106 protein-coding genes, 2 pseudogenes and 1 riboswitch (2 of these 109 cut by a window edge) are annotated in these 114,824 nt (G+C 65.4%); of the genes and pseudogenes, 45 read left to right on the top strand and 63 right to left on the bottom strand.

Translation table 11 applies throughout. The annotated features are described in order from the left end of the window. Positions 1-783: pseudogene (locus NV382_RS12780) on the bottom strand (IS3 family transposase); it reaches 388 nt to the left of the window's first position. Between the two features lie 1,425 nt (positions 784-2,208). On the opposite strand from NV382_RS12780, the pseudogene NV382_RS12775 reads away from it, so the two are divergent. After that, a pseudogene (locus NV382_RS12775) lies at positions 2,209-2,369 on the top strand (IS481 family transposase); the annotation flags it as partial. A 111-nt stretch (positions 2,370-2,480) separates the two neighbouring features. Here NV382_RS12775 and NV382_RS12770 read toward each other — a convergent pair. From NV382_RS12770 to NV382_RS12740, 7 genes are all read right to left on the bottom strand, one after another. Next, on the bottom strand, positions 2,481-3,269 hold the full coding sequence (locus tag NV382_RS12770; protein ID WP_260597120.1) for a PEPxxWA-CTERM sorting domain-containing protein: 789 nt from the start codon (positions 3,267-3,269) through the stop codon (positions 2,481-2,483). Between the two features lie 552 nt (positions 3,270-3,821). Then, positions 3,822-6,077 carry a S8 family peptidase gene (locus NV382_RS12765; protein ID WP_260597119.1) on the bottom strand — a complete coding sequence of 752 codons (2,256 nt, stop codon included), beginning with the start codon at positions 6,075-6,077 and terminating at the stop codon, positions 3,822-3,824. A gap of 1,011 nt (positions 6,078-7,088) precedes the next feature. Further along, entirely contained in the window at positions 7,089-7,862 is a 774-nt protein-coding gene (locus NV382_RS12760; protein WP_260597118.1) for a PP2C family protein-serine/threonine phosphatase, read from the bottom strand. A gap of 26 nt (positions 7,863-7,888) precedes the next feature. Next, positions 7,889-8,899: a type VI secretion system-associated FHA domain protein gene (locus NV382_RS12755; protein WP_260597117.1), complete on the bottom strand. Its 1,011-nt coding sequence runs from the start codon at positions 8,897-8,899 to the stop codon at positions 7,889-7,891. 10 nt (positions 8,900-8,909) lie between these two features. After that, positions 8,910-10,565 carry a serine/threonine-protein kinase gene (locus NV382_RS12750; RefSeq protein WP_260597116.1) on the bottom strand — a complete coding sequence of 552 codons (1,656 nt, stop codon included), beginning with the start codon at positions 10,563-10,565 and terminating at the stop codon, positions 8,910-8,912. A 79-nt stretch (positions 10,566-10,644) separates the two neighbouring features. Beyond that, complete coding sequence (locus tag NV382_RS12745) at positions 10,645-11,382, bottom strand: LysM peptidoglycan-binding domain-containing protein (RefSeq protein ID WP_260597115.1); 738 nt, start codon at positions 11,380-11,382, stop codon at positions 10,645-10,647. Further along, positions 11,379-12,980 (bottom strand): putative bifunctional diguanylate cyclase/phosphodiesterase, encoded by a 1,602-nt coding sequence (locus tag NV382_RS12740; RefSeq protein WP_260597114.1) that lies wholly within the window; start codon positions 12,978-12,980, stop codon positions 11,379-11,381. Before NV382_RS12740 ends, NV382_RS12745 begins: the two co-directional genes overlap by 4 nt. Before the next feature lie 90 nt (positions 12,981-13,070). Between NV382_RS12740 and NV382_RS12735 the strand changes: the two genes are divergently transcribed. After that, the gene (locus NV382_RS12735) at positions 13,071-13,868 is read left to right on the top strand and encodes a DUF72 domain-containing protein (RefSeq protein ID WP_260597113.1); all 798 of its coding nucleotides are present in this window, start codon (positions 13,071-13,073) and stop codon (positions 13,866-13,868) included. A gap of 198 nt (positions 13,869-14,066) precedes the next feature. On the opposite strand, the gene NV382_RS12730 is transcribed toward NV382_RS12735, so the two are convergent. From NV382_RS12730 to hemC, 3 genes are read right to left on the bottom strand one after another with little or no spacing between them, the layout of a single operon-like run. After that, entirely contained in the window at positions 14,067-14,942 is an 876-nt protein-coding gene (locus NV382_RS12730; RefSeq protein WP_260597112.1) for an MICOS complex subunit MIC60, read from the bottom strand. A gap of 30 nt (positions 14,943-14,972) precedes the next feature. Beyond that, positions 14,973-15,632, bottom strand: coding sequence for a uroporphyrinogen-III synthase (locus NV382_RS12725; RefSeq protein ID WP_260597111.1), 660 nt, complete (start codon positions 15,630-15,632; stop codon positions 14,973-14,975). Beyond that, positions 15,629-16,546 carry a hydroxymethylbilane synthase gene (gene hemC, locus NV382_RS12720; RefSeq protein ID WP_260597110.1) on the bottom strand — a complete coding sequence of 306 codons (918 nt, stop codon included), beginning with the start codon at positions 16,544-16,546 and terminating at the stop codon, positions 15,629-15,631. The genes NV382_RS12725 and hemC overlap by 4 nt, the downstream gene beginning before the upstream one ends. Positions 16,547-16,609: 63 nt before the next feature. On the opposite strand from hemC, the gene tsaD reads away from it, so the two are divergent. The 4 genes from tsaD to NV382_RS12700 all read left to right on the top strand — a co-directional run bounded on the left by tsaD (position 16,610) and on the right by NV382_RS12700 (position 19,709). After that, on the top strand, positions 16,610-17,641 hold the full coding sequence (tsaD, locus tag NV382_RS12715; RefSeq protein ID WP_260597109.1) for a tRNA (adenosine(37)-N6)-threonylcarbamoyltransferase complex transferase subunit TsaD: 1,032 nt from the start codon (positions 16,610-16,612) through the stop codon (positions 17,639-17,641). Next, the gene (locus NV382_RS12710; RefSeq protein ID WP_260597108.1) at positions 17,638-18,615 is read left to right on the top strand and encodes an NAD(P)H-dependent glycerol-3-phosphate dehydrogenase; all 978 of its coding nucleotides are present in this window, start codon (positions 17,638-17,640) and stop codon (positions 18,613-18,615) included. The genes tsaD and NV382_RS12710 overlap by 4 nt, the downstream gene beginning before the upstream one ends. A gap of 18 nt (positions 18,616-18,633) precedes the next feature. Then, positions 18,634-19,296, top strand: coding sequence for a glutathione S-transferase family protein (locus NV382_RS12705; protein ID WP_260597107.1), 663 nt, complete (start codon positions 18,634-18,636; stop codon positions 19,294-19,296). Between the two features lie 260 nt (positions 19,297-19,556). Continuing rightward, entirely contained in the window at positions 19,557-19,709 is a 153-nt protein-coding gene (locus tag NV382_RS12700) for a hypothetical protein (protein WP_260597106.1), read from the top strand. Positions 19,710-19,861: 152 nt separating this feature from the next. Here the strand turns inward: NV382_RS12700 and NV382_RS12695 are convergent, their stop codons facing one another. Continuing rightward, positions 19,862-20,035, bottom strand: coding sequence for a DUF1674 domain-containing protein (locus tag NV382_RS12695; RefSeq protein WP_260597105.1), 174 nt, complete (start codon positions 20,033-20,035; stop codon positions 19,862-19,864). A 130-nt stretch (positions 20,036-20,165) separates the two neighbouring features. Here NV382_RS12695 and NV382_RS12690 point away from each other — a divergent pair, with 130 nt between their 5' ends. The 4 genes from NV382_RS12690 to purH are packed head-to-tail and all read left to right on the top strand — an operon-like array spanning position 20,166 to position 25,467. Then, positions 20,166-21,449, top strand: coding sequence for an RsmB/NOP family class I SAM-dependent RNA methyltransferase (locus NV382_RS12690; protein WP_260600406.1), 1,284 nt, complete (start codon positions 20,166-20,168; stop codon positions 21,447-21,449). 38 nt (positions 21,450-21,487) lie between these two features. After that, positions 21,488-22,162, top strand: a complete 675-nt coding sequence (gene rpe, locus NV382_RS12685) for a ribulose-phosphate 3-epimerase (RefSeq protein WP_260597104.1) — start codon at positions 21,488-21,490, stop codon at positions 22,160-22,162. Continuing rightward, positions 22,159-23,880, top strand: a complete 1,722-nt coding sequence (locus tag NV382_RS12680) for a heparinase II/III family protein (protein ID WP_260597103.1) — start codon at positions 22,159-22,161, stop codon at positions 23,878-23,880. The genes rpe and NV382_RS12680 overlap by 4 nt, the downstream gene beginning before the upstream one ends. Positions 23,881-23,895: 15 nt before the next feature. Further along, positions 23,896-25,467 (top strand): bifunctional phosphoribosylaminoimidazolecarboxamide formyltransferase/IMP cyclohydrolase, encoded by a 1,572-nt coding sequence (gene purH / locus NV382_RS12675; protein WP_260597102.1) that lies wholly within the window; start codon positions 23,896-23,898, stop codon positions 25,465-25,467. Between the two features lie 124 nt (positions 25,468-25,591). On the opposite strand, the gene NV382_RS12670 is transcribed toward purH, so the two are convergent. The 6 genes from NV382_RS12670 to nadB form a co-directional block, all read right to left on the bottom strand. Then, positions 25,592-27,022 carry a lipopolysaccharide biosynthesis protein gene (locus NV382_RS12670; RefSeq protein ID WP_260600405.1) on the bottom strand — a complete coding sequence of 477 codons (1,431 nt, stop codon included), beginning with the start codon at positions 27,020-27,022 and terminating at the stop codon, positions 25,592-25,594. A 101-nt stretch (positions 27,023-27,123) separates the two neighbouring features. After that, positions 27,124-29,892 carry a DNA polymerase I gene (gene polA / locus NV382_RS12665; RefSeq protein WP_260597101.1) on the bottom strand — a complete coding sequence of 923 codons (2,769 nt, stop codon included), beginning with the start codon at positions 29,890-29,892 and terminating at the stop codon, positions 27,124-27,126. Between the two features lie 50 nt (positions 29,893-29,942). After that, positions 29,943-31,040 carry a hypothetical protein gene (locus tag NV382_RS12660; RefSeq protein WP_260597100.1) on the bottom strand — a complete coding sequence of 366 codons (1,098 nt, stop codon included), beginning with the start codon at positions 31,038-31,040 and terminating at the stop codon, positions 29,943-29,945. Beyond that, complete coding sequence (locus NV382_RS12655; protein WP_260597099.1) at positions 30,986-31,579, bottom strand: hypothetical protein; 594 nt, start codon at positions 31,577-31,579, stop codon at positions 30,986-30,988. The genes NV382_RS12660 and NV382_RS12655 overlap by 55 nt, the downstream gene beginning before the upstream one ends. Before the next feature lie 27 nt (positions 31,580-31,606). Then, on the bottom strand, positions 31,607-32,686 hold the full coding sequence (locus tag NV382_RS12650; protein ID WP_260597098.1) for a serine hydrolase: 1,080 nt from the start codon (positions 32,684-32,686) through the stop codon (positions 31,607-31,609). Positions 32,687-32,830: 144 nt separating this feature from the next. Continuing rightward, positions 32,831-34,417, bottom strand: coding sequence for an L-aspartate oxidase (gene nadB, locus NV382_RS12645; protein WP_260597097.1), 1,587 nt, complete (start codon positions 34,415-34,417; stop codon positions 32,831-32,833). 159 nt (positions 34,418-34,576) lie between these two features. Here nadB and NV382_RS12640 point away from each other — a divergent pair, with 159 nt between their 5' ends. Then, on the top strand, positions 34,577-34,738 hold the full coding sequence (locus tag NV382_RS12640; RefSeq protein WP_260597096.1) for a hypothetical protein: 162 nt from the start codon (positions 34,577-34,579) through the stop codon (positions 34,736-34,738). Between the two features lie 152 nt (positions 34,739-34,890). On the opposite strand, the gene NV382_RS12635 is transcribed toward NV382_RS12640, so the two are convergent. After that, positions 34,891-35,817 (bottom strand): ABC transporter ATP-binding protein, encoded by a 927-nt coding sequence (locus NV382_RS12635; protein ID WP_260597095.1) that lies wholly within the window; start codon positions 35,815-35,817, stop codon positions 34,891-34,893. 198 nt (positions 35,818-36,015) lie between these two features. Between NV382_RS12635 and NV382_RS12630 the strand changes: the two genes are divergently transcribed. From NV382_RS12630 to NV382_RS12595, 8 genes are all read left to right on the top strand, one after another. Further along, on the top strand, positions 36,016-36,249 hold the full coding sequence (locus tag NV382_RS12630) for a zinc-finger domain-containing protein (RefSeq protein WP_260597094.1): 234 nt from the start codon (positions 36,016-36,018) through the stop codon (positions 36,247-36,249). Next, entirely contained in the window at positions 36,249-36,728 is a 480-nt protein-coding gene (locus NV382_RS12625) for a DUF3224 domain-containing protein (protein ID WP_260597093.1), read from the top strand. Before NV382_RS12630 ends, NV382_RS12625 begins: the two co-directional genes overlap by 1 nt. Positions 36,729-36,830: 102 nt before the next feature. Beyond that, positions 36,831-38,261, top strand: a complete 1,431-nt coding sequence (gene tldD / locus NV382_RS12620) for a metalloprotease TldD (protein ID WP_260597092.1) — start codon at positions 36,831-36,833, stop codon at positions 38,259-38,261. Continuing rightward, a complete protein-coding gene (locus tag NV382_RS12615; RefSeq protein WP_260597091.1) occupies positions 38,258-39,190 on the top strand; it encodes a DUF5996 family protein in 933 nt (310 codons plus the stop codon). The genes tldD and NV382_RS12615 overlap by 4 nt, the downstream gene beginning before the upstream one ends. Beyond that, positions 39,151-39,756: a pyridoxamine 5'-phosphate oxidase family protein gene (locus NV382_RS12610; protein WP_260597090.1), complete on the top strand. Its 606-nt coding sequence runs from the start codon at positions 39,151-39,153 to the stop codon at positions 39,754-39,756. The genes NV382_RS12615 and NV382_RS12610 overlap by 40 nt, the downstream gene beginning before the upstream one ends. Position 39,757: 1 nt before the next feature. Next, positions 39,758-39,961, top strand: a complete 204-nt coding sequence (locus tag NV382_RS12605) for a DUF2007 domain-containing protein (protein WP_260597089.1) — start codon at positions 39,758-39,760, stop codon at positions 39,959-39,961. A 146-nt stretch (positions 39,962-40,107) separates the two neighbouring features. Further along, positions 40,108-40,446 (top strand): P-II family nitrogen regulator, encoded by a 339-nt coding sequence (locus NV382_RS12600; protein ID WP_260597088.1) that lies wholly within the window; start codon positions 40,108-40,110, stop codon positions 40,444-40,446. A gap of 26 nt (positions 40,447-40,472) precedes the next feature. Next, a complete protein-coding gene (locus NV382_RS12595) occupies positions 40,473-41,927 on the top strand; it encodes an ammonium transporter (protein WP_260597087.1) in 1,455 nt (484 codons plus the stop codon). A 351-nt stretch (positions 41,928-42,278) separates the two neighbouring features. On the opposite strand, the gene NV382_RS12590 is transcribed toward NV382_RS12595, so the two are convergent. Genes NV382_RS12590 through recQ form a run of 6 tightly spaced genes read right to left on the bottom strand, consistent with a single transcriptional unit; the run spans position 42,279 to position 47,613 of the window. Beyond that, the gene (locus NV382_RS12590; RefSeq protein ID WP_260597086.1) at positions 42,279-42,443 is read right to left on the bottom strand and encodes a hypothetical protein; all 165 of its coding nucleotides are present in this window, start codon (positions 42,441-42,443) and stop codon (positions 42,279-42,281) included. A 35-nt stretch (positions 42,444-42,478) separates the two neighbouring features. Further along, positions 42,479-44,062, bottom strand: a complete 1,584-nt coding sequence (locus NV382_RS12585) for a GMC family oxidoreductase (RefSeq protein ID WP_260597085.1) — start codon at positions 44,060-44,062, stop codon at positions 42,479-42,481. Next, entirely contained in the window at positions 43,996-44,964 is a 969-nt protein-coding gene (locus NV382_RS12580) for a sterol desaturase family protein (protein WP_260597084.1), read from the bottom strand. Before NV382_RS12580 ends, NV382_RS12585 begins: the two co-directional genes overlap by 67 nt. A gap of 9 nt (positions 44,965-44,973) precedes the next feature. After that, the gene (locus NV382_RS12575) at positions 44,974-45,390 is read right to left on the bottom strand and encodes a hypothetical protein (RefSeq protein ID WP_260597083.1); all 417 of its coding nucleotides are present in this window, start codon (positions 45,388-45,390) and stop codon (positions 44,974-44,976) included. Between the two features lie 7 nt (positions 45,391-45,397). Beyond that, positions 45,398-45,832: a protein tyrosine phosphatase family protein gene (locus tag NV382_RS12570; RefSeq protein ID WP_260597082.1), complete on the bottom strand. Its 435-nt coding sequence runs from the start codon at positions 45,830-45,832 to the stop codon at positions 45,398-45,400. Between the two features lie 2 nt (positions 45,833-45,834). Further along, positions 45,835-47,613, bottom strand: a complete 1,779-nt coding sequence (gene recQ, locus NV382_RS12565; protein ID WP_260597081.1) for a DNA helicase RecQ — start codon at positions 47,611-47,613, stop codon at positions 45,835-45,837. Between the two features lie 97 nt (positions 47,614-47,710). On the opposite strand from recQ, the gene NV382_RS12560 reads away from it, so the two are divergent. Then, positions 47,711-48,625 carry a hypothetical protein gene (locus NV382_RS12560; protein ID WP_260597080.1) on the top strand — a complete coding sequence of 305 codons (915 nt, stop codon included), beginning with the start codon at positions 47,711-47,713 and terminating at the stop codon, positions 48,623-48,625. 87 nt (positions 48,626-48,712) lie between these two features. Then, positions 48,713-48,985, top strand: coding sequence for a GNAT family N-acetyltransferase (locus tag NV382_RS12555; RefSeq protein ID WP_260597079.1), 273 nt, complete (start codon positions 48,713-48,715; stop codon positions 48,983-48,985). A gap of 147 nt (positions 48,986-49,132) precedes the next feature. Here the strand turns inward: NV382_RS12555 and NV382_RS12550 are convergent, their stop codons facing one another. Continuing rightward, the gene (locus tag NV382_RS12550) at positions 49,133-51,232 is read right to left on the bottom strand and encodes a M3 family metallopeptidase (RefSeq protein ID WP_260597078.1); all 2,100 of its coding nucleotides are present in this window, start codon (positions 51,230-51,232) and stop codon (positions 49,133-49,135) included. Between the two features lie 179 nt (positions 51,233-51,411). After that, positions 51,412-53,226: an ABCB family ABC transporter ATP-binding protein/permease gene (locus NV382_RS12545; protein WP_260597077.1), complete on the bottom strand. Its 1,815-nt coding sequence runs from the start codon at positions 53,224-53,226 to the stop codon at positions 51,412-51,414. A 104-nt stretch (positions 53,227-53,330) separates the two neighbouring features. On the opposite strand from NV382_RS12545, the gene NV382_RS12540 reads away from it, so the two are divergent. Further along, entirely contained in the window at positions 53,331-53,561 is a 231-nt protein-coding gene (locus NV382_RS12540) for a hypothetical protein (protein ID WP_260597076.1), read from the top strand. 181 nt (positions 53,562-53,742) lie between these two features. Here NV382_RS12540 and NV382_RS12535 read toward each other — a convergent pair whose 3' ends face one another. From NV382_RS12535 to crtY, 4 genes are all read right to left on the bottom strand, one after another. Beyond that, positions 53,743-54,699: a phytoene/squalene synthase family protein gene (locus NV382_RS12535; protein WP_260597075.1), complete on the bottom strand. Its 957-nt coding sequence runs from the start codon at positions 54,697-54,699 to the stop codon at positions 53,743-53,745. A 115-nt stretch (positions 54,700-54,814) separates the two neighbouring features. Next, the gene (locus NV382_RS12530; RefSeq protein WP_260597074.1) at positions 54,815-55,396 is read right to left on the bottom strand and encodes an LOG family protein; all 582 of its coding nucleotides are present in this window, start codon (positions 55,394-55,396) and stop codon (positions 54,815-54,817) included. Between the two features lie 136 nt (positions 55,397-55,532). Continuing rightward, positions 55,533-57,023: a phytoene desaturase gene (locus NV382_RS12525; RefSeq protein ID WP_260597073.1), complete on the bottom strand. Its 1,491-nt coding sequence runs from the start codon at positions 57,021-57,023 to the stop codon at positions 55,533-55,535. Further along, complete coding sequence (crtY, locus tag NV382_RS12520) at positions 57,020-58,186, bottom strand: lycopene beta-cyclase CrtY (protein ID WP_260597072.1); 1,167 nt, start codon at positions 58,184-58,186, stop codon at positions 57,020-57,022. Before crtY ends, NV382_RS12525 begins: the two co-directional genes overlap by 4 nt. Before the next feature lie 377 nt (positions 58,187-58,563). On the opposite strand from crtY, the gene NV382_RS12515 reads away from it, so the two are divergent. From NV382_RS12515 to NV382_RS12485, 7 genes are all read left to right on the top strand, one after another. Next, the gene (locus NV382_RS12515) at positions 58,564-59,349 is read left to right on the top strand and encodes a sterol desaturase family protein (protein ID WP_260597071.1); all 786 of its coding nucleotides are present in this window, start codon (positions 58,564-58,566) and stop codon (positions 59,347-59,349) included. Further along, the gene (locus NV382_RS12510) at positions 59,282-59,710 is read left to right on the top strand and encodes a DUF2141 domain-containing protein (RefSeq protein WP_312026740.1); all 429 of its coding nucleotides are present in this window, start codon (positions 59,282-59,284) and stop codon (positions 59,708-59,710) included. Before NV382_RS12515 ends, NV382_RS12510 begins: the two co-directional genes overlap by 68 nt. Positions 59,711-59,788: 78 nt before the next feature. Then, the gene (locus NV382_RS12505) at positions 59,789-60,673 is read left to right on the top strand and encodes a MipA/OmpV family protein (RefSeq protein WP_260597070.1); all 885 of its coding nucleotides are present in this window, start codon (positions 59,789-59,791) and stop codon (positions 60,671-60,673) included. Between the two features lie 290 nt (positions 60,674-60,963). After that, positions 60,964-61,932 carry a ferritin-like domain-containing protein gene (locus tag NV382_RS12500; protein ID WP_260597069.1) on the top strand — a complete coding sequence of 323 codons (969 nt, stop codon included), beginning with the start codon at positions 60,964-60,966 and terminating at the stop codon, positions 61,930-61,932. A 67-nt stretch (positions 61,933-61,999) separates the two neighbouring features. Next, positions 62,000-63,013: a ferritin-like domain-containing protein gene (locus tag NV382_RS12495; RefSeq protein WP_260597068.1), complete on the top strand. Its 1,014-nt coding sequence runs from the start codon at positions 62,000-62,002 to the stop codon at positions 63,011-63,013. An 81-nt stretch (positions 63,014-63,094) separates the two neighbouring features. Then, positions 63,095-63,202: riboswitch (TPP riboswitch) on the top strand. A gap of 52 nt (positions 63,203-63,254) precedes the next feature. Continuing rightward, positions 63,255-65,201 (top strand): phosphomethylpyrimidine synthase ThiC, encoded by a 1,947-nt coding sequence (thiC, locus tag NV382_RS12490; RefSeq protein ID WP_260597067.1) that lies wholly within the window; start codon positions 63,255-63,257, stop codon positions 65,199-65,201. Position 65,202: 1 nt separating this feature from the next. Then, positions 65,203-66,267 carry a DUF4062 domain-containing protein gene (locus NV382_RS12485; RefSeq protein ID WP_260597066.1) on the top strand — a complete coding sequence of 355 codons (1,065 nt, stop codon included), beginning with the start codon at positions 65,203-65,205 and terminating at the stop codon, positions 66,265-66,267. A 431-nt stretch (positions 66,268-66,698) separates the two neighbouring features. Here NV382_RS12485 and NV382_RS12480 read toward each other — a convergent pair whose 3' ends face one another. Next, complete coding sequence (locus NV382_RS12480) at positions 66,699-67,217, bottom strand: hypothetical protein (RefSeq protein WP_418066796.1); 519 nt, start codon at positions 67,215-67,217, stop codon at positions 66,699-66,701. Between the two features lie 81 nt (positions 67,218-67,298). Between NV382_RS12480 and NV382_RS12475 the strand changes: the two genes are divergently transcribed. After that, complete coding sequence (locus NV382_RS12475; RefSeq protein WP_260597064.1) at positions 67,299-67,901, top strand: alpha-ketoglutarate-dependent dioxygenase AlkB; 603 nt, start codon at positions 67,299-67,301, stop codon at positions 67,899-67,901. On the opposite strand, the gene NV382_RS12470 is transcribed toward NV382_RS12475, so the two are convergent. From NV382_RS12470 to NV382_RS12455, 4 genes are all read right to left on the bottom strand, one after another. Then, positions 67,902-68,417, bottom strand: coding sequence for a YciE/YciF ferroxidase family protein (locus tag NV382_RS12470; protein ID WP_260597063.1), 516 nt, complete (start codon positions 68,415-68,417; stop codon positions 67,902-67,904). A gap of 30 nt (positions 68,418-68,447) precedes the next feature. Beyond that, positions 68,448-69,206 (bottom strand): SDR family NAD(P)-dependent oxidoreductase, encoded by a 759-nt coding sequence (locus tag NV382_RS12465; RefSeq protein ID WP_260597062.1) that lies wholly within the window; start codon positions 69,204-69,206, stop codon positions 68,448-68,450. A 125-nt stretch (positions 69,207-69,331) separates the two neighbouring features. Continuing rightward, positions 69,332-70,513 carry a zinc-dependent alcohol dehydrogenase gene (locus NV382_RS12460; RefSeq protein ID WP_260597061.1) on the bottom strand — a complete coding sequence of 394 codons (1,182 nt, stop codon included), beginning with the start codon at positions 70,511-70,513 and terminating at the stop codon, positions 69,332-69,334. Beyond that, the gene (locus NV382_RS12455; RefSeq protein ID WP_260597060.1) at positions 70,513-71,094 is read right to left on the bottom strand and encodes an SRPBCC family protein; all 582 of its coding nucleotides are present in this window, start codon (positions 71,092-71,094) and stop codon (positions 70,513-70,515) included. The genes NV382_RS12460 and NV382_RS12455 overlap by 1 nt, the downstream gene beginning before the upstream one ends. Positions 71,095-71,310: 216 nt before the next feature. Between NV382_RS12455 and NV382_RS12450 the strand changes: the two genes are divergently transcribed. From NV382_RS12450 to NV382_RS12440, 3 genes are read left to right on the top strand one after another with little or no spacing between them, the layout of a single operon-like run. Next, on the top strand, positions 71,311-72,408 hold the full coding sequence (locus NV382_RS12450; protein WP_260597059.1) for a catalase family protein: 1,098 nt from the start codon (positions 71,311-71,313) through the stop codon (positions 72,406-72,408). Further along, positions 72,405-73,436 carry an SDR family oxidoreductase gene (locus NV382_RS12445; RefSeq protein WP_260597058.1) on the top strand — a complete coding sequence of 344 codons (1,032 nt, stop codon included), beginning with the start codon at positions 72,405-72,407 and terminating at the stop codon, positions 73,434-73,436. Before NV382_RS12450 ends, NV382_RS12445 begins: the two co-directional genes overlap by 4 nt. Beyond that, positions 73,426-74,412 (top strand): SDR family oxidoreductase, encoded by a 987-nt coding sequence (locus tag NV382_RS12440; RefSeq protein WP_260597057.1) that lies wholly within the window; start codon positions 73,426-73,428, stop codon positions 74,410-74,412. The genes NV382_RS12445 and NV382_RS12440 overlap by 11 nt, the downstream gene beginning before the upstream one ends. Positions 74,413-74,652: 240 nt before the next feature. On the opposite strand, the gene NV382_RS12435 is transcribed toward NV382_RS12440, so the two are convergent. Then, a complete protein-coding gene (locus NV382_RS12435) occupies positions 74,653-75,669 on the bottom strand; it encodes a polyprenyl synthetase family protein (protein ID WP_260597056.1) in 1,017 nt (338 codons plus the stop codon). Positions 75,670-75,779: 110 nt separating this feature from the next. Between NV382_RS12435 and NV382_RS12430 the strand changes: the two genes are divergently transcribed. Next, the gene (locus NV382_RS12430) at positions 75,780-76,064 is read left to right on the top strand and encodes a chorismate mutase (RefSeq protein WP_260597055.1); all 285 of its coding nucleotides are present in this window, start codon (positions 75,780-75,782) and stop codon (positions 76,062-76,064) included. 195 nt (positions 76,065-76,259) lie between these two features. Here the strand turns inward: NV382_RS12430 and NV382_RS12425 are convergent, their stop codons facing one another. Both NV382_RS12425 and NV382_RS12420 read right to left on the bottom strand, forming a co-directional pair. Next, the gene (locus tag NV382_RS12425) at positions 76,260-77,177 is read right to left on the bottom strand and encodes a hypothetical protein (RefSeq protein ID WP_260597054.1); all 918 of its coding nucleotides are present in this window, start codon (positions 77,175-77,177) and stop codon (positions 76,260-76,262) included. Positions 77,178-77,331: 154 nt separating this feature from the next. Next, on the bottom strand, positions 77,332-77,745 hold the full coding sequence (locus NV382_RS12420; protein WP_260597053.1) for a hypothetical protein: 414 nt from the start codon (positions 77,743-77,745) through the stop codon (positions 77,332-77,334). A 904-nt stretch (positions 77,746-78,649) separates the two neighbouring features. Between NV382_RS12420 and NV382_RS12415 the strand changes: the two genes are divergently transcribed. After that, positions 78,650-78,916, top strand: a complete 267-nt coding sequence (locus NV382_RS12415) for a hypothetical protein (protein ID WP_260597052.1) — start codon at positions 78,650-78,652, stop codon at positions 78,914-78,916. A gap of 44 nt (positions 78,917-78,960) precedes the next feature. Here the strand turns inward: NV382_RS12415 and NV382_RS12410 are convergent, their stop codons facing one another. Next, the gene (locus tag NV382_RS12410) at positions 78,961-79,524 is read right to left on the bottom strand and encodes a hypothetical protein (RefSeq protein WP_260597051.1); all 564 of its coding nucleotides are present in this window, start codon (positions 79,522-79,524) and stop codon (positions 78,961-78,963) included. Positions 79,525-79,565: 41 nt separating this feature from the next. Continuing rightward, entirely contained in the window at positions 79,566-79,946 is a 381-nt protein-coding gene (locus tag NV382_RS12405) for a DUF3592 domain-containing protein (protein ID WP_260597050.1), read from the bottom strand. A gap of 302 nt (positions 79,947-80,248) precedes the next feature. Between NV382_RS12405 and NV382_RS12400 the strand changes: the two genes are divergently transcribed. After that, positions 80,249-80,485, top strand: coding sequence for a hypothetical protein (locus tag NV382_RS12400; protein WP_260597049.1), 237 nt, complete (start codon positions 80,249-80,251; stop codon positions 80,483-80,485). A gap of 310 nt (positions 80,486-80,795) precedes the next feature. Here the strand turns inward: NV382_RS12400 and NV382_RS12395 are convergent, their stop codons facing one another. The 11 genes from NV382_RS12395 to rimP all read right to left on the bottom strand — a co-directional run bounded on the left by NV382_RS12395 (position 80,796) and on the right by rimP (position 94,170). Next, positions 80,796-82,739 (bottom strand): AAA family ATPase, encoded by a 1,944-nt coding sequence (locus NV382_RS12395; RefSeq protein ID WP_260597048.1) that lies wholly within the window; start codon positions 82,737-82,739, stop codon positions 80,796-80,798. 392 nt (positions 82,740-83,131) lie between these two features. Next, positions 83,132-85,507 (bottom strand): polyribonucleotide nucleotidyltransferase, encoded by a 2,376-nt coding sequence (gene pnp / locus NV382_RS12390; protein WP_260597047.1) that lies wholly within the window; start codon positions 85,505-85,507, stop codon positions 83,132-83,134. Between the two features lie 177 nt (positions 85,508-85,684). Beyond that, positions 85,685-85,954: a 30S ribosomal protein S15 gene (gene rpsO / locus NV382_RS12385; protein WP_260597046.1), complete on the bottom strand. Its 270-nt coding sequence runs from the start codon at positions 85,952-85,954 to the stop codon at positions 85,685-85,687. A gap of 23 nt (positions 85,955-85,977) precedes the next feature. Further along, the gene (truB, locus tag NV382_RS12380; protein WP_260597045.1) at positions 85,978-86,946 is read right to left on the bottom strand and encodes a tRNA pseudouridine(55) synthase TruB; all 969 of its coding nucleotides are present in this window, start codon (positions 86,944-86,946) and stop codon (positions 85,978-85,980) included. 5 nt (positions 86,947-86,951) lie between these two features. Beyond that, positions 86,952-87,539, bottom strand: coding sequence for a thymidine kinase (locus tag NV382_RS12375; protein ID WP_260597044.1), 588 nt, complete (start codon positions 87,537-87,539; stop codon positions 86,952-86,954). Then, positions 87,539-87,955: a 30S ribosome-binding factor RbfA gene (gene rbfA / locus NV382_RS12370; protein ID WP_260597043.1), complete on the bottom strand. Its 417-nt coding sequence runs from the start codon at positions 87,953-87,955 to the stop codon at positions 87,539-87,541. Before rbfA ends, NV382_RS12375 begins: the two co-directional genes overlap by 1 nt. Before the next feature lie 49 nt (positions 87,956-88,004). Then, complete coding sequence (infB, locus tag NV382_RS12365; protein WP_260597042.1) at positions 88,005-90,773, bottom strand: translation initiation factor IF-2; 2,769 nt, start codon at positions 90,771-90,773, stop codon at positions 88,005-88,007. Further along, entirely contained in the window at positions 90,770-91,528 is a 759-nt protein-coding gene (locus NV382_RS12360; RefSeq protein ID WP_260597041.1) for a DUF448 domain-containing protein, read from the bottom strand. The genes infB and NV382_RS12360 overlap by 4 nt, the downstream gene beginning before the upstream one ends. Before the next feature lie 216 nt (positions 91,529-91,744). After that, positions 91,745-91,975: a tautomerase family protein gene (locus tag NV382_RS12355; protein WP_260597040.1), complete on the bottom strand. Its 231-nt coding sequence runs from the start codon at positions 91,973-91,975 to the stop codon at positions 91,745-91,747. Next, on the bottom strand, positions 91,975-93,558 hold the full coding sequence (nusA, locus tag NV382_RS12350; RefSeq protein ID WP_260597039.1) for a transcription termination factor NusA: 1,584 nt from the start codon (positions 93,556-93,558) through the stop codon (positions 91,975-91,977). The genes NV382_RS12355 and nusA overlap by 1 nt, the downstream gene beginning before the upstream one ends. 3 nt (positions 93,559-93,561) lie before the next feature. Next, positions 93,562-94,170, bottom strand: a complete 609-nt coding sequence (gene rimP / locus NV382_RS12345) for a ribosome maturation protein RimP (protein WP_260600403.1) — start codon at positions 94,168-94,170, stop codon at positions 93,562-93,564. Positions 94,171-94,388: 218 nt separating this feature from the next. Between rimP and NV382_RS12340 the strand changes: the two genes are divergently transcribed. Next, on the top strand, positions 94,389-95,507 hold the full coding sequence (locus NV382_RS12340; RefSeq protein ID WP_260597038.1) for a PQQ-dependent sugar dehydrogenase: 1,119 nt from the start codon (positions 94,389-94,391) through the stop codon (positions 95,505-95,507). 174 nt (positions 95,508-95,681) lie between these two features. Here the strand turns inward: NV382_RS12340 and NV382_RS12335 are convergent, their stop codons facing one another. Both NV382_RS12335 and NV382_RS12330 read right to left on the bottom strand, forming a co-directional pair. Further along, positions 95,682-96,062 carry a PaaI family thioesterase gene (locus NV382_RS12335; RefSeq protein WP_260597037.1) on the bottom strand — a complete coding sequence of 127 codons (381 nt, stop codon included), beginning with the start codon at positions 96,060-96,062 and terminating at the stop codon, positions 95,682-95,684. Next, complete coding sequence (locus NV382_RS12330) at positions 96,062-96,502, bottom strand: PaaI family thioesterase (protein ID WP_260597036.1); 441 nt, start codon at positions 96,500-96,502, stop codon at positions 96,062-96,064. Before NV382_RS12330 ends, NV382_RS12335 begins: the two co-directional genes overlap by 1 nt. Positions 96,503-96,619: 117 nt before the next feature. Here NV382_RS12330 and NV382_RS12325 point away from each other — a divergent pair, with 117 nt between their 5' ends. Together NV382_RS12325 and NV382_RS12320 are read left to right on the top strand one after the other, a co-directional pair. Further along, positions 96,620-98,152 carry an acyl-CoA synthetase gene (locus tag NV382_RS12325; RefSeq protein ID WP_260597035.1) on the top strand — a complete coding sequence of 511 codons (1,533 nt, stop codon included), beginning with the start codon at positions 96,620-96,622 and terminating at the stop codon, positions 98,150-98,152. 141 nt (positions 98,153-98,293) lie between these two features. Further along, positions 98,294-99,076 (top strand): crotonase/enoyl-CoA hydratase family protein, encoded by a 783-nt coding sequence (locus NV382_RS12320; RefSeq protein WP_260597034.1) that lies wholly within the window; start codon positions 98,294-98,296, stop codon positions 99,074-99,076. 142 nt (positions 99,077-99,218) lie between these two features. Here the strand turns inward: NV382_RS12320 and NV382_RS12315 are convergent, their stop codons facing one another. From NV382_RS12315 to NV382_RS12305, 3 genes are all read right to left on the bottom strand, one after another. Then, positions 99,219-99,653, bottom strand: a complete 435-nt coding sequence (locus tag NV382_RS12315) for an acyl-CoA thioesterase (protein ID WP_260597033.1) — start codon at positions 99,651-99,653, stop codon at positions 99,219-99,221. A gap of 105 nt (positions 99,654-99,758) precedes the next feature. Then, a complete protein-coding gene (locus tag NV382_RS12310) occupies positions 99,759-100,538 on the bottom strand; it encodes an SDR family NAD(P)-dependent oxidoreductase (RefSeq protein WP_260597032.1) in 780 nt (259 codons plus the stop codon). A 118-nt stretch (positions 100,539-100,656) separates the two neighbouring features. Next, entirely contained in the window at positions 100,657-101,826 is a 1,170-nt protein-coding gene (locus NV382_RS12305; RefSeq protein WP_260597031.1) for an acetyl-CoA C-acetyltransferase, read from the bottom strand. Between the two features lie 92 nt (positions 101,827-101,918). Here NV382_RS12305 and NV382_RS12300 point away from each other — a divergent pair, with 92 nt between their 5' ends. Further along, positions 101,919-102,584, top strand: a complete 666-nt coding sequence (locus NV382_RS12300; protein WP_260597030.1) for a nitroreductase — start codon at positions 101,919-101,921, stop codon at positions 102,582-102,584. A gap of 117 nt (positions 102,585-102,701) precedes the next feature. Here NV382_RS12300 and NV382_RS12295 read toward each other — a convergent pair whose 3' ends face one another. After that, positions 102,702-102,968 (bottom strand): hypothetical protein, encoded by a 267-nt coding sequence (locus tag NV382_RS12295; RefSeq protein ID WP_260597029.1) that lies wholly within the window; start codon positions 102,966-102,968, stop codon positions 102,702-102,704. A 98-nt stretch (positions 102,969-103,066) separates the two neighbouring features. Further along, positions 103,067-104,482 (bottom strand): DEAD/DEAH box helicase, encoded by a 1,416-nt coding sequence (locus NV382_RS12290; RefSeq protein ID WP_260597028.1) that lies wholly within the window; start codon positions 104,480-104,482, stop codon positions 103,067-103,069. Between the two features lie 320 nt (positions 104,483-104,802). On the opposite strand from NV382_RS12290, the gene NV382_RS12285 reads away from it, so the two are divergent. Continuing rightward, entirely contained in the window at positions 104,803-105,153 is a 351-nt protein-coding gene (locus tag NV382_RS12285; protein ID WP_260597027.1) for a response regulator, read from the top strand. Positions 105,154-105,452: 299 nt separating this feature from the next. On the opposite strand, the gene NV382_RS12280 is transcribed toward NV382_RS12285, so the two are convergent. The 4 genes from NV382_RS12280 to NV382_RS12265 all read right to left on the bottom strand — a co-directional run bounded on the left by NV382_RS12280 (position 105,453) and on the right by NV382_RS12265 (position 109,564). Then, positions 105,453-106,160: a phosphocholine cytidylyltransferase family protein gene (locus NV382_RS12280; RefSeq protein WP_260597026.1), complete on the bottom strand. Its 708-nt coding sequence runs from the start codon at positions 106,158-106,160 to the stop codon at positions 105,453-105,455. Positions 106,161-106,168: 8 nt separating this feature from the next. Then, on the bottom strand, positions 106,169-107,263 hold the full coding sequence (locus tag NV382_RS12275) for an inositol-3-phosphate synthase (protein WP_260597025.1): 1,095 nt from the start codon (positions 107,261-107,263) through the stop codon (positions 106,169-106,171). A gap of 63 nt (positions 107,264-107,326) precedes the next feature. Further along, the gene (locus NV382_RS12270) at positions 107,327-108,166 is read right to left on the bottom strand and encodes a CDP-alcohol phosphatidyltransferase family protein (protein ID WP_260597024.1); all 840 of its coding nucleotides are present in this window, start codon (positions 108,164-108,166) and stop codon (positions 107,327-107,329) included. Between the two features lie 243 nt (positions 108,167-108,409). After that, complete coding sequence (locus NV382_RS12265) at positions 108,410-109,564, bottom strand: acyl-CoA dehydrogenase family protein (RefSeq protein ID WP_260597023.1); 1,155 nt, start codon at positions 109,562-109,564, stop codon at positions 108,410-108,412. Positions 109,565-109,686: 122 nt separating this feature from the next. Here NV382_RS12265 and NV382_RS12260 point away from each other — a divergent pair, with 122 nt between their 5' ends. From NV382_RS12260 to NV382_RS12245, 4 genes are all read left to right on the top strand, one after another. Further along, positions 109,687-110,688, top strand: coding sequence for a fumarylacetoacetate hydrolase family protein (locus tag NV382_RS12260; protein WP_260597022.1), 1,002 nt, complete (start codon positions 109,687-109,689; stop codon positions 110,686-110,688). A 237-nt stretch (positions 110,689-110,925) separates the two neighbouring features. Beyond that, on the top strand, positions 110,926-112,227 hold the full coding sequence (locus NV382_RS12255) for a 3-methyl-2-oxobutanoate dehydrogenase (2-methylpropanoyl-transferring) subunit alpha (protein ID WP_260597021.1): 1,302 nt from the start codon (positions 110,926-110,928) through the stop codon (positions 112,225-112,227). 193 nt (positions 112,228-112,420) lie between these two features. Then, the gene (locus NV382_RS12250; RefSeq protein WP_260600402.1) at positions 112,421-113,425 is read left to right on the top strand and encodes an alpha-ketoacid dehydrogenase subunit beta; all 1,005 of its coding nucleotides are present in this window, start codon (positions 112,421-112,423) and stop codon (positions 113,423-113,425) included. Between the two features lie 99 nt (positions 113,426-113,524). After that, positions 113,525-114,824, top strand: the 5' portion of a protein-coding gene (locus tag NV382_RS12245) for a dihydrolipoamide acetyltransferase family protein (protein WP_260597020.1). The gene runs 74 nt beyond the window's last position; the window shows 1,300 of its 1,374 coding nt (coding positions 1-1,300); it begins with the start codon at positions 113,525-113,527; the stop codon falls past the right edge of the window.

Here is a 114,824-nt window from a genome sequence, read left to right as displayed (position 1 = left end):
TGAGCGACGTCGAAGGGGACCAGCCGACCACCCGCCGCGAGAACAGATCGATCACCGCGGCAGCATACAGCCATCCTTCAGCGGTCCAGATGTAGGTGAAGTCGGCCACCCACTTCTGGTTCGGCGCGTCGGCGCTGAACTGCCGATTGAGCACGTTGCCCGCGATGACCAAGCGTTCGCCATGATCCTTGGGCAGACCGCGGCGTCGCGGCCGCGCCATCAGGCCGTGCACACGCATCAGCCGTTCGACACGGTGCAGGCCACATGAAAGGCCTTCGGCCAAGAGATCGTGCCAGACGCGACGCGCGCCATTAATTCGATAGCTGGAGATGAAGCTGGCCCGGATCTTCCCTGCATACACTTCGTCGCTGCGCGACCGGGCACTTGGCGCCCGCACGAGCCAGGCGTGGAAACCACTGTGCGAGACATCGAGCGCCCCGCAAAGCCACGACACCGGCCAGATCCCTCGATGCTTTACGATGAACCCGAACTTCATATCGAGTCCCTGGCAAAGTAGGCCGCGGCTTTTTTTAGGATGTCACGTTCGGTCTTCATCCGAGCCAACTCGCGGCGCAGCCGCTCAATCTCCTGCTGCTCGGGCTTCATCTGACCGTTGCCCGGGAATGCAGACTGGGGATCAGCTTCCGCTTCGCGGACCCATTTGCGCAGCACGTTCTCGTGCAGGTCCAGGTCCCGAGCGGCCTGCGCTACCGCCACGCCCCGATCTCGGACCAACTTCACCGCCTCGAGCTTGAACTCTCGGCTGAACTTCCGTCGTTGCATTTACACCCTCCGGTTCCGAAAACACCTTATCTTGGTGTCCACGAAACCGGCAGCAGCTCAGCCTTCGAGAGCCCTAATAATACCTAAAGCATATCAATCTTATGTCCTACGCGCTGTTGAGGTTGCTCACGCGCGCCGCAGGCGTAAATATAAGCATGCGCTCCGTGTAGCCTACCATGAAGAAAGCTTATTGAGCCTACGAGCGATCCATTGACGTATGCGAAACCTTAAACTTGATGCGTCATCCCGGTTGGTCTGCTTCGCAAAGTCATGTGGACGTGGTTTGAACCGCACGGGATGCAGCAAACGGGGTGGACCAGGCAAGGGATTAAAGGAAATAGGCTGATTCGTAACCGAAAACGTAGCTTCGTCCCAGAGTCCGGGAAGTATTTCATTGAAGTCGGTGGCTTTAAGGCCGTTAGCAACGACGGTCGTTGCTACGAGCCCTTCATCATTTGGCCATAGCGCAGTCCGATTTAGCTTTCGAGAGTGAGATGTACGCTTCTCGTACGATAGCTCAACGGCTTTCGCGGAAAGTCGTATTGCACCGAACAGGCAAGAATGTGGAACGGCATTCTTCGAAACTGTATGCGGCCACCAAAAGTCTCCTCGCTCTGTTTTTCGCACGCGAGGAGCAAGCAGGTCGGAGCTCGAAGTCGCACAAAGACGAAAGAATTCTGACGCGTCGCCATCAATCCGCACGTCATCCTCTATAATCCAGTAGAAGGATCGCGTCGGGTCAACTCTCCAAGCGATGTAGGCTCCGTAGTCTCCACATCGCCACGCAACGTCCGGCGGAACGTAGAGACCCAACTTATCGTAGCTAAAGCTATTTAAGCTTAGAACCATTGGATCGTCCGATGGGACTGGAGAAGATCGTTCGTCAACGAGAAACTGCACTTCGCATCCGCTAACTTGCCTCAGTTGCTCGGCAAAAAGCTGATTATGCTCATCGACATGTCGTGCCCTAAGAAGGATTATGTCCCGAGACTGGCTCACACAAATTCCTTTTTCGCGTTCTACTTCGATGGCTTCTAGAACAGACGTACACGGCAAATCTCGAATACCCCTCTGCATGACAAGGCACAAGTCTGCATTTCTGCGGCTGTACATTAATATCCTTGTATCTTGCGCAGAGCAGGCACGACGCCGCTTTCGCTAGTACCCGCACATCCGCATTTGCGCGTCGGGTTTCCGATAGCCTGCCTTCGGAAAATGGCGTGGCGATTAGAGTGCCGCCGTCGGCAATGATGCCGTTGGCGCCACGCACGCTGGCTAACGCGCGGTACATCATTCCCGGCGGCGACATGCCCATCTTCATCCGCCGATGTATCAAAGCGAGGCCCATCAGTTTGACTAGAGCCTCAAGGATGCGGAGTTCGCCGGCAAGCCGACGCGGATCAAGATCGCGGACGCGAGGCTACGCGTCACGGCGTCAACCAGAAGACGATCGCGAAGTGGCGCAAGCGCTCATCGACGGCTGATCTTCGAACCGGACCCAAGGAGGCCCGTTTACGACGTTGGCGATCGAGGAGGAGGCAGTGTTGGTCGCGTTCCGGCGCCACACGCTGCTGCCGATGGATGACTGGCGTTGCGCCGGTTGGTAGGATGCGCCAATTCGTTGAGAGACGCCAGACAAGGGATAGCCGCCGCCCTCAGGTGAGAGCGACGGCTTCCTTCTGCTTGCTACGCAGTGGCTACGCCGCGGCGATCGCGCGCACCTTGTTGGTGAAGTTTGCCTCCGAAACCTTCATGCGACGGCGCATCGCGAAGCCGACAGCGCCCATGCCGAGGATCATCATCGCCCAGGTGGCGGGCTCGGGTACGGCGCCATTGGCGGTTGCTTCGAAATTGTAAGTCGTCGAGCCGCGTGTAGTGGCTAGGGTCACGTTATCAGCAAACGCATGAAAACCAGCGCCTGCCGAACTTCCCTGTCCAACGCTGATTCCAACGACATCCCAAGTCCCCATGGAAGCCGTCCATTCGGCAAGCGTCTTGGCGCCATTCTCATTGCCCCTACCGAAGTAGAATTTGGCCGTCGAATCGGTCGAATACCACGTGTCGGGTACCGTCGTGGCTCCATAAACGCCGTTATAGACCCCCTCCCAGATCAGCTCTCCATATTGGAGAATGCCATTCTTGATGTTCAGCCGCAGAGCCGGCGTATAATCCGGGTTTAGCGCACTTACCGTGTCCCCCGCGATGCGCCAGTCGAACGTCAGGCTGCGCACGTCGGCGAGTGACGCAATTGCCGAGGAAAACGAGCTTGTTCCGTCGTACGTAAACCGGCTGACATCACCCTTGAGCTCAAGCGAGCCATCGCCCGAATGAGCCTCGGTACCAGTAATCTTCGCGGAGTTTGCCGTTCCGGTTGTGACACGCCAAGTGGTCGCTTTGGGAGTAACGATTGTCGTGGCAGCCTCTGCTGCGCCAGCCGTTCCCGCGAGCATCACTGCGGCAATCCCAAACTTCGTCATTAAGTTCATGGTTCTTCCCCTCCATGCCACGCAAAGAGCGGGGCCGGGATGCCGTTAACGGCTTGTTCACCTAAAATAAAAAAGCACAACGGAACTAAATCTCCGCTGTCTTATTTTGGCGCATTAACCCACTCACAGTAAATCTTACTGGTCATTGCCCGCTCATTTGATGAAGCAGCGAGCAGTCCTGTCCTGAGGCTTTCCAATCTTCAGAACACGTCTGCGGCATCCGTCTGGACGACAGACACCGCGCGCAGATCTGCGCCAGCTCTCCGCCGCATTCCTTGTACACCACGGTTGTGCTCGAACGCGTAAGGCCGCGAAGCAAACAGCTCGCTGTCCTTTGTTCGTGCTCCTATCGCCACCTGACCGATTCCATGACTGCTTAACCGACAGCTCTTACGCAGAGGCAGTGTTTGGTACCGAAAATATCGATGATACCGCCGCATTGGCCGCGCCTATTGTCGGCCAATCACAAACAGTCTCGAACAATGCAGATAAGCGCCAGGGTGCCGCTACCGCGGCAATGCTTCGCGCCGTTTATCGCAGAAGAGAACGCGGTTAAAAACGTGCTGCCCATCCAGCTAGCGCGCTCATGGAGCTCTGCTTCACGTCCTGCATCACGCCGAACTGGAAGCTGGAACGCGCGCTTCCCTTTACAAAGCCTGCGGTGAGCTGCAGGCGGCGCTCCCCGGCGAGGCTGGCCTGGGTAGTTGTGTAGGTCAGCGACCGAGACGCGAGGTCATAGCCGTTGCTGTAGGTCAGCTTTGCAGAGCCACTCTCGATCGTCAGCGGCTGTGCTACGCCGAAGCTCAACACCCCCCCAAAAAGGGGTGCGCTAGTCTGGAGGCCGACACGCGAGCCGATGATCGTGGTTGATCCAGTTACCAGAGATGCGGCGTCGATCTTCAGCTTGGTGAATCCAACCGAGCCATAGCCTTCGAGGCTCCAACCAGTAGCGAGATCAAACGTGTGGTGAGCTTCGACCATCGACGTAGTCGCACCACGGCCTAGGCGCAGTGCGCCCTCGCCCGTCGGCATGCCCATAACCGAGCCATACTCGTCGATCAGCGAGAGGCGCAGATCGGTCCCCCTTTTCGACCAGCCAAGTGTTGCGGCGAAAGCTGACGAACCCGCATAGCGTCCAGTCGCGACTGTCAGACCGAGCTTGCCGCCATCGACATAGCGGTCGACCCCGAAGCTATTGCCCGCCTGCGGCGCATAGGCGAGTACGCCGTCTGCGAAAGGCGCAAGACCCATCACGTCGCTTTGCAGCAAGTCCTGCGCGTTCCAACTGGCGTGGAAGCCGGTCTGACCGTCGATAAAGGACATGCTGCCGGCGGTGACGCTCGATCGTACATCGCCTTGGTTGGGACCAACGCGGGTATTGGTGAAACCAAAGCTGCCGGCAAACGGACCCGCTGCGAGTTCGGCGTGTCCACCTGCTCCCATCTGCTCGACGCGCCGGCGGAGCCAGTGACCCTGCTTTGCCTCTGGCTTTATGACCATGCCGGCAATCGATCCCGAGAAGTCACGACCATAATCGTCCAGCACGGTAACGTTCGACAACGACGTCTGGATGGCTTCCGCTCCCATGGCGGCTGGAACCGCCATGATCGAGGTCTGTACGCTGGTCTGCTGGGCTCCGTTGGAGAGGGTCGGATTTACCGGGGATAGAGCGGCTTTGAAGTCGACTAGCCCATGGCCAAACACATCATCAACACCCGGCGCTCCGATGTCTGTGGCAGTGTTCAGAATCACGTCGCCTGCCAGCTGCCCAGTTAGTTGCGGCCATTTCGACAAGATATCGGCCGCAAGCGCGGTCACCGTTGGTGTTGCCGAACTGGTACCCGAGAACACGCCTGCCTTGCCATCCACCATGGTGGTGACGTTCGAGCCGATGGCGACGACGTAGCGGTCGGCCATGGTGCCGGCGCGGTTGGAATAGGATTCCAATGTGTAGGCGTTGCTGTTGGGGCTGAGCGAACCGACGAACAGAATGGCGTTACGGTTTGAGGGATTGATCAAACCAGCATCGCTTGGCGACGTTCCGCCGCTGTTGCCGGCGGCATTGACGATCAGGCCGCCGGTCGAGCCGAAGCGGGCCATGGCGTCAGCGTAGAACTGACTGGTGCCGCTGCTGCTAAGCGAGCTGTTGACGAGTTTGATGCGCTTCGCGCCCGCGTAATCGAGCCCTTCGATCGCGTGAATAAGTATCTCAGTCTTGGTGTCTTCGTTCCAATCGGCAATGCGCAACACTGCAATGGTGACATCTGGCGCGAACCCCATAGCTCCGATGCCATTGCGGCCGCCCGCGATGATATTGGCGACCGGCGTGCCATGGTCGGAATGTTCATCGCCCAGCGCGTTGCGCCTTTTGGTAACGCCCTGGCTCGTGACGCTGCCGAAATCCTTCGAAAGAGTGGTATTAATCCGACCATCGAGCTCGCCGTCGACGTTGACGACGCCGTCATCGAGAATTGCGACCGTGACGCCCTTGCCGGTGTAGCCGGCGTCGAGTGCATAAAGCGCATTCACGGTCTCGTTGGCGATGTAGTTGCGACGAAACTCTGCGGTATCGTTGACTGAACGGATCGGCTGCTGGTCCGCGGGTGTGATCACGTAGCCGGCGGGTGTCGCAATCGGCGGTGAGTAGACCGGAGGTGTTAGGGTTGGAAGAATAGGCGTTGGAGCACCGTCGGCAATGCCTCCTACAGAGCCAAGACTACCCGCCGAAGAAATGCCCGTTCCGGCTCCACCACACGCGGCGAGCGACAGTAAACCAACGCCACTGAGCAGCTTCATAACGTTCAGCATAAATGTATCCCTGTTTCATCCACTTAAGCGCCCCTATGCCTGCTGCAAGTCCGGCCTGTCCTGTTTACTTCGTAACAGTACAAATACGAGAAGGGCTGCTTGTCTTGACTATCCTACGGAGAAGAACAGGAAAGCTGCAAGATCTATTATACATCGACAATGCAATATCTTTATACTAGCACTACCCCGCTTAGCTAGGTTCCCAATTGGCATTGATGATGTAGGACGTGATGTCTGCTAAAACCCTATTTTACTGCATTGTATGACTGACTAGCAAGCACGCAAAGTTAACCAATTATCCGAAGCCGCGTGTTGACCTGCCATTAACCTGCCGTTCACCAAAAAGACATGCCTGATCCGGAAATTTATTGCTCCTGTTTCAATTTGGTGCGTTAACCGGCTTTAATGGCGTTAAAAGACGAATTGCCGCGCACGGCCATGTACTATCGGATTAGATTGCAACTGCCCGTGCGCACCTGATGGCGCTACAGCCGAGACGCTTTTAGTAGCCTGTTGTTTTTGCGAGAGTTCGGGGGCGCTGACGTTCCGAATGAGCAAGCTTTTTCTTATGGCCCTGAAATGCGGACGTTCAGCCGCAACCTCGCTCGCTGTCACCCTAATAGCCAGATCTTGGCCTACGCTCCGCGAAGGCAAAGCAGGTCGCCCCTACTTTCATTGCGAGTATGCCATTATGACCTGACTTAGCATATCGCTTTAAGCTTCTGGTAATCCTGCCTCCGCGACTTTGCCGTCCTCATGATTGCGCAAGAGGTTGCGGCGTTGCCTCTCAGAAGACTGCCAGTGGGCGGACAAATGTATCGGCTTACAGCCTTGGATCTGCGCACAACCCAACTCAAGTTGTATTTGGGCGGTCTGCGGTGGTTGGATGCTGCTGAGCTGACCGTCCTCGCCGTGCAATTCGTAACACAGTCCATGCGTGGAAGCACCGGATGACCGATGTATTGCCGGCCAACTCGGCGCAGCTTATGATCGGAAGCGCGTAAGCGTGCGCTATGGCCACCAAGCTCTCTGCTGCCCTAGGGGTGGTCTCGCGGCGCGAAGCGCAGCAGGGCTGGCCGCAATCTCGATCGTGACCAGGCTGATGTTGTCGCGACCATCGCGCTCGAGTGCACCGGCGATCAATGTGTCGGCGAACGCCGGCAAGGGTTGGCCGCAGCTGAGGTTGCCGTCGTCCAGCGATCGCGACAAGCCGTCCGAACATAAAAGCAATCGGTCACCGTCAAGGACGGACACCCGCCGCACGGCAATGTCCACCGAGTCGGCAATGCCCAACGCGCGGGTGACGACGTTGGCCTGCGGGTGATGCATGGCTGCCGCCGGCGTCAATAACCCGGCATCGATCAGGTCCTGCACCAGGCTATGATCGTGCGTCAGCAGCGATACGGTGCGCCCGCGGATCAGATAGGCGCGGCTGTCGCCCACCCAGGCGATCGTTGCGATCCTGCCGGCGAGGTGTGCTGCGACGACGGTCGATCCGGCATCGGTGCCCTCCGCACGATTACGCCTTACGATCGTCCGGTTGGCGGCACCGATCGCCTCGAGCATCGCCGGCGCCGCGCCTGGCCGATCTTCACACGGTTGGCGAAACGCCTCGATCACCATCTGCGCCGCCACGTCGCCGCCATGGTGCCCGCCCATGCCGTCCGCCACCGCCCACAAGCAGCGCTCGGGACAGTCGAAGACGCGATCCTCGTTCACCGCGCGCACCCGGCCGACGTGCGAGCGTGCCACCGATGCGACCATCGCCGCTGCATCGCTCGCCATGCTGGGCTTCGGCCATCGCCATAACCTCACGTCGATTGCGATTCGGCACTGTCATAGGCGGCGACGAACGCCTGATCGAGCGACCCGCCTGCGCCAGCGCCCGAATGATCCAGTTGCGCGGCAAGATCGGCATGCCGCTGCGCAACCTCCTCGACCTGCAGCCCGGTGCGGCTCTTCAACAGCCCGCCGCGAGCTTCCGCCGCCGCCTGCACCGCTGCAGGATCGAACGATGCGACCGCCGCGCGCAGGCTGCCTTGCAGCCCGGCGAAAGTGGCGATGAGGTGGCGCTTGATGTCGCGGAACGATGCCTGCAGCGCCGCCGGGCCGGATAGGAAGTTGCCGGAGCCCGCGAGCAGCAGATCGATCGCCAGGCGCTGTGTCGGTGCCCATTTGAACGGATTGTTGCCCGCGCCGCCGATCGTCGTCCGCGACAATTTGTAATGCCCGCGGGCGCGTTCGCGTTCCGTCATCAGGTCGCCGATGCCGAGTACCATCTGCCGGTAGACCGCACCCGCGCGGTGCATGATCACCGCCGGATCCTCGCTCGACAACATCGACGCATCCAGCCCGGCGCCCTCGCAAAATGCCTCCAGCAGCGATCCGCCAGCGGCACGCGCCGGCGTGTCGCTGCGATCGCTCCAGTCGTCGGGCACCGCCAGCGACGATCCGAGCGGCGGCGTCAGCACCAGCGTGCGCGCGGCATCGCTAATCTCCTCGGCATGCGGCGCGTGGCTGGCCTTCAGCCGGAAGCGGCCGAAGCGGATCGTCGACGGGATCGGCACGGCGACATCGGTCGAGTCCGGGAAGCGGCGCCCGGTGGCATCGTCATACACGCCGTTGGTGCCGAGTGCGCGCAATTGCAGGCCGTTGCCGATCACTGCCAACTCGCAATGCGCGCGCGACAATTCGCAGTCCGGGTCGGCGATCGACCAGTCCGCCGCGCTATCGCGTCCGATCCGCATCACCCCGTCGCGCATCAACCGCGCATCGATCGGCTGAAGTGCGTCTGTGGCATCGAAGAGTTGAAGCATGTACATCGTTCAGGTCCTACGCGGCGCGCTTCACGGGCGTGATGCGCGTGGCGAGCACCGCTTGCTCGCCGACATCGTCACCCGCCAGCCGCGGTTCGATCGCCGCCGCGGCACGGTTGAAGGCATCGAATGCCGCGCCGAATTCGTCGCCGCGGCGATGCGATATACGCAGGGCGAATGCCGATCCCGCCGCCTCGTCCAGCGCCTTGCGCAGGCGCGCGAGCGGCCGGGCGACCATGGCGCCGCTCAGATATCCGACCAGCAGCACCGCCAGCATCACCACCAGCGACAACAGCATCAGCGAGGCACGTGCACCGTCGATCGCCGCGTCGAGTGCAGTGCGGCGCGTCACCAGATCAACCGTGCCGAACCGCGCGCCAGCATAGAGGATCGGGTGCACAAAACGGATCCCAGCGCCCTTGCCAGCATCGGCCGCTGCGCTGACTGTCGAGCTGCCGCCACCCGGCATCACCGCCTCGCCGATCGTCGGGCGATAGCGCCGGCCGACCAGCCGCGGATCGCCGGCAGCCCGGATGACGCCGCTCGTATCGGCAACGATCAGGTCGCGGACCGCCGGATCGCGCGCCGCGGTGGTGGCGAATGCCTGTAACGACGACCAGTCCTGTTCGTTGGCGCCGAGCCCGGCATTCTCGGCGGCCACCACCGCGGCATTGTTGGTGACGAACGAGGCGATCGATCCGCCCGAGGTGATCGCCATCTGTTCCAGCGTCCGCTGCTCACGCGCAAGCGTCGTCGTGGTGCAGGCGAACAGCGCAGCCGCCGTTACGATCGCCAGTGTCAGCGGCAGCTTGAAGCGCAGCGCCAGCCCGCGCTTGGCGCCGGGCTTGTCGTCATGCGCAACGATCTCACGCGCCAGCGCACGTTCCAGCGCCTCGCCAACGGCAAAGCGTTGCTCGGGTTTCTTGGAAAGCAATTTGTCGATGATGAAGCGCAGGCCTGGCGGACAATCCGCGGTGCAGCGGTCGATCGGCTCGACTTTCTCCTGTGCGATCTGGATCGCGAGCGTCGCCAGCGCGGTGCCGGGAAAGGCGACCTTGCCGGTCACCATCTCGTACAGCACGACCCCGAGCGAGAAGAGATCGGCGCGGTGATCGACCGGCAGGCCCAATGCCTGTTCGGGGCTCATGTAGCGCGGCGTGCCGATCAGCTGCCCCACCTGCGTGCGACCCAATTGATCGACATCGCCGATGCGCGCGACACCGAAGTCGAGTAGCTTGGCGGTCTGGCCATCGGCCGACAGCAGGATGTTGGAGGGCTTGATGTCGCGGTGCACGACCCCTGCGCGGTGGGCATAAGCCAGCGCGCTGGCGAGCTGCCGTCCGATCGCCAGCACGCGCTCATACGGCATGCGCCCCTGCTGCTGCAGCACGCGGTCGAGTGGCTGGCCGTTGACCAGCTCCATCGCGATATAGGCGATGCCCTGCGTCTCGCCGACATCGAAGATCGTCGCGATATTGGCATGGCTGAGCGCGCCCGCCGCGCGCGCCTCGCGCAGGAAGCGCGCGCCGATCTCCTTGTCGCGTGCATAATCGGGCTTCAGCACCTTGATTGCCACCGGCCGATCGATTTCGGGATCGTGCGCGCGATACACTTCCGCCATCGCGCCTTCGCCTAGGCACTCGTCGATGTGATAGCGGCCCAGCATGGTCATGAATCGGCGTCTCGTGGTTGGTCGGCCGGCAAGGATAGCAGCAAGCCTTTAACCAATCGCTGTCGAGAGGCATGCAGCGTCATTGTCGCGCCCGCACGGTCGCCGCGATACGCTCCGCGCGGGCGAGATCGCGCCCGATCAGCGGATTGCCCGGGTCGAGCGCGGCTGCGCGCCGCAGCAAGCCGACTGCCCGCACGACATTGCCCTGATTGAGCGCGGCAAGTCCCGCGGTCCGGGCCTGGCGCGCCGCTGCGGGATTGGCGACCGGCGCTGCCGGCGCGGTCGTTGGAGCAGGTCTGGCCGGGGCGGGCCTGGGCCGTACATTCGGGGCAGGGGGCGTTGGCCGAGGCTCAGGGCGGCGCACCGGCGCGGCGCGGGGCGCCTTCCCGGGAATCCGCAGCAACTGGCCTGGGATCAGGACCACCGGCGCCTTCAACCCATTGTAGCGACCGAGTTGGTAGGCCTTCAGCCGGTTGCCCAGCAGGCGCTCGGCCAGTCCGACGATCGTGTCGCCTGCGCGAACCACATAAGCATAGCTGTCAGGGCCGAGCAGGTCGCGCGGGTCGCGGTCGATCGACTCGTTCAGCAGCCGTGCCGACGGGTTCATCGGATCGCGCTTGAGCAATGCCGTCAGCCGCTTGCGCGCGCCGGCTTCGTCGCCGGCGTTGAGCAGCGTGAAGGCGGCTTCTGTCTCCAGCGCGCTTGCCGCGCCGGGTGGGGGAGGGGGGGGCTTGGGCCGGGACGGGCCGCCCGAGCACGCCGCCAGCCCAAGCGCGCAGGCAGCGGCGATGCCAAGCCTCAGCCGGGGGAAATTCATGCACTCAACCTTTCGATGATCGTATCCGGGCCGAAGCCGGGGGACAGCAGCCTGCTGAGCCCGGCGGTATCGTGCACGAAGGCGACGAACCGCGCGGCATCCAGCGGACGGCTGAAATAATAGCCTTGGAACAAGTGGCAGCCATGGTTGCGCAACCAGGCATATTCCGCCTGCCGCTCGACACCCTCGGCAAGCACGGCGATGCCCAGCCCATGGGCCAGCGCGATGATGCTCTGGCAGATCGCCTGGCTGTCACTGCGTGTATCGACCGCGGTCACGAATTCACGGTCGATCTTGATCTTGTCGAATGCCAGCGTGCGAAGCGTACTGAACCCCGAATAGCCGGTGCCGAAATCGTCCACGGCGAGCTTCACGCCCGCGCTGCGCAGTTGCTGGAAGATGCGGCGGCAATGATCGGCATCGCTGGTCGCCACGCTCTCGGTCAGCTCGATCTCGAGGGCGGAGGGCGTCAGATCATGGCGCTGCAACGTGCGCTCGACCAGGATCGGCAGGTCGTCACGCTCCAGCTGCAGGCCCGAGACATTGACCGCGATCTGCAGGTCGTCCAGCCCGCTCGCTCGCCACCCGGCGGCCTCGCGCGCGGCGGCGTTCAGCACCCAGGATCCGATCTCGCTCGCCAGCCCCATTGATTCCATCACCGGGATGAAGCGCGTCGGCGGCACGAGGCCGCGTTCGGGATGGTGCCAGCGCAGCAGCGCCTCGGCACCGCAGACGCGCCCCTGCGCGGCATCGATCAGCGGCTGGAAGTCCAGCGTGAGTTCGCGGCGCGCGACCGCCTGATGCAGATCCTGTTCGAGCCCGTAGCGGTCGCGGGCGCGCTCGGCGAGGTCCACCTTGGCATCCTCGTTGCCCTGCATGCCCTGCGTCAGCGCGAACGATGCCAGCGTGCGCGAGACGAAGGCGGCGGCGGTCAGCCCCTCTTTGCCGTCGAACATGGCGAGCCGCAGATGGACCTGCGGCACGATCTCGCGTTCCTCGTCCAGGATCGCATCGCCCAGCGCATAGGATATCGCGTCGAGCTCGGCGCGCGCTGCGCCCGCATCGGCCTGCTGGCCGATCCAGATGCCGACATAGCCGCGATCGACCTGCGCCAGGAAACGGGTCGGGGGCACCATCTTGCGCAACCGCGCGACCATCGCCGCGAACACGCGCTCGCCGCGAGCAGGGTCGAACGCGGTCAGCCGGTCGAAATCGGCGAATTCGATCACGCCCAGCATACCGCTCTGATCGGCGTTGATCCGCGCGAGCAGCGCTTCGCGCATCGGCAAGCCACTCACCGGATGCGCGCTCGACAGGCGATGATCGACGCTGGCCAGCCGCTCTCCGAGCTCGGCGATGCCATGTTCCAGCGAGTGCGTCGGCAGATGGGCGGTGTGAGTCGCGGCCTCCATCTGGCGCAGTGCGCGACCGATGCGCCGATGCAGCCGCCAGTTCCACGCCAGCAACCCGCTCGCGATCACCGCGAAGGTCAAGCCGGCCCCGACCGCGCTGGCCCACGAACTGGCCGCGACCGCCGCCACCGTGGCGGCGGAGAGCAGCGCAGGCGCGCGATTCGCAGAGGAGACGACTGAACCCACGCGTCATGGCGTAGGCAGAAAAGAATACGGCTTCGTAAAGGCGGCCACATCGCCATGCTTTGCGGACATCTTCTTGCTACCATCGTCACCATGAGCAAACATCCGATTCGCGTCGGCATCGGCGGCTGGACCTACGAACCTTGGCGTGGCGTGTTCTTCCCGGAAGGACTCGCGCACAAGAAGGAGCTCGAATACGCCTCGCGCGCGATGACCGCGATCGAGGTCAACGGCACCTATTACAGCACGCAGAAGCCGGCGACATTCGCCACCTGGGCCAAGACCGCGCCCGACGGCTTCGTCTTCGCATTGAAGGCTTCGCGCTACACCACCAACCGCAAGGTGCTGGCAGAGGCCGGCGAGTCGATCGAACGCTTCCTCGGTCAGGGTATCGTCGGACTGGGCGATAAGCTCGGGCCGATCCTGTGGCAGTTCATGGCCACCAAGAAGTTCGATGCCGAGGATTTCGGCGCGTTCCTGAAATTGCTGCCGGCCGAGCAGGATGGCATCGCGCTGCGCCACGCGATTCATGTCCGCCACGAAAGCTTCGCCGTGCCCGAGTTCATCGCCCTGTGCAGAGCGGCCGGGGTGGCACTCGTCTATGCCGATTCGGTGGACTATCCCGCGATCGCCGACGTGACCGGCGACTTCGTCTACGCGCGATTGGAAAGCGCCGTGGAGGAAGTCACGACCGGCTACACCGACACACAGCTCGATCACTGGACGACAGCCGCGCAGCTTTGGGCCAAGGGCGGTGCGCCTGAGGGCTTGCCCTATGTCGACGCCGCCGCGCCGAAAAAGCAGGCGCGCGACACGTTCATCTTCTTCATCAACGGTGCCAAGGTGCGTGCGCCGGCGGGGGCGATGGCGCTGATCGAACGGCTCGCCTGACCGCACCGGTGCTGTTCCCCGGCGAAGGCCGGGGCCCAGTAGGTAAGGTCGTGATGACGAAGCGCAGCGTTTTCGGTCAGGGCATTGCGACTAGAGCTTAATGAGTTCGGATCGGTTGGAACCCATCCGTTCGGGTTAATGTGAAGTCATCATGGTCTAAGCCCCGGCCCCTGCCGAGGAATACCTTCCAACCGCCGTCTACGCCGCCGGCGCGTCGATCCCCGGAATATCGAGCGGATTGGCCTGCCCGGTAATCGCCGCCGCCTCGATCGTGTCCAGCGCCCGGCGCGCACCGAGATAACGCCGCGCCGCGCCGGTCCAGCGGACCGCCTGCGCCGCACCTGGCATGCGCGCTACTTCGGCCAATGCCGCATCGACCTTGCCACCTTCCAGCAATTGCCGCGCCCGATCCAGCCGGTCGACGGGCAGTGGGGAGGGGGTGTCGGCGCGGTGGATGACGATCAGGCTTACCAGTTCGTGCTCGAGGCTCTGCAGCCAGCCATTGCTCGCCGCGCCGGTCACCAGCTCGGGCGCGATCCCGTCCAGTCCGGCGCGCAGCTCGGCAATGGTGACGGGTTCGCGCGCCGCCTGCAGGATCGCGGCGACCGCACGCGGCTGCGTCGCGCCAAAGCGACTACGCAGCTGATCCTCGATATAGCCGAGTGCCAGGCCGCGATCGAGCGCGCGGCGGGCGGCGAACGCCACCATCATGCTTTCCGCGCGCGTCGCATAGCCGGAAGCCGACTGCGCCTCACTGCCGATCCGGGCGGTCCGCTGTTCGAGCTCGGCGAGCTGCCCGGCCAGCACATTCTCGCGCGTCGATAGCGCGTTCAGGTCGATCACCGGCGCCGGCCCCGCCGGGGCATTGGTCGCCGGCACCACGACGAGCGGCACCTGCCCCTTGGCAATCGTCGCCGGCGTGATGCTCTGTACGGGCAACCATTGGCCGCCATAGCGGTACACTGCCGCCATCGCCAGCAACCCGGCGACGAAGGCGAGCGCGCCGATGATCGCAATTCCGCGGGATCGGGGCCGGGCCGGGGCCACCAGCGGGGTCGGCGTGAAATCAGTCATGGCGCCTTATCCCTGCCCGCGTGCGGCCGGTCAATCGGCGAGCGACCGGGCAGCGGCAAGCAACGCTGCATCCGTCGGCGCTGCTGCGACCGTGCTGCCGTCCCACCCCGGGCCTGCGGCATCGCGCACGGCTTCGCTCAGCGCAGCGATACGATAACGATGTCGCTCGTCTGCCAAGGCGACGAGGCGCCGCGCGGCCCGCGCCGAATGCAGCAGCAGCACTGCGCCCCGCAGCTGCTGGATCGCCTCTGCCGGAATGGGTAGCGCATCGCTGGCATAGACCGTTACCGTCGCGGCGATCGGTCCGCCCGGCGCCACCATCCGATCGCGCCCGCCGAGATAGAGCGCGTGGGAGAAGCCACGGGCGTGGGCCAGCGCGATCAACGCCACCGCGTCCTGGTCACCCGTCTCGACCACGTCGAACCCAGCGTCACGTGCCGCGGTCGCCGTCGCGGCGCCGACCGCTAGAGCCGGCAAGCCGCGCAAGCTTGCGAGCGCGGTGCCGCCAAACCGTACGGCATTGGCGCTGGTCAGGATCAGCGCATCATGGTCGGCCGGATCGGGGCAATGCCACGCAACCGCCCGCACTACGAACAGCGGCAAGCGGATCACGGTCAGCCCCAGCGCCTCGGCGCGGGCGGCGGTGGCGGCGTTGCCCGGCTCCGGCCGCAGCACCGCCACCGGCCTCATGCGGCGAACAGCGCGCGCACTGCCGGTGGCGCGCGGTCGAGTAGGTCGTCTGCCACCCGCCTGGCCAGACCCTCGTCATCCAGCGCGGCGCTTGCCGCGCCCGTGACGTACAAGCTGCCATCCTCCGCCAGCAGCTCGGCGCGCAAGGTCATGACGTCGTCATCGATGGTGGCGAGTGCCGCAACCGGTGAGTGGCAATCGGCGCGCAGCACCGCCAGCAATGCGCGCTCCACCAGCACGCACGCCCGCGTTGCTTCATGGTCGATCGCCCCCACCAGCGCGCGTGCCTGCGCGTCGTCCGCGCGGGTCTCGATTCCTACCGCACCCTGCGCGGGCGCCGGCAGCATGAGATCGATCGGGATCGCCGTGCCCACGTCATGCCGCCCAAGCCGATCGAGCCCGGCGGCGGCCAGCAACGTCGCATCCACCGCGCCGGCGGCCAGCTTGGCCAGCCTGGTGTCGACATTGCCGCGGAACAGCACCGGCGTCAGGTCGGGCCGTGCGCGCCGGAGTTGCGCCGCCCGCCGCGGCGAGCTCGTCCCCACCACCCCGTCCCGGCGGATCCCTGCGATACTGTCGGCACCGATCAGCCGGTCGCGCACATCGGCCCGCGCCAGCATCGCGACGATCGCAATGCGCTCCGGCCGGATCGTCTCGACATCCTTCATCGAATGCACCGCGCAATCGATCTCGCCGTCCAGCAATGCGCGGTCCAGTTCCTTGGTCCACAGCGCCTTGCCGCCAATTTCGGCCAGCGCGCGATCCTGTACCCGGTCGCCGGTGGTGCGGATCGGCACGATCTCCACGGCACCGTCGCGCCAGCCATGCGCGGCGTACAGCGCATCGCGCACCATGCCCGCCTGGACGAGCGCGAGCGGCGATCCGCGAGTGCCGAGACGAAAAGGGGCAGGCATCGCATGGGCGCTAGAAGATGCCGCGCCCTTCGACAAGCTCGGGGCGACCGGCTAGGATGGGGCATGCTCATTCTCGGACTCGAATCCTCCTGCGACGAAACCGCGGCGGCATTGGTCACCAGCGATCGCCGCATCCTCAGCCACCGCCTGGCGGGCCAGGAAGCCGCGCACCGCCCGTTCGGCGGCGTGGTCCCCGAAATTGCCGCGCGCGCGCATGTCGAGGCGCTGATGCCGCTGATCGAGACGGCGCTGAGTGATGCCGACGTCACCCTGGGCGAGGTCGATGCGATCGCCGCCACCGCCGGCCCCGGGTTGATCGGCGGCGTGATGGTCGGCCTGGTCACCGGCAAGGCGTTGGCGCACGCGGCGGGCAAGCCGCTGATCGCCGTCAACCATCTCGAAGGCCATGCGCTCAGCCCGCGCCTCACCGATCCCGATCTCGCCTTCCCCTATCTGCTGCTGCTGGTTTCGGGCGGGCATTGCCAGCTGCTGCTGGTCAAGGGGGTTGACCATTACGTGCGCCTCGCCACGACGATCGACGATGCCGCTGGTGAAGCGTTCGACAAGACCGCCAAGCTGTTGGGACTGGGATTCCCCGGCGGCCCCGCCGTCGAACGCGCCGCGCTTGCCGGCGACCCGTACGCCGTGCCGCTCCCAAGACCGCTCAAGGGCTCACCCGAACCGCATTTCTCGTTTGCCGGGCTGAAGAGCGCCGTCTCGCGCGCCGCCGATACGGGGCAATGGAGCGCCGAGGATATCTCCGCGTCGTTCCAGCAGGCCGTGGTCGATTGCCTGCTCGATCGTACCGCGCGGGCGATCGAGCGTGCCGATGGCGCGACCGCCTTGGTCGTGGCGGGTGGCGTCGCCGCGAACCAGGCAGTGCGGCGCGCGCTTGAAGGCTTGGCGTCACAACACGGCCTGCGCTTCGTCGCGCCGCCGTTGTGGCTGTGCACTGATAATGCGGCGATGATCGCCTGGGCCGGCGCGGAACGCTTCGCCGCCGGTCTCACCGACCCGCTGGACGTCGCGGCCCGCCCCCGCTGGCCACTCGATCCCGTGGCAGAAGCGGTTCGCGGCGCAGGAGTGAAGGCATGAGGATCGGCGTCATCGGCGGCGGCGCCTGGGGCACCGCGCTTGCGCAGGTCGCGGCACGTGGCGGGGAGGAGGTGCTGCTGTGGGCGCGCGAGCCCGAAGTGGTCGCCTCGATCAACGACACGCACGTCAACACCGTCTTCCTTTCCGCCGTGCCCCTTCCCGAATCGATCCGGGCCACAGGTGATCTCGCTGACCTCGTCGGCTGCGATGCGCTGCTCGTCGTGGCGCCTGCGCAGCACGTTCGGTCGGTCCTCGCGGCGCTTGCGGTCGGCACGACGCCGCTCGTCTTGTGCGCCAAGGGGATCGAGGCCGGCACCCAGTTGCTCGTCGGCGAGATCGCCCGCGCGGTGCATCCTGCGGCGCCGATCGCCGTGCTTTCCGGTCCGACCTTCGCGCACGAGGTTGCCGCCGGGCAGCCTACCGCCGTCACGCTCGCGTGCGAGAACGAGGCGCTGGGCGCGCGCCTGGCCGAGCGCCTCGCCGGCCCGGCGTTCCGCACCTATGCGAGCCGCGACGTCGTCGGGGCGGAGATCGGTGGCGCGGTCAAGAACGTGCTCGCGATCGCCTGCGGCGTGGTGGAAGGCGCTGACCTCGGCCAGAACGCCCGCGCCGCGCTCATCGCGCGCGGCTTTGCCGAGATGACGCGCTTCGGCCTGGCCCGCGGCGCGCGTGCGGAGACGCTCGCCGGCCTGTCGGGCCTGGGTGATCTCGTGCTGACCTGCTCGTCCACCGCCTCGCGCAATTTCTCGCTCGGCGTCGGGCTGGGGCAGGGCCGCGCCGCCGCCGAACTGATGGCCGACCGCCGCACCGTCGCCGAGGGCGCATTCACCGCCCCGGTGCTGCGCGAGGCCGCCGCCGCCGCCGGGGTCGACATGCCCGTCACGGCAGCGGTCTGCGCCTTGCTCGAAGGCGCCGACGTGCGTGAGGTCGTCGGCACGCTGCTCGCCCGTCCCCTGACCCGCGAACACGGCTGACCTGATCGCGGAGCCACGATGACGATCACCATCACGGCCTTCGAAAGCTCCCCCGATCGCGGCCAAGGCCTCGCGCGTGACATGCCCGTTCGCTGGGCGTTGGAAGAAGTGGGCCAGCGCTACCACATGCGCCTGCTGTCGTTCGCCGCGATGAAGCACGACGCGCACCTCGCGCGGCACCCATTTGGTCAGATCCCAACCTATGAGGAAGGCGATCTCGTCCTGTTCGAATCCGGCGCGATCGTGTTCCACATCGCCGAGCATTATCCGGGATTGCTGCCCGACGAACCGTATGCCCGCGCCCGCGCCATCGGCTGGATGTTCGCCGCATTGAACACGGTCGAGCAGCCGATCGTCGAACGTGACACGGCCACACTCGTCGAGCGCGACCAGCCTTGGTTCGACGCGCGCCTGTCCATCCTGGACCACCGCGTACGCACCCGAATAGGCCAACTAGCCGCGCGGCTCGGCGATGCCGACTGGCTCGACGGCGTGTTCAGTGCCGGTGACCTGCTGATGATCGCGGTGTTGCGCCGGCTGAGCGGATCGGGATTGCTGAACGACTATCCGACGCTCACCGCTTATATCTCCCGCGGCGAGTCGCGCCCCGCCTACCAGCGTGCCTTCGCCGATCAACTGGCGGTGTTTACGCGCGGCGACTCGCCGACCGCACGACCGTGATCCTCATCTTCCCGTCCGCAGGCAGTCACGCCGATGCGCACTCGCCCTGACAGTAGGGCACCTTCCACTAAGCCGGTTCCGCCTTGGGACGCGACAAGCTGTGGCGATGATGAGTACCGCAATGCGCCAATGGAACGGCATCCCGAACTTATGGGCCGCACCGCCGAGGACCTGCTTGCCGCCTATGGCGTCCCCAGTGCGAGGATCGGTTCCGCGCTGGCGAAGGCGTTGGTACCTATAGCGGCGGGGTCGCGAGCCAGTTGCCCGGCGGCGCGGCGCGCAAGGCGCGAACGCCCGTACGCGAGATCGTCTGGCAGCGCGCCGGGCGCAACTTCATCGTCCGCTTCAGAGAGGCCGATGGCGCTTGGCGCGTGTTCGATGCGTTCGAGGCATCGTCGGATGCGGATTTCTGAAGGCCAGCGTCGCACATCTGTGTAGCAGCCATGTTCCGCCGGGTGGATCAGAAAGAGCGCCATCGGCAGATCTGGCTCGTGCGTTTGCAGGAGCACATGCGAAGGCTATCACTCAGGCCATCCCGCGAGCGGGGCGGCAGCAGTAACCGTGGTCAGAAATCGATCGCGATGCCCTTCCGCTCCCAGTCGCCATAGCGCGTCGGGTTGAGCCCTAAAGGATCGGCCTGCTTAGGAGCGTCGGTCTCGGGCTTGGGATCGGGCGCCGGCACGGGCACGTTCTTCGACAGATAGGCCGGCGGCTTCAAATGTGGCGGGCGGGTGCCCATGATCGATGCTCCTCAGGGGCTGTGGTTCGTCACATCGGCGCTCGGCGCACGTGCTTCAAGTGGCGGATCGCGTACTGCGCGCCGCCGCGCCGCACTTTACATCGCGCCGGGCATGCCCAATGGCTGCGCCATGGTTTCAGAGCATCATTCCTCCGGCGACGCCCCCGGCGTCCCTGCCCGTCGCGCCGCGTTGCGCTTGCTCGATGCGGTGTTGCGCCAGGGCCTGCCGCTCGAAGCGGTGCTCGACCGGGCCACCGCGGGCATCGACCGCGCCGACGATCGCGCGCTCGCCCGTGCCATCGCCGCCGAGGTGCTGCGCCGGCTGCCCGATCTCGACGCGCTGATCGATTCGGCGACGGCGCGGCCTTTGCCGGACGATGCCAAGGCGCGCGCCGCGCTGCGCATCGCGCTCGTCCAGACGCTGGCGCTCGGCACGCCCGCGCATGCGGCGATCTCCACCGTGCTGCCGTTGGTCGATGGCGGGCCGCGCAAGCTGGTCCACGGCGTGTTCGGCACACTGTCGCGTCGCGGCGATGCCTTGCCCGACGTGCCGACGCTGCCCGATCCGGTGGCGATCCGCTGGCATGCGGCCTGGGGCGACGACATGATCGAGGCGGCCGAGCACGCCATCGCCGCTCCCCCGCCGCTCGATCTGACGCTGGCCGACCCCGCGCGCACCGACGATTGGGCCGAACAGCTCGGCGGCGTCTCGCTGATGCCGGGCCATGTCCGCCTGCCCGGCGGCCATGTGCCGGAGATGCCGGGCTTCGACGAGGGAGCCTGGTGGGTGCAGGATATCGCCGCGTCCTTGCCCGCACGCCTGATCGGTAGTGGTACCGGAACGGCGATCGACGTTTGTGCGGCGCCGGGCGGCAAGACGATGCAGCTCGCCGCCGCCGGCTGGCAGGTCACCGCGCTCGACAATTCGCCGACCCGGCTGGAGCGCCTCACCGACAATCTCGCGCGAACCCGCCTCGCCGCCGACATCGTCACGGCCGACGCCCTGTTGTGGAAGCCGGCCGAGCTGGCCGACGCAGTGCTGATCGACGCGCCGTGCAGCGCCACCGGCATCTTCCGCCGCCACCCCGATGTGCTTCACCGCGTCCGCCCGTCGCTGATCGCGGAGATGGCGACGCTGCAGGAACGGATCCTCGCGCGCGCCGCGACCTGGGTTAAGCCCGGCGGGACGTTGGTCTACGCCACCTGCTCGCTGGAACCGCAGGAAGGCGAACAACAGCTCAAGCGCTTCCTTGCCGTCAACGATCGTTTCGCAGTCGATCCGGTCCGGGCGGAGGAACTGCCTGAAGGCATGGTGCCCGACGAAGCAGGCTATCTCCGCACCCTTCCGGGCATGCTCGCCGACCATGGCGGCATGGACGGCTTCTTCATGGTGCGCCTGAAACATATCGGCTGAACCTTGCGGGCGCGGGCGCCCATGCTACAGGATCGCGCATGCCACATTCCGTCCGCATCGCTCCCTCGATCCTGTCCGCCGACTTCGCGCGATTGGGCGAGGAAGTCCGCGCGGTTGACGCAGCCGGCGCCGACTGGATCCATGTCGATGTCATGGACGGCCATTTCGTGCCCAACATCACGATCGGCCCGGCCGTCGTGAAGGCGATTCGCCCGCACACCGCCAAGCCGCTCGACGTCCACCTGATGATCGCGCCGGTCGATGCCTTCCTTGAGGCCTTTGCCGAGGCTGGCGCCGACACGATCAGCGTCCATGTCGAGGCCGGCCCGCACACGCATCGCACCGTCCAGCGCATAAGGGGCCTGGGCAAGCGCGCGGGCGTGGTCCTGACGCCGCAGACGCCGGCCAAGGCGCTCGATTATCTGCTCGAGGAGATCGATCTCGTGCTGGTGATGAGCGTCAATCCGGGCTTTGGCGGGCAGAGCTTCATCGAGAGCCAGCTGCGCAAGGTCGAGGCGGTACGCAAGATGATCGACAAGGCCGGGCTGCACGTCGATCTCGAGGTCGATGGCGGGATCGATCACCGCACCGCGCCGCTGGCGATCGCCGCGGGCGCGGATGCGCTGGTCGCCGGTACCGCCACCTTCCGCGGCGGGCCGGATGCCTATGCCGCCAACATTGCGGGGCTTCGGGCCGGGCTGGGCGGCGGGTGACCGACGAGCGCCAGGGCGACGGGATCGACGAGGGAAAACGGCTGATCCGCGTCGGCGGCGATGCTGGCCTGTCGCTTGCAGAACGCCTTAGCGAGCGCTTCCATCGTCTTACCTGGCGCACGCCGATCCATGGCCTGAAGCTGAAGGGCCGCTACCCGCTCAAGCTGATCGCCGTGCCCGACGATCCGATCATGGGCGACGTCAAGCGCGGCCATGCCCTGCTCGCCGGCGAGATGACGTTCCGCGGTGAGACGCGCGCCTTCGACGGCTTGTTCGATCGCAAGGCGACGATGTCGCGCCGTTTTGCCGATCATCTGCACAGCTTCGCCTGGCTGCGCGATCTCTCGACCGTGGCGACCCGCGCGCAAGCGGCGCCGATCGCCGAGGCATTGATGCGCGGCTGGCTGCGCGAGCACGCCGACACCGTCTCCGAACCGGCTTGGCGGGCCGATCTGTGGGGCAGGCGGATCCTGTTCTGGACCGCGCATGCCCCGCTGCTGCTGTCCTCGACCGATCTCGTCTATCGCAGCCGCGTGCTCAACACCTTGGCGCGCGGCGCCCGGCATATCGATCGCAGCGCGGAAAAGATGCCGCCGGGTGCGCCGCGCATTGCCGCGATGTGCGGTGTCGCCGTCGGCGGGTTGCTCATCGCTGGCGGCGATGCGCGTCGGTCCGGCATGGAAGCCGCACTTGCCCGGACGCTGGCCGTGTCGGTGTTCGACGATGGCGGTGGCGTTGCGCGCTCGCCGGCCGCCCTGCTCGACGTGATCATGCTGCTGACCATGTTGCGCGAGACCTATGAGTCGCGCCGGCTGCAGGCGCCGGCGTCCGTGCAGGATGCGCTCGCCCGGATGGTGCCGGCATTGCTCGGCGTGTGCCTGGGCGACAAGGCGCTGTCGAGCTGGCAGGGCGGCGGCCCGGTGCCCGCGGCAATGCTCGCGCAAGTCATCGAGGCGACGGGCGTCCGCGCCCGGCCGCTGCGGCAGGCGCGCGACTGGGGCTATCAGCGTCTTGCCGCGGGCGGAACGGTGGTGGTGATGGACGCCGCCCCGCCGCCGGTCGCACGGCTGGTCGAAGGCGGATGCGCATCGACACTGGCGTTCGAACTATCGGACGGACCAGCGCGGCTGGTGGTCAATTGCGGCGGCGCGCGCTTTGCCGTGGCGCAACTGCCTGCGGCGCTGGCCGAAGGACTGCGCACCACCGCGGCGCATTCGACGCTTACCGTGGGGGACAGCAATTCGACCGCGATCCATGCCGATGGTACGCTCGGCCGCGGTGTCGCCGAGGTCGAGCTGGCACGCCAGGAAACCGAGACATCGAGCCGCATCGAGGCGAGCCATGACGGCTATGTGCGGCGCTACGGCTTTCTCCACCGCCGGCAACTGACGCTGACCAGCGACGGGCGCGAACTGCGCGGCGAGGATATGCTGCTGCCATCGGGCAAGCGGAGCAAGGCCGGCACCGCTTTCGCTGTGCGCTTCCATCTGGGCGCCGGCGTCCAGGTCTCGCCAACCGCCGACGGCATGGCGGCGCTGCTGCGGCTGCCGGGCGGGGCCTTGTGGCAGTTCCGCTGCCGCGGTGGCGCGCTCGCCGTCGAGGATAGCCTCTGGATCGACCCCGATGGCCGCCCGCAATCGACCCATCAGCTCGTCGTCACGGGCGAAACGCCGGCCGGCGGCTCCAGCATCAGCTGGGTGTTGAAAACTGCCAATTAAGCAACGGAAACGATCATGACCGCTATCACCATCCGCCGCGCCTTGCTGTCGGTGTCCGACAAGACCGGTATCGTCGAGCTTGCCACGGGCCTGGCCGGACAGGGCGTCGAACTGGTTTCGACCGGCGGCACGGCCAAAGCGCTCCGCGATGCCGGCCTAGAGGTGCGTGATATCAGTGACCTGACCGGCTTCCCGGAGATGATGGACGGCCGCGTGAAGACGCTGCACCCGGTGGTGCATGGCGGGCTGCTCGCCGTGCGCGACAATCCCGAACATGTCGCGGCGATGGACGCGCACGGCATCGGCGCGATTGACCTCGTCGTGGTCAATCTGTATCCGTTCGCCGCCACCGTTGCCAAAGGCGCTGAGCGCGACGAGATCATCGAGAATATCGATATCGGCGGCCCGTCGATGATCCGTTCGGCGGCGAAGAACCATGCCAGCGTCGCGATCCTCACCGACCCCCAGGATTATGCCTTGGTCGCCGGCGGCAGCACGACGCTCGACGATCGCAAGAGGCTTGCCGCCAAGGCCTATACCGCCACCGCAACCTATGATTCGATGATCGCCGGATGGTTCGCGCAGGACGATCAGGGCGAGGCCTTCCCTGCTACGCTGCCGATCGTGCTCAAGCGCGGCGAGAGCCTGCGTTATGGCGAGAACCCGCACCAGCAGGCGGCCTTCTACACCACCGCCGGCGCGACGACGCGCGGCATCGGCCAGGCGAGCCAGGTGCAGGGCAAGGAGCTGAGCTACAACAATCTCAACGATGCCGATGCCGCGCTGGAGCTGATCGCCGAATTCCGCGACAAGGATCCAAGCGTGGTCATCGTCAAGCATGCCAACCCTTGCGGGGTGGCAACCGCCGACACACTGGCGGCTGCGTATGAAGCCGCCTTTGCCTGCGACACCGTCTCCGCATTCGGCGGGATCATCGCACTGAACCGCCCGCTCGATGCGCAGACCGCGCGCGCGATCACCGGCATCTTCACCGAAGTCGTCATCGCGCCGGATGCCGATGACGAGGCGCTGGAGATCTTCGCCGCCAAGAAGAACCTGCGCCTGCTGCTGACCGGCGACCTGCCCGATGCCGCGCGACCGGGGCTGCAGGCCAAGTCGATCACCGGCGGCTGGCTGCTGCAGACGCGCGACAATGGCATGTTGACCGACGCCGACCTCAAGGTGGTGACCAGGCGCCAGCCAACTGCGGAAGAACTGGCGGATTGCCGCTTCGCCTGGACGGTGGCCAAACACGTCAAGTCCAACGCGATCGTCTATGCTAAGGGCGGCAGCACCGCGGGCATCGGCGCGGGCCAGATGAACCGGCTCGAATCCGCCCGCATCGCCGCGTGGAAGGCCAAGGACGCCGCCGACAAGGCCGGCTGGGCAACCCCGCGCACGATCGGCTCGGCAGTGGCGTCGGACGCCTTCTTCCCGTTCGCCGACGGTCTGCTCGCCGCGGTCGAGGCGGGTGCCACGGCAGTGATCCAGCCAGGCGGCTCGATCCGCGACGCCGACGTCATCGCCGCGGCGGACGAGGCAGGCCTTGCCATGGTCTTCACCGGCATGCGCCACTTCCGTCACTGATGGCGTTCCCCGGCGAAGGCCGGGGTCCAGGCGCGAAGGTCGTCGTACCTTCCGCAACACGAACCAAAGGACGTTCCGCGACTAGACCCCGGCCTTCGCCGGGGAACAGCGAGATATCGCCCACCTAGGCGGTCGCCGGAACAGCGCCTTCCTTCGGCATCGACTTGAACAGCGCCCGGTCCTCGGTGGTCAGCGCCCATTTGAAGATCACGAACAGATAGGCCCCGGCAATCGCCGGAATGCCTAGCAGCACCTCCAGCCATTCGAGCCGCTTGGGCAACAGCGTGAAGATGGACCCGACTGCGATCGCCGCCAGTGCGCCCCACAGCATCGGCCAGCGCCATCCCGCGACGCGTGCCTTCAGCAAATGCGACAGGAAGTTCGACTTGATCACCGAGGTCAGCCCGACCGACAGCAGCAGCGCGATCGCCGGCCCTGCCGCCTGGTAATTGACCGGCCAGCCGCCGCTGCGGATCGCAAAGATCAGCCCGAAGCTCAGCCCGATCTGGAAGCACAGCATCGCGGCCGAGATCAGCAGATTGCCGAACCGCGCAATATATACCAGCGCGCCTTCCGATACCGCGCCGGTCGATGCCGCCGCCTCGGCGGTGAGCAGGAAGCCCAGGGCGGCCGTGCCGGCGACGAATTGCGGCCCGACTACGCCCATCACCGCTTCGCCCGGGATCGATCCCATCAGCGCGAGGCCCGTTTGCGCCGCCATGATCCAGAAGCTCACCTGGCGCACCTGATGCGCGACTGCTTCCTTGTCGTTCCGCGCCAGTGCCGCCGTGACGACCGGGCCGAGAATCGGGTCAAAGCTCGTCTTCAGCTTCTGCGGGATCGAGGCGACCTGCTGCGCCATGTAGTAGATGCCGACGATCTTCGGCTCGAACATGACGCCCAAAATGAAGCGATCGACGTTGCGCGTCGCCCATTCGATCGCGTCCGCACCGGCCAGCGGCACGTTGCGCCCGGCAAGATCGATCAGGATGCTCGGCCGTGGTCGCCAGCCATAAGGCAGGCCATAGCTGCGCAGGAACGGGATCAGCGACGCGACCAAAGCGGCCGCCATCGAGGCGATGTACGACAGCACCAGCCCGTCGCGCAGCGAGTAGAAGGAGAAAGCCCAGGCCGCGATCGAAATCGTCCATGGCTCCACCACTGCCCGCGCCGTGACCGTCGCCTTGACGTTGCGGCGATAGGCCAGCGCCGCCAGGCTGATGTCCGACCAGGCAGTGGCGAACACGATCAGCGCCAGCCAGCGATCCATGCCGCGGATTTCGCTGTTGGGGTACATGATCTCGGGCAGCGCGACGAGCACCGCGCTGGCGATCAGCGACGCGATCAGCGCCACGGCCATCGCGTCCCACACCACGCACACCGCCGGGCGATCGCCCTTCGACAAGGCTTGTGCCAGCCCGCGCTTGAGCCCGAGCGTCGCCACCAGCGCCGCCAGTTCGACCACCACCACGGCCAGCGCAAAGCGCCCGACCATCTCCGGGCCGTAGATGCGCCCGGCAATGAACAGGAACGGCAGCCGCGCGACTAGACGCATGAGGAAACCGATGATGTTGGTACGCCCGCCCTTGGCCAGCGCGTTCAACTCATCCTTGCCGTCGGTGATCTGGGCCCCCGTCTTTCCCCCCCCGGTCTGGCTCAATGCGCCGCGCCCCAACTAAGTCCCGTGCCGATCTCGATCCCCAACGGTACATCCAGCACCACGGCCGGCGCTGCGGCGTTGGCCATGACGCGCTCGATCACCGGCCTGGCCGCTTCGACGTCGCCCTCGGGCAGTTCGAACACCAGTTCGTCGTGCACCTGCAGCAGCATGCGCACATTGGGCAGCCCCGCTTCGAGCAGCGCCGGCCCCATCCGCACCATCGCGCGCTTGATGATATCGGCGCTGGTCCCCTGGATCGGCGCGTTGATCGCCGCGCGCTCGGCGCCCTGCCGCTCGTGCTGCACCTTCGACTTGATCCGCGGAAAGTGCGTCTTCCGCCCGAACAACGTGGTGGTAAAGCCGGTGTCGCGCACCGTCTCGGTGGTCGCGGCGATATAGTTGCGGATGCCCGGGAAGCGTTCGAAATAGCGGTCGATCATCGCCTGCGCTTCGTCCGCCGTCACGTCGAGCCGCCCGGCCAGACCCCAACGGCTGATGCCATAGAGGATCGCGAAGTTGATCGTCTTGGCGCGGCCGCGTGTGTCGCGGTTGACCTCGCCGAACAGTTCCTGCGCGGTGAGGCTGTGGATGTCGTCGCCATTGGCGAACGCCTGCTTCAGCGCGGGCACGTCGGCCATGTGCGCTGCGAGCCGCAATTCGATCTGGCTGTAATCGGCGGCGAGCAGCACATTGCCTTGGTCCGCGACGAACGCATCGCGGATCTGGCGGCCGATCTCGGTGCGGATCGGGATGTTCTGCAGATTGGGATCGGTCGAGGACAGGCGACCGGTCTGCGCGCCGGTCAGCGAATAGCTGGTGTGCACGCGCCCCGTCGCCGGATTGATCTGCGCCTGCAACGCATCGGTATAGGTGCTTTTCAGCTTCGACAGCTGGCGCCAGTCGAGCACTTGCCGCGCAATGTCCTTGCCCGGCGAATCCTTGTCCGCAGCGATACGCTCGAGCTCGGTGACGTCGGTCGAATAGACGCCCGACTTGCCCTTGCGCCCGCCCTTGATGCCCATCCGCTCGAACAGCACGTCGCCGAGCTGCTTGGGCGATCCGATGGTGAAGGCGCCACCCGCCGCGGCGTGGATCTCGACCTCCAGCGCGCCCATCTGGTGGGCGAATTCGGTCGAGAGTTGCGACAATTTGGCGGCGTCGACCTTGATGCCGTGCCGCTCCATCTGCGCGATCACCGGGATCAGCGGGCGATCGACCATCTCGTAAACGCGCGTCGCGCTTTCCGCCGGCAGCCGCGGCTTGAAGCGCCGCCACAGGCGCAGCGTCACATCGGCATCCTCCGCGGCGTAACGCGTCGCGGCCTTAAGATCGACCTCGGCGAAGCTGCGCTGCGTCTTGCCCACGCCGACCACGTCCTTGAACGCGATGCAGCTGTGCGACAGGTGCGTGGCGGCGAGCTCGTCCATGCCGTGGCCGTGCAGTCCGGCATCGAGATCGAAGCTCATCACGATCGTGTCGTCGAACGGGAAGACATCGAGCCCGCACCCAGCGAGCACGATCATGTCGTATTTCAGGTTATGCCCGATCTTGAGCACCGAGGGATCCTCGAACAGGCCCTTCAATTTCTCCAGCGCCACCGCGCGGTCGAGCTGCACCGGCACTTCGGCGAACATGTCGGTGCCGCCATGCGCCAGCGGGATGTAACACGCCTTGTTGGGTGCGAGCGCCAGGCTGATCCCCACCAGTTGCGCTCGCGTCGCATCGACGCCGGTCGTCTCGGTGTCGATCGCCACCCAGCCCTGGTGCCGCGCGGCCGCGATCCAACGGTCGAGCGCTTCTTCATCGACCACCGTCTCATAGCCATCATGATCGCACGGCAGATCTTCCTCTTCCGCCACGCCAGGCAAACCGGGCGCCGGCTCGGCGACCGGCGCGTCGGCCACCGCCGACAATTTGTTGAGCAGGGTGCGGAAACCGTGATGCTCCAGAAACGCCCGCAGCGGCGCATCCGGGATGCCCTTCAGCTCCAACTCGTCGAGCGGCTCCGGCAAGGCCACGTCGCAGCGCAACTCGACCAGCTCGCGGCTGAGCCGCGCCATGTCGGCATGCTCGATCAGATTGTCTCGCAATTTGCCCGGCTTCATCGTCGGCGCAGCAGCCAGCACGGCGGTCAGGTCGCCATGCTCCAGGATCAATTTGGCCGCGGTCTTCGGCCCGACGCCCGGCACGCCCGGCACGTTGTCGACGCTGTCGCCCATCAAGGCGAGCACGTCGCCCAGTTGCTTGGGTTCGATGCCGTGGAATTTTTCCGCGACATGTTCCGGCCCCAGGCGCCGGTTGTTCATCGTGTCGTACAAATCGAGCCCCGGCTCGATCAGCTGCATCAGATCCTTGTCGCTGGACACGATCGTCACCGACCAGCCCTGCGCCAGCGCGGCCTTGGAATAACAGGCGATGATGTCGTCCGCCTCCAGCCCTTCGGTCTCGATGCACGGCAGCGAGAAGGCTCGCGTCGCATCGCGAATCATCGGGAATTGCGGAACGAGATCTTCGGGTGGCGGCGGGCGGTGCGCCTTATATTGGTCGTAGAGCTCGTTGCGGAACGTCTGGCTCGATTTGTCGAGAATCACCGCCATGTGCGTCGGGCCATCCGCGGCGTGCAGCTCGTCGACCAGCTTCCACAGCATCGTCGTATAGCCATAGACCGCGCCGACCGGCTCGCCATGCTTGTTGGTGAGCGGCGGCAGGCGGTGATAGGCGCGGAAGATATAGCCCGAGCCGTCGACGAGATAGAGATGAGGCATGGGCGCGTGGATAGCAGGCTCGTTCTGCCAACGCGACCCATCCGGTGTCCTCAGCGCGTCGAAACGCAGCAAATCTCGCCGCTGGCGATCGCGCGTGCGCGCATGTTGGGCGGCATATACGCACAGGCGAGCACCGCACCGGGCGAGCCGTGCCGCCGCATCCACACCATCGGATCGCCGGCCGAGCCGTTCCAGTCCGACAGCATGCCCAATCGGTGAACCGGGATGGCGCTTTGCGCATAAGCGAAATAGGTCAGATCATCAATCAATACGCGCTTGAGCCCAGGACGCTGAATGATACCGCATTTGGCACCTGCCGCCAGGATCCGCGCGCGCGGATAGGCAAACGGGCTGAGCGAGTAAGGCTGCCCGGCGACATATCCGCCGCCGCGCACCGTTGCCCATAATGGCGCGGCGTAGCTGCCGATGAGGAGCACTTGGCTCAGTGCGGACAAGGAGGCGATGAGCAGCACGGGGGCAGCGAGCCACGAGCGGTATCTTCGGGGCGCCGCCCACAGAAATGCCAATGCCAGCAACAGCACCGGGAGGTAGACCGTGGCTTCGTAGGCATTCTTGTTGTTCTGCAGCGCCGCCCAAGCGGTGGCCAAGCCGGCTAGCACGAATGCCGCTACAAGCGGCCAACGCCGCGGCCAGCGATCGCGGCCCGACAGGAAGATCAGCACCGCGGCGATCTGTGCGGCTACGTACCACGCGAACAGCGTGATGGCGCGCCATAGTTTCAGCACTGCGACCGAGTCCGGTGCCGGCGGCAACCAAGACGACATATAGGAATGTGCAGGCAGGATATTGTGCAGGTAATCACTTGGAGACATGTTGCCGATCATGATCGGCACTGCCGCCAAGACGGCACCCCAGCCATCCCCTTTCAACATGGCCAGCACGTTCTCGTGCCCAAGCTTGTCGGCCACCATCGCATCGTTGGGGCAGTCAAAGCGGCCTGACCAATAGCGGTAGCCAAAAAAGGCCAGCAGCAGCAAGACCGCCATGGCGCCGGCCCGTAATCGATATTTATCACAGCCGCGGCCGCTGGCGACCAGTGCGAGCATGAAGGCCGGCAGGTAGAAAACGCCTTTTAGATGATAGCTGAACGCAATCGTCGCGAGTACCACGATGCCGCGATGCGCCACGCCGGTTCACACGCTGCGCCGCCCCCATCACCGACAAAAGCCAGCAAGAGGCTGCCCAGCATTGCCAGCAACACCGGCTGGTCCGGCCGGCTCCAGACAAGAAGGAACGGCAGCACGCCGGTACCCAGCAGGGCAAGCACGAGAATTTCGGTTGTCGCGCGCCGGGCGCTGCGCACATCCTGTTGCCGCACGAACGCCACCATGCCGGCTACCGTAACGATGGCCGTCACTACGCCGGCGATCCGCACCCAGAGCGGATCCGACAGCCAGGCAGTGACTGCCGAGCTGAACACGCGCAACGGCAACATGAAAAGGGCCGGCGCCGCCCAGGTGTTCGCACCGCACGTCTCGCCGAGCGAACGGTCCACCCCGTCCTGCAGATAGCGCGAGATCTGGAAGCGCCACGCAACCTCGTCGGTATATACCGGCAGCAGCAGCCCAACGAGTAATGACAGCAGCAGCAGCACGAACATCGCCGCGGCCACACGATTGAGCAACTTTCCCCAGGCGGCCTCGGTCGTCGCCGCGAGCCCTGGCAAGCCCGCGCTGTTATGACGAGTCGGCGTCTAGCGGTGGTTCACCACCACCGCCGAGACAACCGCCTGCATCAATGCCTGCCGGTCGGGGATCGGGCGCTGCGTATCGCCGATCATTACCGCCAGCGCGTAGCTCCGGCCGTCGGGCGCGGTGAGGATGCCGACATCGTTATACCCCGCGGTACGCCCGACGAGATCCTGGCCCGTGCCCGTCTTGTGCCCGAAGCTCCAGCCGGCCGGCACCGCACCGCGCAGGCGCTGCTTGCCGGTCTTGGACGATTGCATCGTGCCGATCAGATAGTCGGTCGAGCTCCTCGACAGCAGATCGCCCTTCTTCAACATCGCGAGTGCAGCGGCGATGGCGGCAGGCGCCGCGCCGTCTGGCGGATCGCCGACATAGCGGTCGAATGCTGCCAGCCGATCGGCACGGGGCAGCGCCGCGCGGGCGCGGTTGAAGCCGTCGCCAAAGGCGTATTCGGGCCGCCACGTCAGCCCCGCCGTGCCGCTCTGCAACGCCCGCTCGCCTGGCCCGAAGCGGATATCGCCTAAATTCTTGCGCTGGATGAAGGCACGCACCGCACCCGGGCCACCGACATATTGCAGCAGCCGATCGTTGCACGTGTTGTCGCTCATCGTCAGCGCGCGCTGCAGCAAGTCGCCGACCGTCGTGTGATAGCCGTCACCCTTGATCAGCGCGGCGACCGGCTGGTGAAACAAGGTCAGGTCCTCGGTCCGCACCGTGATCGGGTCGTCGAGCTTCAGCCGTCCCTGGTCGCGCAGGTCGAGCACGGTCATCGCAACCCACAATTTGCTCACGCTCTGCTGCGGCAGCCGGATGTTGCCCTGGCTCTGCACCGCCCAACCCTCGTCGACGCTCCTGACCGCAATGCCGACCTTGCCACGGAAGTTCGCGCCGAGCATCGCGATGTTCGCCGCCAATGCCTGCGGCGCCTCGACGGCGCGCGCCTTGGGCGGCACGGGGATGACGAGCTGGTACAGCGGCTTGGGCAAGGCAGCGACGCGCTCCTGCCCGCCATGCCCGCCGCCGCAGGATCCGACGCCGAGCGCGATACCTACGATCGCCACCGCGCGCCTGCTGCCGTCCGTCATCATCGATTTCAACGCCGATACTCCCCGCCGGCGATCACCTTCACCAGGTGCGCATGGTTGGAAAGCGGGCTTTGACATGGCTGCGATGAACCGTCGCTGAAATACGGCGGAGCGACTCGGGCTAACCGCTTGAATCGCCAAGAATTACGGCACGAGCACGGTATCGACGGCAACCGGCAGCGTTTCCGGATAATCCAGCGTGTAATGCAAGCCGCGGCTCTCGTGCCGATGCAGTGCCGATCGCACGATCAACTCGGCCGTCTGCAGCAGGTTGCGCAGCTCGATCAGGTCCGGCGTGACGCGGAAGTGGCCGTAGTAATCGTTCACTTCCTCGGTCAGCAGCCGGATGCGGTGCTGGGCGCGCTCCAGGCGCTTGGTGGTGCGGACGATGCCGACATAATTCCACATGAAGCGCCGGATTTCGGTCCAGTTCTGCTTGATCACGACTTCCTCGTCCGAATCTTCGACGCGGCTCTCGTCCCAGGCGCGGATCGGCGGCGGCGGCGGCAGCTCGTCCCAGCATTTGGCGATATGCTTGGCCGCCGCCTCGCCGAACACGAAGCACTCCAGCAGCGAATTGGACGCCAGGCGATTGGCGCCGTGCAGCCCGCTTTCGCTGCATTCCCCAGCCGCATACAGCCCGGGCAGATCGGTCCTGCCATCCAGATCGATGACGATCCCGCCGCAGGTATAATGCTGGGCCGGGACGACCGGGATCGGCCCCTTGGTCATGTCGATGCCCAGCCGCATCAGCTTTTCGTGGATCGTTGGAAAGTGATGGGTGACGAATTCCGGCGGCATGTGGCTGATGTCGAGATGGACATAGTCCAGGCCGTATCGCTTGATCTCGGCATCGATCGCCCGCGCGACGATATCGCGCGGCGCCAGTTCCATGCGCGTCTCGTCGTAATAGGTCATGAAACGCTTGCCGGTGGTCGGGTTGATCAATCGCCCGCCTTCGCCGCGTACCGCCTCGGTGATCAGGAAGTTCTTGACCTCCAGATGGTACAGGCAGGTCGGGTGGAACTGCATCATCTCCATGTTGCTGACGCGCGCGCCCGCGCGCCAGGCCATGGCGATGCCGTCCCCGGTCGCGCCCCGCGGCGCCGTCGAGAACAGATAGGTGCGCCCCGCGCCGCCCGTCGCCAGGATCGTCGCGCGGGCGGTGTACAGTTCGACGCTGCCGCTCGCGCGGTTGACCGCGTACACGCCCCAGACGTGCCCGGCGCCCGAATAGCGTTCCTCGTGCCGGCCGGTGGCAAGGTCGATCGCCACCATGTCCGGCACCAGCGTGATGTTGGGGTGTGCGCTCGCCGCATTCTGCAACGCCTCCTGCACTGCCCAGCCGGTCGCGTCGTCGACATGCGCGATGCGGCGGTGCGAATGCCCGCCCTCGCGCGTCAGGTGGCGCACGCGCTGTCCGTCGGGGCCTTCCATGTTGAACGGTACGCCAAGCTCGGCCAGCCGCTCGATCGCGGCGGGTGCGCCCTCGACGACGAATTCCACGGTGGCGCGGTCGTTGAGGCCCGCACCGGCGATCATCGTATCCTCGATATGGCTGTCGAACGTATCGCCGGGCTCCAGCACGGCAGCGATTCCGCCCTGTGCCCAGGCGGTGGAGCCTTCGTTTAGCTGCCCCTTGGCGAGCACGGTCACCTTGAAGCGATCGGCCAGGTTGAGCGCCGCGGTCAGTCCGGCCGCGCCGGAGCCGATGATCAGCACGTCGCTCATGTTTGCGCTACTGCCCGCCATGCTCACTCCGAATGCCCGCGCCAATGTTGCGCTGCGCGATGCGCCTACGCTTCAACCGACGCCGAAGGCAAATCGGCGCGCGAGCGACGAACCGGTGGAACGTCCGATCGATCCGCGCTTTGGGCGGGCGTGACCAAAATGACCAAGAATGCCCAGCCCTCTTCCCGCGCTGCGCGCCTCCATCAAGAAGCCCTGAATTGCCTGGCCATCGCCGTGAAGGAGGAAGCGCATAGTGCCGAACTGATCGACGAGGCGCTCAAGCTGGCGAAACGATCCCGCGAGTTGAACGGCGCGGGGTAGCTGGGAATATTCATCCCATCCGCCGTCGCAGCTCCCCGGCGAAGGCCGGGGTCCAGTCGTGAGACAGTCGTTGGCGAAAGTCGCGCCTTGTTACATCGACCATCGTAACTGGATCCCGGCCTCCGCCGGGGAACTGCGACTCCAAATCAGCGTCAGCCCGCGTTCGCAGCGCGCGTCAGATTGAGGAACACATCCTCTAGATCGGCTTCCCGAGTCGAGACATCGACGATCCCATAGCCATCGGCCTGCACCGCACCCAGCACCTCGCCGGCGTTCACCTTGTCCTTGGCATAGGTGATCGCCAGCGTCCGCGTGCCCTTCAGCTCGATCTTGTGGAAGCAGGCATTCTCCGGCGTCGCCAACACGTCGCGATCCACCGTCACCTCGACCAGTTTCTCGGTCGCCATGCCGACCAATTCGCGAGTCGGCTTGTTGGCGATCAGCTTGCCGTGGTTGATGATCGCGATCCGGTCGCAGAGCTGCTCGGCTTCCTCCAGGTAATGCGTCGTCAGCACCACCGTCACGCCCTGCATATTAAGGCTCTTCACATAGGCCCAGAGCTGCTGGCGTAATTCGATGTCGACACCCGCCGTCGGCTCGTCGAGCACCAGGACGGGCGGCGAATGGACCATCGCCTTGGCCACCATCAGCCGCCGCTTCATGCCTCCCGACAGGGTACGGGCGTAGGCGTTGGCCTTATCCTCGAGATGCACCGCGCGCAGCAATTCCATCGAGCGGCGCTTGGCCTTGGGCACGCCGTACAGCCCACCCTGGATCTCCAGCGTTTCGAACGGCGAGAAGAACGGGTCGAACAGGATCTCTTGGTTGACGATGCCGATCGACGCCTTGGCGTTGCGCGGGTGCGCGTCAATGTCGAAGCCCCAGATCGTGGCGCTACCGCTGGTCTTGTTGACCAGGCCGGCCAGGATATTGATCAGCGTCGATTTGCCGGCGCCGTTCGGCCCGAGCAGCCCGAAGATCTGGCCGCGCGGTACCTCGAACGACACATCGTCGAGCGCGCGCTTGCCGCCGCTGTACGTCTTGCAGAGGTTGGCGATGCTGGTGGCGGCTTCGGTCATGCGGGAGGGAATAAGACTTGAGCCGCGATGCGCAACGCAAATCCTCCCCGGAACGGGGAGGGGGACCAGCGAAGCTGGTGGAGGGGGCGGGCCGGTAGCGTTACGCTTGGGGAGGTCCCCCTCCGTCAGCCTTCGGCTACCACCTCCCCGTGCCGGGGAGGATTGTTTGCCTCCGCCACCCTTGCTATCGCGAGTCGCATGATCGCCCCGCCAGAAATCACCCGCGTCTCCCATCGGCGTAACACTTGCGATGGCGCCACCGACATCCCTGGCGGCGCAGCGCTCGGCCATCCGCGCGTCTTTCTCGAGATCGACGAACATGGCTATATCGATTGCGGCTATTGTGATCGGCGTTTCGTGCTGATCGGCGGCCCGGCCGACGGCGTCGATCAATCCACGCTGAGCGATATCCCGTCCGGCGCCAGCATCTGATGCGTCGCTGGGCGTTCTCGATCGCCCTGCTCGCCGCGATCGGCGCCGCGCCTGCCCCTGAGGGAACCGCGATGAAGCACGCTGCCGGAACGTTCGAGGTCGTCATCACGCCCGAGGCGCAGGATGCACCGGCCGGTGGCATGCCGACCAGCCGGATGGGCATCGTTAAGACGTTCAGCGGCGGCATGGCCGGCACGGCGACCGGCACGATGCTCGCCGCCGGCACGCCCAAGCCCGGCCAGGCGGCGGGCTATGTCGCGATCGATCAGTTTCGGGGCATCGTCGACGGCCACGCCGGCGGTTTCCTGCTGCTGCACCGCGGTACGATGACCAAGGCGGGCGGCAGCGACCTGTCGGTGATCATCGCCCCCGATAGCGGCACCGGCGCACTGGAGGGGATTACGGGCACGTTCACGATCGAGATCAAGGACGACAAGCATCTCTACGATCTAGCATATAGGTTGCCGGCAGGGCGCTGAGGTCGTTTTCCCGTGAACCCGGAACTGTCCGGGGCGACGTTTGGCATATTGGCAGAGCGAGCGCCCATTTACGCGGGCAGGGACCACCCCTATCTCTGTCCCATGACCAGCCCGACAGACCCCCGCGCATTCCTCTACCATGATGGCCAGCTTGATCCCGCGGAGGCGCAGCGCCTTACCGCGCAGGTGCTCGGCAAGGCCGATGATGGCGAGCTCTACCTCCAATACCGCAAGTCCGAAGCGTTCGGCTTCGACGATGGCCGGCTGAAGACCGCGAGCTACGATACCCAATCCGGCTTCGGCCTGCGCGCGGTGTCGGGCGAGACCACCGCCTTCGCGCATGCCAATGAGCTGAGCGGTGCGGCGATCCTGCGCGCCGGCGAGACGATGGCGCTGATCGATCCGTCGACCGCGGCCAAGGCACCGCCGCCGCAGGGCACCAACCGCCATCTCTACACCGATGCCGATCCGCTCGATCTGGTGCCGTTCGCCGACAAGGTGAACCTGTGCCAGACGATCGACGCCGCCGCCCGCGCCCGCGATCCGCGTGTCGCGCAGGTGTCGGTCGCGTTGATGGGCTCGTGGTCGGTGGTCGAGATCGTCCGCGCCGACGGCTTCGTCGCCACCGATATCCGCCCGCTGGTGCGTCTCAACGTCTCGATCGTCGTCGAGCAGAACGGCCGGCGCGAGACCGGCACGTTCGGGCTTGGCGGTCGGTACCTCTATGACGATCTGATGCAGCCCGAGACATGGAACCGCGCGATCGACGAGGCGCTGGCGCAGGCGGTGGTCAATCTCGATTCGGTCGCCGCGCCGGCGGGCGAGATGACCGTGCTGCTCGGGCCGGGCTGGCCCGGCATCCTGCTGCACGAGGCGATCGGCCACGGCCTCGAAGGCGATTTCAACCGCAAGGGCACGTCGGCCTTTTCCGGGCGGATCGGCGAGCGCGTTGCAGCGCCCGGCGTCACCGTGATCGACGACGGCTCGATCGCCGACCGCCGCGGCTCGCTCAGCATCGATGACGAGGGCACGCCGACGCAGGAGAATATCCTGATCGAGGACGGCATCCTCAAGGGCTATATCCAGGATCGCCTCAACGCCCGGCTGATGGGCGTCGCGCCGACCGGCAACGGCCGCCGCGAATCGTTCCAGCATGCGCCGATGCCGCGGATGACCAACACCTTCATGCGCGCCGGCCGCGACGATCCCGCCGAACTCCTCTCGCGCGTGAAGATTGGCATCTTCGCCAAGAGCTTCGGCGGCGGGCAGGTCGATATCGTCTCGGGCAAGTTCGTGTTCAGCTGCACCGAGGCGTACAAGATCGAGAATGGCCGCCTCGGCGCCCCGATCAAGGGCGCGACATTGATCGGCGACGGCCCCAGTGCCCTCACCAAGGTGATCGGTATCGGCAATGATTTCGCCTTGGACGAGGGCGTCGGCATGTGCGGCAAAGGCGGGCAGAGTGTCCCCGCCGGCGTCGGCCAGCCGAGCGTGCTGATGAGCGGGCTTACCGTCGGCGGTACCGCGGTGTGACCACCTGGCCGGCGCTCGATTGGCCGGCGTGGCGCGACACGGCGGTCGCGCTGCAGCTGCGCACGCAGATCGTCGGCAAGATCCGCCTCGCGCTGGCGCCGTGGCTCAACCATAGCTGGCACGTGCCGCTCTACGTCTCCGCGCGGGGTCTCACGACGTCGCCGATCCACTGCGATACGCGCATGCTGGAGATCGCGTTCGACTTCTTGGCCGACGCGGTCGTGCTGACGACCAGCGATGGCGGCGAACGCCTCATCGCGCTCGAACCCGGCAGCATCGCCGAGTTCAACGCAAAAGTGCTGGCCGCACTTGCCGAACTCGATGTGACCGTAGTCATCCACGATCTGCCCAATGAGATGCCCGATCCGGTGCGCTTCGCCGACGACCATGCCGAGCGCCCCTATGATGCGGACGCTGTCCGTTCCTTCTGGCGCGCCTTGATCCAGGCGACGCGCGTGTTCGAACAGTTCCGCACCGGCTTTCTCGGCAAGGCCAGCCCGACGCATTTCTTCTGGGGCAGCTTCGATCTCGCCACGACGCGTTTCTCGGGCCGCAGCGCTCCACCGCATCCCGGCGGCGTTCCCGGCCTGCCCGATGCCGTGACGCGCGACGCCTATAGCGCGGAGGAAGCCAGCCTCGGCTTCTGGCCGGGCAGCGATGCCTATCCGCAGGCGGCGTTCTACGCCTACGCCTATCCCGCCCCGGCCGGCTATGCCGATGCGAAGGTTGAGCCGGCTGCAGCGGTGTTCGATGCAACCCTCGGCGAGTTCATCCTGCCCTATGACGCGGTGCGCACGGCGCCCGATCCGGACGCCGCGCTGCTCGCCTTCTGCCACACCAGCTATGACGCCGCCGCCGATCTGGCAGCATGGGATCGGGACGCCCTCGAATGCCCGCTCGGCCGCCCCAAGATACCACGCGCCGTCTGACCCCCAGGAGCAGGACGATACAATTCTTTCCCGCCCTCGACGACGATCACCGCGCCTTCATCGCGCTCCAGCCGGTGTTCTTCGTCGCCACCGCCGCTGCCGATGCCCGCGTCAATCTCAGCCCCAAGGGCATGGACTGTTTCCGCGTGCTGGACGACCACCGCGTGGCCTATCTCGATGTCGCGGGTTCCGGCAACGAGACGAACGCGCATCTCCTCGCCGACGGCCGCATCACGATCATGTTCTGCGCGTTCGACAATCCCGCGCTGATCCTGCGCCTCTACGGCCGCGGCACGCCCGTCCTGCCGCAGGACGATGGCTGGAGTGACCTCAGCGCGTCGTTTACGCTGCTGCCCGGCACGCGGCAGATCTTCGTCGTCGACATCGATCAGGCACAGACTAGTTGCGGCTGGGGCGTGCCGCACATGAGCTTCGAGCGCGAGCGGCAGACCTTGTCCAAATACCATATCGCCTCCAGCGATGCCGAACGCTTCGGCAAATATGCCAGGCGTACCACCAGCATCGACGGGCTGCCGGTCCGCAATCCCACGCAGCCGGCGCGCTAGCATGGCGCTCGCCGAACTCGGCCGCTTCAACCGCAACGAGGCGCATATCCTGATCGGGCGGCTCGAGTCCGACGGCATCCCCGCCATCGCCTTCGATGGCGAATCCAGCATCGGTGATGGCAGCTACCTGTTCATCGCCGTGCGCGTGATGGTGGATGCAGACGATCTCGCCGCAGCAAAGGCGATCGTCGCTGCCTCTGCCTGATTTTCGGGCATCATCTCGCAACTGCACCAATTTTATCCTCGCCCAGGCCGCCGCTTGGCGCTTGCGGCGCGTGCGCACGCTTTGCATCCACTCTGGCACGGCAATTGCTAAGCTTTCCCCCGGGACAACAAAGGGGGGCTAACCGAGTGAAACTCGTCATCGCCATCATCAAGCCGTTCAAGCTCGACGAGGTACGCGAAGCGCTCACCGAGATCGGCGTCGCGGGCATGACCGTCACCGAGGTCAAGGGTTTCGGGCGCCAGAAGGGCCAGACCGAAATCTATCGCGGCGCGGAATACAGCACCAACATGGTGCCCAAGATCAAGATCGAGATCGTCTGCGCGTCCGATCTCGCGCCCCGCGTGGTGGAGACGATCCAGTCCTCGGCCAATACCGGCGCGATCGGCGACGGCAAGATCTTCGTCCTCGATGTCGGGCAGGCGGTGCGCATCCGCACCGGCGAAACCGATCAGACCGCGCTGTGACGGCCGCGACCATGAAGGGGGAAATGATGCAGTCCACAACCAAATATGCCGGCATCGCCGCCGCGGGAGCGGCGCTGTTCGCCGCGCTCCCCGCCTGGGCGCAGAATGTCGCCGAGGCCGCACCGGCCGCTGCCGCCACGGCCGCCGCACCGTTCGTGCCGACCGCCGCGATGGTCAACAAGGGCGATGTCAGCTGGATGCTGATCTCCTCGGCCCTGGTGCTGATGATGTCGGTGCCGGGCCTCGCCTTGTTCTACGGCGGCCTCGTCCGCACCAAGAACATGCTGTCGGTGCTCATGCAGGTGCTGACCATCGTCTGCGTCGCCTCGCTCGTCTGGGTGTGCTGGGGCTATTCGATGGCCTTCACCAATGGTGGCAGCCTCAACCTCTTCGTCGGCGGCTTCTCCAAGGTCTTCCTGAAGGGCGTCGATGCGACGACCTTCGGCGCGACGTTCAGCAACGGCGTGTACCTGCCCGAATATGTCTTCGTGATCTTCCAGATGACCTTTGCGTGCATCACGCCGGCGCTGATCGTCGGCGCGTTTGCCGAACGCATCAAGTTCACCCCGCTGATCATCTTCGTCGTCGCCTGGCTGACGATCGTCTATTTCCCGATGGCGCACATGGTCTGGTACTGGGCGGGCCCGGACTTCCTGCCCGCGGCACCGGACGACCATGGCCTGATCTGGGGCTGGGGCGCGCTCGATTTCGCCGGCGGCACCGTTGTGCACATCAATGCCGGTATCGCCGGGCTGGTCGGTGCGATCGTCGTCGGCAAGCGCCTGGGTTACAAGACCGAGCCGATGCCGCCGCACTCGCTGACCATGACGATGATCGGCGCCAGCCTGCTGTGGGTCGGTTGGTTCGGCTTCAATGCGGGCTCGAACCTCGAATCGAACGGGGTGACCGCGCTCGCCTTCATCAACACCTTCGTCGCCACGGCCGCAGCCGGCATCGCCTGGGCGGTGATCGAGCAGATCGTGCACAAGAAACCGTCGCTGTTGGGGGCGGCATCGGGCGTGGTCGCTGGCCTCGTCGCGATCACCCCCGCGGCCGGCTTCGCCGCACCGATGACCTCGATCGTGCTCGGCGCGGTCGCCTCGGTCGTCTGCTTCTTCTTCGTCACGACCGTGAAGAACAAGCTCGGCTATGACGACTCGCTCGACGTGTTCGGCGTGCACTGCGTCGGCGGCATCGTCGGCGCGCTCGGCACGGCGATCGTCGCGGCACCGGCGCTCGGCGGGCAGGGCTATTTCGACTATACCGTAATGCCTGCGGCGTTCCATCCGGAGCTCTACGACATCGGCGCACAGCTGCTGACCCAGGCCAAGGCGATCGGCGTGACGCTGATCTGGTCGGGCGGCGTGTCGTTCGTGCTGTTCACGATCCTCAAGGCGACGATCGGCCTGCGCCCGAGCGCCGAGGTCGAGCATGAAGGCCTCGACATCAACGAACATGGCGAGCGCGCCTATAATTATTGACCGGTTTGCGGCGCCGGTCACGACCGGCGCCGCGCAAGACGTTCCTCCTGCGGACGACCTTAGGCCGGTGCGGCAACGCACCGGCCCTTTTTTGAAAGTCGCCGTTTATAGTGTTCCCCGGTGCGCAGGGACTTGATCGCGATGATTAGAGCTTGGTGACTTTCGGTATCCTCACCCTCCCGTTCGTCCTGAGTAGCCGTCGAGTAGCCGCAGGGCGGATCGAGATGGCGTATCGAAGGACATGCGCCTCGCGCTCCAGCCGTGCTTCGATACAAGCCCTCTATACGCGCTTCGCGCTACTCGGTCTCTACTCAGCACGAACGGATATAGGTGAAGTCGTTGCACTATGGATCAGCGTGCGCGCTTGTCACCGAGATCCTCCGCTTCGACGGCACCCTCCGCCTGCGCACGCCGCTTCTGCCAATAACGCACCGCCAGCGTACCCCCGAGAATGAACCCGCCGGGCGCGAGCAGGATGACGGCGGCCAGGCCGGCCTTGTTCCACTTACTGTCCATGCGCCCGCCTTATGCAGGCGAAGCTGAACGGTCGCCTACGCGCCGAGATCGTCCATCACGAACGCCGCGCACCGCTCGCCGATCATGATCGACGGCGCATTGGTGTTCCCCGAGACCAGTTTCGGCATCACCGACGCATCGGCGACGTACAGCGCGCCCACACCGCGCACGCGCAGCCGCGGATCGCACACTGCCCCGTCGTCCGATCCCATCCGCGCCGTACCGACCGGATGGTAGATCGTGTCCGCCCGCGCCCTGATCAGCGCCTCCAGCGCCTCGTTATCGTCCAGGTCGACCGGATGGCGATCGCGCGGTTGGTGCGCCGACAAAGGCGGCGACTGCAGGATGCGGTACATCGCGCGCACCCCGTTCTTCAGCAACTCCATGTCGCGCCGGTCGGTGAGGAAGGCGGGATCGATCAGCGCCGCCGCCGCCGCATCGGCCGAGCGCAGCCGCACCGTGCCACGGCTTTCCGGCCGCAGCACGCAGACATGGCAGCTGAAGCCGTGCGCCTTCACCTTGATGCGTCCATGATCCTCCAGCACAACCGGCACGAAATGCACCTGCACGTCGGGCGCGGGCGCGTCGGCGGCGATCGTCAGGAACCCGCCCGATTCGGCAAAGGGCGAGGTCATCGTGCCGGTGCGCTTGCGGAACCACTCGATCATCGCCCCGGCCATCTTCACCGTGCCCTTCAGCGATTGGCCCAGGAAGTGCGTTCCCTCCGTCTCAAACGCCGCAACATAATCGACATGGTCCTGCAAATTCGCGCCCACCGCCGCCCGGTCCACGCGCACCGCGATATTATGCTCGCGCAAATGCGCTGCTGGCCCGATCCCCGATAGCATCAGCAATTGCGGCGTGCCGAACACGCCCCCCGCCAGCACCACCGCGCGCCTCGCCCGTAGCGTCCGCTCAACCCCGCCTTGCCGGTACGCCACGCCGCACGCGCGCCCATCCTCGAACAGCACCCGCTCGGTGATCACATCGGTGCGAATGTCGAGATTGGCGCGCGCCGTGCCGAGATAGGCCCGCGCCGCGCTCCAGCGTTCGCCCTTGTGCTGCGTCACCTGATAAAGGCCGACCCCGGCCTGCGACACCCCGTTGAAATCCTCGTTCACCGGGATCTGCAGGTTGCGTGCCGCCTCGACGAATTCGATCGATCCGGCATGCGGCGATCGCTGGTCGCAGACGTGCAGCGGCCCATCGCCGCCGTGCAGCGCATCCGCGCCGCGCGCGTTGCATTCGCTGCGCCTGAACCACGGCAGCACCTCGTCATACGACCAGCCGGTGCAGCCCAGCGCCGCCCAATTGTCATAGTCCCAGCGGTTGCCGCGCAAGTACAGCATGGCGTTGATCGCGCTCGACCCGCCAAGCCCCCGGCCGCGCGGCTGGAACCCGCTGCGGCCGTTCAGCCCCGCCTGCGGCACCGTCTCGTACCGCCAGTTGGTTTTCTCTGTCTGGAAGGCGATGAAGCCCGGGATGCGCGTGCGCAGTCCGGTATTGCGTCCGCCCGCCTCCAGCAAGACGACGGAATAGCGGCCGTCCTCGCTCAGCCGCCCGGCTGCGGCGCTGCCGCCCGATCCCCCTCCGACGACGACGATATCGGCTTCTTCCACGCGGCTCCCTCCTGCGCCTGCCGCTGTCTCGCGGCCCAGCGCTGCTTGATGATCTCCGACGTGTCGCGGCTGCCGTCATGGCTCCACCCCGGCGGCTTGATCATGTAGTTCAGTTTCGCATGAATGCCCGGCGCTGCCCAGACGTCGCGCGCGATGCCGACCCATTCGTGGAACGCCGCCCACACCAGGTTGAACGATCCCAGATCGTGCACGATGCCGTAGCGCGGCCGATCGTCGTCGCGTTCGGCGGTGAACGTGCCGAACATCCGGTCCCAGACGATGAACACGCCGGCATAATTGCGATCGAGATATTGCGCGTTGATCGCGTGGTGCACGCGGTGGTGGCTCGGCGTGTTCATCACGGCTTCGAACCAGCGCGGGCAGCGGCCGATCACCTCGGTGTGGATCCAGAACTGATAGACCAGGTTGATACCCGCCACGAACACCAGCATCGCCGGGGGAAAACCGATCAGCGCCAGCGGCAGGCGGAACAGGAAGCCCAGGGAGATGAACCCGGTCCAGGTCTGCCGCAGTGCGGTCGACAGGTTATAATGCTGGCTCGAATGGTGGATGACATGGCTCGCCCAGAACCAGCGCACGCGGTGTGCCAGGCGGTGGAACACGTAATAGGCCAGATCGTCGACGATGAAGGCGAGCACGAACCATCCCCACGCATAGCCGATGTCGAAGAGCCGGAACTGCCACACCCATACCGCCATGGCATAGGCGATGCCGGCGGTCAGCGCGCCCGCCACGGTGCTGCCGAGACCCAGCGCCAGGCTGGTCAGCGTGTCCTTCGGTTCGTAGCGCGTGGTATCGCGAAACCGCGCGACGATCATCTCCACCAGCACCAGCAGGACGAAGCCCGGCACGGCATATTGGACGATGTCGGGCAGCTCCATATGAGCTGCTTACACCCTTGTCAGTGACGCTTCCAGTATGCGCACATCGTGGTCCACCACGCCGAACAGCAGCACGCGCCCGAACAACCGCTCGCCGGTATCCACCTCGACGCCCTCCACCGCCGGCAGCAACGTCAGCGGCGGCAGCAGCCGGCGCGCGGCAACCTTTGCGCCATGGCGTTTGAGGACCGCGATCGTGCCGGGTACGCCCCAGCCATTGCTGCCGAAGGTGCCGGCGACCAACGCAGCATTGCCGTCGGTGCCGACGATCGCCGTGCGCGCCTCGAACCCGACCAGCATGTCTTCCGCCATCGCTTTTGCAGTAGCGGCATCGCCGATGCGGCTTTCGCCGAGCTTCAGCAGTCGCGCCACGCCAGCGAGCCCCAGGACGGCCAGCAGCGACCCGCCGAGCTGCACCCAGTCCATCGCTGCGCTACCGGCCGGACGACAGCGCATCCAGCAGCGGCCGTATGCCGGTCAGGTCATACCCGGTCGCTGCCGCCTTCGCCATCAGCGTGTCAGGATGACCATCCGTCTTGGCCGTCGCCAGTGCCCACAGGTTGCAACTGCGCGTGCCGGATCGGCAATAGGCCAGCACCGGCCCGGGCGAGGCGGCAAGCGCCGCTGCCATCGCGTCGATCTGCGGATGCGAGAAGCCCGACTGCGTCACCGGGATCGCGCTATAGGCCAGCCCCGCCGCCTCCGCCGCCGCGCGGATCGCCGCGCCCGATGGCTGCCCGGCATCCTCGTCGTCGGGGCGGTTGTTGACGATCGCGGTAAAGCCGGCGGCGGCGATCGCCGCGAGATCCTCCGGCTGGATCTGGGGCGCGACCGAGATATGGTCGTCGATGCGGCGGATAACGGCCATGATCAGGCTCCTTGTTCGCGGATGACTTGCAGAAACGCTTCACCGTAAGCCTCGAGCTTGCGCACGCCAACGCCGGTGATGCGCTCCATTGCCGACAGGTTGCGCGGCCGCGCCGTGGCCATCTCGCGCAATACGGAATCGTGGAAGATCACGTAGGGCGGCACGCTCGCTTCCGCCGCCAATGTCCGACGCTTCGCGCGCAGCGCCTCGAACAACGGATCGCCGCTCGGATTGGCGATCGTCCCCGCGCTGCTGCCGCGCCCGCGTCGCCGCTCGCGCTTGGGCTGCAGGATCAGCGACACCGCATCCTCGTCCTTCAGGATGCCGCGTGCGCCGGGGCCGAATTCCAGGCCGCCGAAATCGTTGGCGCGCAGCGCATCGCGCAGCAGCAATGCCCGGATCACAGGCTTCAGCAGCGTGAGCTCGTCACCCGAGACGATGCCCCACACGCCCAGCGCCTCATGCCCGTTTATCAGACTGCGCTCGGTCGAAACGCCGGTCAGCACCTGCTCGATATAGCCCATGCCGAAGCTCTGCCCGGTGCGGAACACCGCGGACAGCACCTTCTTGGCGACCTCGGTCGCATCCACCGCGCCCGGCGGATTGATACAATTATCGCAATTCCCGCAATTGTCCGGCGCCTCGTCGCCGAAATGCTTGAGCAGGATTTTCCGGCGGCACCCCGGCGTCTCGACCAGCGCACCCAGCGCCTGCAACCGCACGCGCTCTCCCTGCTGCCGCGCCGGCTCGACTTCGCCGATCCGCTGCCGCGCCTTGGCGAAATCCTCTGCGCCCCAGAACAGATGCGCGACCGCCGGATCGCCATCGCGCCCGGCGCGGCCGGTTTCCTGGTAATAGGATTCGATCGACTTGGGCATGCCGGCATGCGCGACGAAGCGCACGTCTGGCTTGTCGATGCCCATGCCGAACGCCACGGTCGCGCAGATCACCATGTCCTCGCTCGCCACGAAATCGGCCTGGTTGCGCGCGCGCACCTGCGGATCGAGCCCGGCATGATAAGCGCGCGTCGGCCGCCCGGACCGCGCCAGCGCCTCGGCCATCTTCTCGGTACCGGCGCGGCTCTGGCAATAGACGATCCCCGCGCCCGGCGTCTCGGCGATCAAGTCGGCGATCTGCCGCGTCGTATTGTCCTTGGGCGTGATCGTGTAGCGGATGTTGGGCCGATCGAACCCGGCGACGATCATCCCCTCGCGCGGTATGCCGAGTTGATCGAGGATATCGTCGCGCGTCACCTTGTCGGCAGTCGCGGTCAGCGCGAGCCGTGGCACGTCCGGGAAGTGATCGAGCAAGGGCCGCAGCAGGCGGTAATCGGGGCGGAAATCATGCCCCCATTCCGACACGCAATGCGCTTCGTCGATCGCGAACAAGGCAAGCGGCGCCTGGGTGAGCAACTCGCGGAACGCCCCGCCCGAGGCGCGCTCCGGTGCGACGTACAGCAAATCGAGCTCGCCGCGCCGGAACCGCGCCATCGTCTCCATCTGGTCGGTATCGACCGAGGTCAGCGTGGCCGCGCGAATGCCGACGGCGGTGGCGGCGCGCAGCTGATCGTGCATCAGCGCGATCAGCGGCGACACCACGACGCACGTCCCGTCCAGCACCACCGAGGGCAGTTGATAGCATAGCGACTTGCCCGCGCCGGTCGGCATCACCGCCAGCGTATTCTCGGCCGCCAGCACGCGCGACACGACGCTTTCCTGCACGCCGCGAAAACCGGGAAAACCAAAGGTGGAGTGCAACAGGGGCAGGGGATCACGTGGCATCACCGCGGACCTAGGGGCCGCGGGCCGGTGCCGCAATGCCGTCTTGAAATTGCCGTTACCTCGGGCGAGAACAACCGCGGGGATAAGGGGGCTAGGCATGGGACGGTTCAAGACAGCACTGACGTTCGTGGCGTTCGGCCTGCTCGGCGGCGCGGCTTCTCCGCCGCAAGAGCGTGTCGTCACGGGCGATGGGATCGTCCCCGTCACCGTCGATGGGATGCCCGGGCGGCTGCGCATCGATCCCGGTGCGCCCGGCGTGCCGCTGGTGAGCGAGGCGTTCGCCACGCGCGCCGGGCTGAAGGGCGGCATGATCGGCCTCAGCTATGCCGTCGGACCGATCGACGCGAAACATCGCACCGCGGTCGCCAAGCTCGATGCCGGGCAGGGCGTGTTCAAGCGTCGCGTCGGTTGGGGCAAGCTGGAGTACGCGCCGGTCGCCGATGGCACGATCGGTCCGGCCGATCTGCCGGAGCCGGTGATCCGCTTCGTGCTCCGCGCGGCCATCGCCGGCGAACGCACGGTGGCGCTGCCGATGATCGACGGCGGCGGGATGTTCGGCGGCTTTGCCGGCCTCTACGCGCAGATCATGGTCGGCGGACAGCCGATGCGCGTGCGCTTCGATCCCTATCATGCCCGCACATTGGCCAATGCCGGTGCCGCCTTGCGCCTGGCCGCCACGCAGGACGGCCGGTTGAGCGGCGACAGCGTGCCGACCGAGATCGTGTTCGGCATCCAGCGCCCGGTGCGCACGATGAACTTCGCGCGTCCGCTGTCGCTCGGGCCCTTGTCGATCGCCACGCTCGGCGTGCGCACCAATGATGGCGGCAACGCCACCGGTATTGCCGAAGGCACGCCCGAAAAAGCCGATCCCGAGGAGGTCGTCGTCGTGGCCAAGGGCAAGAAGCGCGACCCCAACCACGATCGCCTGTCGCTGGGGGCCGATCAGCTCGGCCGTTGCTCGGAAATCGTGTTCGACAAACCGGCCAAGCAGATCCGGCTGACCTGCGGGTAGCTCCTTCCACCCGTCGCCCCGGCCATGAGCCAGCGTCCCGCTGGTCAAATGGGGTGACGAACGAGGCTCGGCCCCTATATTCGCTGCATGACCCAACCGCACGACAACCCCGCCGAAAGCCGCTTCGAACTGGCTCTGCACGGCGAAATCGCCTTCGCCGCCTATGCGCTGCAGGGCGATACCATCACTTTCACCCACACCATCGTCCCGCCGGCGCTGGAAGGCCAGGGGGTCGCCAGCCGACTGATCGGCTACGCACTCGGCGAGGCGCGCGCGCGTGGATTGAAGGTGCGCCCCGAATGCAGCTTCGTCGCAGCCTATATCGAGCGGCATCCGGAAACCCAGGATTTGCTTGGGTAAGCATAGCCGCGCCTATGTCGACCGTTCCCCCGCGAAAGCGGGGGCCCAGAGCCACAAGCGCCACCCTCGTAACCCTGGGCTCCCGCTTTCGCGGGAGAACACAGATGGCTTGCGCCGCACTGCCCTCCGGGCGGAACGACGCGGCGCTTACTTCCCCGTCAGCCCCAGATATTCCGCCATCGGCCCGACATCCGGGTCCTTGCCGTAGAACGCCCGGAACATCGGCCCGTAATCCAGCGTGTGCCCGCGCGACAGGATCATGTCGCGGAAGCGCTGGCCGTTGGCGCGCGTCAGCCCGCCATGCGCGGTGAACCAGGCAAACGCATCATGATCGAGCATCTGCGTCCAGGCATAGGCATAGTAGCCCGCGGCATAGCCGCCGCCCCAGATGTGCGAGAAATAGCTCGTCCGGTAGCGCGGCGGCACATGCGCCGTGTCCAGCCCCATGCCAGCCAGCGTCTTGGCCTCGAACGCATCCACGTCCTGCTTGGGGGCGTCCGCCGGCAGTGAATGCCAGGCGAGATCGAGCGCCGCCGCCTCCTGCGCCTCGCCGGTCGAATAGCCCTGGTTGAACGTCTGCGAGCGGCGGATCTTGTCGACCAACGCCTGCGGCATCGCCGCGCCGGTCTTGTAGTTCACTGCATAATGGCTGAGCACCTTGGGATCGAGCGCCCAATGCTCGTTGAACTGCGACGGGAACTCGACGAAATCGCGCGCCGTATTAGCGCCCGACAGCGTCGGATACACCTGATCGGCGAATAGCCCGTGCAGCGCATGGCCGAATTCGTGGAACATCGTCGTCACGTCGTCGAAGCTGATCAGCGCCGGGCTGCCCGCTGCCGGCTTGGTGAAATTGGCGACATTGTAGATCACCGGCTTGGTGCCGAGCAGCTTGGACTGCCCGACGAAGTTGGACATCCACGCGCCACCCGATTTGTTGTCGCGCTTCCAGTAGTCGAAATACATCACGCCGATCGACGTGCCGTTCTGCTCGAACACTTCGAACACGCGCATGTCCGGGTCATAGACCGGCAGGTCCTTCCGCTCCTTGAAGGTGATGCCGTAGAGCTCGGTCGCGGCATAGAACACGCCGTCGGTCAGCACCTTGTTGATCTCGAAATAGGGCTTCAGCGCATCGCCATCCAGGTCGTACTTGGCTTTCCGCACCTGCTCCGAATAGAAATCCCAGTCCCACGGCTTGAGCTCGAACGTGCCGCCAGTCGCCTTAATCTGCGCCTGGATCTCGCCCGCTTCCTCGCGCTGCTTGGCCGCCAGCGCCGGCGCGAATTGCGTCAGGAACGCTTTCGCCGCCGTCGATGTCTCGGCCATCTGATCGGTCAGCGAATAATCGGCATAGGTCGGATAGCCGAGCAACTTGGCCTTCTGCGCGCGGAGTTGCGCAAGCGAAGCGATCGTCGCCCGCGTATCGTTGGCATCGCCCTGCTCGGTGCGCGTCCAGCTCTTCTCGAACAAGGCCTGGCGCGTCGCGCGATCGGTCAGCGAGGCCAAAGCCGGCTGCTGCGTGGTGTTCTGCAGCGGCAACACCCATTTGCCAGGCATCCCGCGATCCGCCGCCGCCTTGGCCGCCGCGGCAATGCCGTCGGCGCCAAGCCCGTCGAGCTTCTTCACGTCGGTGACCACCAGCGCACCAGCCTTGGTCCCGGCGAGCAATTGCTGTTGGAACGCGGTCTGCAAGGTCGAGATCTGCGTGTTCAGCGCGCGCAATTTCACCTGGTCGGCAGCACTCAACTGCGCCCCGGCGTCCACGAAGCGCTGGTACGTCACCTTGAGCAACTGCGCCTGCTCGACCGACAGTTTCAGCGTCGCGCGGCTGTCATACAGTGTCTTCACCCGCGCGAAGAGCTTGGGGTCGAGCGCGATCGCATCGCCATGCGCGGTCAGCTTGGGCGTGATCTCGGTTTCCACCGCCTGCAGCGTATCGTTGGTATTGGCCTGGCTCAGCGCGAAGAAAACCGTGCTCACCCGGTCGAGCATGCGGCCGGATTTCTCCACCGCCGCGATCGTGTTGTCGAACGTCGGCGCGGCCGGATTGGCGGTGATCGCCGCGATCTCCGCGCGCTGCTCCTTCATCCCGGCCTCGAAGGCGGGCAGGTAATCGGCATCCTTGATCGCGCGGAAATCGGGCGCCTGATAGGGCAACGTGCTGGGCTTGGCGAAGGGATTGCTCTGCGCCGCGGCCGGCACGGCAAGGACGAGGGCGGAAGTGGCAAGCAGGCGAGCGATCATCGAAATTCCTTGCACGGGGTAGATGGCAGCTTTTGAACCTCAGCGGGTGAACGGCAAGGGGAAAACGCGCCTACCCCAACCCAAACCGTCATCCCGGACTTGATCTGGGATCCAGGGCCGCAAGTGCCGTCCTAAACTCACAATTCCCGTCCGCCAGATGACAATGCAACGGCGCGAGCCTATTCCGCCGCCAGCACGCCCTCTTCCTCGGCGCGTTCCTGTGCCTGGCGGTTCCACATCTCGGCATACAGCCCGCCGCGGCGTAGCAACGCGGTGTGCGACCCGCGCTCGACCACTTCGCCCGCCTCCAGCACGACGATCTCGTCGGCATGGACGATCGTCGACAGCCGATGCGCAATGACGATGGTCGTGCGCCCCCGCTCGATATCCTCCAGCGTCGCCTGGATCTCGCCCTCGGTCCGGCTGTCCAGCGCCGAGGTCGCCTCATCCAGAATCAGGATCGGCGGGTTCTTCAGCAACGTGCGGGCGATCGCCACGCGTTGCTTCTCGCCGCCCGACAATTTCAGCCCACGTTCGCCGACGCGCGTATCGTAACCCTCCGACTGGCCTTCGATAAAGGTCGAGATTGCTGCACCGCGCGCCGCCCGCTCGATCTCGGCGCTATCGGCGCCCTCGCGACCATAAGCGATATTGTAGCCGATCGCATCGTTGAACAGCACGGTATCCTGCGGCACGATGCCGATCGCGGCGCGCAAGCTCGCCTGCGTCACCTGCGAAATATCCTGCCCGTCGATCGTGATGCGCCCGCTGGTCAGGTCGTAGAAACGGTACATCAACCGCGCGAGCGTGCTCTTGCCCGCGCCCGACGGCCCGACCACCGCCAGCGTGTGGCCGGCCGGCACGTCGAGATCGATGCCCTTGAGGATCAACCGGTCGGCGTCATAGCCGAACTTCACATCCTCGAACCGCACATGCCCCGCACCGACCTTCAGCGCCGGCGCGCCCGGAACGTCGCGTATCTCCGACGGCGTATCGATCAGGTCGAACATCGATCCCATGTCGATCACGCCCTGGCGGATCGTGCGATAGACCATGCCGAGCAGGTCGAGCGGGCGGAACAATTGCGCCAGCAAGGTCGACACCAGCACCACGTTACCGGCCGTGAACTCGCCGCGCGCCCAGCCGAACACCACCAGCCCCATGCCGAACGCCATCATCACATTGGTGATCAGCGCCTGCCCGACGTTGAGCCAGGCAAGCGAATTCTCCGATTTCACTGCAGCGCCGGCATAAGCCGCCATCGCCGCATCGTAGCGCTTGGCCTCGCGCTCCTCGGCACCGAAATATTTCACCGTCTCGAAATTGAGCAGCGAATCCACCGCATGCGCCACCGCGCCGGTATCGAGGTCGTTCATCCGCGTGCGCAACGCCGCGCGCCAATCCGTCACCCAGCGCGTGAACGCGATATAGATCACCACCATCGCCAGCGTGCCCGTGACCAGCCAGCCGCCGAACTTGGTGCCGAAGATGCCGATCACCAGCGCCAGTTCGAGGATCGTCGGCGCGATGTTGAACAGCAGGAAATACAGCATCGTATCGATGCTCTTGGTGCCGCGCTCGACCACCTTGGTCACCGCGCCGGTGCGCCGCTCGAGATGGAAGCGCAGCGACAATTGGTGAAGATGCCGGAACACATTGGCCGCCAGCCGCCGCGTCGCATCCTGCCCGACCCGCTCGAACACCGCGTTGCGCAAATTGTCGAACAGTACTGACCCGAACCGCGCCGCGGCATAGCCGACCACCAAGGCCACGATCAAAGTGGTCGCCGAGCGATCGCCCTTGGCCATGCCGTCCACCGCACCCTGCAACGCGAACGGCGCACCATAGACCTGCACCAGCTTGGAAAACACCACGAGCGTCATCGCGCCGACGATGCGCAGCCGTAGCGCGGGCGTGTCCTTGGGCCAGAGATAGGGCAGGAAACGCCGAAGCGTCGGCAGCAACGGGCGCTCGGCGCTCACGGGATCGGTCATTGGGGGCACATCCCCATGTAGGGGGCGTCAATCCCCGGCGGAAGCGGTTCATGGAACAAGAACGGCACTTGGTCGATTTTAGCTATCGATACGGGAGACGCGACATGGGTTCTTTCTTCTACGTGATGGCGATCATGGGCTGCACCGATGGCAGCGCGCAGTGCGCCGAGGCCCGCGTCGAGCAGGTGCAATATGCCAGCTATCAGCAATGTCAGGCAGCCATGCCGGCTGCGCTGATGCGCAACAGCGATGTCGACTATCCCGTGGTCAGCGCCACCTGCCGCGCCAATGGTCGCTCGCTCGCCCAGGGCGATCGCGACAAGAAGCAGGGCTGATCCGTGCCGGCGTCGTACGAAAACTAGCCAAATCGTCACCCCGGACTTGTTCGGGGTCCACCGTGCCGCACGCTCTTCCATCGAGCCTCCATCCACACCAAAAGCCGCTTGGTGGACCCCGGAACAAGTCCGGGGTGACGGCGAGGATAAGCGCCCGTACTAGCTCCTCTCGGTCCGTTCGCTACTTGTCGCCATGCCGTGGCCGCTGCCACGCAATCTCACGCCGCGCCGGCGGATAGCGCCGCGCGCGCCCCGCTGCCTCGACGGCGGCCCGCAGGATAAATCCCAGCTTCTGCCGTCCGGATGTCGTCACGCGGCTGTCCCACGCATGCTCGCCGCGATCCGCCACCGCCCGCCCGATCGCTCCGTAGATCTCGGCCGCCGACAGAACCGCCCAGGCCGAGCGGAACGACAGTTTCGGCGTGCCCAGCCGCGCGCTCGCCTCGAACACTGCCGCACGATCCGCCAGCCGCCGCGCCAGCACCGCCAGCCGTGAGCGGAACGGCGGCTTCATGTGCTGCCCGGGCGGGATATCCATCTCGACGAACCATTCTTCCGGCACGTACGCGCGCCCGACACGGTCATCCTCTTCAATGTCCCGCGCGATATTGGCGAGCTGAAACGCCATGCCCAGGTCGCAGGCGCGGTCCAGCGTGTCCTGATCGTCCGGGTCGACGCCCATCGCCACCGCCATCATGCAGCCGACCACGCCCGCGACATGGTAGCAATATTTGTACAGGTCGCCTTCGGTGCGCGGCCGCCAGTCGCCCGCATCCAGCGCGAACCCGGCGATCAGGTCGCGCGCGAAGGCATGCGGCATGCGCGTTTCCGCCGCGACGATACGCAGCGCATCGAACGCCGGATCGCCGACGACCTCGCCCGCCAGCGCCGCCTCGGTCATCGCGGTGATCCGCTGCAGCCGCTCGGGCGCATCGTGGATCACCGTCATGCCATGCCCGTGATCCTGCCCATCGGCGATATCGTCGCACGCCCGGCACCACGCATACAGCAGCCAAGCGCGCTCCCGCGTGCGCCGGTCGAACAGCTTGGACGCCGCGGCAAAGCTCTTGGAGCCACGCGCGATCGATTCCTGCGCGGTGGCGACGATCGCATCGCGGGAGGGGAGATCGGGGGTCATAGCTGTTCCCCGGCGCAGGCCGGGGCCCAGTTGCGAAGGTCCAGGTAACGAAGCGCGCCGCCAGCCAATTGCTGCCTCCCGACTGGACCCCGGCCTACGCCGGGGAACAAGGCCTTCAAAGATCGCTCGCCTTCATCTTGGTGATCGTGTGCAACGGCACATGCGCCGCCATCTGCTCCAGCAAGCCTTCCAGCGCGTCGTCCATGATCATCACATTTTGATGCTGCGGCCGCAGGAAACCGACCTCGCCCATCTTCGCGTAAAAGTCGATCAGGTGATCGTAATAGCCGGCGATATTCAGCAGCCCGACCGGCTTGACATGATAGCCAAGCTGCGCCCAGCTCAACGCCTCCCACAATTCGTCCATCGTCCCCGTGCCACCCGGCAGGTTGACGAAGCCGTCGCTGAGATCGGTGAACGCCTGCTTGCGCTGGTGCATCGTCTCCACGACATGCAGTTCCGTGCAGCCCTGATGCGCCACTTCCAGATCGACCAGCGCCTGCGGGATGATCCCGATCACCTCACCGCCGGCTTCCAGCGCACTATCCGCAACCGCGCCCATCAGCCCGAGCCGCCCGCCGCCATAGACCACGCCGATCCCACGCTCCGCCAGCGTGCGACCGACATGACGGGCGGACTCGATATAGACCGGATCGGCCGGCGTCGCCGACCCGCAATAAATCGCCAGACGCTTCACTTGCACTCCTCCCCGGCACGAGGGGGACCAGCGAAGCTGGTGGAGGGGGCCCTCCGCGAGCGCAGCGCTACCGGCCCGCTCCCTCCGTCATGCTGCGCATGCCACCTCCCCGTGCCGGGAAGGTTTGCAACGGTCGTCACTGCGGCGCCTCCAGCATCAGCGCCGCCGTCGCCTTGGCGCTCCCGACGACGCCCGGAATGCCCGCTCCCGGATGCGTGCCCGCGCCGACGAAATACAAATTGGGGATATGGTCGTCGCGGTTGTGCACGCGGAACCACGCGCTCTGCGTCAGGATCGGCTCCAGGCTGAAGGCACTGCCCAGATGCGCGTTCAGGTCCTGTTTGAAGTCGTCCGGCGTATAGTGGAACTTCGTCACGATCCGCTCGTGAATGTCGGGGATCAGCCGCCGCCCCACCTCGTCCAGGATGCGCTTCTCCAGGATCGGCCCGATCTCCGTCCAATCGACCGGGAACTTGCCCAGATGCGGCACCGGGCTCAGCACGTAGAAGGTCGAATGCCCATCCGGCGCCAGGCTCGGGTCGGTGACGGTCGGATGGTGCAGATACAGCGAGAAATCCTCCGGCAAGATGCCGGTATCGTACAGATCGGCGAGCAGCCCCTTATAGCGCGGCCCGAACAGGATCATGTGGTGCGGGATGCCGGGCCACGTGCCCTTGATCCCGAAATGCACCACGAACAGCGACGGCGAATAGCGCTTGCGCTCCAGCTTCGCCTTGGTGCGCTGGCCCGACCGGCTGGTCTTCAGCAGATCCTTGTAGATGTGCATCACGTCGCCATTGCAGGCGATCATGTCGGCAGTGCCGCTCCAGCCGCTCGCGGTCGTCACCCCCGTCGCACGGTCGCCCAGCGTCTCGATGCTGGTCACCGGATCGGCCAGCTTCAGCGTACCGCCCAGCCGCTCGAAATGCGTCACCATGCCCGCGATCAGCCGGTTCGTGCCGCCCATCGCGAACCACACGCCACCATCGCGCTCCAGCTTGTGGATCAGCGCATAGATCGCACTGGTGGTCATCGGATTGCCGCCGACCAGCAAGGTGTGAAAGCTCAGCGCCTGGCGAAGATGCTCGTCCTTCACGTAGCTCGACACGATCGAATAGACCGATCGCCACGCCTGGTACTTGGCGAGGGCCGGCGCGGCCTTGATCATCGAGGCGAAGTCGAGAAACGCGACATGGCCGAGCTTCTCATAGCCTTCCTTGAACACGCCGGCCGAATAATCGAGGAACTTGGCATAACCCGCGACATCGTCGGGGTTGAGCTGCGCGATCTGCGCATTCAGCAACGCATCGTCGTTGGTGTAATCGAAATTGACCCCATCGACCCAGTTGAGCCGGTAGAAAGGCTGCACCGGAGCCAGCGTCACGTCCTCGGCCATGTCGCGCCCGGTCAACGCCCACAATTCCTGCAGGCACGCCGGATCGGTGATCACGGTCGGCCCGGCATCGAAGGTGAAGCCGTCCTTCTCCCACACATAAGCGCGCCCGCCGGCCTTGTCGCGCGCCTCGACGATGGTCGTCTCGACGCCGGCCGATTGCAGCCGGATGCCGAGCGCCAGTCCGCCGAAACCGCCGCCGATGACGATTGCGGAACGTGGTGCCGGATTCATGATGCACTCCCGCCGGCAATCGCGCGCAGCGCCCGCCCGATCGGTACCGGCGGCTTGCCGGTGAGAATGCGTGCCTTGTCGGTCATGGTCGAGCGTCCTGAATAGAACCGCCCTATAAGCTGCGGATCAAGGCGATAGAAGCGTTCGAGCACCCGATAGCGTTCCCCGGGCTCGGCTGCACGGAACAACATCTTGTCGAGCATGCGGTAGAAACCGCGTCGGCGCCACTCCCGACGGGCCAAGCCGTGGGTCAGATCGTGCAGCGCCTTGCCCGACATGTCTCGGGAGCCCGCGATCAGGCTGGCGGTGCGTACCGCATCGGGCAGCGAATAGCCGGTCGTTGGGTGGAACAGCCCGGCCCGCATCCCGGCCTTGGCGATCCCGACGCCGCCCGACCGCCAATAAGCCTCGAAATCGCCCCCCATCACCACCGGCAACACGCCGGCCTCGTCGCGCCGGGCCTGCTCGATCTGCCAGCCGCGCGCCGCGACATAGCTGTCGAGGCGATCGGCCAATACGGCAGGATCGAGATCGGGCGTGTCGCTGTAATAGGTATCCTCGACGAACATCCGCGTCACCGACAAGGGCAGGCAATACAGGAAGCGATAGCCATCGATCTGCGGCACGGTGGCATCCATCACCATCGGTCGCGGATCGTCGTGCGGCTCAGCCAGCCGGAATTCGCGCCCGACGAACTTCTGCCAGCCGCAATCGAGCAGCGACAGCTTGGCCGGGCCGCGCGCATCGATCACGCCCTTGGCCTGGATCACGTCCCCATCGGTCAGCACCACGGATGTCGCGCTGATATCCAGCACCTGGCGACCGAGCAGCAGGGCCTGCGATGGGAAGGCCGCGCGCACGACCGTGTCCAGGCGTTCGGATTCGATCGAATAATAGCTGGCCGTGATCTGCCGCTGGTGCGCCGGAAAGGCGATATCGTACTGGCGCCACCCATAGCTGATCAGCGGCGCGACGATCCAGCGATCGGCCGCGTCCACGTCGCTGCCGAAGAACGACCAGAGATGATTGCCGCCGATGTCGGTCGCTGAGTCGATCAGTCGGATGTCGAGTGCAGGGTGCTTGCGTTTCAGTGCCAGCGCGGTCAGCCCGCCGGCAAGGCCCGCGCCGACGATCGCGACGTCGCATGAGATGATGGTCGCCATCGGGAAGCGCGTACCGCATCCGCGAAGGCACGCAAGGGCGGATCGGTCGTTTGTGGTGGCCAGCCCCGCGGCTGGGACGACCTGCCGGGACGCAGCGCGGAGTTGGACGCGAGATGCGCTCTTGGCGTGGTGCGAGCCAGCAACCTTCATGATCGTCTCGTTCCCCCGCGAAAGCGGGGGCCCAGGGCCACAAGCGTATCCCTCAATAACCCTGGGCTCCCGCTTTCGCGGGAGAACGGAAGTAAAATGCACAATTGGCATGAGATCATGACGGCTTCGGCTGATGCGAACGCACCCGCAGACCCGCGGCGCGGCGCCGCGCCGCCGACAATCGATCTGTCCTAGGTGCCCGCTCCCCACTGCGCTATACGCCCGCCATGACCGTCATGCTCGCCATCCTGCTTTCCGCCGCCGCGATGACGGCGATCGTCGGCGTGCGCTACCTGATCGTCAGCGGCGCGTTCGCCGCGGCGACTCGGATGCGCCATCCCGGGCTGTACACCGGCCTCGACAAGCAGATGCGCCGCGAGATCGTCTGGAGCCTGGCCTCGGCCGCGATCTACGGCGTGCCGGCGGGCGTCGTCGCCTGGGGCTGGCAGAATCACGGCTGGACACGGATCTACACCGACATACATGCCTATCCCTTGTGGTATGCGCCGCTATCGGTACTCCTGTATCTCTTCGCGCACGATACCTGGTTCTACTGGACGCATCGCTGGATGCATCGACCGAAACCGTTCAAGCTCGCGCATGCCCTCCACCATGCCAGCCGCCCGCCGACCGCCTGGGCGGCGATGGCATTCCACCCGATCGAGGCACTGACCGGGGCTGTGGTAATTCCGCTACTGGTGTTCCTCATTCCGATCCACGTCGCCGGCCTGGGGGTAGTACTGACGGTGATGACCGTTATGGGTGTGACCAATCACATGGGCTGGGAAATGTTTCCGGCTGCGATGTGGCAAGGGCGCCTCGGCGGGTGGCTCATCACGGCCAGCCATCACCAGCGCCATCATGAGCGGTACAGGTGCAATTATGGGCTTTATTTCCGTTTCTGGGATCGGCTTTGCGGCACGGACCAGGGCATCGGGCAGTTCCGTGATTCGCCGCGCCGCGGCGGGCGCGCTGCTGCTGGCGTGGCTGCCGGGGGCGATGCCGGTCGCTGACCTGCACGTCGACGTTGCGAAGCTGCGCTCGTCCAAGGGCATGCTGCGCCTGTGCCTGACGGCCGACCCCAAGAACTTTCCCGCCTGTATCGACGATGCGCGGGCCGTCACCCGGTCCGTGCCCGCCACACAGTCGAAGATGACGTTCGCCGCACTGCCGATGGGTGATTACGCCATTGCCGTGATCCATGACGAAAACGACAATCACAAACTCGATACGCTGCTCGGCATCCCGCGCGAGGGCTTCGGTTTCTCGCGCAATCCGGCGATCGGCTTCGGCCCGCCGCGTTTTGCCGCTGCACGCTTCGCGCTCGCCAGTGGTGCAGATGCGCAACACGTTCGTATGAAGTACATGCTGTAATTGGCCTGCAGGAGCCAAATATACTAAAAGGCGTTACGCGCCTGAAACCATCTCGCCCCATCTCGTGGAGTATCGCACTTGCGCTCGACCATTCGCCTTATCGCCCCCGTTCTCGCCGGCGCCGCCGCCTTGGCCAGCCTGCCCGCCATGGCGCAGGACACCAGCGATGCAGCACAGCCATCCTCGCCCGCGGCGGATATCGCCACCGGCGGTGACAGCCTGACCATTGCGGTCGGTGCCGCAACGGTGCCGAGCTACGAAGGCTCGGACAAGAACCGCATCATCCCCGCCGCCGCGATCCGCGGCTCGATCTCGGGGATCAACTTCTCGACTCGTGGCGCCCGCCTGTTCGTCGATCTGGTGCCCAATGCGTCCGGCCCTGGCCTTGACTTCCAGCTCGGCCCGGTGGTCGGCGTCAATACGGATCGCACCAGCCGCAAGAGCATCGACGATAAGCGCGTCGAGGCACTCGGCAAGCGTGACACCGCGATCGAGCTCGGCGGCTATGTCGGCATCGCGCGCACCGGCGTCATCACGTCGGATTATGATACTCTCGGTGTCAGCGTTGCCTACACGCAGGACGTCAACAAGGCGCACAAGAGCTACCTGATCACGCCGCAGATCAATTACGGCACGCCGCTCAGCCGCAAGGCGTTCGTCGGCCTGTCCGTCGGTGCGACCTATGTCGGCGGCGAATATGCCGATACCTATTTCAGCGTCACGCCCGCAGGCTCGCTGGCCAGCACGTTGCCGACCTACAATGCCGGCAAGGGCTGGAAGAACTATTCGGTGAGCGCGCTGGCCACCTACTCGCTGACCGGCGATCTGCTGCACGGCCTGTCGCTCGTTGCCGGTGGCTCCTATTCGAAGCTGCTCAACGATTTCGCCGACAGCCCGGTGACGCGCATCGCCGGCGATCGTGACCAGCTGATCGGCGCGGTCGGCCTGGCATACACTTTCTGAACCCAGCGTAGCGGCAACGCTGCACGATGATATCCAACCTCGCCGCCCGTACCTGGTATCGCCGATGCCAGGTACGGGCGGCGAAGCCGTTTCTGGGCGACCAGACGCTGCAGCTGTAGCACGGCTCGGCGCGCAAATCGGCGTATCCGGTTGACATCGGCCGTCACCTCTAGGCATCCCCATAACCGTGTCGGCACCTCCGCGTGGTTCTGCCGATCGACTGGCCTGAGTGGCGGATTCGGGCAGTCTGTCGTCGCGTAACCGCCGCGAATATAGGGAGACCATTGGTCATGACCGATACCAACCAGCAGTTGATCGAAGCGTTCGAAAACCGCGTCGAACGCCGCAACGAGCGGCGCGACTTCTTCAAGGCGGCGTTCGGCGCAGCGGCGGTTGCCGGCGCGGGCGCGGCGGCGGTTACCCTGGGCGGTGTCGCGACGGCACAGACGCTGACCGACGCCGACGTCCTCAACTTCGCGCTGAACCTCGAATATCTCGAGGCGCAATTCTACTCCTACGCCGTCAACGGCACCGGCCTCCCCGAGAACCTGCTCGACGGCACCACCGCGCGCGGCACGCTGACCCCAGGCCAGCAGGTCAACTTCGGCGATGCCGCGGTGCAGGCCTATGCCCGCGAGATCGCCGCTGACGAGGTCGCCCACGTCGCCTATCTCCGCTCGCAGCTCGGCACCGCCAAGGTCTCGATGCCCTCGATCGACATCGGCGTCGCGCCGACCGGCGCATTCAGCACCGCGGCGCGTGCCGCCGGTCTGGTCGGGCCGGGCGTCGCCTTCAACCCGTATGAGAACGCCAACAGCTTCCTGCTCGGCGCGTTCATCTTCGCCGATGTCGGCGTCTCCGCCTACAAGGGTGCCGCGCCGCTGCTCACCAACCCCGTCTTCATCGAGGCATCGGCCGGCATCCTCGCCACCGAGGCCTATCATGCCGGGCTGATCCGCACCTCGCTCTATGCCAGAGGGCTCGACACCCCGTCGCTGCGCACCTCGGCGGATGCGATCTCCGATGCGCGCGACGCGTTGGATGGCACCGAGGATCTCGATCAGGGCATCTCGGCGACCGGCACGGGTGCGGCGATCGCCTCGAACCTGGTGCCGACTAACGGCGACGGCCTCACCTATAGCCGCACCACGGGTCAGGTCCTCAACATCGTGTATCTCAACAAGGCGCAGGCCACGTTGGGTGGCTTCTTCCCCGCCGGCCTCAACGGCACGATCAAGACCAGCGCTGCCAGCGGCTGAGCCGGATCCCGCCCGCGACCATGCTTCCGCCAGCCTTGGCGACACCTATTCTGGGGAGTTTCACCCGATGAACGACACCGAAAAGCTCAACATCGTCCTCGAAGCCGGCGCTGCCCGGCGTGACGATCGCCGCCGTTTCCTGCGCCAGGCCAGCAGCGTCGCCGCTGTTGCCGGCGCCACCTCGCTGCTCGCCGCCTGCGGTGGCGGCGATGACGACGATTCGCCCACCCCGACGCCGACCTCCAGCGTCACCCCGACGCCGACCTCGACCGCGACCAGCGCGATCGGCGATGGCGACATCCTCAACTTCGCGCTGAACCTCGAATATCTCGAGGCGCAATTCTATTCCTTCGCCGCCACCGGCGCAGGGCTTCCGGCGGCATCGCTCGCCGCAGGCACCAACGCCACGGGCACGCCCGGCACCGTCACCGGTGGCAAGCAGGTCACGTTCGGCGACCCGCTGGTCGGCCAATATGCCCGCGAGATCGCCGCTGACGAACGCGCGCATGTCGATTTCCTGCGCAAGACGATCGGCACCACCGTCGTGCCGATGCCCAACATCAACATCGCCGGTGGCGCCGGCGGTGCCTTCACCGCCGCGGCGCGTGCGGCCGGCATCGCCGTTGACGACAGCTACGATCCGTACCGCGACGACAACAGCTTCCTGCTCGCCGCCTACATCTTCGAGGATGTCGGCGTGACCGCGTACAAGGGGGCCGCCCCGTTGCTCCGCAGCAGGACGTTCCTGGAGGCCGCGGCCGGCCTGCTCGCGGCGGAGGCCTATCACTCCGCGATCATCCGCACGACCCTGTCGCGCAAGGGCCTGTTCGTTCCGGCGCAGCAGATATCCGACGCGCGCGACGGCCTGGATGGCGGCATCGATCGCGACCAGGGCATCGGCAGCAGCGCGGCGGACGCCAATATCGTGCCGACCGACGGCGACGGCATCGCCTTCAGCCGCTCGCCCGGCCAGGTGCTCAACATCGTCTATCTCAACCGTACGGCCACCACGAGCGGCGGCTTCTTCTCCAACGGCGTCAACGCCGCCAACCCGTTCTTCAAGACCAGCGCCGCCAGCTAAGCGCGCGCGCGTCATCCTCTATCGGCCGCGTCGGGAATTCCCGGCGCGGCCTTTTCTTTGTGCCGCGAAGCGTTTACCATCGTCGCTTCCCCGGGGGGCCGCACGTGAGCGGCTGAGATTTGGCTGATGCCATGACCCGCTGAACCTGATCCGGCTGACACCGGCGGAGGGAGTGGAGGCGCGCCGGTCCCAAGGATCGATCCCTGCCGACACGGTCTCCGACACGTATAGGAGAGCGACCATGGCCGATATCGACAGCAGAATCGAACAGGGCGCCCGCCCGCAGCCGGCAATCGGCATCACCACCGGCCCGATCCGCGGCAGCCGCAAAATCCATGTCGCGGTCCCCACCAGCCCGGATGTCCGAGTCGCCATGCGCGAGATCGTCCTCGATCCCAGCTGCAGCGAGCCGCCCTTGCGCGTCTACGACACCAGCGGCCCCTATACCGATCCCAAGGCAGTGATCGACATCGACGCCGGCCTGCCTGCGATCCGCAGCGGCTGGATCGCGGCGCGCGGCGATGTCGAGGCCTATGCCCCGCGCGAAGTCCGCCCCGAGGACAATGGCCAGCTCGGCCCCGATCGCTCCGGCGGCGTGCCGCAATTCCCCGGTGCCCACCGCCAACCCTTGCGCGCCAAGCCCGGCATGAACCTCAGCCAGATGCATTACGCGCGGCGTGGCATCATCACGCCCGAGATGGAATATGTCGCCACCCGCGAGAATCTCGGCCGCGCGATGCTCAAGGAATATAAGCGCGACGGCGAGTCGTTCGGCGCGTCGATCCCCGACTTCGTAACCCCCGAATTCGTCCGCGACGAGGTCGCTCGCGGCCGCGCGATCATCCCCAACAACGTCAACCACCCCGAATCCGAACCGATGGCGATCGGCCGCAATTTCCTGGTCAAGATCAACGCCAATATCGGCAACAGCGCGGTCGCCAGCAACGTCGCCGCCGAAGTCGACAAGCTCGTCTGGTCGATCCGCTGGGGCGCCGACACGGTGATGGACCTCAGCACCGGCCGCAACATCCACGACACGCGCGAATGGATCATCCGCAACTCGCCCGTCCCGATCGGCACCGTGCCGATCTACCAGGCACTCGAAAAAGTCGGCGGCATTGCCGAGGACCTGACCTGGGAAATCTTCCGCGACACGCTGATCGAGCAGGCCGAACAGGGCGTCGATTACTTCACGATCCACGCTGGCGTCCGCCTTGCCTATATCCCGATGACGGCCAAGCGTGTCACCGGCATCGTCAGCCGCGGCGGCAGCATCATGGCCAAATGGTGCCTCAGCCACCACAAGGAGAGCTTCCTCTACGAGCGCTTCGACGAGATCACCGAGATCATGAAGGCGTACGACATCGCCTACAGCCTGGGCGACGGCCTGCGCCCCGGCTCGATCGCCGACGCCAATGACGAAGCGCAGTTCAGCGAGCTCTACACCTTGGGCGAGCTCACCCACCGCGCGTGGAAGAGCGACGTCCAGGTCATGATCGAGGGCCCCGGCCATGTGCCGATGCACAAGATCAAGGAGAATATGGAAAAGCAGCTCGAAGTCTGCGGCGAAGCACCCTTCTACACCTTGGGGCCACTCACCACCGACATCGCGCCCGGCTACGATCACATCACCAGCGGCATCGGCGCCGCGCAGATCGGCTGGTACGGCACCGCGATGCTTTGCTACGTCACGCCCAAGGAGCATCTCGGCCTCCCCGACCGCGACGACGTGAAGGTCGGCGTGGTAACCTACAAACTAGCCGCGCACGCCGCCGACCTCGCCAAAGGCCACCCCGCCGCCCAGATGCGCGACGACGCGCTGAGCCGCGCAAGGTTCGAATTCCGCTGGCGCGACCAGTTCAACCTCAGCCTCGACCCCGACACGGCGGAGCAATATCACGACCAGACGTTGCCGGCAGAGGGGGCGAAGACGGCGCACTTCTGCTCAATGTGCGGGCCTAAGTTCTGCTCGATGAAGATCACGCAGGAAGTGCGCGACTTCGCGGCGACGCAGAACCAGCCGGCGAATGCGTTCCTCGCGGCTGGCGGCGTTGTCGATGCGGCAGACGACGATCGCGCGTTATTTGCCAAGGGCACGACGCACGCTGATGCGGAACGCGGCATGGTGGCAATGAGCGAGATGTTCAACGAAAAAGGTGGGGAGATTTACCTGCCGGCGGCGGATTGAAATGGCCGATGTCGACAAGCGCTACCAAGTCTTCGTAAGTTCCACTTTTCGGGATTTAATTGAGGAACGCAAAGAGGTAATGCAGGCGCTCTTGGAGCTTGATTGCATCCCGTCGGGGATGGAGTTATTTCAAGCTGCAGACGAAGATCAATGGACGCTTATCAAGCGCGTCATTGATGACTGCGATTACTATATGGTTATCGTTGCTGGTCGCTATGGATCAATTGGTTCAGGTGGACTTAGTTATACCGAAATGGAGTATCGTTACGCAACCGAGCAGGGTAAGCCAGTGGTTTCTTTCCTGCACGAGGCCCCATCCAGCCTAACGGCTGAGCATACCGAGCTTGAACCCGAAGGAAGGGAGAAGCTCGCGGCTTTTCGTAAGCTGTGCGAAATGAAAATGGTCAAATATTGGAACGGGCCTAGCGCACTCGGATCGGTCGTGAGCCGTTCAATTATTAAAGTAATTAAAGACCGTCCGGCTGTGGGATGGATACGAGGATCTGCTGTAACCAGCGACGAAGCAAACAGAGAAATTCTTCGTTTGCGCCAATTAATTGACAAGCTCGAAGCAAAAGTTCGCGGCAGTGCTACGTCTCGCCCTGAGGGAGCAGAGGCCTTGCTTCAAGACGGAGATATGATCCCAACCGAGGCAATCGTGAAGGTCGTGTCTCTGAAAAATGCATATCAAACTCAGAGCATATTCGCAGATGCGCAGGTAGCTTGGGACGATATCTGGAACAAAATAAGTCCTAGGCTGATTGAAGAAATTAGCGAAAGCGATCTAGAAGATGCTGTTGATGAGGTGTTTTCTCATGTTCTCTGGAGCACCACTACCAAGAATGATACCTTTAAAGATAGAAAGATTAAGTCAATCACATCATCAAAGGATGCCTTTCATAAGATCAAGGTTCAGCTTGTGGCGCTTGGTCTTATCATGCGTGGAGACAAAAAGCGTACTGTAAGTGACGCACAAAATTACTGGAAGCTAACCCCATACGGTGAGACAAAAATGATGTCGGCATTGGCAATGCGTAGGGCGGCGAAAAACAGCGCGCAGACGTAGTTCAGCATTTCAGGATTGTCGCCGGTGTCCTTTCACCAACGCGTGCTTCCAAGAGGAAGATCTTGTTGATCGTTGTGTAGGTACCTTCCATGTTGGATGACGATATAGCTTCGCGCCGCTGCTACAGGCATCAGCAACATCAGGTTGGGAAGAACGACTGATGCCCATGAGCTTACCAACAGCTTGAGCCGCCCGCGTCAGTCGGCCAAAACTGGATACATCAACCGCGGCCGGCAGTGGATTGGGCGCGAACGCGGCCACGACCGATTGCCTGATCAATGTGCTGGTCGCATCCACTCCCACCGTTTCTTGTCCATTGTACGAAGCTACAAAGTGCCCCTTTCGCTTCAACAAGGTGGTTGGTGAAAACGCAAGAGACACTTGATTTAGTACAAACTGCTTCGGTACCATCGTACGCGAAGCCTGAAGCACTACCCCCGCCAAGCCTTCGTCGCCTCCTCATACACCGCCGCAACTCGCTCCCGCGCCTCCTCCAGCCGCGCAATCTCCGCCCGGTGGTCGCGGTCCAGCGTCTGCCGTTCCTCCTGCAACGCCGCCAGCCGTGCCGCTAGGTCGCGTGCCGCCGCGTCATGCCGTTCCTTGGCCTGCGCGATGGCTGCTTCGGCGGCGTCGAGCGGCTTGCGGTGGGGGCGGGGGGCGGCCGGCTTGCGCTTCACGGGCTTGGGCGCCGCCGCCTTCGCCCGCGGCGCATCCGGCGGCAAAGCGGCGATCTGTTCGGCGGCGGTGCCGCGCGATCGCTTGATCACCGTGCCGGGCGCGGCCAGCGCTTCGGCGGTGAGTTCGGGATCGGTGACGATCTCCGCCACGCCGCGCGCGAACAGGTTGTGCGTCGTGCCCCAGGCGGCGAGCGCGGCCTTCTGGCTCGGCGCGGCGACATAGGCGTCGTGGAAGCCGATCGGCGTGCGGTAGACCTTCAGAATTGCCATGATCCCGTATCGCCGCAACCGCCCAGCCCGGCAATGCCGCGCACCTCGTTCACATCCCAGGCAGCCGCACCCATATCGCCCAGCATGAGTGCCCAGCCAGACCTGTTCGATGCGCCCGCGCCGGCGCTGCCCCCCGGCCTGACGTACGCGCCCGATATCCTGAACGCGGCGGAGGAAGCGGCATTGCTCACCCAGCTCGCCGATGTCGCGGTCGCCCCGTTCCGCTTCCAGGGCTGGCTCGGCAAGCGCGAGACGGCGTCGTTCGGCTGGCAATATGATTTCGACAATGCGAGCTTCGCCCCGACTGAGCCGATCCCGGATTATCTGCTACCGCTGCGCACCCGCGCCGCACGCTTTGCCGGGCTCCACGAAGACGATCTCGTCCAAGTGCTGGTCACGCGCTACGATCCGGGCGCCGGAATCGGCTGGCACCGCGATCGCCCGGTGTTCGAGCATGTCGTCGGCATCTCGCTCGGCAACGATGCCACCCTGCGCCTGCGCCGCCGCACGCCGGCGGGCTTCGATCGCGCCGCGCTGCCGCTGCCGCCGCGTTCGGTATATCTGTTGACCGGCGAGGCGCGGCACCAGTGGGAACACAGCATCGCTGCGATGCTGGTGCCGCGCTGGTCCGTCACCTTCCGCAGCCTGTCGGCGAAGGGCCGCGAGGCGCTCCGCCGACCCGCCTGATCAGGCGGACACCGCCGCCGCCTTAGCGTTGGTCTTGCTCTCGGCCATCGCCGTCAGCTTCTCGTCGGTGGCCTTTTCCTCGGCCAGCGTCTCGGCGAGCAGGGACGCGACTTCGGTATGGCCCATCTCGGTCGCCCACGCGATCAGCGTGCCGTAGCGCGTGATCTCGTAATGCTCGACCGCCTGTGCCGCCATGATCAGCGCCGCATCGAGCACCGACTTGTCGGAGACTTCGCCGATGATCTCGTTGGCTTCCTTGATGATCCCGTCGATCGCCGGGCAGGTCACTGCCTTGGCTTTCTCATCCAGGCTGGCAAACGCCCGTTCCAGCCGCGCGATCTGCCCCTCGGTCTCGGTCAGGTGCAACTCGAACCCTTTCTTGAGCGCAGGCGCGGTCGCCTTGTCGATCATCTTGGGCAATGCCTTCAGGATCTGGTGCTCGGCGTAGTAGATGTCCTGCAGCGTGTGCAGGAACAGGTCATGCAGCGTGGCGATGTCTTTACTGAACAGGCCCATAAATCGTCTCCTTGAAAGCGGTGGTTCGGATCAATCCTCGGCGGTGCCGGGTTCGGCCATCTTGCGATGCTGCTCGGCCAGGATCGCGTTCGGCGTGACGTTGGCGACCGCCGACTGGATCTTGTTCTTCACGCCCGAAACGACGCTCGCCTTGCCCGACATCAACGCATCCCAGCCGTTCTTGGCGGTATCCGCCGGGTCTTCCTTCTTGGGATCGGTGCCGACCGACGTGTCCATCATGTCGCCGCGTTCGAAGAATTCGGTGTCCGTCGGCCCGGGCATCAGGTTGGTCAGCGTGACGCCGTCCGATTCCTTGATCTCGTTCTGCAGCGCCGCGACGAAGCTGTCCACGAACGCCTTGGAGCCGTTATACACCGCCTGGAACGCACCCGGAATGTAGCCGGCGATCGAACCCGTCACCAGCACCTTGCCGTCGTTGCGCGCCACCATCTGCTTCAGCACGTGCTGCAGCAGATAGCCGGTGCCGACGATATTGGTGTCGACGACATGCTTCCACTCGGCCGGATCCTGGTCGAGGAACGCGCGCCCCAGGCCATGCCCGGCATTGGCGCACAACAGGTCGATCTGCCGCCCGCCGGCTTCCGCCAGCAGTTTGTCGACACCCTCGAAGGTCGAGAGATCGACGTCCAGCGTGCGCGCGCCGCTCGGCACGTCGGTGAACGGCGTGTCGGCGGCGAGCAGCAGGTCATAGCCGTCGGCCGCAGCCAGCTTGGCGAGTTCCAGGCCGATGCCGGTCGAGGCGCCGGTGACGATGGCGAATTTAGCCATGGTAAGTGATCCTTCTTGGCTCCCCTCCCTGGAAGGGAGGGGCTGGGGTGGGTCGGTATGGGGCAGGCGCTACGATTCCTCGTGAGCGACCCGCCGACCCCTCCCGTGCCGGGAGGGGCGAGAAATCAACGTCCGAAGCCCGGCTTCAGTACGATCTTGGTGACGTTGTTCTGGTCGTTCTTGAACATGTCATAGCCCTTGGGGGCGTCCTCCAGGTCCATGCGGTGCGAGATCAGGAAGGTCGTATCGATCTTCTCTTCCATGATCGCGTTGAGCAACGCCGGCATGTAGTGCTGGACGTGCGTCTGCCCGGTCTTGAGCGTCAGCCCCTTCTCCATGAAGGCGCCGAGCGGGAACTTGTCGACGAAGCCGCCATAGACGGCGGGCATCGAGACACGCCCACCCTTGCGGCAGGCGATGATCGCCTGGCGGATCGAATGGATCCGGTCGGTGCCGAGGAAGGTCGATGCCTTGATCTGGTCGACGATGTTGTCGACGAACAGACCGTGCGCCTCGAGGCCGACCGCATCGATCACCGCATCCGGGCCGATCCCGCCGGTCATTTCCATCAGCGCTTCATAGACCGCGCTTTCCTCGAAGTTGATCGTCTCGGCGCCGAACTTCTTCGCCAACTCCAGCCGCTTGGGGAAATGATCGATCGCGATCACGCGCTCCGCGCCCATCAGGAATGCAGACTGCACCGCAAACAGCCCGACCGGCCCGCAGCCCCACACCGCAACCGTATCACCCGGCTCGATCTCGGCATATTCCGCCGCCTGCCACCCGGTCGGCAGGATGTCCGACAGGAACAGCACCTTGTCGTCGTCCACGCCATCCGGGATGACGATCGGGCCGACATCGCTGAATGGCACGCGGACATATTCCGCCTGGCCGCCGGCATAGCCGCCGGTCATGTGGCTGTATCCGAACAAGCCGGACATCGGCTGGCCGTAGATGCTCTGCGCGATATCCTGGTTGTCGGCGGGCAGGCCGTTGTCGCACGCCGAATATTGGTGCTTGCCGCAATGATAGCAGCTGCCGCACGCGATCGTGAACGGCACGACGACGCGCTGCCCCTTCTTCAACGTCGATTTCGCGCCGACTTCGACCACTTCGCCCATGAATTCATGGCCGAGAATGTCGCCGGCCTGCATCGTCGGGATGTAATGATCGTACAGGTGAAGATCCGACCCGCAGATCGCGGTCGAGGTCACCTTGATGATGCAGTCACGCGGGTTGACGATCTCGGGGTCGTCCACCGTGTCCATGCGAACGTCGTGTTTGCCGTGCCATGCCAATGCGCGCATCAGGCGTGCTCCTCTTCGAGCTGTTTGGGGTTCATTGCGGCGGTGGCGATCTCGCCGGTTTCCATCAGCTGCTTAAAACGGCGCAGGTCGCGCCGTGCCTGGATCGCGGGTTCGCGCTGGAACAACTTGGCGATCGCCTTGCCGATCACGCCGAACGGCGGATCGTAGCTGATCGTCGAGGTGACGATCGTGCCGCGCGCACCGGCATCGCGGAAATCGATCCGTCCGCTATTGGGCACGTCGGCGCCTTCTTCCGATGTCCAGGCGATGAAGCTGTTCTCCGCTTCGTCGGTCACCACCGCATCCCATTCCACCGTCCGCCCGGCCGGTGCCTTGACCACCCAGTGCGAGCGCTTGGCGTCCAGCACCTGGATCGAGACGACATTCTCCATGAAGGTCGGCAGATTGGTGGAATCACGAAAATAGGCGAACAGTTCGGCCACCGGGCGGCGGATGGTCACGGCACGACCCACCAGATTGTCGCCTTTCGGCTCGAACGAAGTCTCGTGCTCGGCCGCATCGCGATGCTTGGATGCGGTCAGCGGCGCGTCGTCATGGGTATTGGCAACCTCGTCAGTCACGGGGCGTCCTCCGGGGTTCGAGTGATGCGGCTAAAGCGCGGAGCATCCGGGTAAGTTCCGGCGCGCCGGCCCGCCTCCACACAAATGGCGTCAGGCGCGATGCGCCACCCCGATCAGTCGGTGCGTCGGCCTAACCTGCATCAATCCTTGGGGTTTTTACCGGAACTGTTGCCGCTCCTGCCGGTTAGCAGCCAGGTCCCGCGTAGGAGTTGAAGCATGAGCCAGGCCGCACCCGTTCGCTACGATCCGTCGGTCGAACAGCTTGGCAAGGGCGAGGCGGATGCCGTCGCGCAGCTCCACGCCAGCTTTAAGTCGATCCTCGATACGACCTCTGCCGATTACGGCCATGCGGTGCGCGGCGTCCATGCCAAGGGCCACGGCATCGTCCAGGGCCGGCTGTCGGTAAAGACTGGCCTGCCGCCCGAACTGGCGCAGGGCATCTTCGCCGTGCCGTCCGATTACGAAGCGATCCTGCGTATTTCCACCGCCCCCGGCGACCTGCTCGATGACAGCGTCAGCGCACCGCGCGGCGTCGGGCTGAAGATCCTCGGCGTGCCCGGTGAGCCGCTCACCGGCGCCGAACAGGATGGCGCGCAGGACTTCCTGATGGTCAACGGCCCGACCTTCGGCGCCCCTGATCCGGCGACCTTCGCCAAGAACCTCAAGCTGCTCGCCGCCACCACCGACAAGGCGGAAGGGGCAAAGAAGGCCTTGTCCGCCACGCTGCGCGTCGTCGAAGGCGCGCTGGAAACGGTTGGGCTGAAGTCCGGGCTGATCACGCAATTGGGCGGCGCGCCCGAAGTGCATCCGCTGGGCGAGACCTATTACACGCAGACCCCGTTTCGCTACGGCGACTATATCGCCAAATTCTCGCTCGCACCGGTCTCGGCCGGGCTCACCGAATGCACCGGCGTGAAGGTCGCGGTCGCTAGCCGCCCCGATGCGCTGCGCGAGGATGTGGCCGAGACGCTGATCGAACAGGGCGGCGTGTGGGAACTCCGCGTGCAGCTGTGCCGCGATCTCGAAAAGATGCCGGTCGAGAATCCCACCATCGAATGGGACGAGAAGGACAGCCCGTTCGTCACCGTCGCCACGCTCACCGTCGCGCCGCAGGCATCGTGGACCAACGGTCTCAGCCAGGCGCAGGAGGACGCACTGTCGTTCAGCCCCTGGCACGGCGTCGTCGCGCACCAGCCGCTCGGCAGCGTCAACCGCGCGCGTCGCGAGACCTATGATTACGCCTCCGGCTACCGCGCCGATTTCAACAAATGTCCGGTTCATGCCGTGAAGATGCTCGAGGATCTGCCCGCGTGACCGCCATCAAATTGAAGCCGCTCGCCGATCAGGTGATGCTCATCACCGGTGCCAGTTCGGGCATCGGCCTGGTCACCGCACGCGCCGCCGCACGCCGCGGCGCGCGCGTCATGCTCGTCGCCCGCAACAAGCAGGCGTTGAGCGAGGCCGCCGCCGCCTTGCGCGCCGAAGGGCATCAGGCGGATTATGCCGTCGCCGACGTCGCGTCGATCGCCGACGTGCGCGAGGCGGCGACCGCGGCGGTGGCGCGGTTCGGGCGGATCGATACCTGGGTCAATTGCGCCGGCGTCACGATCTACGCCAAGCTGGTCGACACGCCCGAGGACGAACATCAGGCGCTGTTCCAGACCAATTATTTCGGCGTCGTCCACGGCTCGCTGATCGCGATCCAGCACCTCCAGGAACATGGTGGCGCGTTGATCACCGTCGGCTCGATCGCCAGCGACATCCCCTCGCCGATCATGGGCGCCTACGCCGCCTCCAAGCATGCGACAAAGGGCTTTACCGAGTCGCTGCGCATCGAGATCAACGCGGACATGCTGCCGATATCGGTCACCTTGATCAAGCCGGCCGGCATCGACACGCCGATCGCCCAGCACGCCGCCAATCATCAGGAAGGCGAGGCACTGATCCCGCCCTCGGTCTATGCGCCGGAGCTCGTCGCCGACGCGATCCTCAGCGCAGCGGTCAAGCCGCAGCGCGCGATCACCGTCGGCGGTGTCGGGCGGCTGCAGGTCCTGTTCGGCGAACATTTCCCCGGTCTTCTGGCCAAGTTCGGCGGCCTCGCCATGCCGATGCTGCAGGACAGGAACTTGCCCAAGACGCCCGGTTCCAACCTCCATGCGCCGATGCCGGATGGCGCGGAGCGTTCCGAGAACCAGCTCGGACGCCCGGTCAGCATCTATGCCGTGGCGCGCAAGCCTGCGGTCACGCTCGGCCTGCTTGGCCTGGCCGTCGCCGGGATCGGCGCCGCCGCACTCACCCGCCGCGCACAGACTTCACCCAAAGGAAAACGACATGACCGATAGCACCAGACGTGATGTCCTGAAGGCCAGTGCCGTCACCGGCGCGGGGCTCGCCGCCGCACCGGTCCTGGCACAGGGTGGCGCCGCGGGCGCCCGCCCGATGATGACCGATCCACAGACGAAATACCCGACCGATCCGTTCCCCGAACAGCGCCAGAAATGGCCTGCCTTGCAGCGCGAGATGAAGCCGGTGCCGGATTCGGGCGAAGCCAGCTATCGCGGCTCCGGCCGGCTGCAGGGCCGCAAGGCGCTGGTCACCGGCGGTGATTCGGGCATCGGCCGCGCCGCCGTCATCGCCTTCGCGCGCGAGGGCGCGGATGTCGCGATCAACTATTACCCGACCGAGGAACCGGACGCGCAGGACGTCGCGCGGCTGCTGCGCGCCGAGGGGCACAAGATCGTGCTCATCCCCGGCGACCTGACGGACGAGAAGTTCTGCAATCAGCTGATCGCGCGCGCCAACAAGGAACTGGGCGGGCTCGACATCCTGGTCAACAACGCCGCCTATCAGCAGTCCAAGGCCTCGATCGCCGAGATCACCGTCGAACAGTTCGATCGCACGATGAAGACCAACGTCTATGCGCTGTTCCACCTGTGCAAGGCGGCGATCCCTTTGATGAAGCCGGGTGCGGCGATCATCAACACCGCCTCGGTCAACTCGTTCAACCCCGAACCCGAATTGCTCGATTACGCCTCGACCAAGGGCGCGATCGCGATGTTCACCAAGGGCCTGGCCAAGCAGGTCGCCAAGCAGGGCATCCGCGTCAACGCCGTGGCGCCCGGCCCGGTCTGGACCCCGCTCCAGGTCGCCGGCGGCCAGCTGCCCGGCAAGATGGGCGAATTCGGCCAGGACACCCCGCTCGGCCGCGCCGGCCAACCCGCCGAACTCGCCGCGCTCTACGTGACGCTCGCCGATCCCGGCGCCAGCTTCACCACCGGCAGCGTGTTCGGCGCCAACGGCGGCACCGGCACGATCTGACGCGCGTGGGGATCTCCTTTCCCCCGCACCAACTGTTCCCCGGCGAAGGCCGGGGAACATTCGCACAACCGTAGTTGCGCGCAAACGCTAGCTACAAAGGCCCGTCCGCTCGGTGCCCGCCCGTCGTAAGAGCGTCTAGCAACCAAAGCGTCACCCCGGACTTGTTCCGGGGGATACCTCCAGGAGATCCGAACCACCTTCCTGTACCCCAGGGGCCAGTAAGGCGACGAGCCCGCCCGATCAGTAAGCGCGCGCCACCGCGAATTCGACTGCCTCGATCATCGCGTCCTTGGCTTGCCCACCGGCAAAGCCGCCCAGCGCATCGATCGCGCGCTGGGCATAATGCCGCGCCCGCGCCAGCGTGTCGTCGATCGCGCGCGTTGACTTGATCAGCGCCACTGCCTGCTCGAAATCGGCCTCGCCCGCACGATGTCCCTCCATCGCGGCTTTCCAGAACACCCGGTCCTCGGCGGTCCCGCGCGCATAGGCCAGGATCACCGGCAGCGTCGCCTTGCCCTCGCGGAAGTCGTCGCCGGCATCCTTGCCCATCGTGCCCGCATCCGAGACATAGTCGATCGCATCGTCGACCAGCTGGAACGCGATGCCCAGGTTGCGCCCATAGGCGTCCAGCGCAGCTTCCTCCGCCTCGGGCCGCTCCGCCACCACCGCCGCGATCCGGCACGCGGCGGCAAACAGTGCCGCGGTCTTCGCGCCGATAATGTCGAGATAGCGCTCTTCGCTCGTCTCCACCCGCCTGGCCGCGGTCAGCTGGTTCACTTCGCCCTCGGCGATCACCGCGGAAGCATTGGACAGGATCTTCAGCACCTTCAGCGATCCATCCTCGACCATCAGCTCGAAGCTGCGGCTGAACAGGAAATCGCCCACCAGCACGCTCGCCGGATTGCCCCAGATCAGGTTCGCTGTGCGCTTGCCGCGGCGCAGGTCGCTGCCGTCGACCACGTCGTCGTGCAGCAGGGTCGCCGTGTGGATGAACTCCACCGCCGCGGCCAGCCGGTAATGCCGGTTGCCGGTATAGCCGAGCAGCCGCGCGCTCGCCAACGTCAGCATCGGCCGCATCCGCTTGCCGCCGCCGGCGATCAGATGCCCGGCGAGCTCCGGGATCAACGGGATCTGCGATTGCATGCGGTCCAGGATCGCCGCGTTGACCATGTTCATGTCGCCCGCCACCAGCCGGACCATAGGGTCCAGCGAGGGCGGCGTGTCGCGCGCGTCGAGGCGGTGGATGGTGGCGCTCATCGTGCACGCCATGTGGCCGGGTGCGCCCACAAAGGCAAGGCTTTCGGGCTTGCGCAAGCACGATAGCGCCCGCAAGAAGGCGCCGATTTGCGTGCCCGAGGAGCAACCCAGTGAGCGACGAGACCTTGCGCGGTTATCGCCAGAGCATCGACAATATCGATGCGGCGTTGGTCTTCCTGCTCGCCGAGCGCTTCAAGGTGACGCAAGCGGTCGGCCGCCACAAGGCGACAAGCGGCCTGCCCGCCGCCGATCCCGGCCGCGAGGAAGCCCAGATCGCCCGCCTCCGCGGCCTGGCGCGCGACGCCAACCTCGATCCCGAATTCAGCGAGAAGTTCCTGCGCTTCATCATCGACGAGGTGATCCGCCACCACGAACGCCTGGCGGCCGGGGACTGACGCGCGGCGCCTATACAACCCCGTTGGTGTGCCCGTCACCCTCGCCCCCCAAAACCGTTCGTGCCGAGTAGAGACCGAGTAGGCCAAAGGCCGTATCGAGGGCTCGTATCGAAGCACAGTTGGAGCGAGCGCACCCCTGTCCTTCGATACGCGTCTTCGACAAGCTCAGCCGCTACTCAGGACGAACGGACGGGATCAACCATCCCCCCGAACCACCGCCGCCCCCCGCGCCACCGCCCGCGCATCCGCCGCCGCATTCACCCCCCGCCGCGCCGCCTGGCGCTCGACCCGCTCGATCTTGCGCAGGATGCTCGCCCGCACCGTCTCCATGCACGGCGCCTTGGCCAGAGCCCCCGGCGGATTGCCCACGCCGTGCACCTGGTGCCGGTGCAGCCGCAGCAGCTGCAGCGCCTCCTCCACCGTCATCTTCGGCATCGCCGTCTCGAACGCGATCTCCGTCTCGGCGCCGGTGTCGGGCGAACACATCGCGCCCAACTGCGCCACCAAGGCTCCCTCCACCCGCGCATAGCCCAGCGCCAGCGCCGCATCCCAGCGCACGCCGAACGCCGGCCAGCGCTGGCGGTGGGCATAGGCCGATACCGGCGTCAGTCCGACATGCGCGCACGCCGCCTTCACGTTGCAGCAACTGGCCAGCGCATCCAGGAAGCGCGCCTCGATCCGCGGCGTCCATTGCTTGAGCCGCGCGCGCGCGATCTGCGTCCGCCGCCCATTCCCCGCCCGCACCACCAGCTCCTCGCCCCCCACCGAGCGCCAGCCCCGCGGCGGCAGCATCCCGTCCCCGACCGCACCCCCGTCGGCGCCCGAGCCCGCAGCCCCGTTAGCGCCCGAGCCTGCACCCCCGCTGGCGGCCGAGCCCACACCCCCGTCCGCGCCCGAGCCCACACCCCCGTTCGTCCTGAGCCTGTCGAAGGACGCCTTGAACGTCGCCACCGCCGCCTCCAGCTCAGCCTTGAACGCCGGGTCGGTCGCCCGGTGCAGCGTCACCCAGGATGCCGACACCTTCGCCCGCTCCGCCGCCAACGTCCGGTTCCCCGTCTCCGCCACCGCCGCCATGAAAGCGGCACGCCGCGCGGCTGAAGTCTTTGCGCTCATCGGGTCTGTTCCATCGGGGCTCGTGACAGGAACGGATCAGATATGCCGGAACGGGGTCTGTAGGACAGGTGGGTGTTCAAATTGTAGGAAGCTACAGGAGTAAGCGGGAGCAACGCACTCAAACCGATGATCGCGGGATCGACCTTGCACATGCTCAGCGTGCCGGACCCTCCCGCGCGACAAGGCTGCCTCGATAGGCAATCATGCTCGCGATCGCAGACACCACGGTCACCGCCGCATTGACCGCCGAGACGGTCCAGTCGTCATCATGCCAGATATCGATGGCAAGGCTTGCCCCGGAAGCCAGGCAGGCAAGTGCCAGCACCGCTTTCCAACTTCGCACATAGAAGGGTTCGAACGCGGTCAGCCCGTTCACCCACCAAGCCATCGGCAGCATCAACGCCCAATACAGCGGGTTGGCGCGCGCTTCATACTGGCTTCCGCTAACCAGGATCATGCTGACCGAAACGGTGGCCGCCACCAACGCAATGGCCGTCAGGATACCGGCGATGCCCGAGCGTCGATCCTTCCGGAGGCGCTGCCAATATATCGGATCCCGGCGGATCATGTCCGCCCCACGCGATCAGCGATGTCACGCCTCCCAGGTCCCTCGCGACCGGCCATCACCCGCTGCTCCAAGCTTAGATCGTTCGCGTGGTGATCGTGGCGGCACAGCGGCGCGCGCATGTCGTGGTCAGGTGAACGCTGGCGGACCAGCCCTGCCAATCGCCGCGGCACATCAGATCGGGCTCGGCCGATCGTTCCAACCGATCAGGCACGGCAAGGCCCAGCGCGACATGCCATGGTGTGAATGTCTCGCTCGGCTCGCCCCACTATGAACGTCCGGCTGGCACTCGCCGGCATCGTGCCATCGAGATCGACCGTCTCGACAGGACCGGCTGCGTCCGCCGAAAACCCCGCTCTTGCCACCACCTCGCGGAGCAAAACCCGGGGGCCGGGTGGGGCGCTGATCGAGAACGCGGATTGATGATGATATGCCCAGGCGGCACCAATCGCGGCCAGCGCGACAATCGCCGCCGGAGCCCACAAGACCCTCACGTGCAGCAATCGAGCGGGTTGCGATCGGCGTCCTGCATCAACGTGCATCGCGGCATTCCATCTCGGCTATCGTCGCGCCACCGGGCATCGCAAGCGTAATGGCGGGCCCCGATATGTCAAAGGCGCGACCAAGCAAGAGAGAACTTGTCCGGTGTCCACGGCCGCTTTAACAAGGAAGACTGAGCGGCAGGAGGACCAACCATGGCTGCACCGCATGCGCATCTCAGGCGCCGCTTCCCGCCCCGCTCGATCGCCATCCTGCCACTCGCAATACTCCTGCTAGCCCGGCGGCCGCCGGATGGCTGTACGCGAACCGCCAGTTCGTCCGCTTTACGCCGTTCGAGCAGGACGCCGGCGACCTGCTGCGGCAACTGATCGCCGACTCCAGGCTGCCGGTAGCGCAAGCGAGTGCCATGGATCGGCTGCCGGCGGATGGGACCCAGCCCGACACCGCGACGCGCACTCTGCTCATCCCCGCAACGGCAGACACCGTGCGGGCCGGCTTCCGGCGCGCGTGCCGGCACGCCGGTCTCGGCGCCCCGGACGCCATGACGATAGGATCGGATCCGGACGCGCTATGCGCCGGCGCCTGGCACGGCGGCATGGCCATGGTCAGCGTCCACCTACGCTGCGCGCGCACGTGCCGCGCCGACGTCTCGGTCTACCACTTCTGGTTCTGAGCCCAGATGCGGTGCGCTGCCGGTCAAATAGCCTGGCGCCCCCGTCAGTCCGCCACCGACACCTCATACGTCGTGCCGCCAGTGCCGATCGGATAGATCGACGCGGACGCCCCGCCTTCGACATACAGCACCTTGCCGCCGGGCATGCCCGCGACGAAGCTGCGCTCGACCGCGTCGAGCCGCGCCCATCGGCCAAGCCGTTCGAGCTCGCCCCGGCCCATCATCCTGGCCGTCACGCCCGCACAGGGCTCCTCCCAGAAGATGCTCTCGGGCGCGCGGCCGGCATAGACGAAGTTCACTACGCACACCCCGCCGTCGCCAAGGCGGCGGTCCGTCGTGCCGATCACCCGCGACGCGACCCGATGGCCCGCGTTTGTGGGGGCGGGCGCCGGAACGCCCGAACGGCGCGCCGCCGCCTGTCCCGCAACCTTGGTCATCATGGTGTCCGCCGGCACGGTAGCCGCCGAGCAAGCCGACGCGATGCCCAGGCAGAGTGAAGCCGCCGCCCAGACCGCGCGCCGCCTGGTCGCGTGCGGCCGATCGAACCCCGTCATCATCGCCGTGCACCCGGTCGTCGGCGCCGTCGGCAAAGCCCTCGCATGCGCCATCGCTCCTCCCACAATGCCAGTGATCCGCTCGAACAACATGGTCAGGCCTTTCGCTGATGGAGGATGTCGCCGATCGCCAGGACGCAAAAGCCAAAGCCCAGGACGAACAGCAGGATCGGCGCCGCCCATACTGCGCCGATGGCGTCGATCGAGGCGGTGCCGCGCGGATCGTCGGCGCGGTACAACACCGTGACCGGGTCGCCGACCTTATAGCCGGCGATCCAGCCATTCTGTGGATAGCTGACGGTTTGCCGCGTGGCGGTGCGGAAGGTGATCTGGGGATGGCCGCCGCCGGCGCGCAATGCCGATACCACGCCCGGCGCCCGGATGGCCTGGCGGACGAACTGGCGATCGTCGGTCGCGAGCATCGCGGCGCCGACGATCAGCATGAGCCCGACGATCAGGAAGAAAGCGCTTTTCATCGTCATCCCCCATCCTGGCCCCACCCCGGGGTCCTCGCCTTCTACAATGGCCTGCCGATCTCGGCCACAGCCGCATCGCACCCCCATCGCGCCGCGCCGATCCCCACCGCTGCCATGCGCGATCCGACCCCCGGTCGTGCACCCCCGTTCGTGCCCGATCACCCCGTCGATGCGCGAACCACCCACGGCCGCGGCACCCCCCGGTCGGTGCCCGAGCCCGCATCCCGTTAGCGCCCGAGCCCACACCCCCGTTGACGCCGGAGCCCACACCCCCGTTCGTCCTGAGCCTGTCGAAGGACGCCTTGAACGTCGCCACCGCCGCCTCCAGCTCGGCCTTGAACGCCGGGTCGGTCGCCCGGTGCAGCGTCACCCAGGATGCCGACACCTTCGCCCGCTCCGCCGCCAATGTCCGGTTCCCCGTCTCCGCCACCGCGGCCATGAACGCGGCACGCCGCGCGGCCGAAGTCTTTGCGCTCATCGGCTCTGTTCCTTGGGCTGGTGACAGGAGCGGATCAGATATGCCGGAACGGGGTCTGTAGGACAGGGGAGCGTTCGGATTGTAGGAAAGCCAAGGTTGCGCAAAGAGTTGCACAGCCCGGCCGAAGACTTATATCTAGTGCGTTCGTCGGGGGGTTATCTGCCCGTAATTATCTGCCGGACGCTGCCCCATTGAGGCGACGGCATGTCGAGCAAATCCGCCCCCAATCCACAAATCAACGTCGTATTGTTCGTCTGGTTATCCAAAAAGGCGTTGCGCAGGTATGGGTAGGTTTCGCCTACGATGATGATCGCGCCAAATGCTTTTCCAGCGAGGCGTTGATAGCTTTGCACAGGCGTTCAAAGCGCGCCTCACTTTCCGCCGGTAAGGACCGACGCGGGGTCTGTTGCCATCTTTTGCAGGAACAGCCTTGTCGGGCGAGTTTTGTGGAAGTCTATGGCCAGCGTGTCGAACGCCATTTCGACGCGGCGGGCGATGCGGGGAACGTGGGCATTCAATTCCCGCGTCTTACCCTTCAATTCCTTGGCGTAAGCTTCGCGCACAAGAGCTTCGTAAACCGCCGGTTCCAAGATATCTTCAATGTCAGCTTCGGAAGGTGGCATTTCGAATGCTTCGCTTGCAAATATCACGTTGTCCGAACGGATAAGTTTACCTTTGACTAGATCGTCGCGGGTCGCTTTCGCATCATTTTCGTCATCAAACAGAACAAGCACTTTCAGTTGTTCCGATGTTAGCAACGCGACCATGTAATGAACTTGTTGCGCGCCACCGGCGGGCGTGATTGTAAGGCGTTCATCAAGACCGGTTTTGCCTTGGTCGTTGAGATGCGCCGATACCGCCGACAAAACCCAAAAATCTGTGACCCCTTCAACGACTAAGTTGTTCGGGCCAATGAATAGACTTTGGGCAAGGTCGTATCCTAGTGCGGCCTGCAACGGAAAGAGAGTGCGCGCATCGCCGGTAGGGTCGTTTGACACCGTAGTGCCAGCTTCTTCGGCAATGTTAACGGTTCGCACCCAATCCAGTTGATGCGTTGGCACCATGAACGGGGAATGCGTCGTAAATACGATTTGATTGGCGAAGTCGTCTTCAAGATGACGAAGCAAGTCGCCTTGCGATCGCGCGTGAAGATATAAGCCTGGTTCGTCCAGCAGTAGAATAGCGCCTTCGGCTTCACCGTCTTCGGTATCTGCGGCAAAGACGACGTAAAACGCGAAAAACCACTGAAAGCCACGACTTCTTTCGTCAAGATTTACTTCAACGTCATACGTGCTGTTAGGATCGGATATAAGTGTTTCGAAGTGCTGTCCGTCAAGATTGAAGCGAACCTTCAATTCTCGGTCTTTCCAACGCTTGCGGATCGCGGTTGTCACTACGGAGCCGGCGCGATTGGCCAACTGCCCACGTGTTTCTTGATCATTCTGTTGAAGAAGGGTTTGAAGTTGATCGGGGCTTAGGCCAGCAACCTTGCATAGCTTTTCAAAGTTTACGTCTGCTGCCGTTGGCGTTCCTGCGCTCTTGCGTTGAAGGAACTGCGTAATGTCCTGTTGACCCTTGATTTCGGGATAGTCTTCAAGGAACATAAACTTCGGAATGCGTTCGATAATCCACCCACGCGCGTTCGTGTGGGCTTCCTCGTTTCCGGGGATCGCTTCGGCCATTTCCTCAAGCGCGACAATTTTTTGATCCTGCGCTTCCGTAAGTTCGGTATCAGCCGTTGCTAACGCTTGTCGAAGCGCAGCAAGGGCCGGCGTTGCCGACGCCGCCCATTTCGCGGCGTTTAGACCGAACCCGATCGCGGCTAAGAATGCGTCCGAAGCGCGCTCTAATTCGACCTTGGCGTCGTCTGTTAGCTTGGACGCTTTCGCCTTGACCGCTGCGTCAATTTTCCGCGCGTCTGTTTTGATAGCGGCTAGATCGAAAGAGCCTTCCGGCACGTCAATGCCAACGTAACGTTTCGTCCCGTAGTGGCGCCCGACAGTCACCTCCGATACGCCTTGGGCAGCGGGCCAAATTTCGGCGATGTGCTTCTGTTCAAAGGCGGACAACTGCCACGTCGAGTCAACGACCGGCGTGTTGTCGCTGCACTCCGATAGCCTCCGATGCCGGGGGAAGTCTTTGATTGGGCTAAGCGCCTTAAATCCATCCGCCGGGTTCAGGCTATGCAGCGCACGGAGTACGTTGGATTTGCCGCTTTCATTTCGCCTTAGCAGCGCCGTTATGCGGGATACTTCGATTTCGCCGCTATCATTGATCGAACGAAAATTGCGAACGCGGAATGATTTGAGTTCCATCGACTCCCCCCTTTGGGATGCGACGATAACCCGTTCGATTAATGTTCTCAATAGAGTGCGCCGACCGATCTAGTCGTCGCTACGTAGAACGCTTTGACAGAGCGTTCCGCCGTCGCGGTAGGTCGCCATCCCGACCGCCCGCCCATGACCTACCGGCGCGGTCCCGAAGGGCGGCTTGTTCGCTAAGTCATTTAGAAAATGGTGCTTCCGGTGAGGATTGAGCTCACGACCTCAGCACTACCAAAGGCAGGGTTAGGTTGGTTCGCGAGGGCCCGATCGCTCAAGCTTGCGCTTCGTCCCCGCTTGCTGCCTTCGATTGTTCGCGCGGCTCACAAAAAAACGGCCCGGTGTCGCCACCGGGCCGCTCTTTCTCTCCGCCTAGGCGAGATCGCTTAGTCGCGATCGCCCGTCAAGAACGCCGGGGCGAATTCGGGTGCCGGACCCTCATCCTTGCCGCCTTCGCTGCGCGGGGCACGCTCGCCGCCATCGCGACGTGGGCCACGGCCGCCGTCACCGTCACGGCGCGGACCGCGGGGACCGCGATCGCCACCGTCACGGCCACCGCCGCCGTCGCCACGTGGGCCACGGCCGCCGTCGCCGTCACGACGCGGACGGTCGCCGCGCGGGCGGTCGCCGCCTTCGCGCGGTTCACGCGCGGGCCGCGTGTCTTCCAGCTCGGCACCGGTCTCCTGGTCGACGACGCGCATCGACAGGCGCACCTTGCCGCGCGGGTCGATCTCGAGGACCTTGACCTTCACGGCCTGACCTTCGCTCAGCACGTCGGTGACCTTCTCGGTCCGCTCGTTGCGGATTTCGGAAACGTGGACGAGCCCGTCCTTGCCGCCCATGAAGTTCACGAACGCGCCGAAATCGACCATGTTGACGACCTTGCCGTCATACACCTTGCCGACTTCCGCTTCCTCGACCAGGCCCTTGATCCACTTGATCGCGGCCTCGATCTGCGCCGGGTCGGACGACGACACCTTGATCACGCCCTCGTCGTCGATGTCGACCTTGGCGCCGGTCTGCGCGACGATCTCGCGGATCACCTTGCCGCCGGTGCCGATCACTTCGCGGATCTTCGACTTGTCGATCGTGAAGCTTTCGATGCGCGGGGCGTGTGCCGACAGTTCCTCGCGCGTATGGTCCAGCGCGCGCGCCATCTCTTCCAGGATGTGCGCGCGGCCTTCCTTGGCCTGTGCCAGCGCCTTGCCCATGATCTCCTCGGTGATGCCGGCAATCTTGATGTCCATCTGCATCGTGGTGATGCCCTCGGACGTGCCGGCGACCTTGAAGTCCATGTCGCCCAGATGATCTTCGTCACCCAGGATGTCGCTGAGCACCGCGAAGTTCTTGCCTTCCAGGATCAGGCCCATCGCGATGCCCGATACCGGGCGCTTCAGCGGCACGCCGGCATCCATCATCGACAGCGAACCGCCGCACACCGTCGCCATCGACGAGGAGCCGTTGCTCTCCGTGATGTCGCTGAGCACGCGGATCGTGTACGGGAAGTCCTCCTTCGACGGCAGCACCGGGTGCAGCGCGCGCCAGGCAAGCTTGCCATGGCCGACTTCGCGGCGGCCCGGCGCGCCGAAGCGGCCGACTTCACCGACCGAGTAAGGCGGGAAGTTGTAGTGCAGCATGAAGTTTTCGTACGTCAGGCCCGACAGGCCGTCGATCATCTGCTCGGCGTCGCGCGTGCCGAGCGTTGTCGTGCAGATCGACTGCGTCTCGCCGCGCGTGAACAAGGCCGAGCCGTGCGTGCGCGGCAGGAAGTGCACCATCGCCTCGATCGGGCGGATCTGCGTGGTGGTGCGGCCGTCGATGCGCGTACCATCCTTCAGGATCGCGCCGCGGACGATTTCCGCTTCCAGCTTCTTGACCAGCTTGCCCGCGGCCATCTGGTCCTGCGGCGCCGCATCGGCGAACGCTTCCTTGGCCTTGTGGCGGGCGGCACTCAGCAGGTCCGACCGCTTGGACTTGTCGGTCACCTTGTAGGCGGCGGCAATGTCCTTGCCGATCAGCTTCTTGAGCTTGTCCTTGGCGGTCGAGAGATCAGCCTGCTCGGCCATCTCCCAAGGCTCCTTGGCGGCCTGCTCGGCCAGATCGATGATCAGGTTGGCGGCTTCGGTGCACGCCTTGTGCGCGAACTGCACCGCGCCCAGCATCACCTCTTCCGACAGCTCCTTGGCCTCGGACTCCACCATCATCACCGCGCCCGGCGTCGCGGCGACCACTAGGTCGAGATCGCCGTCCTTCGCCTGCTCATGCGTAGGGTTCAGGATATACTCGCCATCGATGTAACCAACCCGAGCCGCCCCGATCGGCCCCATAAACGGCACGCCGCTGATGGTCAGCGCAGCCGAAGCCGCCACCATCGCAAGCACGTCCGGCTCATTCTCCCCATCATAGGACAGAACCTGGCAAATAACGTTAATCTCGTTATAAAACCCCTCCGGAAACAAAGGCCGAATCGGCCGATCGATCAGGCGGCTGGTCAGCGTTTCCTTCTCGGTCGCACCGCGCTCACGCTTGAAGAAACCACCGGGGATGCGGCCGGCGGCGCTGTACTTTTCCTGATAATGGACGGTGAGCGGGAAGAAATCCTGGCCCTCCTTCACGGTGCGTGCGGCGGTCACGGCGCACAGCACGACGGTTTCGCCTAGGGTCGCCAGCACGGCGCCATTGGCCTGGCGCGCAACGCGGCCGGTTTCCAGCGTCAGCGTCTTGCCGCCCCATTGGGCGCTTACGGTCTTGGTATCGAACATGTGTTTTCCTTCAACGCCATTCGCCAGATGCGAATGGGGCCTATCTGCAGGCTAAGCCGGCCTGCGCGGTTTCGGGCCTGTCGTGGCCCTGCTTGGCCATCGCCGCCGAATTGCGGGATGGCGAAAGAGGTAAATGCGAAAACGGCGCCCGAAGGCGCCGTTCCCGTCGTCGCTAGGTTACTTGCGCAACCCGAGCTTGGCGATCAGATCGGTATAGCGCTGGCCCTCGGTCTTGCGGAGGTAATCCAGCAGCGAACGACGCTTGTTGACCATCATCAGCAGCCCGCGGCGCGAATGATTGTCCTTCTTGTGCGTCTTGAAATGCTCGGTCAGGTTGCGGATACGCTCGGTGAGGATCGCGACCTGGACTTCGGTGGAACCGGTATCGCCTTCGGCGCGACCATGGTCCTTGACGAGCGCGTCCTTGCGCTCTGCGGTAATCGTCATGTGTTCTCGTCCTTCGACATCGGTTACAGATTGAAGCCACGAACGACGCGAACCTCGTGGTTCTGAACCTCTACCAAGGCAACGGGACTTTCATCCAGCAGCGCAAAATATTGGCCATCGTCTGCGGCGATCCCGATCAACACCCGCCCCTGTCGGAGCAGCCCTGCCTGATCGGGAGCAAGAGGAAGGGCCGGGATGTCGTCCAGCGCCGCCCTCAAGGGCAGGAGTTTGTCTTCTAGCGCGCGTGCCTTACCGCTTTCGGCCAGAATGTCCAGCGATATCGCGGATCCGAGCGTGAACGGACCGGCCTTCGAACGGCGGAGCATGGTGACGTGGCCGACCGTATTTAGCGCGATCGCGATGTCGCGTGCGAGGCTGCGGATATAGGTGCCCTTGGAGACGTGGGCGGTGAGGGTGATCTCCTCCAGCGTCCGGCCCGCTCCATGGTCACCCCTGCGAAGGCTGGGGTCTCGTGCGGGAGTAGGCGCGCTTTCCCCAGGGAGATCCCAGCCTTCGCTGGGATGACGGACGGTGAGGGCATGAATCACAACCGATCGGCTCGCCAGCACCACCTCTTCGCCCGCGCGCGCCAGATCGTAAGCGCGTTGACCATCCACCTTCAGCGCGGAATAGGCTGGAGGCACCTGCTCGATCAGACCGGTGAGGCGCGGCAGCACTGCTTCGATCGCCGCCAGCGTCGGCCGCACCTCACTGGACGCGATCTCCTTGCCCTCGAGATCCAGCGTATCCGTCTGCACGCCAAACCGCACGGTGAACTCATACACCTTGTCGCTGTCGAGCATCCGCCCCGCCAGCTTGGTCGCCTCGCCGATCGCGATCGGCAGCACGCCGGTCGCTAGTGGATCGAGCGTGCCGCCATGGCCGACCTTGAACTTGCCATAGCCGCCGTCGCGCAGCGCGCGCTTCACCGCAGACACGCCTTGCGTCGAGCCAAGCCCGAGGGGCTTGTCGAGGATGATCCAGCCATGCATCGCGGTCAGGCCCTGATCGTACCGGCAAGCGCTTCGTTGAAGTGCCGGCGGCACAGCGCGACGTACCGATCATTGCCGCCAATCTCGGTCTGCCGCCCCTCGGTAACCGGCATGCCCGATTCATCGAGCCGCAAGTTCATTGTCGCCTTGCGCCCGCACATGCAGACCGATTTGATCTCGACCAACGAATCGGCAATCGCCAGCAGCCGCGCGGAACCCTCGAACAATGCGCCCTGGAAATCTGTGCGTAATCCATAAGCAAGCACTGGAATGCCGTGCACGTCGGCAAGGGTTGCCAGCTGATCCACCTGTTCGGCGGTTAGAAATTGCGCTTCGTCGACCAGCACGCACGCCGGCGGCGCTTCGCCTTCGCGATGCACGATCGCGAGCAGATCGGTATCCCGTTCGAACGCGATCGCGTCCTCGCGCAGGCCGATGCGGGAGGTGATGGTGCCGGGTGCGAAGCGGTCATCGATCGCGGCGGTGAACAACACGGTGCGCATGCCGCGCTCGCGATAATTGAAGTCGGCTTGCAGCAGGTTGGTCGATTTGCCCGCATTCATCGAGGCATAATAGAAATAGAGCTTGGCCATCAGGCTTGCGCGTCGTCCGCGTCTTCGGCGGCATTCAAGTCGCGCGCGACCTTCGGCGTACGCAACAATTGCTCGATATGGCTGCCCTCGTCAAAGCTCTCGTCGGGCACGAACTTGAGCTTGGCGGCATATTTCATGCTGATCCGGTTGGCGCATTCGCGCTGCAGATAAGCGGTGTTGGTGCGTAATGCCTTGAGCACCGCTTCCTCGTCCTTGCCCAGCAACGGCTTCACGAACACCGTCGCGTGGCGCAGGTCTGGCGACATGCGCACTTCCGTCACGGTCACCATGTGCTTGGCGAGTGTCTCGTCATGCACGTCGCCGCGCGCAAGGATGTCGCTCAGCGTGTGACGCATCTGCTCGCCGACGCGCAGCAGGCGCACGACGCGGGTTTCGGGTGTGTCGTTGGAGCGCATTCACGTCATCCTGTCGCTGCCCCGGCGCGATGCCGGGGCAGCGTATGGGTCAAAGCGTCCGTTCGCGCAGTTCGACTTCGAACGTCTCGAGGAAGTCGCCCGGTTTGATGTCGACGAAGTTCGACGTGAACGTCACGCCGCACTCGAGACCGGCCCGAACTTCTGCAACATCGTCCTTGAAGCGGCGTAAACTTGCGATCTCGCCCTGGTAGATGATGACATCCGCCCGGGTGATACGTGCCTTGAGCGCCTTGCGGATGATGCCCTCGGTAACCAGCAGGCCGGCCGCCTTGCCGTGCTTGCCGGCCGAGAAGACCTCGCGGATTTCGGCGCGGCCGACGACCGTCTCGAAAGCCTCTGGGCCAAGCTCGCCTGCCATGCCGGCGCGGATCTCGTCGGTCAGCGTGTAGATCACGTCGTAATATTTGAACGCGACCTTCTGCCGCTCGGCGATCTCGCGCGCCTTGGCGTTGGGACGGACGTTGAAGCCGATGATCGGCGCGCCGCTGGCACCGGCCAACGTCACGTCGCTCTCGGTGATCCCGCCGACGCCCGAATGCAGCACGCGGGCCCTGATCAGGTCGGTGGAGATCTTGTTGATCGCATTGACGATCGCCTCGACCGAACCCTGCGTATCGGCCTTGACCACCAGCGGATATTCGATCGCCTGCTTTTCCTTGAGCGCACTGAACATGCTCTCGAGGCTTGCAGGACCGGTCGAGGTCCGCTTGCTGGTCATCACGCCCTGACGGTATTCCGCGACTTCGCGGGCACGCGCCTCGTTCTCGACCACCGACAGCGGATCGCCCGCGCGCGGCACGCCCGACAGGCCCAGCACTTCGACCGGAAGCGAGGGACCCGCTTCCTTGATCTGCTGACCCTTGTCGTTGGTCATCGCGCGAACCTTGCCGCTCTCGCCGCCGACGACGATGATATCGCCGACCCGCAGCGTACCGCGGTTGACCAGGATCGTCGCGACCGGACCGCGGCCCTTGTCGAGCTTGGCCTCGATCACGGTGCCTTCGGCAGCACGATCGGGGTTGGCCTTCAGTTCGAGCAGTTCGGCCTGCAGCTGGATCTTCTCGATCAGTTCGTCGAGCCCGGTCTTCTGCAGCGCGGAGACTTCCACGTCCTGCACGTCACCAGACATCTCCTCGACGATCACTTCGTACTGCAGCAGTTCCTCGCGGACCTTCTGCGGATTGGCACCGTGCTTGTCGACCTTGTTGATCGCCACGATCATCGGCACGCCGGCCGCCTTGGTGTGGTTGATCGCCTCCACCGTCTGCGGCTTGATGCTGTCGTCCGCCGCCACGACCAACACGACGATATCCGTCACGTTGGCGCCGCGCTGGCGCATTTCGGTGAACGCTTCGTGGCCGGGCGTGTCGAGGAAGGTGATCTTCGACTTGTCCTTCAACGTCACCTGATAGGCGCCGATATGCTGCGTGATGCCGCCGGCTTCGCCGCGCACCACATCGGTGCCGCGCAACGCATCGAGCAGCGAGGTCTTGCCGTGATCGACATGGCCCATGATCGTGACGACTGGCGGCCGCGGGGTCGCATTCTCATCCGCCTCGACATCGCCATCGATCGCCAGATCGATATCAGAATCACTGACGCGGACGATGTTGTGGCCGAATTCGGTCACCAACAGCTCGGCCGTATCCTGATCGATCGTCTCGGTCAGGGTGACGGGCATGCCCAGCTTGAACAGCGTCTTGACCAGGTCCGCGCCCTTCTCGGCCATGCGGATGGCGAGTTCCTGCACGGTGATCGCTTCCGGCACGGCAACGTCGCGGATCTGCTTGGCCTGCGCCTCGCGCGGGCCGCCGAGACGACGGTTTTCCTTCTCGCGGGCACGCTTCAGCGCGGCGAGCGAACGCGCACGCGCACCGTCGCCATCGTTGAGCGCACGATTGACCGTCAGCTTGCCGCCGCGACGTTCGTCGCCGGTGCGGGCACGCGACGGCTGCTGCGGACGCTGCAGCGTCTCGCCGGCCCGCTTGATCGGGCTGCCAGGGGCAGCCGCCGTGGCAGGCGTAGCGGCGCTGACCGGAGCCGTCTCTTCGGGCTGCGCGACCGGCGCGGGTGCGGGCTTCGGCCGCTCTGGGCGGGGCACGGGCGTGAAGCGTCGCGGTGCCGGCATGCTCGGATCGAGGCCGAACATCGTCGGGGCCGGGGGTGCAGGCGGCGCGGCAGGCGGTGGTGCCGGCGCTGCAACAGGGGCAGGCGCAGGCGTCGGCGCAACAACGGCAGCAGGCGCTTCCGCGACGACGGGCGCAGGCTCGGCAGCGGGTGCGGCCGCTTCCGCGACCGGCGCAGGCGTCGGCTCGACCGGCTGTGCCACCGGCTGCGGTGCAGGCTCGGGGGCGGCAGGCGAGTCCGCGGCATCGCCGGCGCGACGTGCTTCCTCGGCCCGGCGGCGTGCTTCTTCAGCGGCCTCGACGCGCTCGCGCTCTTCGCGGCGACGCGTTTCCTCCAGCGCGTTCATGCGCGATTCGTCTGCCTCACGCAGCAGCTTCTGCTGCAGTTCCTGGCGCGACAACAGGGAATTGGCGGGCGAGACCGGCGCGGGCGCAGGGCGCGGCGGTGCGACCGGCGCCGCAGGTGCGGCGACGGGTGCAGCCGCTTCCTCGACCGGCGCTTCGGGCGCTCCGCCGGGTCCCAGGATACGGCGGCGCTTCACTTCCACGACCACGGTGTTCGACCGGCCATGGCTGAAGCTCTGCTTCACCTGGCCCGTCTCGACCGTGCGCTTCAGCCCCAGCGGCGCGCGCATGCCCAGTTTCGGCTTTTCGTTGTCGGTATCGCTCACTCGAATTCCTCGTAATCTTCGGTCGAATTTGCATCCGCGTGCCGGGGGGACGCCGATGCGCCCTGCGAGGCCGTTTCGCAAGGCGTGGGTAATGGGTCAGGGCCGATGAAATGCAGCCAGCGATCGAGCGCTTCGCGCACGCGCTTGGCCGCATCGGGATCAGTCAGGCCGATATGTACCACATTCTGCCTGCCTAGTGCCACGGCCAATATGGTGCGCGACACCGGCAGAACCAAGCCCCTGCGATCGCTACCTTCTTCGTCGTTGCCGACGCGCCAGGCCTGATCGAGCTTGCGGTTGCCATCGGCGCCCGCATCGCAGGCGTGGAGCAGCAGATGAAGCTTGCCGGATCGCGCCGCAGTCTCGATCTTCTCGGCGCCGCTGAACAGCCCGCCGGAGCGCGATTCGAGCCCGAGCCGGTCGAGTGCCGCACGTTCCAGTGCGGCTTCCAGCTTGTCGGCGAGATCGGCAGGGATGCCGATCGGCCCGGTCTTGAACGCGCGGGCAAGCGCGCCTTTCAGCTTGCCCTTGGCGATCGCCGTTTCCAGCTCGGCCTTGGTCACGCCGATCCACGCCCCACGCCCGGGGGCCTTGGCGCGGACATCGGGGAAGACGTCGCCATCCGGGCTGAGCGCGAGCCGCACCAGCGCGGCACGCGGTGCGCGATCGCCGAGCAGGATGCAGCGGCGCACCGGCTCCTTGGGCTCGCGCGACGCGGCGCGGGTGTCTGGGCGGGGATCTGTGGTCGTGGTCATGCGGCCCTCTCCCCAACCCCAAACGTCACCCCGGGCTTGACTCGGGGTCCCGCTTCTTCGCTCCCCAGGAAGCTGGACCCCGGCTCAAGGCCGGGGTGACGAACGAAGGATCCATCAGTCTGTGCGGACCCGACAAGCGTCGGGCGCGCGGCTCCGTGGACCCCGGAACAAGTCCGGGGTGACGGCAGCGCAGTGGGTATCTGTAGCCCTAAAGTATCATCGTGAGGGAACCGCATGCGCGTCCTCCCTCGATGGCGGGGTATCGCGGTCGACGATCAACTGACCGCCGGCACCGTAATTCTCCGTCGACACTTCCTCGATCACGATCTGCACCGCTTGCGGGTTCTTGCCGAGACGCGCGACCAGGCTAGCGGTCACGTCGGCGACGAGTCCCGCTTTCTGGTCCTTCGTGGCAGAGCCCGAAATGCGGATGCTGACGAATGGCATCAGGCTTCTTCGTCCTCGAACCAGTGCGCGCGCGCGGCCATGATGATCTCGTTGCCCTGTTCGTCCGACAGGCCATATTCGCCGAGCACACCGCCCTTGTCCTCGGGGCGCTTGTTGTCCGATTCGGCGCGGCGGCGCTGTTCCTGGCGCTTCTTCTGCACCAGCTCGTCGGTCGCCAGATCGGCGAGATCGTCGAGCGTCAGGATGCCGGCCTTGCCGAGCGTGACGAGCATCGCCTCGTTGAGGTGCGGCAGCGCGGCGAGATCGTCCGCCACGCCCATGCCGCGACGCAGCTCGCGATTGGCTTCCTCGCGGCGATCGAGCGCCTCGGTCGCGCGGCTCTGCAGCTCGGCCGCGAGATCCTCGTCAAACCCTTCGATCGAGGCGATTTCCTGCACCTCGACATAGGCGACCTCTTCCAGCGCGCCGAAGCCTTCGGCGACCAGCAGCTGCGCCAGCGTCTCGTCGACGTCCAATTCGGTCTGGAACATCTCGGTGCGCTCGGCGAATTCCTTCTGGCGCTTCTCCGAGGCGTCGGCCTCGGTCAGGATGTCGATCGCCTTGCCGGTCAATTGACTGGCGAGGCGCACGTTCTGGCCACGACGGCCGATGGCGAGCGACAACTGATCATCGGGAACGACGACCTCGATGCGATCCTCTTCCTCGTCGATCACGACGCGGCTGACCGATGCCGGCTGCAGCGCGTTGACGACGAAGGTCGCGGTGTCGGGCGACCAGGGGATGATGTCGATCTTCTCGCCCTGCATTTCCTGCACGACGGCCTGGACGCGGCTGCCCTTCATGCCGACGCACGCGCCGACCGGATCGATCGACGAATCGTGGCTGATGACGCCGATCTTGGCGCGCGAGCCCGGGTCGCGCGCGGCCGCCTTGATCTCGATGATGCCGTCGTAGATTTCCGGCACTTCCTGCGCGAACAGCTTCTTCATGAAATCGGGATGCGCGCGGCTGAGGAAGATCTGCGGGCCGCGGTTCTCGCGGCGGACGTTGAGGATCAGCGAGCGGATGCGATCGTTGACGCGCACCACTTCGCGCGGGATCTGCGCATCGCGGCGGATCACGCCTTCCGCGCGGCCCAGATCGACGACCACGTGGCCGAACTCGACACGCTTGACCACGCCGGTGATGATCTCACCCATGCGATCCTTGAATTCCTCGAACTGGCGCTCGCGCTCGGCGTCGCGGACCTTCTGGAAGATCACCTGCTTGGCGGCCTGCGCGGCGATGCGGCCGAACTCGATCGGGGGCAGCGGATCGACGATGTAATCGCCGACGACTGCGCCCGGCTGGAGCTTCTCGGCTTCCTTGAGGTTCACCTGCTTGAAGTAATCGTCGACCGCCTCGACCACTTCGACCACGCGCCACAAGCGCAGATCGCCGGTGGTGCCGTCGAGCTTGGCGCGGATGTCGTTCTCGGCGCCGTAGCGCGAACGCGCGGCGCGCTGGATCGCGTCTTCCATCGCCTCGATCACGATCGCCTTGTCGATCATCTTCTCGGCGGCGACCGCATTGGCGATCGCCAGCAGTTCTGCCTTGTTGGCGGAAACGGCGCTAAGAGCCATGATTTATCCTTCTTGCTTGATCGTGGCGCTGGTTGGCGCGCTATCTTCAGTATCTAGCTCGTCGTTGTCGGTATCGTCCTCGACGAGTTCTTCGTCGAATTCTTCCTCGTCCGCGCCTTCGACATCGAGCGGACGGGTCGCCGCGAGCAGCCGATCGGTGAACAGCAGCTTGGCGTCGGCGACCTGGTCGAAGCCGATCGTCATCTCGCCATGTTTGTTGACCGCGATGGTGATGCGCTCACCCTCGACGCCGACGAGATCGCCGGTGAGCTGCTTGCGGCCCTCGACCGGCGCGGTGAGCACGATGCGTGCTTCATGCCCGGACCAGTCGGTGAAGTCCTGCAGTCGGGTCAGCGGGCGATCGATGCCGGGCGATGAGACTTCGAGGCGATACTCGCTGTCGATCGGGTCCTCGACATCCAGCACGTCGGAGATGCGGCGCGACAGATCGGCGCAATCGTCGATCGTCAACTGGCGCGTGTCGGGGCGCTCGGCCATCACCTGCAACGTGATGTCGCCCGCGCCGCCGAACATCTTCACGCGCACCAGATCGAAGCCCAAGGCCTCGGCTTCGGGGGCGATCAGAGCGGTCAGCTTGGCGATATCGGCCAATGGTGTTCCAGACATGGGTTGTTGCCGCCGGAACCGGGTGGCTCCAGCCTCTTCACCTGACGATGTAGAGAATGTGGCCATGATATAGTCGATGGGCGCGCCGGTGGCAAGCGTCCCCGTATCAACCAGCAACGGCAGAGGTTATGATCTGTCGGACGGTCGCCGGAACAAGTCCGGGGTAAAGAGGGTATGGTTTGGGTCAGTTTCGGAGAGTCGCCATGAAATCCTGTTTCCTGCTCGCCGGTCTCGTCGTCGGCACCGCCTGTTCCGCCGCGCCCCCGGCCCCGACCGGCGCCAAGCCCTTCGTCGAAACCGTCGTCGCCGATTTCGACGCGCCCTGGGCGATGACCTTCCTGCCCGACGGGCGGATGCTGGTGACGGAGAAGGCCGGGCAGCTCAAACTGGTGTCTGCCGACGGCAAAAGTGCGATAACCGTCGCGGGCACGCTGCCGGTGGCGAGCGAAGGGCAGGGCGGCTTGATGGATATCGTGCTGGCACCCGGCTTTGCGAGCAACCGGCTGGTCTATTTCAGCTTTTCCGAGACCGGCCCCGGCGGCAAGGGCGTAGCGCTTGCGCGCGGCAAGCTCAGCGGCGACACGAGCGGCAAGCCGCGGCTCGACGGCGTCGAGGTGATCTTCCGCGCGCATCCTTATGTCGACGGCAACGGCCACTTTTCCGGGCGCATCGCCTTCTCGCCCGATGGCCAGCATCTGTTCTTCACCAATGGCGAGCGGCAGAAATTCGATCCCGCGCAGGATCCCAAGGCTTCGCTCGGCAAGGTGCTGCGGCTGACGCTCGACGGCAAGCCGGCGCCTGGCAACCCGCTGGCCGCGCAAGGGTTCGATCCGGCGGTGTGGAGCTACGGCCACCGCAACCTGCTCGGCATCGCCTTCGATTCCGCGGGCAATCTGTGGGAGCAGGAAATGGGCCCCAAGGGCGGTGACGAGGTCAATCTGATCCAGCCGGGCAAGAATTACGGCTGGCCGAGGGCATCGAACGGCAGCCATTATGACGGCCGCGACATCCCCGATCATAAGGCCGGCGACGGGTTCGAGCCGCCCAAGGTGTGGTGGAACCCCGTGATCTCGCCCGGCGGGCTGATGATCTATTCGGGCAGCATGTTCCCGGCCTGGCGCGGCGACGCGTTCATCGGCGGCCTGTCGAGCCAGGCGCTGGTCCGTGTCGATCTGAACGGCACCAACGCCGCCAAGGGCGACCAATGGAACATGGGCGCGCGCATCCGCGAAGTCGAACAGGGTCCCGACGGCGCGATCTGGGTGCTCGAGGACGGCGCCGACGGTTCGCAGGGGCGGCTGATCAAGCTGACCCCGGCGTAGCTTCTCAACCGCATTAGAACCGTTCGTGCTGAGTAGCGACCGAGTAGGCCGCAGGCCGTATCGAGGGCGCGTATCGAAGCACCTTTGTAGCGCGTGGCGCTTGTCCTTCGATACGCGTCTTCGACTTCGCTCAGCCGCTACTCAGGACGAACGGCGCTTTTTGGCAGCCCGGGGTTAAGACCGCACCACCAGATAGTTCATCCGCGCCGCCGCGATCGGCTTGGCTGGGTCGTCCTGCCATGCCGTCGCCTCGACGTTCGCCACGCGATTGCCCAGTCGCGTGACGATGCCGCGGCTGTAGGTCAGCTTGTCGCGCCCGCCGCGCATGAAATCGACCGTGACGTTGATCGGCTTGATGCGCCCGCCACCGTCATCGGCCAGCGCATGGCGCAGCGCGACGATCGCCGCCATTTCCATCAGGCCGCTGATCGCGCCGCCGTGCAGGAAGCCGGGCCGGCCGAGCACGCCATCCTCGAACGGCATGATCAGGCGGCAATTCTCCGCATCTTCCGGGTCGGCATAGAGGCCCAGCGTCTCGGCATAAGGCGGCAGCATCAGAAATAGCCCTCCGGCGCCATGAACGTACCCGCGACATGCGCCAGCGGGTCGCCCGGATCGCCGTCATGCGCCTGGCCGCGCACGAACGCGATCGAGCGCGTGATGCGATAGCATTCGCCGCGGCCGAACACCGTCTGGCCGGGCGTCGCCGGGCGCAGGTAATCGACGCGCAGGTCGAGCGTCGCGTGCGGGCGAAAGTTATCGAGCTTCAGCCACACCGACATGCTCGCCGCCATGTCCATCATCGACAGGATCGGGCCCGAAGCGATCACGCCGCTGTCGGGATCGCCGATCAGCCGGGTGTCGTAAGGCAATGCCATTTCCAGCCAGTTGGGCCCGTGCGCGTGATAGGCAAGGCCGAGATGCCGCCCATGGCCGCCCGCGCCATTCTTCAGAAAGCGTTCGGGGTCGAAGACGAAGGCGGGCGGTGTGGTCATCGCAGTGCTCATGGCGTCAGCGTCTACACAGGCGCGGGGCAGACGCAACGTGCGCCATTGCCCGGCCATCACGACCGAGCTAGCTTCGGGTTGCAAAAGACAACCTAGGAGAGGCGGATGCATCCCAGCGTCCATGGGCGCGCGACGCCTGACAAGCCTGCATTGATCGTCGCCGAAACCGGTGAGACCGTCAGCTATGCCGCGCTCGAGGCGCGATCGAATCGCGCGGCGCAGCTGTTCCGTGCCCGCGGCCTGGCACCGGGCGACACGATCGCCCTGTTCCTCGACAATATCCCCGAATATTTCGATCTGACCTGGGGCGCGCAGCGCAGCGGGCTGTTCTACGTGTGCATCCCCGCCAAGCTGACCGCGCCGGAGGTGGAGTATATCCTCGCGGATTCCGGCGCCACGCTGCTGATCGCCTCCGCGGCGCTCGCCGCCGTGGCAGAAAAGATCGATCTTGGCGGGCGCAGCGCGCTGGCGGTCGGGCCGATCGCTGCGTGGGAGGATTGGGCGACGGCCGTATCGGCGATGCCCGCGACACCGATCGCCGACGAGCGCGCCGGCGTCGACATGCTCTATTCCTCGGGAACGACGGGGCGGCCCAAGGGCGTGCGTGTCGCGCTGCCCGAGGATCCGGCGATCGCCGCGCCCAACGTGCTGATGCAGTTGGCGGTCGGGCTGTACGGCCTTGGCGCCGACACGATCTATCTCAGCCCCGCGCCGCTCTATCATGCCGCGCCCTTGCGCTGGTCGATGACGGTGATGCGCCTGGGCGGGACGGTGGTGATGATGCGGCATTTCGAGCCGCAGGCCGCGCTCGCCGCAATCGAGCGCTACCGCGTCACCGCCAGCCAATGGGTGCCGACGCACTTCGTCCGCATGCTGAAACTGAGCGAGGCGGAGCGCCGCGCGCACGATCTCTCGACACTGAAGGTCGCCATTCACGCCGCCGCGCCGTGTGCCGTGCCGGTCAAGCAGGCCATGATCGATTGGTGGGGGCCGGTGCTCTTCGAATATTATGCCGGGTCGGAAGGAAACGGGCTGACCGCGATCGATTCGCCCGACTGGCTCGCGCATCCCGGGTCGGTCGGGCGGGCGGCCTATGGCGCCTTGCACATCTGCGATGATCAGGGTGCCGAGCTTGCGCCGGGGCAGGAGGGGCTGGTCTATTTTTCCGGCGGCACGCCGTTCGAATATCATAACGATCCGGCCAAGACGGCCGAGGCGCGGCACGCGCTGGGCTGGACGACGCTCGGCGATATCGGGCGGATGGATGCCGACGGCTATCTCTACCTCACCGATCGCAAGAGCTTCATGATCATTTCGGGCGGCGTGAACATCTACCCGCAGGAGATCGAGAACCGCCTGATCACCCATCCCCGCGTCGCCGACGTGGCGGTGATCGGCGCGCCCGATGCCGACATGGGCGAGCGCGTGGTCGCAGTGGTGCAACCGGTCGACATGGACGAAGCAGGCGACGATCTCGCGGCCGAACTGACGGCATGGTGCCGCACCGCACTGTCCGGCGTAAAGATCCCGCGGCAAATCGACTTCGCCGCCGACCTGCCGCGGCACCCGACTGGCAAGCTCTACAAGCGCTTGCTGCGCGATCATTATTGGGGTGAGACGGGCAGCAGGATTGTATAAACCACAGCCGTTCGTCCTGAGTAGCGGCTGAGCTTGTCGAAGACGCGTATCGAAGGACAGGTGCTTCGAAACGAGCCTTCGCTACGCCCTTCGGGCTACTCAGTCTCTACTCAGCACGAACGGCGTCGGAGGAAGAGAAAGATGAACGACCGCGTATCGATCACCGTCACGGATCACATCGCCGACGTCCGGCTCACCCGGCCCGACAAGATGAACGCGATCGATCCTGCCATGTTCGAGGGCATCGGCGCGGCGATCGATCAGCTCGCCACGCGCAAGGACGTGCGCTGCGTCGTGCTCTCTGGCGAAGGCCGCGCCTTCTGCGCCGGGCTCGACATGGCGAGCATGGCGGCGGGCGGCTCCGGCCTGGCGCTCGATCCGCGCAACGATCAGGGTAGTATCCTGCCGCAGCATGTCACCTGGGGCTGGCGCAACCTGCCCATGCCGGTGATCGCCGCGGTGCACGGCGTGGCGATGGGCGGGGGTTTCCAGATCATGTCGGGCGCCGACATCCGCATCGCCGCGCCGGACGCGCGCTTCGCCATTCGCGAGACCTATTGGGGCCTGGTGCCCGACATGGCCGGCTTCCCGATCTGGCGCGGCCTGGTGCGCGACGACGTGCTGCGCGAGCTCGTCTACACCGCGCGCGAGTTCGATGCGGCGGAGGCGCTGCAGCACGGCTTCGTCACGCGCCTGGCGGATGATCCGCACGCTGCGGCGATGGAGCTCGCCACTTTGATCGCCGGGCGCAGCCCGCACGCGATCCGCGGCGCCAAGCGGCTGTGCAACCTGGCGCACGATGCCGATCCGCGCGCGATGCTCGTCGCCGAGACCGAGGAGCAGCTGAAGGTCATCGGCAAGCCCAACATGATGGAAGCGGTGGCGGCGAACATGGGCAAGCGGCCTGCGGTGTTCGTGGATTGATTTTCGGCTCGTAGCGCGACCTCACCCCGGAACTGTTCCATCATGTTCTCCCGCGAAAGCGGGAGCCCAGGGTTCCAAACGCCGGCGCTATTTGCCCGGGGCCCCCGCATTCGCGGGGGAACGAGAGATACCCGTTCGTCGCCTAAACTGGAATCGTCACCCGGTTCGCCTCCAGCCCGGCGCGGAAATCGGGTGCCAGTGCGGTGGCGCCGGCACCGCCGCTCATCACGATCACCGCATCGCACGTGGCGATGCATTCGCCCTTCTGGAATCCCGCCGCCAGGATGTGCCAGCTGCGCGTACCGATATGGCCGATGCCGGTGGCGAATTCGACATCGTCGGGGAAGAACCCCTCGTGCAGATAGTTCAGGGTGATGTTGGCCACCAGCCAGCGATGGCCGTGCCACCCGGCCAGCCCCAGCGCACGGTTGAAGCGCACCCGCGCGGATTCGAACAGTCCCGCCATCGCCACGTTGTTGATATGGCCGAGCGGATCGAGATCCTGGAAGCGGGTCTGGATCACCTCGCGGTGCGGGTAATTGGCGGGGTCGAGCCGCCAGGATTCTGGTCTAGCCATCTTCTTCAACCTCCACCCGTTCGCGTCGAGCCTAGTCGAGAAGCCGCCGCCAAGTACAGGTTTCTCGGCGTCGCTCGAAACGAACGGTGCATTGTGCTTTCTTGATCAGCGCGGCGCCATGCGGATCGCGCCGTCAAGCCGCACGTCCTCGCCGTTGAAATATGGGTTCTCGATCATCGCCAGCGCCAGCTGCGCATATTCCGCCGGATGGCCGAGCCGTTTGGGGAAGGGGACGGAAGCGGCGAGATTGTCCTTCACCGCTTGCGGCGCGCCCTGCATCAACGGCGTGTCGAAGATGCCCGGCAGGATCGTGTTGACGCGAATGCCTTCGCTCATCAGGTCGCGCGCGATCGGCAGCGTCATGCCGACGACACCGCCCTTCGACGCCGAATAGGCCGCTTGCCCGATCTGCCCGTCCTCGGCCGCGACACTGGCGGTCATCACGATCGCGCCGCGGTCGTTCTCGGCACCCGGCTCCAGCGTCAGCATGCCCGCCGCCGACTTCGCCACGCAGCGGAACGTGCCGACCAGATTGATCTGCACCAGCCAGTTGAACGCCTCCAGGCTGAAATGCTTGATGCTGCCGTCTTCCTTGGATCGGCTGGCGGTCTTCATCGCATTGCCCGTGCCGGCGCAACAGACGAGCACCGCTTCCTGCGCATGCGCCGCGCGCGCCTTGGCGAAGCCGGCATCGACGCTCTCGTCCGAGGTGACGTTCACCTCGCAGAACACGCCGCCGATCTCGGCCGCAACCGCCTCGCCCTTGTCCCGCTGCAAGTCGAAGATCGCGACTTTCGCACCCTTTGCGGCAAGTGCCCGCGCGGTAGCCTCGCCGAGGCCCGAGGCACCGCCAGTGACGATGGCCGATTTACCGTTCACATCCATGATATTCCTGCTCCTTAGTCACCCCGGACTTGTTCCGGGGTCCACCGCGCCTCGCTGGCAAAGCACCGGTAGATGAGTGGACCCCGGAACACGTCCGGGGTGACGGCTTGCGGTTTGGCTAGACCCGCTCGACGATCGTCACATTGGCCAGCCCGCCGCCCTCGCACATCGTCTGCAAACCGTAGCGCCCGCCGCTTTTGTGCAGCGCATGCACCAGCGTCGCCATCAGCTTCGTGCCGCTTGCTCCCAGCGGATGCCCCAGCGCGATCGCCCCGCCATTGACGTTGAGCCTGGCATGGTCACCGCCGGTATGCTGCAGCCAAGCCAGCGGTACCGGCGCGAACGCCTCGTTCACCTCGTACAGGTCGATATCCTGGATCGTCAGGCCGGCACGCTTCAGTGCCTTGTCGGTGGCGAACAGCGGCTCTTCCAGCATCACCACCGGATCGCCCCCGGTCACGGTCAGATTGTGGATCCGCGCGAGCGGCGTCAGGCCATGCTCCTTCAGCGCGCGTTCGCTCACCACCAGCACCGCGCTCGCGCCATCGCAGATCTGCGACGCGTTGGCCGCCGAGATCACGCCGCCTTCCTGCAGCAGCTTGACCGAGTGGATGCCCTCGAACGTCGCGTCGAAGCGGATGCCTTCGTCCGTCAGGTGGCGATCCTCGCCCTCGGGCGTCTCGATCTCCAGCCCGACAATCTCTTGCGCGAAGTCGCCGCGCTCGGTCGCCGCCGCCGCACGACGGTGCGATTCGAGCGCATATCGGTCGAGCTGGTCACGCGTGAACCCGTATTTGTCGGCGATCATCTGCGCGCCCATGAACTGGCTGAACTGCACGCCGGGATAGCGCTCCTCCTGCCGCTTGGACTTGGCATGGCCGAGCCCTGCTTTGTGGAACAGCATGCCGGTCGATCCCATCGGCACGCGCGTCATCGATTCGACGCCGGCGGCGATCACCACGTCCTGCGTGCCGGACATCACGGCTTGCGCGGCGAACTGGATTGCCTGTTGGCTGGAGCCGCATTGCCGGTCGATCGATACCGCCGGAACGCTTTCGGGCAGCTTGGAGGCGAGCACTGCGCCGCGCCCGACCTGGAAGCCCTGTTCGCCGCCCTGGCTGACGCAGCCCATGATCACGTCCTCGACCGATGCCGGATCGATCCCGCTGCGCTCGACGATCGCGTCCAGCACGGCGCCGCCCATGTCGGCCGGATGCCAGCCGGCGAGCTTGCCGCCACGCTTGCCGCCGGCGGTGCGCACGGCCTCGACGATATAGGCTTCGGCCATTTCGACTCTCCTAGATCAGTTCTTCTTTGCAACCTCTTCTTGCCCAATCGCGGGCGCTGGGCAAGGGTCTGGACCGGATGGAGGAGGCGCATATGCACGTCACGCAAGCCGTAGCGGCACGTCGGTCGGTACGCGGATATCTCGATTCGCCGGTCGATCCGGCGCTGCTGCATGCGATCGCGGTGCAGGCGGCGCGCAGCGCGACGGGCGGCAATCTCCAGCCCTGGCATGTCGATCTCGTCTCGGGCGAGTCGCTCGCTGCGCTCAAGGCGCTGATGATGGCCAAGCTGATGGCGGGCGAGACCGAGACGCCGGCCTATGACGTCTATCCCCGCGACCTGACCGCGCCCTACCGCGATCGCCGCTTCGGCGTGGGCGAGGCGATGTATGCCGAGATCGGCATCCCGCGTGAGGACAAGGCGGCGCGGCGCATGTGGTTCGCGCGCAACTTCCAGTTCTTCGGCGCCCCGGCAGCGTTGTTCTGCACGGTCGACCGGCAGATGGGGCCGCCGCAATGGGCCGATCTCGGCATGTACCTGCAGACCGTAATGCTGCTCGCGGTGGAGGCGGGGCTGGCGACCTGCGCGCAGGAATGCTGGGCGATCTATCCCGAGACGGTCACCGCATTCCTTGGCACGCCGTCAGAGCGGATGCTCTTCTGCGGCATGGCGATGGGCTATGAGGATGTAACCGAACCTGCGAACCGCCTGCGCAGCGACCGCGCCCCCGAAGACGAGTGGCTGACGATACACCCCTAATCCTCCCCGGCACGGGGAGGGGGACCACGAAGTGGTGGAGGGGGTGGGCCGGCATCGTAGCGCCTGGGGAAGCCCCCCGTCAGCCACTGCTACCCTCCCGATCCGGAGAGGATCAAGTCACAGCACGACCATCGGCTTCTCGGCTTCCTTGATCGCCGCCAGGATCATGCGTTCCCACACTGCGACATCGCCCGCCGCCGCCATCGCCTCGGATGGCTCGCGCAGCGTCCTCAGCACGCACAGCGCATCGGGCACATGGTCGCGCCACAGCCGATCGACCAGATCGCTGGCCGAGGCATTGTCGCCTTCGCCATTGGCGCTGACCAACATGCCCGTCAGCACGCGAGCAATACGCTCGACGGCGGGTGTATGCGCGATATCCATCGTGGAGCTCCTCCTTGGTTACTCGGAGAAGAACATATTGTAGCTGGTCTGTATCCCTAATTCCTCCCCCATGGGGGAGGAACAGGAGCAATGGGATATCAGCCGGCGGCAGGCGACCGGCGGCCACCACCACCGCCGCCACCCGAACCCTGGCGACGCGGACCACCAGGACCGGATGGACGACCCGCACCGCCACCCGGGCGGACCGGGCCGCCGGGGCGACCACCACCGGCAGGACGGCCGGCACCACCTTCGGGACGCGCACCCGTCGGGCGTGCGGCATGCGTCGCGCGCGGCGGGGCGCGGTGGCGGCCCGATTCGTCGCGACGGCGATCGTCGTCCGCGCCGGCCGGGCGATCAGCCTTGATCTTGGCGGCTTCGGCGGTGAAGCCTTCCGGCAGCGGCATCATCGTCGGCTTGACGCGCGTCAGCTTCTCGATGTCGCGCAGGTAGCTCTTCTCGTCATCTGCCACGAAGCTGATCGCCACGCCGCTGGCGCCCGCACGCGCGGTGCGGCCGATGCGGTGGACGTACTGCTCGGGCACGTTGGGCAGCTCGAAGTTGAACACGTGGGACACGCCCGACACGTCGATGCCGCGTGCGGCGATGTCGGTCGCGATCAGCACCTTGACCTTACCGGCCTTGAACTCGCCCAGCGCGCGCTCGCGCTGCGGCTGGCTCTTGTTGCCGTGGATCGCGTTGGCGGCGATGCCGGCATGGCCGAGCAGCTTCACGACGCGGTCGGCGCCATGCTTGGTGCGGGTGAACACCAGGCAACGCTCGATCTCGGGATTGCGCAGGTGGATCGTCAGCAATGCCTGCTTCTCGCCCTGGTTGACGTGCGTGGCGTATTGCTCGACGCGCTCGGCGGTGGTCGATACCGGCGCGACCTTGACCGTCACCGGCTCTTTCAGGAACTGGTCGGCCAGCTCGCGAATGGCGTTGGGCATCGTCGCCGAGAAGAACAGGGTCTGGCGCTGCTTGGGCAGCATGCGGACGATCTTGCGCAGCGCATGGATGAAGCCGAGATCGAGCATCTGGTCGGCTTCGTCGAGGACGAGGATTTCCAGCATCGCCAGGCTCACGAAGCGCTGCTCGATCAGGTCGAGCAGACGGCCTGGCGTGGCGACCAGGATGTCGACGCCGCGGGCCATGTCCTGGCGGTTCTTGTTGATGCTGGTGCCGCCGAACACGGTGGCGACGCCCATCTTGCTGAACTTGCCATAGTCACGTGCGCTGTCGGCGATCTGGCTGGCCAGTTCGCGCGTCGGCGCAAGCACGAGCATGCGGCAATGCGTCGGGTGGATCTGCTTGGGTGCCTCGACCATGCGCTGGATCGACGGCAGCACGAAGGCTGCGGTCTTGCCGGTGCCGGTCTGCGCGATGCCGAGCAGGTCGCGGCCCTGCAGCAGGGTCGGGATCGACTGCGCCTGGATCGGGGTGGGGGTGGTATAGCCCTTCGCTTCGAGCGCGCGGACCAAAGGTTCGGCCAAGCCGAGTTGTGCGAAATTCATGTGGTTTAATAGCCTGAGTGGCCATCGGCGCACGCCGCTGGAGCGGACGCACGAATGGCGGGGGAGAATGACACCCCGCGTGAAATGGGAAGCCCGTTTGCTAACGACCGAGGCGGAGCCGGAACCGGAGTTCCAATCACGCTGCATGACGCCTCGATGGGCGCCATATGCATGCTGCGCTGCAAAATGTCAATATCGCCGGGCAACGCTGGTTCAACCAAGCCGTTCCACGCAACATGTTGGTAGGCAAAAGAAATGTGGTTAGCGCTGTACCCATATAACAACTTGGCACGTTGATCCAAATTAAGGAGGCGTCGCTTGTGTGCCACGTATTGATCATCGAAGACGAGGCACTGATAGCGCTCGACCTGCAGGACATCCTCGGCGCCACCGGCGCGACGACGTTCGCCTTCGCCGAAACGCAGCAGGAAGCCATTGCCGCGGCGCGCCTGCAACGTCCGGATGTGATCACCTCGGACGTCATGCTGCGCGAAGGCACCGGGCCGCAAGCGGTGGCGACGATTCAGTACGAAATGGGCGCGATGCCGGTGATCTTCATCACCGCGACACCCGGCGCCTGCCGCCCGTGTCTCGCCGAGGACCAGATCCTGGCCAAACCCGCCAGCGACGCCCAGGTCCGCGCCGCATTCCACGTTGCCCGGAACCACTGACGGATATCCGGACTTCACTCCTACCCGTGGGGAGGGACCAATCTCTTGCACCTCAGTCCGCTTGGTGGACCCCGAAATAAGTCGGCAACTATCCCTTTCAGACATGGTTCGTCATCCCCGCGAAGGCGGGGATCCATAGTGGCCGGCTTAGCGGCTGAAATGCAGACCTTCGAGTATATGGATCCCCGCCTGCGCGGGGGATGACGGTGGATTACTTGGTCGAGCGGTACAGCCGCCGAACAAGTTCGGGGTGACGGTGTAGAGCAGGAACCGCGTACCCCGGCCCCAAACACTGCCCGCTAAGCCACCAACGCCCAGGCATTTGCCGCGGCGAGCGCCTTGGCATCGTCGACGTCGATCCAGTCGAGATCGCTGCAATCCACCGCCCACGCCTTGTCCTCGGCGATCAGCGCGCGCACCGCATCGGTGATCGACGGCGCCGCCAGGCTGCTCAATGCGGCAAAGAAAGCCGGGCCGACCGCAAACACACCCGTGTCATAGCAATCGTGCGGCTCCAATTCCTTGCCGATCGCCACGATCCGCTCACCGCGGGTGGCGACGCAGGTGACGTCCAGCGAATCCACCCAGGCGTGGCCAAGCCGCCGGTCGATGCCGAGCCGCAGGCCATCGCCCGCACCGGCATCGGCCATCCTGGCATACAAGGCCGGATCGACCAGGTGATCGCACATCGCGAGCAGCGTCTCGCGGCCTTCCAGCAACGGCGCGGCGGCAAGCGCCGACACGCCGTTGGGCTGGCGCCAATCGTCCGTCCGCGCCGACTCCACCGCCACCGGCCAGCGCCGCGCGGCAAGATGCGCCTCGACATCCTCCGCGCGGTATCCGGTGGTGACGATCACGCGCGCGATGCCCGCTCGGGCGAGACGTTCGATCGCATGGTCGATCAACGGCTTGCCCGCCACGCGGCACAAGGGCTTCGATTCGGCGGCGTCGCGCAGGCGGGTGCCCGCGCCCGCCGCGAGCAGCACGCAGGTGTCGATGCGCGACACGGGGCCGATCAGGCGGCGGCGGCGATGAAGTCTTCGACCGCGATCTGTGCCAGATCGTCGGTCATCTGCACCGGCGGGTGCTTGCAGAAATAGGCAGAGGCGGGGTGGATCGGTCCGGCCATGCCGCGGTCGCTGGCGAGCTTGGCGCAGCGGATCATGTCGATCGCGACGCCGGCCGAATTGGGGCTGTCCTCGACCGACAGGCGCATTTCCAGGTTCATCGGCACGCCGCCGAACATCGTGCCTTCCATGCGCAGGAAGCAGACCTTGTTGTCGTTCTGCCACGGCACGTAATCGGATGGGCCGATATGCACGTTGTCGTCATCCATGCGCTCGGCGGCGACCGACTGCACGGCCTCGGTCTTGCTGATCTTCTTCGATTCGAGCCGGCGATGGTTCGACATGTTGAGGAAGTCGGTATTGCCGCCGGTGTTGAGCTGGTAGGTGCGCTCCAGCTTCACGCCGCGCTTGGCGAACAGGTCGGTCAGCACGCGGTGGACGATCGTCGCACCCAGCTGCGCCTTAATGTCATCGCCGACGATCGGCACGCCGGCATCGGTGAACTTCTTGGCCCAGGCCTCGTCGCTGGCGATGAACACCGGGATGTTGTTGACGAAGGCGACGCCGGCCTCGATCGCGCATTCGGCGTAGAATTCGGTCGCCTTCTGGCTGCCGACCGGCAGGTAGTTCATCAGCACGTCGGCACCGCTATCGCGCAATGCGGCGACGACGTCGGCCTTGCTCGGCTGCGCTTCGTTGGAAACGATGAAGGTCCGGTCGTCCTTGTAATCGGCCATGTGCTCGGCAACGCCGTCCAGCACCTGGCCCATCTTCACCTTCACGCCGGTGCTCGGCACGTCGGCACAGAAGATCGCGGTGCAGTTGGGCTTGGCGAAGATCGCCTCGGCCACGTCGACGCCGACCTTGCGCGTGTCCACGTCCCATGCCGCGACGACCTTGATGTCGCTCGGCTTGTAGCCGCCCAGGTCCCAATGCATCAAACCGACATGATCGTTCTGGCCCTGGTGGTAGAAAGCTAGGCCCTGGACCAGCGAACTGGCGCAATTACCGATGCCGATCACGGCGACGTTGATGGTATTCATGGCTGGAGTGGATCCTTCGACTCTTGAATGCTTGGCGGTTGCGGCCGCATGCCGGCCGCTAGTCTATGTATTGACGGTGGAAGCCCCCGCAGGGTGCATCAGCGCCGCTTCAACGCGCCGATGCCAGAACAAGGTACCTGCTAGCAAGAGCGTGAGTGGCACGATCTCGAACCACCAGAAGAAGCGGGGGTCGCCGGCAAGGCAGGCAAGGAAGATCGCCGCCACCCGCATATTGGCACTTTCCAGCGACATCAGCTTCATCGCCGGTGCCGCGCGGGTGCCGTATTCGGCGCCGAACCGCGCCGGATCGCCACTGCGCGCCAGCACCCGGTCGAACGGATCGGCCAGCCGATCGATGCCATGCGAGATGCCGTCATACAGCTTCTCCAGCACGCCGCCTGTCCGCGGCGGCGGCGCCGCGCCGCTGTCGCCCCGTACCCGGCGGTGGAATCGCGCGCGCTCCGCCTCGAACAGGCTCGCCTGCAGGATGTGCGCGACGCCGGCGAGGATCGCCAGTGTCCAGCCCTCCAGCGTGCCGACCGAAAAGCCCAGCACGAGATAGATCAGGGTGAACACGCCGTGATCGACCAGCCCGTCGAGCAGCCGGCCGTAAGGCGACGCGGTCTTGGTCGCCCGCGCGACCATCCCGTCCAGCCCGTCGGCGATTAGCCAGCAGATCGACAGCAGCAGCCCGATCGTCACCGCCAGCGCGTCGTGCCAATGCGCATAAGCGAAAGCGGCGGCGATGCCGAAGCCCAGGCCGGCAAAGGAAACCATGTTGGCCGACACGCCCAGGCGCAGCGCCGGCGGCAGCAACGCACGCGAAACCGGATGGATCAGCCAGAGATTGGTGGAATCCTCTATCCGCCTGTCACGCGAACCGTCGGGCGGTGGAATAGTCATCGGGCTGTCATCATGCCGTTTTATCGATATTTTCGCAAGCGGTGCATGCGCTGCAGGATGCGACCGGGCGCATGTCGCAGGATCGGCCAGTCCTACCCACACTATCCGTCACCCCGGACTTGTTCCGGGGTCCACCGTTCCGCATACTCAATGTTTGCCGAGCGCGCGGAGCAGTGGACCCCGGAACAGGTCCAGGGTGACGTCGCTCTGTGCGTCGCGCCAGTCACCGAGCAGCACCGCTTTCTACAACGAGCGCCCGATTAATTCCTTCATGATCTCGTTGGTGCCGCCGAAGATCCGCGTCACCCGCGCTGCGCGCCACGCCCGGGCGATCGGATATTCGTTCATGTATCCGGCGCCGCCATGCAGCTGCAGGCACGCATCCATCACTTCCCATTGCAGGTCGGTATGCCACAGCTTGGCGGCGGCACCCTCCTCGTTGGTCAGTTCGCCCTTCAGGTGCCGCGTGATCGCCCAGTCGAGATGCGCCCAGCCGACCTGCAACTTGGCCTTGAGGTCGGCGAGCACGAAGCGCGTGTTCTGGAAATCGAACACCATCCCGGCAAAGGCTTTGCGCGTCTTGGTGAACTCCACCGTTTCGTCGAACGCCTTCTGCGCCGAAGCCTGCACCGACACCGCGATGCTGAGTCGCTCCTGCGGCAATTGGCTCATCAGGTAGATGAAGCCCTTGCCCTCCTCGCCCAGGCAATTGGTGATCGGCACGCGTACGTCTTCGAAGAACAGCTCGCTGGTGTCGGCCGCATCCTGCCCGATCTTGTCGAGCTTGCGCCCCTTCTTGAATCCATCGCGGTCGCTTTCCACCAGGATGATCGACATGCCCTTCCACGCCGGCTTGGCGTCGGGATCGGTCTTGGCGACGACGAGCGTCAGATCGGTATTCTGGCCGTTGGTAATATACGTCTTCGAACCGTTGATGACGTAATGGTTGCCGTCTTTCCTGGCCGAGGTGCGGATCGCCTGCAGGTCCGATCCCGTGCCCGGCTCGGTCATCGCGATCGCCGTGATCACCTCGCCCGACACCATCCTGGGCAGCCACTCGGCCTTTTGCTCTTCGCTGCCGTAATGCTCGATATAGCCGGCGACGATATCGGATTGCAGCGAGAAGCCGGCCGGCACGCCGTTATACGCCATCTCCTCGTCGACGATCGCATTATAGCCGAAATCCAGGCCCAGCCCGCCATAGGCCTCGGGCACGGTCGGGCACAGCATCCCGATCTCGCCTGCCTTGCGCCAGAAATCCTTCGGCACCAGCCGCGCCTCTTCCCAGGCGTTCACGTGCGGTACGCCTTCCTTCTGCAGGAAGCTGCGCACCGTCTGGCGGAACGCCTCGTGATCCTCGCCGTAAGCGAAGCGGCCGGACACGCTGTCGAGCGACATGGGATAGGTCCTCTCTTGCAACTGTTTTCGCCGGTGTGCGGACGGCTATCGTCGCCGTCAAGCGGGTTGCGCTCGACTCATCGGGCGAGGGGGGTATGCTTGGGCGAAACGAAGGAGAGCGCATGAAACTGGCCAGCCTCAAATCCGGGCGCGACGGATGTCTCGTCGTCGTGTCGACCGATCTCGCCTGGTACGCCGATGCCACCCATATCGTGCCCACGCTGCAGGCGGCGCTCGACGATTGGGATCGGCTGCTGCCGGACCTGCAGAATCTGGCGACCGATCTCGAACACGAGATGATCCCGATGCGCCGCTTCCATGAACATGACGCCGCGGCACCCTTGCCGCGCGCCTATCAATGGGCCGACGGCTCGGCCTATGTGAACCATGTCGCCCTGGTGCGGCAGGCGCGCGCGGCGGAGATGCCGGAGACCTTCTGGCACGATCCGTTGATGTACCAGGGCGGCAGCGACGGCTTCTTGGGGCCACGCGATCCGATCCCCCTCGCCGACGAAAGCTGGGGCGCCGATCTCGAGGCGGAAGTGGTGGTCGTCACCGGCGACGTCCCGCTGGGCGCGACGCGCGATCAGGCGCTGGGCGCGGTACGCCTGGTCGGCCTCACCAACGACGTCAGCTTGCGCAACCTCATCCCCGGCGAACTGGCCAAGGGCTTCGGCTTCTTCCAGTCCAAGCCGGCCAGCGCCTTCTCGCCGGTGTTCGTCACCCCCGATGTGCTGGGCGAGTGGTGGCGGGACGGCAAATTGCACCGCAAGCTGATGGTCGATCTCAACGGCCAGCCGTTCGGCCGCGCCGAGGCGGGCGAGGACATGACGTTCGATTTCGGCACGCTGATCGCGCACGCCGCCAAGACGCGGAAGCTGGGCGCGGGCACGATCATCGGGTCGGGCACCGTCTCCAACCGCGATGCCGATGGCGGCCCGGGCAAGCCGATCGCCGATGGCGGCGTCGGCTATTCCTGCCTCGCCGAAGTGCGCACGGTGGAAACGATCACGAGCGGCCAGGCCGTGACCCCGTTCCTGAAGGCCGGCGACACGGTACGGATCTGGGCCGAGGACGATCGCCACCACCCGATCTTCGGCGTGATCGAACAAACGGTGGAGTAACTATCCTCCCCGGAACGGGGAGGGGGACCGTTCGGCTTCTTAGCCGAATGGTGGAGGGGGCTATCCGCAAACGCCGCGCTAACGGAGATCCCCCTCCGTCATGCTTCGCATGCCACCTCCCCGTGCCGGGGAGGAACAAGGGCACCAATCACCCCCTCGCCATTGCCGTTGAAATTTTATAACAAGGGCCGCACAGTGAGTCCGCGCGTTCAAGCAAGCGGATATTTTGGAGATTTCATGGCCAGCGACCCAGAGCGCGGCACGTCAGCGCGCGCCAACCTGCAGCCATTGTCGCTCTACGTGCCCGAGCCGAAGTTCCGGCCGGGCGACGCGGTCGACTTCAGCGAAGTACACGTGCCGCCCGCCGGCGAGACGCGCCGCCCCGACATCGCCGACAAAGCGAGCACGTTCACCGATCTCGCCTATCAACTGGTCCGCGTGCTGGACGAGGACGGCCAGGCGGTCGGCCCGTGGAACCCGCGGCTCGCGCCCGATACGCTGCGCAACATATTGCGCAGCATGGCACTAGTGCGCGCCTTTGATGAGCGCATGTTCCGCGCGCAGCGCCAGGGCAAGACCAGCTTCTACATGAAGTGCACCGGCGAGGAGGCCGTCGCCGTTCCCGCCGCCTATGCGCTCGATTATGACGACATGTGTTTCCCATCCTACCGCCAGCAGGGCCTGCTGATCGCGCGCGGCTGGTCGATGGTCGACATGATGAACCAGATCTATTCCAACACCGCCGATCGCCTGCAGGGCAAGCAATTGCCGATCATGTATTCGGTCAAGGAAGCCGGCTTCTTCTCGATCTCCGGCAACCTCACCACGCAATATCCCCAGGCCGTGGGTTGGGCGATGGCCAGCGCCGCCAAGGGCGACACGCGCATTGCCGCCACCTGGTGCGGCGAGGGTTCGACCGCGGAAGGCGACTTCCACTCCGCCTGCACCTTTGCCAGCGTATACCGCGCGCCGGTGATCCTGAACGTCGTCAACAATCAATGGGCGATCTCGAGCTTTTCGGGCTTCGCCGGCGCCGAATCGACCACCTTCGCGGCGCGTGCGGTCGGCTATGGCATTGCCGGCCTGCGCGTCGACGGCAACGATGCGCTCGCCGTCTATGCCGCCACCGCCTGGGCGGCGGAGCGCGCACGCACCAACCAGGGACCGACGCTGATCGAGCATTTCACCTATCGCGCCGAAGGCCACTCCACCTCTGACGATCCCGGCCAGTATCGCAGCGAAGGCGAGCCCAATGCCTGGCCGCTCGGCGATCCGATCAAGCGCCTCAAGGACCATCTGATCGCGATCGGCGAGTGGGACGAGGAACGCCACGCCGCGCAGGACAAGGAACTCGCCGACGAGGTGAAGCGCGCGCAAAAGGAAGCCGAACAGAACGGCATTCTCGGCCACGGCCTGCATCAGCCGCTCGACACCCTGTTCGACGGCGTGTTCGAGGACATGCCTTGGCACCTGCGCGAACAGCAGGCGCAGATGGTCGCCGAAGAAACCGCCAGCGGCCGCCCATGGGCGCGCAAGTGATGCGGTCCTTGCGCTCCGCCGTCTTCCCCGCGCAGGCGGGGATCCATCATCTCGGCGGTTGCGGCTCGATCGATGCGATACGCGTATGGATTCCCGCCTGCGCGGGAATGACGGAGTATGTTGGGTGAGTGACGTGACAGCGAACACGGTCCGGCAGGAAGCGGCCGAAGGCGAAGACCAACCCACCACCCGCATGAACATGATCCAGGCGATCAATTCGGCGATGGACGTGATGATGGCGCGCGATCCCGACGTGATCGTCATGGGCGAGGATGTCGGCTATTTCGGCGGCGTGTTCCGCGCCACCGCCGGGCTGCAGCAGAAATACGGCAAGCAGCGCGTGTTCGACACGCCGATCAGCGAGCTCGGCATCATCGGCGTCGCCGTCGGCATGGGCGCCTATGGCCTGCGCCCAGTGCCCGAGATCCAGTTCGCCGATTACATCTACCCCGCGCTCGACCAGCTCGTCTCGGAAGCGGCGCGCTTGCGCTATCGCTCGGCCGGTGAATTCACCGCGCCGATGACGGTGCGTTCGCCCTTCGGCGGCGGCATCTTCGGCGGCCAGACGCACAGCCAGAGCCCGGAGGGCATCTTCACCCACGTCTCGGGCGTGAAGACGGTGATCCCCTCGACCCCATACGACGCCAAGGGCCTGCTGATCGCGGCGATCGAAGACAATGATCCGACGATCTTCTTCGAACCCAAGCGCATCTATAACGGCCCGTTCGACGGCTATTGGGATCGTCCGGCGCAGAATTGGTCGAAGCATCCCGCAGGCGAGGTGCCGACCGGCTATTACAAGGTCGAACTCGGCAAGGCCAAGGTGGTCCGCCCGGGCGAGGCGCTGACCATCCTCGCTTATGGCACGATGGTGCATGTCGCGACCGCGACCGTCGCCGAAGCGGGGATCGATGCCGAGATCATCGATCTGCGCACCTTGGTGCCGCTCGACATCGACACGATCGAGGCATCGGTGAAGAAGACCGGGCGCTGCATGATCGTGCACGAAGCGACCCGCACCAGCGGTTTTGGCGCCGAGCTGTCGGCGATCGTGCAGGAACGCTGCTTCTATCATCTCGAAGCGCCGATCGAGCGCGTCACCGGCTTCGACACGCCCTATCCGCACAGCCTGGAATGGGCCTATTTCCCGGGCCCCGTCCGCATCGGCGAGGCGCTCAAGAAATTGATGAAGGACTAGGCTGGTGGGCCATCCACCCCCGTTCGTGTCGAGCGAAGTCGAGACACGAACGCGGCTCCATGTTTCTCGACTTCGCTCGAAACGGACGGATTTCTGGTAATGGCACGCTTCACCTTCAAGCTCCCCGACATCGGCGAAGGCATTTCCGAGGCGGAAATCGTCGCCTGGCACGTCGCGATCGGTGACCGCGTCGAGGAGGACCAGCAACTCGCCGACATGATGACCGACAAGGCCACGGTCGAGATGGAATCGCCCGTATCGGGCACGATCGTCGAACTGGCCGGGGAGGTCGGCGACCAGGTGTCGATCGGCGCCGCTCTGGTGGTGATCGAGACCGAAGCGGCAGAGTTCTCCGCCGCCGAAGCGCCCGCGCTCGGCCCGGTCACCGACGAGGTAAAGGCCGTCCCGCTGAGCAGCGAGCAACGCGAAGTGGCGGAGCAGTACGAAGCGGAAAATCCGGGGGTGGAGGAAGTCGTTACCTCGAGCCTGGCTCCCGCGTCATCGCCCGACCCCGTTCGTGCTGAGCCTGTCGAAGCACCTGCCCCCGGCGCAACACCCTCGACACGTCCTTCGACAAGCTCGGGACGAACGGAGGAGAGTGCGCCACCGAAAACCCACGCCCTCGCCTCCCCCGCCGTCCGCGCCCGCGCGGCGGACCTCGGCATCGATCTCGCGCACGTAAAGACCGACTCCGATCGCGTCCGCCACGCCGATCTCGACGCCTTCCTCCGCTACGGCCAGGGCCAGGGATACCAGGCCCCTCATGCCAGCAACACGCGCGCGGACGAGGCGGTCAAGGTCATCGGCATGCGCCGCCGCATCGCCGAGAACATGGCCGCGGCCAAGCGCGCGATCCCGCATTTCACTTATGTCGACGAGATTGACGTCACCGCACTCGAGGACATGCGCGCCGATCTCAACGCCAATCGTGGGCAAAGGCCCAAGCTCACCATGCTCCCGCTGATGATCGTCGCGATCTGCAAGGCGATCCCCGCCTTCCCGATGATCAACGCGCGCTATGACGACGAGGCTGGCGTGGTCACCCGCCACGGCGCCATCCATCTCGGCATGGCGACGCAGACCGATGCCGGCCTGATGGTGCCGGTGATCCGCGACGCGCAGGACCGCAACGTCTGGCAGCTCGCCACCGAAATCGGCCGCCTGGCCGAGGCTGCCCGCACCGGCAAGGCGACCAGCGCCGAACTCAGCGGCTCGACGTTGACCGTCACCTCGCTCGGGCCGCTGGGCGGCGTCGCCACCACGCCCGTGATCAACCGTCCTGAAGTCGCGATCATCGGCCCCAACAAGATCGTCGAGCGCCCGATCTTCCGCGGCGACGACATCATCCGCGCCAAGCTCATGAACCTGTCGATCAGCTGCGACCACCGCGTCGTCGATG

The sequence above is a fragment of the Sphingomonas endolithica genome (assembly GCF_025231525.1).
GTDB classification, from domain to species: domain Bacteria; phylum Pseudomonadota; class Alphaproteobacteria; order Sphingomonadales; family Sphingomonadaceae; genus Sphingomonas; species Sphingomonas endolithica.
The sequence above is the reverse complement of the archived record's forward strand: the minus strand, read 5'-3'. Positions and strand labels throughout refer to the sequence as shown.

Bases quoted from the DNA above. Each gene is read 5' to 3' on its own strand.
- NV382_RS12770 (WP_260597120.1), bottom strand. From the start codon at position 3,269: ATGAACTTAATGACGAAGTTTGGGATTGCCGCAGTGATGCTCGCGGGA.
- NV382_RS12765 (WP_260597119.1), bottom strand. From the start codon at position 6,077: ATGCTGAACGTTATGAAGCTGCTCAGTGGCGTTGGTTTACTGTCGCTC.
- NV382_RS12760 (WP_260597118.1), bottom strand. From the start codon at position 7,862: ATGGCGAGCGATGCAGCGGCGATGGTCGCATCGGTGGCACGCTCGCAC.
- NV382_RS12755 (WP_260597117.1), bottom strand. From the start codon at position 8,899: ATGTACATGCTTCAACTCTTCGATGCCACAGACGCACTTCAGCCGATC.
- NV382_RS12750 (WP_260597116.1), bottom strand. From the start codon at position 10,565: ATGACCATGCTGGGCCGCTATCACATCGACGAGTGCCTAGGCGAAGGC.
- NV382_RS12745 (WP_260597115.1), bottom strand. From the start codon at position 11,382: ATGAATTTCCCCCGGCTGAGGCTTGGCATCGCCGCTGCCTGCGCGCTT.
- NV382_RS12735 (WP_260597113.1), top strand. From the start codon at position 13,071: ATGAGCAAACATCCGATTCGCGTCGGCATCGGCGGCTGGACCTACGAA.
- NV382_RS12730 (WP_260597112.1), bottom strand. From the start codon at position 14,942: ATGACTGATTTCACGCCGACCCCGCTGGTGGCCCCGGCCCGGCCCCGA.
- NV382_RS12725 (WP_260597111.1), bottom strand. From the start codon at position 15,632: ATGAGGCCGGTGGCGGTGCTGCGGCCGGAGCCGGGCAACGCCGCCACC.
- hemC (WP_260597110.1), bottom strand. From the start codon at position 16,546: ATGCCTGCCCCTTTTCGTCTCGGCACTCGCGGATCGCCGCTCGCGCTC.
- tsaD (WP_260597109.1), top strand. From the start codon at position 16,610: ATGCTCATTCTCGGACTCGAATCCTCCTGCGACGAAACCGCGGCGGCA.
- NV382_RS12710 (WP_260597108.1), top strand. From the start codon at position 17,638: ATGAGGATCGGCGTCATCGGCGGCGGCGCCTGGGGCACCGCGCTTGCG.
- NV382_RS12705 (WP_260597107.1), top strand. From the start codon at position 18,634: ATGACGATCACCATCACGGCCTTCGAAAGCTCCCCCGATCGCGGCCAA.
- NV382_RS12695 (WP_260597105.1), bottom strand. From the start codon at position 20,035: ATGGGCACCCGCCCGCCACATTTGAAGCCGCCGGCCTATCTGTCGAAG.
- NV382_RS12690 (WP_260600406.1), top strand. From the start codon at position 20,166: ATGGTTTCAGAGCATCATTCCTCCGGCGACGCCCCCGGCGTCCCTGCC.
- rpe (WP_260597104.1), top strand. From the start codon at position 21,488: ATGCCACATTCCGTCCGCATCGCTCCCTCGATCCTGTCCGCCGACTTC.
- purH (WP_260597102.1), top strand. From the start codon at position 23,896: ATGACCGCTATCACCATCCGCCGCGCCTTGCTGTCGGTGTCCGACAAG.
- NV382_RS12670 (WP_260600405.1), bottom strand. From the start codon at position 27,022: ATGCGTCTAGTCGCGCGGCTGCCGTTCCTGTTCATTGCCGGGCGCATC.
- polA (WP_260597101.1), bottom strand. From the start codon at position 29,892: ATGCCTCATCTCTATCTCGTCGACGGCTCGGGCTATATCTTCCGCGCC.
- NV382_RS12650 (WP_260597098.1), bottom strand. From the start codon at position 32,686: ATGACGGACGGCAGCAGGCGCGCGGTGGCGATCGTAGGTATCGCGCTC.
- nadB (WP_260597097.1), bottom strand. From the start codon at position 34,417: ATGAGCGACGTGCTGATCATCGGCTCCGGCGCGGCCGGACTGACCGCG.
- NV382_RS12640 (WP_260597096.1), top strand. From the start codon at position 34,577: ATGACCAAGAATGCCCAGCCCTCTTCCCGCGCTGCGCGCCTCCATCAA.
- NV382_RS12635 (WP_260597095.1), bottom strand. From the start codon at position 35,817: ATGACCGAAGCCGCCACCAGCATCGCCAACCTCTGCAAGACGTACAGC.
- NV382_RS12630 (WP_260597094.1), top strand. From the start codon at position 36,016: ATGATCGCCCCGCCAGAAATCACCCGCGTCTCCCATCGGCGTAACACT.
- NV382_RS12625 (WP_260597093.1), top strand. From the start codon at position 36,249: ATGCGTCGCTGGGCGTTCTCGATCGCCCTGCTCGCCGCGATCGGCGCC.
- tldD (WP_260597092.1), top strand. From the start codon at position 36,831: ATGACCAGCCCGACAGACCCCCGCGCATTCCTCTACCATGATGGCCAG.
- NV382_RS12610 (WP_260597090.1), top strand. From the start codon at position 39,151: ATGCCCGCTCGGCCGCCCCAAGATACCACGCGCCGTCTGACCCCCAGG.
- NV382_RS12605 (WP_260597089.1), top strand. From the start codon at position 39,758: ATGGCGCTCGCCGAACTCGGCCGCTTCAACCGCAACGAGGCGCATATC.
- NV382_RS12595 (WP_260597087.1), top strand. From the start codon at position 40,473: ATGCAGTCCACAACCAAATATGCCGGCATCGCCGCCGCGGGAGCGGCG.
- NV382_RS12590 (WP_260597086.1), bottom strand. From the start codon at position 42,443: ATGGACAGTAAGTGGAACAAGGCCGGCCTGGCCGCCGTCATCCTGCTC.
- NV382_RS12580 (WP_260597084.1), bottom strand. From the start codon at position 44,964: ATGGAGCTGCCCGACATCGTCCAATATGCCGTGCCGGGCTTCGTCCTG.
- NV382_RS12575 (WP_260597083.1), bottom strand. From the start codon at position 45,390: ATGGACTGGGTGCAGCTCGGCGGGTCGCTGCTGGCCGTCCTGGGGCTC.
- NV382_RS12570 (WP_260597082.1), bottom strand. From the start codon at position 45,832: ATGGCCGTTATCCGCCGCATCGACGACCATATCTCGGTCGCGCCCCAG.
- recQ (WP_260597081.1), bottom strand. From the start codon at position 47,613: ATGCCACGTGATCCCCTGCCCCTGTTGCACTCCACCTTTGGTTTTCCC.
- NV382_RS12560 (WP_260597080.1), top strand. From the start codon at position 47,711: ATGGGACGGTTCAAGACAGCACTGACGTTCGTGGCGTTCGGCCTGCTC.
- NV382_RS12555 (WP_260597079.1), top strand. From the start codon at position 48,713: ATGACCCAACCGCACGACAACCCCGCCGAAAGCCGCTTCGAACTGGCT.
- NV382_RS12550 (WP_260597078.1), bottom strand. From the start codon at position 51,232: ATGATCGCTCGCCTGCTTGCCACTTCCGCCCTCGTCCTTGCCGTGCCG.
- NV382_RS12545 (WP_260597077.1), bottom strand. From the start codon at position 53,226: ATGACCGATCCCGTGAGCGCCGAGCGCCCGTTGCTGCCGACGCTTCGG.
- NV382_RS12540 (WP_260597076.1), top strand. From the start codon at position 53,331: ATGGGTTCTTTCTTCTACGTGATGGCGATCATGGGCTGCACCGATGGC.
- NV382_RS12535 (WP_260597075.1), bottom strand. From the start codon at position 54,699: ATGACCCCCGATCTCCCCTCCCGCGATGCGATCGTCGCCACCGCGCAG.
- NV382_RS12525 (WP_260597073.1), bottom strand. From the start codon at position 57,023: ATGAATCCGGCACCACGTTCCGCAATCGTCATCGGCGGCGGTTTCGGC.
- crtY (WP_260597072.1), bottom strand. From the start codon at position 58,186: ATGGCGACCATCATCTCATGCGACGTCGCGATCGTCGGCGCGGGCCTT.
- NV382_RS12515 (WP_260597071.1), top strand. From the start codon at position 58,564: ATGACCGTCATGCTCGCCATCCTGCTTTCCGCCGCCGCGATGACGGCG.
- NV382_RS12500 (WP_260597069.1), top strand. From the start codon at position 60,964: ATGACCGATACCAACCAGCAGTTGATCGAAGCGTTCGAAAACCGCGTC.
- NV382_RS12495 (WP_260597068.1), top strand. From the start codon at position 62,000: ATGAACGACACCGAAAAGCTCAACATCGTCCTCGAAGCCGGCGCTGCC.
- thiC (WP_260597067.1), top strand. From the start codon at position 63,255: ATGGCCGATATCGACAGCAGAATCGAACAGGGCGCCCGCCCGCAGCCG.
- NV382_RS12485 (WP_260597066.1), top strand. From the start codon at position 65,203: ATGGCCGATGTCGACAAGCGCTACCAAGTCTTCGTAAGTTCCACTTTT.
- NV382_RS12475 (WP_260597064.1), top strand. From the start codon at position 67,299: ATGAGTGCCCAGCCAGACCTGTTCGATGCGCCCGCGCCGGCGCTGCCC.
- NV382_RS12470 (WP_260597063.1), bottom strand. From the start codon at position 68,417: ATGGGCCTGTTCAGTAAAGACATCGCCACGCTGCATGACCTGTTCCTG.
- NV382_RS12465 (WP_260597062.1), bottom strand. From the start codon at position 69,206: ATGGCTAAATTCGCCATCGTCACCGGCGCCTCGACCGGCATCGGCCTG.
- NV382_RS12460 (WP_260597061.1), bottom strand. From the start codon at position 70,513: ATGCGCGCATTGGCATGGCACGGCAAACACGACGTTCGCATGGACACG.
- NV382_RS12450 (WP_260597059.1), top strand. From the start codon at position 71,311: ATGAGCCAGGCCGCACCCGTTCGCTACGATCCGTCGGTCGAACAGCTT.
- NV382_RS12440 (WP_260597057.1), top strand. From the start codon at position 73,426: ATGACCGATAGCACCAGACGTGATGTCCTGAAGGCCAGTGCCGTCACC.
- NV382_RS12435 (WP_260597056.1), bottom strand. From the start codon at position 75,669: ATGAGCGCCACCATCCACCGCCTCGACGCGCGCGACACGCCGCCCTCG.
- NV382_RS12425 (WP_260597054.1), bottom strand. From the start codon at position 77,177: ATGAGCGCAAAGACTTCAGCCGCGCGGCGTGCCGCTTTCATGGCGGCG.
- NV382_RS12420 (WP_260597053.1), bottom strand. From the start codon at position 77,745: ATGATCCGCCGGGATCCGATATATTGGCAGCGCCTCCGGAAGGATCGA.
- NV382_RS12415 (WP_260597052.1), top strand. From the start codon at position 78,650: ATGGATCGGCTGCCGGCGGATGGGACCCAGCCCGACACCGCGACGCGC.
- NV382_RS12410 (WP_260597051.1), bottom strand. From the start codon at position 79,524: ATGGCGCATGCGAGGGCTTTGCCGACGGCGCCGACGACCGGGTGCACG.
- NV382_RS12405 (WP_260597050.1), bottom strand. From the start codon at position 79,946: ATGAAAAGCGCTTTCTTCCTGATCGTCGGGCTCATGCTGATCGTCGGC.
- NV382_RS12395 (WP_260597048.1), bottom strand. From the start codon at position 82,739: ATGGAACTCAAATCATTCCGCGTTCGCAATTTTCGTTCGATCAATGAT.
- pnp (WP_260597047.1), bottom strand. From the start codon at position 85,507: ATGTTCGATACCAAGACCGTAAGCGCCCAATGGGGCGGCAAGACGCTG.
- rpsO (WP_260597046.1), bottom strand. From the start codon at position 85,954: ATGACGATTACCGCAGAGCGCAAGGACGCGCTCGTCAAGGACCATGGT.
- truB (WP_260597045.1), bottom strand. From the start codon at position 86,946: ATGCATGGCTGGATCATCCTCGACAAGCCCCTCGGGCTTGGCTCGACG.
- NV382_RS12375 (WP_260597044.1), bottom strand. From the start codon at position 87,539: ATGGCCAAGCTCTATTTCTATTATGCCTCGATGAATGCGGGCAAATCG.
- rbfA (WP_260597043.1), bottom strand. From the start codon at position 87,955: ATGCGCTCCAACGACACACCCGAAACCCGCGTCGTGCGCCTGCTGCGC.
- NV382_RS12360 (WP_260597041.1), bottom strand. From the start codon at position 91,528: ATGACCACGACCACAGATCCCCGCCCAGACACCCGCGCCGCGTCGCGC.
- NV382_RS12355 (WP_260597040.1), bottom strand. From the start codon at position 91,975: ATGCCATTCGTCAGCATCCGCATTTCGGGCTCTGCCACGAAGGACCAG.
- nusA (WP_260597039.1), bottom strand. From the start codon at position 93,558: ATGGCTCTTAGCGCCGTTTCCGCCAACAAGGCAGAACTGCTGGCGATC.
- NV382_RS12340 (WP_260597038.1), top strand. From the start codon at position 94,389: ATGAAATCCTGTTTCCTGCTCGCCGGTCTCGTCGTCGGCACCGCCTGT.
- NV382_RS12335 (WP_260597037.1), bottom strand. From the start codon at position 96,062: ATGCTGCCGCCTTATGCCGAGACGCTGGGCCTCTATGCCGACCCGGAA.
- NV382_RS12330 (WP_260597036.1), bottom strand. From the start codon at position 96,502: ATGACCACACCGCCCGCCTTCGTCTTCGACCCCGAACGCTTTCTGAAG.
- NV382_RS12325 (WP_260597035.1), top strand. From the start codon at position 96,620: ATGCATCCCAGCGTCCATGGGCGCGCGACGCCTGACAAGCCTGCATTG.
- NV382_RS12320 (WP_260597034.1), top strand. From the start codon at position 98,294: ATGAACGACCGCGTATCGATCACCGTCACGGATCACATCGCCGACGTC.
- NV382_RS12315 (WP_260597033.1), bottom strand. From the start codon at position 99,653: ATGGCTAGACCAGAATCCTGGCGGCTCGACCCCGCCAATTACCCGCAC.
- NV382_RS12310 (WP_260597032.1), bottom strand. From the start codon at position 100,538: ATGGATGTGAACGGTAAATCGGCCATCGTCACTGGCGGTGCCTCGGGC.
- NV382_RS12305 (WP_260597031.1), bottom strand. From the start codon at position 101,826: ATGGCCGAAGCCTATATCGTCGAGGCCGTGCGCACCGCCGGCGGCAAG.
- NV382_RS12300 (WP_260597030.1), top strand. From the start codon at position 101,919: ATGCACGTCACGCAAGCCGTAGCGGCACGTCGGTCGGTACGCGGATAT.
- NV382_RS12295 (WP_260597029.1), bottom strand. From the start codon at position 102,968: ATGGATATCGCGCATACACCCGCCGTCGAGCGTATTGCTCGCGTGCTG.
- NV382_RS12290 (WP_260597028.1), bottom strand. From the start codon at position 104,482: ATGAATTTCGCACAACTCGGCTTGGCCGAACCTTTGGTCCGCGCGCTC.
- NV382_RS12275 (WP_260597025.1), bottom strand. From the start codon at position 107,263: ATGAATACCATCAACGTCGCCGTGATCGGCATCGGTAATTGCGCCAGT.
- NV382_RS12270 (WP_260597024.1), bottom strand. From the start codon at position 108,166: ATGACTATTCCACCGCCCGACGGTTCGCGTGACAGGCGGATAGAGGAT.
- NV382_RS12265 (WP_260597023.1), bottom strand. From the start codon at position 109,564: ATGTCGCTCGACAGCGTGTCCGGCCGCTTCGCTTACGGCGAGGATCAC.
- NV382_RS12260 (WP_260597022.1), top strand. From the start codon at position 109,687: ATGAAACTGGCCAGCCTCAAATCCGGGCGCGACGGATGTCTCGTCGTC.
- NV382_RS12255 (WP_260597021.1), top strand. From the start codon at position 110,926: ATGGCCAGCGACCCAGAGCGCGGCACGTCAGCGCGCGCCAACCTGCAG.
- NV382_RS12250 (WP_260600402.1), top strand. From the start codon at position 112,421: ATGAACATGATCCAGGCGATCAATTCGGCGATGGACGTGATGATGGCG.